The sequence below is a fragment of the Paraglaciecola sp. 20A4 genome, assembly GCF_011378905.1.
Lineage (GTDB): Bacteria > Pseudomonadota > Gammaproteobacteria > Enterobacterales > Alteromonadaceae > Paraglaciecola.
Map to the genome: position 1 here is coordinate 1 of NZ_WTPY01000018.1, position 90,752 is coordinate 90,752.

The 90,752-nt window shown below is 42.6% G+C and carries 82 protein-coding genes and 5 tRNA genes; 41 read left to right on the forward strand and 46 right to left on the reverse strand.

The window, feature by feature from the left end:
• The 4 genes from GQS54_RS15185 to GQS54_RS15200 all read right to left on the reverse strand — a co-directional run.
• Positions 1–1,451, reverse strand: a 1,451-nt coding sequence (locus tag GQS54_RS15185; RefSeq protein ID WP_346766581.1) for a SpoVR family protein, incomplete at its 3' end; no start/stop codon positions are given.
• Positions 1,452–1,455: 4 nt separating this feature from the next.
• Positions 1,456–2,736, reverse strand: a complete 1,281-nt coding sequence (locus GQS54_RS15190; protein WP_166424831.1) for a YeaH/YhbH family protein — start codon at positions 2,734–2,736, stop codon at positions 1,456–1,458.
• Between the two features lie 56 nt (positions 2,737–2,792).
• Positions 2,793–4,715 (reverse strand): PrkA family serine protein kinase, encoded by a 1,923-nt coding sequence (locus GQS54_RS15195; protein WP_166424899.1) that lies wholly within the window; start codon positions 4,713–4,715, stop codon positions 2,793–2,795.
• Between the two features lie 393 nt (positions 4,716–5,108).
• Complete coding sequence (locus tag GQS54_RS15200; RefSeq protein WP_166424832.1) at positions 5,109–5,690, reverse strand: Fe-Mn family superoxide dismutase; 582 nt, start codon at positions 5,688–5,690, stop codon at positions 5,109–5,111.
• A 267-nt stretch (positions 5,691–5,957) separates the two neighbouring features.
• On the opposite strand from GQS54_RS15200, the gene GQS54_RS15205 reads away from it, so the two are divergent.
• The gene (locus GQS54_RS15205; RefSeq protein ID WP_166424900.1) at positions 5,958–6,284 is read left to right on the forward strand and encodes a Grx4 family monothiol glutaredoxin; all 327 of its coding nucleotides are present in this window, start codon (positions 5,958–5,960) and stop codon (positions 6,282–6,284) included.
• Between the two features lie 172 nt (positions 6,285–6,456).
• Here GQS54_RS15205 and GQS54_RS15210 read toward each other — a convergent pair whose 3' ends face one another.
• A complete protein-coding gene (locus tag GQS54_RS15210; RefSeq protein WP_006993419.1) occupies positions 6,457–6,651 on the reverse strand; it encodes a bacterioferritin-associated ferredoxin in 195 nt (64 codons plus the stop codon).
• Positions 6,652–6,917: 266 nt separating this feature from the next.
• On the opposite strand from GQS54_RS15210, the gene GQS54_RS15215 reads away from it, so the two are divergent.
• On the forward strand, positions 6,918–7,523 hold the full coding sequence (locus GQS54_RS15215) for a peroxiredoxin C (protein ID WP_166424833.1): 606 nt from the start codon (positions 6,918–6,920) through the stop codon (positions 7,521–7,523).
• A gap of 82 nt (positions 7,524–7,605) precedes the next feature.
• Here the strand turns inward: GQS54_RS15215 and rnt are convergent, their stop codons facing one another.
• Positions 7,606–8,241, reverse strand: coding sequence for a ribonuclease T (gene rnt, locus GQS54_RS15220; RefSeq protein ID WP_166424834.1), 636 nt, complete (start codon positions 8,239–8,241; stop codon positions 7,606–7,608).
• Between the two features lie 211 nt (positions 8,242–8,452).
• Between rnt and GQS54_RS15225 the strand changes: the two genes are divergently transcribed.
• On the forward strand, positions 8,453–9,316 hold the full coding sequence (locus GQS54_RS15225) for an OmpA family protein (protein WP_166424835.1): 864 nt from the start codon (positions 8,453–8,455) through the stop codon (positions 9,314–9,316).
• 101 nt (positions 9,317–9,417) lie between these two features.
• On the opposite strand, the gene glpQ is transcribed toward GQS54_RS15225, so the two are convergent.
• The 14 genes from glpQ to GQS54_RS15295 form a co-directional block, all read right to left on the reverse strand.
• On the reverse strand, positions 9,418–10,398 hold the full coding sequence (glpQ, locus tag GQS54_RS15230) for a glycerophosphodiester phosphodiesterase (RefSeq protein WP_166424836.1): 981 nt from the start codon (positions 10,396–10,398) through the stop codon (positions 9,418–9,420).
• 37 nt (positions 10,399–10,435) lie between these two features.
• Positions 10,436–10,819, reverse strand: a complete 384-nt coding sequence (gloA, locus tag GQS54_RS15235; RefSeq protein WP_166424837.1) for a lactoylglutathione lyase — start codon at positions 10,817–10,819, stop codon at positions 10,436–10,438.
• Positions 10,820–10,991: 172 nt separating this feature from the next.
• Positions 10,992–11,306, reverse strand: a complete 315-nt coding sequence (sugE, locus tag GQS54_RS15240) for a quaternary ammonium compound efflux SMR transporter SugE (protein WP_166424838.1) — start codon at positions 11,304–11,306, stop codon at positions 10,992–10,994.
• A 157-nt stretch (positions 11,307–11,463) separates the two neighbouring features.
• Positions 11,464–12,216: a sulfite exporter TauE/SafE family protein gene (locus GQS54_RS15245; RefSeq protein WP_166424839.1), complete on the reverse strand. Its 753-nt coding sequence runs from the start codon at positions 12,214–12,216 to the stop codon at positions 11,464–11,466.
• Positions 12,217–12,304: 88 nt separating this feature from the next.
• Positions 12,305–12,499 (reverse strand): YwbE family protein, encoded by a 195-nt coding sequence (locus tag GQS54_RS15250; protein ID WP_166424840.1) that lies wholly within the window; start codon positions 12,497–12,499, stop codon positions 12,305–12,307.
• A 33-nt stretch (positions 12,500–12,532) separates the two neighbouring features.
• Entirely contained in the window at positions 12,533–13,168 is a 636-nt protein-coding gene (gene nth, locus GQS54_RS15255; protein WP_166424841.1) for an endonuclease III, read from the reverse strand.
• Positions 13,169–13,196: 28 nt separating this feature from the next.
• Positions 13,197–13,895, reverse strand: a complete 699-nt coding sequence (locus tag GQS54_RS15260; protein WP_166424842.1) for an electron transport complex subunit E — start codon at positions 13,893–13,895, stop codon at positions 13,197–13,199.
• 6 nt (positions 13,896–13,901) lie between these two features.
• The gene (gene rsxG, locus GQS54_RS15265; protein ID WP_166424843.1) at positions 13,902–14,549 is read right to left on the reverse strand and encodes an electron transport complex subunit RsxG; all 648 of its coding nucleotides are present in this window, start codon (positions 14,547–14,549) and stop codon (positions 13,902–13,904) included.
• The gene (rsxD, locus tag GQS54_RS15270; protein ID WP_166424844.1) at positions 14,546–15,619 is read right to left on the reverse strand and encodes an electron transport complex subunit RsxD; all 1,074 of its coding nucleotides are present in this window, start codon (positions 15,617–15,619) and stop codon (positions 14,546–14,548) included. Before rsxD ends, rsxG begins: the two co-directional genes overlap by 4 nt.
• A gap of 9 nt (positions 15,620–15,628) precedes the next feature.
• Positions 15,629–18,322 (reverse strand): electron transport complex subunit RsxC, encoded by a 2,694-nt coding sequence (rsxC, locus tag GQS54_RS15275; protein ID WP_166424845.1) that lies wholly within the window; start codon positions 18,320–18,322, stop codon positions 15,629–15,631.
• A complete protein-coding gene (gene rsxB, locus GQS54_RS15280; RefSeq protein WP_166424846.1) occupies positions 18,322–18,888 on the reverse strand; it encodes an electron transport complex subunit RsxB in 567 nt (188 codons plus the stop codon). The genes rsxC and rsxB overlap by 1 nt, the downstream gene beginning before the upstream one ends.
• A complete protein-coding gene (rsxA, locus tag GQS54_RS15285) occupies positions 18,888–19,469 on the reverse strand; it encodes an electron transport complex subunit RsxA (protein ID WP_158770630.1) in 582 nt (193 codons plus the stop codon). The genes rsxB and rsxA overlap by 1 nt, the downstream gene beginning before the upstream one ends.
• 334 nt (positions 19,470–19,803) lie before the next feature.
• A tRNA-Asn gene (locus GQS54_RS15290) sits at positions 19,804–19,880 on the reverse strand.
• Between the two features lie 93 nt (positions 19,881–19,973).
• Positions 19,974–20,050: transfer RNA gene (locus tag GQS54_RS15295), tRNA-Asn, on the reverse strand.
• Positions 20,051–21,102: 1,052 nt separating this feature from the next.
• On the opposite strand from GQS54_RS15295, the gene GQS54_RS15300 reads away from it, so the two are divergent.
• The 3 genes from GQS54_RS15300 (at position 21,103) to GQS54_RS15310 (ending at position 25,686) form a co-directional block, all read left to right on the forward strand.
• Positions 21,103–22,464 carry an MATE family efflux transporter gene (locus GQS54_RS15300; protein ID WP_166424847.1) on the forward strand — a complete coding sequence of 454 codons (1,362 nt, stop codon included), beginning with the start codon at positions 21,103–21,105 and terminating at the stop codon, positions 22,462–22,464.
• Positions 22,465–22,496: 32 nt separating this feature from the next.
• On the forward strand, positions 22,497–24,506 hold the full coding sequence (uvrB, locus tag GQS54_RS15305) for an excinuclease ABC subunit UvrB (protein WP_166424848.1): 2,010 nt from the start codon (positions 22,497–22,499) through the stop codon (positions 24,504–24,506).
• Between the two features lie 259 nt (positions 24,507–24,765).
• On the forward strand, positions 24,766–25,686 hold the full coding sequence (locus GQS54_RS15310; RefSeq protein WP_166424849.1) for a LysR family transcriptional regulator: 921 nt from the start codon (positions 24,766–24,768) through the stop codon (positions 25,684–25,686).
• A gap of 130 nt (positions 25,687–25,816) precedes the next feature.
• Here the strand turns inward: GQS54_RS15310 and queC are convergent, their stop codons facing one another.
• On the reverse strand, positions 25,817–26,473 hold the full coding sequence (gene queC, locus GQS54_RS15315) for a 7-cyano-7-deazaguanine synthase QueC (RefSeq protein ID WP_158770626.1): 657 nt from the start codon (positions 26,471–26,473) through the stop codon (positions 25,817–25,819).
• 99 nt (positions 26,474–26,572) lie between these two features.
• On the opposite strand from queC, the gene queE reads away from it, so the two are divergent.
• The 3 genes from queE to GQS54_RS15330 are packed head-to-tail and all read left to right on the forward strand — an operon-like array spanning position 26,573 to position 28,558.
• Positions 26,573–27,253 carry a 7-carboxy-7-deazaguanine synthase QueE gene (gene queE, locus GQS54_RS15320; RefSeq protein WP_166424850.1) on the forward strand — a complete coding sequence of 227 codons (681 nt, stop codon included), beginning with the start codon at positions 26,573–26,575 and terminating at the stop codon, positions 27,251–27,253.
• A gap of 26 nt (positions 27,254–27,279) precedes the next feature.
• On the forward strand, positions 27,280–27,699 hold the full coding sequence (locus GQS54_RS15325) for a hypothetical protein (RefSeq protein WP_240919966.1): 420 nt from the start codon (positions 27,280–27,282) through the stop codon (positions 27,697–27,699).
• Positions 27,692–28,558 (forward strand): amino acid ABC transporter substrate-binding protein, encoded by an 867-nt coding sequence (locus GQS54_RS15330; protein WP_205967780.1) that lies wholly within the window; start codon positions 27,692–27,694, stop codon positions 28,556–28,558. Before GQS54_RS15325 ends, GQS54_RS15330 begins: the two co-directional genes overlap by 8 nt.
• Before the next feature lie 131 nt (positions 28,559–28,689).
• Here GQS54_RS15330 and GQS54_RS15335 read toward each other — a convergent pair whose 3' ends face one another.
• Positions 28,690–29,697, reverse strand: coding sequence for a YhdH/YhfP family quinone oxidoreductase (locus tag GQS54_RS15335; protein ID WP_166424852.1), 1,008 nt, complete (start codon positions 29,695–29,697; stop codon positions 28,690–28,692).
• A 348-nt stretch (positions 29,698–30,045) separates the two neighbouring features.
• Between GQS54_RS15335 and GQS54_RS15340 the strand changes: the two genes are divergently transcribed.
• Positions 30,046–30,933: an SDR family NAD(P)-dependent oxidoreductase gene (locus tag GQS54_RS15340; RefSeq protein ID WP_166424853.1), complete on the forward strand. Its 888-nt coding sequence runs from the start codon at positions 30,046–30,048 to the stop codon at positions 30,931–30,933.
• Between the two features lie 156 nt (positions 30,934–31,089).
• On the opposite strand, the gene asnB is transcribed toward GQS54_RS15340, so the two are convergent.
• On the reverse strand, positions 31,090–32,760 hold the full coding sequence (asnB, locus tag GQS54_RS15345) for an asparagine synthase B (RefSeq protein WP_158770621.1): 1,671 nt from the start codon (positions 32,758–32,760) through the stop codon (positions 31,090–31,092).
• Positions 32,761–33,076: 316 nt separating this feature from the next.
• The gene (locus tag GQS54_RS15350; RefSeq protein WP_166424854.1) at positions 33,077–34,720 is read right to left on the reverse strand and encodes a M28 family metallopeptidase; all 1,644 of its coding nucleotides are present in this window, start codon (positions 34,718–34,720) and stop codon (positions 33,077–33,079) included.
• 86 nt (positions 34,721–34,806) lie between these two features.
• On the opposite strand from GQS54_RS15350, the gene GQS54_RS15355 reads away from it, so the two are divergent.
• Complete coding sequence (locus tag GQS54_RS15355) at positions 34,807–35,667, forward strand: DUF3025 domain-containing protein (protein ID WP_166424855.1); 861 nt, start codon at positions 34,807–34,809, stop codon at positions 35,665–35,667.
• A gap of 46 nt (positions 35,668–35,713) precedes the next feature.
• On the opposite strand, the gene GQS54_RS15360 is transcribed toward GQS54_RS15355, so the two are convergent.
• Positions 35,714–36,418 (reverse strand): YIP1 family protein, encoded by a 705-nt coding sequence (locus tag GQS54_RS15360; RefSeq protein ID WP_166424856.1) that lies wholly within the window; start codon positions 36,416–36,418, stop codon positions 35,714–35,716.
• Positions 36,419–36,572: 154 nt separating this feature from the next.
• Here GQS54_RS15360 and GQS54_RS15365 point away from each other — a divergent pair, with 154 nt between their 5' ends.
• Both GQS54_RS15365 and GQS54_RS15370 read left to right on the forward strand, forming a co-directional pair.
• A complete protein-coding gene (locus tag GQS54_RS15365; protein ID WP_158770617.1) occupies positions 36,573–37,343 on the forward strand; it encodes an ATP-binding cassette domain-containing protein in 771 nt (256 codons plus the stop codon).
• A 10-nt stretch (positions 37,344–37,353) separates the two neighbouring features.
• Positions 37,354–38,547, forward strand: a complete 1,194-nt coding sequence (locus GQS54_RS15370; protein ID WP_166424857.1) for an ABC transporter permease — start codon at positions 37,354–37,356, stop codon at positions 38,545–38,547.
• A gap of 60 nt (positions 38,548–38,607) precedes the next feature.
• Here GQS54_RS15370 and GQS54_RS15375 read toward each other — a convergent pair whose 3' ends face one another.
• Together GQS54_RS15375 and GQS54_RS15380 are read right to left on the reverse strand one after the other, a co-directional pair.
• Complete coding sequence (locus GQS54_RS15375) at positions 38,608–39,510, reverse strand: DUF72 domain-containing protein (RefSeq protein WP_166424858.1); 903 nt, start codon at positions 39,508–39,510, stop codon at positions 38,608–38,610.
• A 186-nt stretch (positions 39,511–39,696) separates the two neighbouring features.
• Positions 39,697–41,619 carry a Cache 3/Cache 2 fusion domain-containing protein gene (locus GQS54_RS15380; RefSeq protein WP_166424859.1) on the reverse strand — a complete coding sequence of 641 codons (1,923 nt, stop codon included), beginning with the start codon at positions 41,617–41,619 and terminating at the stop codon, positions 39,697–39,699.
• Positions 41,620–42,069: 450 nt separating this feature from the next.
• On the opposite strand from GQS54_RS15380, the gene aspS reads away from it, so the two are divergent.
• From aspS to GQS54_RS15455, 15 genes are all read left to right on the forward strand, one after another.
• Entirely contained in the window at positions 42,070–43,848 is a 1,779-nt protein-coding gene (gene aspS, locus GQS54_RS15385; RefSeq protein WP_166424860.1) for an aspartate--tRNA ligase, read from the forward strand.
• 5 nt (positions 43,849–43,853) lie between these two features.
• Complete coding sequence (gene nudB / locus GQS54_RS15390; protein WP_166424902.1) at positions 43,854–44,318, forward strand: dihydroneopterin triphosphate diphosphatase; 465 nt, start codon at positions 43,854–43,856, stop codon at positions 44,316–44,318.
• An 83-nt stretch (positions 44,319–44,401) separates the two neighbouring features.
• On the forward strand, positions 44,402–44,923 hold the full coding sequence (gene ruvC / locus GQS54_RS15395) for a crossover junction endodeoxyribonuclease RuvC (RefSeq protein ID WP_158770613.1): 522 nt from the start codon (positions 44,402–44,404) through the stop codon (positions 44,921–44,923).
• 26 nt (positions 44,924–44,949) lie between these two features.
• Positions 44,950–45,573: a Holliday junction branch migration protein RuvA gene (gene ruvA, locus GQS54_RS15400; protein WP_166424861.1), complete on the forward strand. Its 624-nt coding sequence runs from the start codon at positions 44,950–44,952 to the stop codon at positions 45,571–45,573.
• A gap of 118 nt (positions 45,574–45,691) precedes the next feature.
• Positions 45,692–46,699 carry a Holliday junction branch migration DNA helicase RuvB gene (gene ruvB, locus GQS54_RS15405; protein WP_166424862.1) on the forward strand — a complete coding sequence of 336 codons (1,008 nt, stop codon included), beginning with the start codon at positions 45,692–45,694 and terminating at the stop codon, positions 46,697–46,699.
• 633 nt (positions 46,700–47,332) lie between these two features.
• Positions 47,333–47,752 (forward strand): tol-pal system-associated acyl-CoA thioesterase, encoded by a 420-nt coding sequence (gene ybgC / locus GQS54_RS15410; protein WP_166424863.1) that lies wholly within the window; start codon positions 47,333–47,335, stop codon positions 47,750–47,752.
• Positions 47,742–48,455, forward strand: coding sequence for a protein TolQ (gene tolQ / locus GQS54_RS15415; RefSeq protein WP_166424864.1), 714 nt, complete (start codon positions 47,742–47,744; stop codon positions 48,453–48,455). Before ybgC ends, tolQ begins: the two co-directional genes overlap by 11 nt.
• A gap of 13 nt (positions 48,456–48,468) precedes the next feature.
• The gene (gene tolR / locus GQS54_RS15420) at positions 48,469–48,891 is read left to right on the forward strand and encodes a protein TolR (protein ID WP_166424865.1); all 423 of its coding nucleotides are present in this window, start codon (positions 48,469–48,471) and stop codon (positions 48,889–48,891) included.
• A gap of 13 nt (positions 48,892–48,904) precedes the next feature.
• On the forward strand, positions 48,905–49,798 hold the full coding sequence (gene tolA / locus GQS54_RS15425) for a cell envelope integrity protein TolA (protein WP_166424866.1): 894 nt from the start codon (positions 48,905–48,907) through the stop codon (positions 49,796–49,798).
• Positions 49,798–51,153 carry a Tol-Pal system beta propeller repeat protein TolB gene (gene tolB / locus GQS54_RS15430; protein ID WP_166424867.1) on the forward strand — a complete coding sequence of 452 codons (1,356 nt, stop codon included), beginning with the start codon at positions 49,798–49,800 and terminating at the stop codon, positions 51,151–51,153. The genes tolA and tolB overlap by 1 nt, the downstream gene beginning before the upstream one ends.
• Before the next feature lie 49 nt (positions 51,154–51,202).
• Positions 51,203–51,760, forward strand: a complete 558-nt coding sequence (gene pal / locus GQS54_RS15435) for a peptidoglycan-associated lipoprotein Pal (RefSeq protein ID WP_166424868.1) — start codon at positions 51,203–51,205, stop codon at positions 51,758–51,760.
• An 11-nt stretch (positions 51,761–51,771) separates the two neighbouring features.
• Entirely contained in the window at positions 51,772–52,527 is a 756-nt protein-coding gene (ybgF, locus tag GQS54_RS15440; protein ID WP_166424869.1) for a tol-pal system protein YbgF, read from the forward strand.
• A gap of 240 nt (positions 52,528–52,767) precedes the next feature.
• Positions 52,768–52,843, forward strand: a tRNA-Lys gene (locus GQS54_RS15445).
• A gap of 35 nt (positions 52,844–52,878) precedes the next feature.
• A tRNA-Lys gene (locus tag GQS54_RS15450) sits at positions 52,879–52,954 on the forward strand.
• A 416-nt stretch (positions 52,955–53,370) separates the two neighbouring features.
• Positions 53,371–54,216, forward strand: coding sequence for an HDOD domain-containing protein (locus tag GQS54_RS15455; RefSeq protein WP_166424903.1), 846 nt, complete (start codon positions 53,371–53,373; stop codon positions 54,214–54,216).
• Between the two features lie 96 nt (positions 54,217–54,312).
• On the opposite strand, the gene GQS54_RS15460 is transcribed toward GQS54_RS15455, so the two are convergent.
• A complete protein-coding gene (locus tag GQS54_RS15460) occupies positions 54,313–55,125 on the reverse strand; it encodes a thioesterase family protein (RefSeq protein WP_166424870.1) in 813 nt (270 codons plus the stop codon).
• A 349-nt stretch (positions 55,126–55,474) separates the two neighbouring features.
• Between GQS54_RS15460 and GQS54_RS15465 the strand changes: the two genes are divergently transcribed.
• A complete protein-coding gene (locus tag GQS54_RS15465; protein ID WP_240919967.1) occupies positions 55,475–55,663 on the forward strand; it encodes a hypothetical protein in 189 nt (62 codons plus the stop codon).
• Between the two features lie 12 nt (positions 55,664–55,675).
• The gene (locus GQS54_RS15470) at positions 55,676–56,485 is read left to right on the forward strand and encodes an alpha/beta hydrolase (RefSeq protein ID WP_166424871.1); all 810 of its coding nucleotides are present in this window, start codon (positions 55,676–55,678) and stop codon (positions 56,483–56,485) included.
• Between the two features lie 67 nt (positions 56,486–56,552).
• Here the strand turns inward: GQS54_RS15470 and glgC are convergent, their stop codons facing one another.
• A complete protein-coding gene (glgC, locus tag GQS54_RS15475; protein ID WP_166424872.1) occupies positions 56,553–57,815 on the reverse strand; it encodes a glucose-1-phosphate adenylyltransferase in 1,263 nt (420 codons plus the stop codon).
• 464 nt (positions 57,816–58,279) lie between these two features.
• On the opposite strand from glgC, the gene GQS54_RS15480 reads away from it, so the two are divergent.
• Positions 58,280–58,816, forward strand: a complete 537-nt coding sequence (locus GQS54_RS15480; RefSeq protein WP_166424873.1) for an SRPBCC family protein — start codon at positions 58,280–58,282, stop codon at positions 58,814–58,816.
• A 110-nt stretch (positions 58,817–58,926) separates the two neighbouring features.
• Positions 58,927–59,337, forward strand: a complete 411-nt coding sequence (locus GQS54_RS15485) for a hypothetical protein (protein WP_166424874.1) — start codon at positions 58,927–58,929, stop codon at positions 59,335–59,337.
• Between the two features lie 46 nt (positions 59,338–59,383).
• Here GQS54_RS15485 and GQS54_RS15490 read toward each other — a convergent pair whose 3' ends face one another.
• The 6 genes from GQS54_RS15490 to GQS54_RS15515 form a co-directional block, all read right to left on the reverse strand.
• Positions 59,384–60,292 (reverse strand): hydroxymethylglutaryl-CoA lyase, encoded by a 909-nt coding sequence (locus GQS54_RS15490; protein WP_166424875.1) that lies wholly within the window; start codon positions 60,290–60,292, stop codon positions 59,384–59,386.
• Positions 60,289–62,316 carry an acetyl/propionyl/methylcrotonyl-CoA carboxylase subunit alpha gene (locus GQS54_RS15495; protein ID WP_166424876.1) on the reverse strand — a complete coding sequence of 676 codons (2,028 nt, stop codon included), beginning with the start codon at positions 62,314–62,316 and terminating at the stop codon, positions 60,289–60,291. The genes GQS54_RS15490 and GQS54_RS15495 overlap by 4 nt, the downstream gene beginning before the upstream one ends.
• On the reverse strand, positions 62,313–63,128 hold the full coding sequence (locus GQS54_RS15500; protein ID WP_166424877.1) for an enoyl-CoA hydratase/isomerase family protein: 816 nt from the start codon (positions 63,126–63,128) through the stop codon (positions 62,313–62,315). Before GQS54_RS15500 ends, GQS54_RS15495 begins: the two co-directional genes overlap by 4 nt.
• A gap of 12 nt (positions 63,129–63,140) precedes the next feature.
• Positions 63,141–64,748, reverse strand: a complete 1,608-nt coding sequence (locus GQS54_RS15505) for a carboxyl transferase domain-containing protein (RefSeq protein ID WP_166424878.1) — start codon at positions 64,746–64,748, stop codon at positions 63,141–63,143.
• Between the two features lie 100 nt (positions 64,749–64,848).
• On the reverse strand, positions 64,849–66,018 hold the full coding sequence (locus tag GQS54_RS15510; protein ID WP_166424879.1) for an isovaleryl-CoA dehydrogenase: 1,170 nt from the start codon (positions 66,016–66,018) through the stop codon (positions 64,849–64,851).
• A complete protein-coding gene (locus tag GQS54_RS15515) occupies positions 66,015–66,410 on the reverse strand; it encodes a MerR family DNA-binding transcriptional regulator (protein ID WP_166424880.1) in 396 nt (131 codons plus the stop codon). Before GQS54_RS15515 ends, GQS54_RS15510 begins: the two co-directional genes overlap by 4 nt.
• A gap of 258 nt (positions 66,411–66,668) precedes the next feature.
• Between GQS54_RS15515 and GQS54_RS15520 the strand changes: the two genes are divergently transcribed.
• From GQS54_RS15520 to kynU, 3 genes are all read left to right on the forward strand, one after another.
• Positions 66,669–67,853 carry an acetyl-CoA C-acyltransferase gene (locus GQS54_RS15520; protein ID WP_166424881.1) on the forward strand — a complete coding sequence of 395 codons (1,185 nt, stop codon included), beginning with the start codon at positions 66,669–66,671 and terminating at the stop codon, positions 67,851–67,853.
• 166 nt (positions 67,854–68,019) lie between these two features.
• The gene (locus GQS54_RS15525) at positions 68,020–68,964 is read left to right on the forward strand and encodes an alpha/beta hydrolase (RefSeq protein WP_166424882.1); all 945 of its coding nucleotides are present in this window, start codon (positions 68,020–68,022) and stop codon (positions 68,962–68,964) included.
• Positions 68,961–70,205 (forward strand): kynureninase, encoded by a 1,245-nt coding sequence (gene kynU / locus GQS54_RS15530; RefSeq protein WP_166424883.1) that lies wholly within the window; start codon positions 68,961–68,963, stop codon positions 70,203–70,205. The genes GQS54_RS15525 and kynU overlap by 4 nt, the downstream gene beginning before the upstream one ends.
• 53 nt (positions 70,206–70,258) lie before the next feature.
• Here the strand turns inward: kynU and GQS54_RS15535 are convergent, their stop codons facing one another.
• Together GQS54_RS15535 and GQS54_RS15540 are read right to left on the reverse strand one after the other, a co-directional pair.
• Complete coding sequence (locus tag GQS54_RS15535) at positions 70,259–71,875, reverse strand: response regulator (RefSeq protein ID WP_166424884.1); 1,617 nt, start codon at positions 71,873–71,875, stop codon at positions 70,259–70,261.
• 322 nt (positions 71,876–72,197) lie between these two features.
• Positions 72,198–72,279: transfer RNA gene (locus GQS54_RS15540), tRNA-Cys, on the reverse strand.
• A 4-nt stretch (positions 72,280–72,283) separates the two neighbouring features.
• Here GQS54_RS15540 and GQS54_RS15545 point away from each other — a divergent pair.
• Entirely contained in the window at positions 72,284–72,619 is a 336-nt protein-coding gene (locus GQS54_RS15545) for a hypothetical protein (RefSeq protein ID WP_166424885.1), read from the forward strand.
• 174 nt (positions 72,620–72,793) lie between these two features.
• Here the strand turns inward: GQS54_RS15545 and GQS54_RS15550 are convergent, their stop codons facing one another.
• The 8 genes from GQS54_RS15550 to GQS54_RS15585 form a co-directional block, all read right to left on the reverse strand.
• On the reverse strand, positions 72,794–74,014 hold the full coding sequence (locus GQS54_RS15550) for a TIGR00366 family protein (RefSeq protein WP_277344142.1): 1,221 nt from the start codon (positions 74,012–74,014) through the stop codon (positions 72,794–72,796).
• Between the two features lie 261 nt (positions 74,015–74,275).
• A complete protein-coding gene (locus GQS54_RS15555; protein ID WP_166424887.1) occupies positions 74,276–75,670 on the reverse strand; it encodes an NAD(P)(+) transhydrogenase (Re/Si-specific) subunit beta in 1,395 nt (464 codons plus the stop codon).
• 9 nt (positions 75,671–75,679) lie between these two features.
• A complete protein-coding gene (locus GQS54_RS15560; RefSeq protein WP_166424888.1) occupies positions 75,680–75,961 on the reverse strand; it encodes an NAD(P) transhydrogenase subunit alpha in 282 nt (93 codons plus the stop codon).
• A complete protein-coding gene (locus GQS54_RS15565; RefSeq protein ID WP_166424889.1) occupies positions 75,961–77,133 on the reverse strand; it encodes an NAD(P) transhydrogenase subunit alpha in 1,173 nt (390 codons plus the stop codon). The genes GQS54_RS15560 and GQS54_RS15565 overlap by 1 nt, the downstream gene beginning before the upstream one ends.
• 234 nt (positions 77,134–77,367) lie before the next feature.
• Complete coding sequence (locus tag GQS54_RS15570; protein ID WP_166424890.1) at positions 77,368–78,096, reverse strand: SDR family oxidoreductase; 729 nt, start codon at positions 78,094–78,096, stop codon at positions 77,368–77,370.
• A 106-nt stretch (positions 78,097–78,202) separates the two neighbouring features.
• The gene (locus GQS54_RS15575; protein ID WP_205967781.1) at positions 78,203–79,246 is read right to left on the reverse strand and encodes a phosphotransferase family protein; all 1,044 of its coding nucleotides are present in this window, start codon (positions 79,244–79,246) and stop codon (positions 78,203–78,205) included.
• Between the two features lie 407 nt (positions 79,247–79,653).
• A complete protein-coding gene (locus GQS54_RS15580; protein WP_166424891.1) occupies positions 79,654–80,880 on the reverse strand; it encodes an acyl-CoA dehydrogenase family protein in 1,227 nt (408 codons plus the stop codon).
• 457 nt (positions 80,881–81,337) lie between these two features.
• Positions 81,338–82,909 (reverse strand): FAD-dependent monooxygenase, encoded by a 1,572-nt coding sequence (locus GQS54_RS15585; protein WP_166424892.1) that lies wholly within the window; start codon positions 82,907–82,909, stop codon positions 81,338–81,340.
• 140 nt (positions 82,910–83,049) lie between these two features.
• Between GQS54_RS15585 and GQS54_RS15590 the strand changes: the two genes are divergently transcribed.
• On the forward strand, positions 83,050–83,733 hold the full coding sequence (locus tag GQS54_RS15590; protein ID WP_166424893.1) for a TetR/AcrR family transcriptional regulator: 684 nt from the start codon (positions 83,050–83,052) through the stop codon (positions 83,731–83,733).
• 264 nt (positions 83,734–83,997) lie between these two features.
• Here the strand turns inward: GQS54_RS15590 and GQS54_RS23535 are convergent, their stop codons facing one another.
• The gene (locus GQS54_RS23535) at positions 83,998–84,591 is read right to left on the reverse strand and encodes a hypothetical protein (RefSeq protein WP_346766582.1); all 594 of its coding nucleotides are present in this window, start codon (positions 84,589–84,591) and stop codon (positions 83,998–84,000) included.
• Between the two features lie 745 nt (positions 84,592–85,336).
• Here GQS54_RS23535 and GQS54_RS15605 point away from each other — a divergent pair.
• From GQS54_RS15605 to GQS54_RS15620, 4 genes are all read left to right on the forward strand, one after another.
• Positions 85,337–86,113 (forward strand): FadR/GntR family transcriptional regulator, encoded by a 777-nt coding sequence (locus GQS54_RS15605; RefSeq protein WP_240919971.1) that lies wholly within the window; start codon positions 85,337–85,339, stop codon positions 86,111–86,113.
• Positions 86,114–86,407: 294 nt separating this feature from the next.
• Positions 86,408–88,006: an AMP-binding protein gene (locus tag GQS54_RS15610; RefSeq protein WP_166424896.1), complete on the forward strand. Its 1,599-nt coding sequence runs from the start codon at positions 86,408–86,410 to the stop codon at positions 88,004–88,006.
• A 33-nt stretch (positions 88,007–88,039) separates the two neighbouring features.
• On the forward strand, positions 88,040–89,215 hold the full coding sequence (locus GQS54_RS15615) for an iron-containing alcohol dehydrogenase (RefSeq protein ID WP_166424897.1): 1,176 nt from the start codon (positions 88,040–88,042) through the stop codon (positions 89,213–89,215).
• 332 nt (positions 89,216–89,547) lie between these two features.
• On the forward strand, positions 89,548–90,752 hold a 1,205-nt coding region (locus tag GQS54_RS15620), incomplete at its 3' end, for a class I adenylate-forming enzyme family protein (RefSeq protein ID WP_166424898.1).

Below are 90,752 nucleotides of genomic sequence, written 5' to 3' on the forward strand. Positions count from 1 at the left end.
TCTAATTTAACAGAAAATCCCCACAAATGATGTAAATGCTGAAGGACTTTATGATAGCTGTCAGCCAAAGGAATACCGTGCTGAGGTAGATAAGAAAGAGTAATAGAGCGATCGCCGCTGGCATCAATCTCGTATACCTGAATATTTGGCTCTAAGTTACTCAAGTTATACTGAGCTGACAGCTTTTCTCTGATGGTATGGTAGCCCACTTCGTCATGAATGGCGGATACATCTATAAACGTTTTTTGTTCATCATCTTCGATGGCAAAAAACTTAAAATCACGCATCAACTTCGGTGATAAAAATTGGCTGATAAAGCTCTCATCCTTGAAGTTTTGCATGGCGAAATGTACGGTTTCTACCCAATCTTTACCAGCAATATCTGGGAACCAAGACTTATCTTCGTCAGTTGGCGATTGGCATATGCGTTTGATATCCATGAACATATTAAAACCTAATGCGTAAGGGTTTATACCTGAATAATTGGGGTGATTATAGGCTGGTTGAACTACAACATTGGTGTGACTATGCAAGAACTCCAGCATAAATTTGTCACTGACTTTCCCTTCATCATAAAGATGATTAAGAATATGATAATGCCAAAAGCATGCCCAACCTTCGTTCATCACTTGTGTTTGTTTTTGCGGGTAAAAGTATTGGGAAGTCTTGCGTACAATACGGACTAACTCACGTTGCCAAGGTTCAAGCAAGGGCGCATTTTTCTCTATAAAATACAGCAAATTCTCTTGTGGTTCAGAGGGAAAACGTTGAGCTTGCTGAGTATCTTTTGCCTCTGATTTAGGTAATGTTCGCCATAAATCATTAACCTGGGACTGAATATGTTGTTCTCGATTTTGCTGACGTTCTCGTTCAACTTGCAAAGAAATTTTTTGCGGACGTTTATAACGGTCAACGCCAAAATTCATTAAGGCATGGCAGGAGTCCAATACATTTTCGACCTCGCTTACGCCGTATTTTTGTTCGCACTGAGTGACGTAGTTTTTAGCGAACAATAGATAATTAATAATAGAGCTGGCATCCGTCCACGCCTTAAATAGATAATTCCCTTTGAAGAAAGAATTGTGCCCGTAACACGCATGGGCAATTACTAACGCCTGCATTGTCATGGTGTTCTCTTCCATTAGGTAGGCGATGCAAGGATTTGAATTGATGACGATTTCGTACGCCAGGCCCATTTGGCCGCGACGATAATTTTGTTCTGATTGAATGAATTTTTTCCCATACGACCAGTGGGCGTAGTTAACGGGCATGCCAATACTCGCATAGGCATCCATCATATGTTCAGCGGTAATGATTTCAATTTGATTAGGATAAATGTCCAGACCATAATGTTTCGCGACTCGGTCTATTTCTTGTTCGTATTGGGTCAATAATTCGAATGTCCAATCTGGTCCATCGTTTAATGTATTTTCTTTGGGCTTTCTTCTCACCTTATTACACTCCTTTTGGTTTCTCGACACTTTGGTCGAATAACTCTCGGAATACTGGATAGATATCAGCGACATTTGTGATGTGTTTAATCGCGAAATTAAAGTGTGTTTCGCAGAGTTTTTGGTATTCGTGCCATAGTTTCTGATGTTGACGATCGGTTATTTCGATATAGGCGAAATACCTCAGCATGGGTAACAAGCTTTGTTCTAATAGACGTGTACAAATTTGACAGTCTTCTGTCCAATTGTCACCATCAGATGCTTGGGCTGCGTATATATTCCACTCATGGCTGTCGAAACGCTCGGCGATAATATCTTGCATAAGTTTTAATGCACTGGACACAATCGTGCCGCCTGTTTCTGTGGAATAAAAGAATTCTTGTTCATCTACCTCTTTGGCTTGAGTATGGTGGTGAATGTACACCACTTCTACGTTCTTATAAGTTCGAGTTAAAAAAAGGTACAGTAATATATAAAAGCGTTTAGCCATGTCTTTGGTGGCTTGATCCATTGAGCCGGAAACGTCCATCAAGCAAAACATAACCGCTTTACTCGACGGGATCGGACGTTTTTGGTAGTTACGAAATCGCAAATCAAAGGTATCGATAAAGGGCACCCGTGCAATGGACTTTTTTAATGCCTCAATATCTTTCTCGAGCTGGTTAATGCGAAGTTGGTCGAGAACCTTTTCACTTCTAAGCTCAATTAATAGTCGCTCTAGCAAGTGCAATTCTCTTTTTTTACCTGCGGTTAACGCTATGCGTCTGGCAACCGATCCTTTTAGTGAGCGCACCACATCTAAATTACTTGGTACACCGTCTGATACGAAACCCGCTCGATGACTTTCGTATTGCACAAATTGGGCTTGTTGATTTTTTTGCAAGTTGGGTAAAACAAGATCTTCAAACAGCAAATCTAAATATTCATCTTTGGATATTTGGAAAATAAAATCATCTTGGCCTTCTCCGGAATCACTAGCATTGCTGCCATTCCCTTGTCCATTTTCGCCTTGAGGGCGCTTAATTTGGTCGCCCGCATTAAATTGATCATTACCAGGGTGCACTATACTGCGCGTACCCCCTTTACCTGTATGAAATATGGGCTCTGAAATATCGCGACTCGAAATACCAATTTTCTCACCACTATTGATGTCAGTAACACTGCGCTTGTTGATAGAGTCAGCCACGGCCTTTTTGATCTGCTCCTTGTAGCGGCGCAGGAATCGTTGTCGGTTAACTGTGCTCTTCCCTTTGCCGTTGAGTCGTCGATCAATAAAATGGGCCATACTGCTTTACCTCAATGGATGCCATTGGATGTGGTGTAATATGTATGTACTAGGGATTAAGAGGATTTCCTAACCCGCAAGTACCATTCACATAGTAGTCTTACCTGTTTCTGGGTATAACCTTTCTCTGCCATCCGCTGCACAAAGTCGTCGTGTTTTTTCTCGTCTTCTGTTGAGCCTTTTTTGTTGAACGAGATCACCGGTAATAAATCCTCGGTGTTCGAGAACATTTTTTTCTCAATAACCGTGCGCAGTTTCTCATAACTGGTCCAACTCGGATTTTTGCCTTCATTGTTAGCTCTGGCACGCAAGACGAAATTAACAATTTCATTGCGAAAATCTTTGGGATTACTAATACCTGCAGTCTTCTCAATTTTTTCAAGTTCAGTATTCAATGCTTCTCTGTCGAATAATTGCCCTGTTTCTGGGTCGCGATACTCTTGGTCTTGGATCCAAAAATCGGCATAAACGACGTAGCGATCAAATAAGTTTTGCCCGTATTCTGAATATGATTCTAGATACGAGGTTTGTATTTCTTTACCAATGAATTCTACGTATTTAGGGATCAGGTAGCCTTTCAAATGCTCTTTATATTTCTCTGCCAGCTCGGTGGGGAATTGCTCCCGTTCAATCTGACGTTCAAGCACGTAAAATAAATGCACTGGGTTGGCCGCTAATTCTTGTTGATCAAAGTTAAATACCCTAGACAAAATCTTAAATGCAAAACGAGTAGACAGACCTTGCATGCCCTCATCAACTCCCGCGTAATCTCGATATTCCTGATACGATTTCGCTTTTGGGTCGGTGTCTTTCAGACTTTCCCCATCGTAGACCCGCATTTTTGAATAAATGCTCGAGTTTTCTGGCTCTTTGAGTCGTGACAATACGCTAAACTGAGCCAACGATTCCAATGTGTCAGGTGCACAAGAAGCACCAACCAATTCGCTGTTATCGATCAATTTTTGGTAAATTTGAATTTCTTCTGATACCCGCAGACAATAAGGAACATTGACAATAAATACCCGGTCTAAAAACGCTTCGTTATTCTTATTGTTGCGGAAGGTTTGCCACTCCGATTCGTTAGAATGGGCCAATATAACCCCCTCAAACGGTAAAGCGGATAAACCTTCAGTCGAATTATAGTTGCCTTCCTGAGTGGCTGTTAACAAAGGGTGTAGCACCTTAATTGGAGCCTTGAACATTTCTACAAATTCCATCAATCCCTGATTTGCTCGGCAAAGCGAACCAGAGTAACTATAAGCATCGGGATCATTTTGTGCGTAATGTTCAAGCCGTCTAATATCGACTTTTCCTACTAAAGCTGAGATATCTTGGTTGTTTTCGTCGCCAGGCTCTGTTTTAGCGATTGCAATCTGGTCCAAGATCGATGGATGTAACTTGATGACTTTGAATTGACGAATATCCCCATTGTATTCATGTAGGCGCTTGCGTGCCCATGGGGACATAACAGTTTTAAGATAACGAGGCGCAATACCATATTCATCAAGAAGTAAACGGCCGTCTTCATTGACATCAAATAAACTCAAAGGGTGGTCGTTTACAGGAGAATCTTTTAGCACGTATATGGGTTGTTGCTGCATTAATTCTTTAAGTTTTTCAGCTAATGATGACTTTCCGCCTCCTACAGGACCCAGTAAATAAAGTACTTGTTTTTTCTCTTCAAGTCCTTGAGAAGCATGACGCAGGTAAGAAACAATTTGTTCGATTGATTCTTCCATGCCATAGAAACCGTCAAAAGCTGGGTAGCGGGGGATAATACGGTTGGAAAATATTCTGCTCAACGCCGTATCTTTTGACGTATCTAACATTTCAGGCTCACCTATTGCCTTAAGTAAGCGTTCAGCAGCATTAGCATAAGCAGCGTTGTCTGCTTTACAGATTTCTAAAAACTCGTCAATACTAAGTTCCTCTTCCTTGCGGGCCTCATACCTTGACTGATATTGCTCTAAAATTCCCATAACTAAACCTCTCATATAGAAAAATTCCAGCTTGCACCCTTAAGATTAGACCCTTATTTGCATTTGTATGTTTCAGATTTAGAACAATATTTACTAGCAGAAGGAAAATAATGAGATTTAAGCACTAATGAAATAAGTGTCATTCTAAGGAAAGGTGATAGCAGTGGGGTGAAAGGACTAATATTTATAATGAGAAATGCAGTGCGGTAATTTTAACACCCGATATAAAATACATATTTATTAGTAAAACGAATAATAATTACTCAACAGTTGTGAGGTCTCATTGCTGAAAAATTATATTTCAAACATAAAAAAGCCCCGATATTATCGAGGCTCCTTTGGTGTTCTGTTTGACTTGTCTTTAATGCGCAGGTCAATCAGAAATAGAATTGCTTAAGCAAAGTTGCTTGCAGCGAAATCCCAGTTTGCTAATGCCCAAAAACCTTCAAGGTACTTAGGACGAGCATTTCGGTAATCAATGTAATACGCGTGTTCCCACAAATCTACCGTTAGTAGAGGAGTTAGGCTCGCGTCAGTTAGCGGCGTCGCTGCATTACTGGTATTGACTATGTCTAGGCTGCCGTCAGCCGTTTTTACTAGCCACGTCCAGCTTGAACCAAAGTTGTTAACAGCTTTATCGTTTAACGCTGCTTTGAAGTCAGCAAAAGAACCCCATTTTGCATTAATTGCATCAGCTAGTGCACCCGTTGGTTCACCGCCACCATTTGGGCTTAGGCTGTTCCAATAAAATGTATGATTCCAGATTTGCGCGGCGTTATTGAAAACTCCACCTTCAGACGATTTAACGATCTCTTCAAGATCTTTGTTCGCCATATCAGTGCCTTCAACTAGGCCGTTTAGCTTAGCAACGTAAGTAGCGTGATGCTTACCGTAGTGATATTCCAGCGTTTCAGCTGAGATATGTGGTTCTAATGCATTTTTTTCGTACGGAAGAGCTGGTAATTCGAAAGCCATGATATTTCTCCATTTAAAGTTAACAATAATCGTGTGTCTAACCTTGTAAGAATGCTAGCTTTCTATACACGAATATAAAAAGACTTGCCCAAGGTTATTCTGAAACCCAGTCACCGATCTTTGGGCGCTTAGGTTACATTACAAGGGTTTAACTAGATAATAATTTGAAAGCAATAAAGATCACAAGCCGGCATTGGTATAATGCCGTTGAAAACGGTAAACTTGGCCGCATTGTTAGTGTTATTCAAATATTTAGTGAGAGTGTCCATGGAAACGGTTGAAAAAATTCAGCAGCAAATCAGCGAAAACCCAATTATTTTATATATGAAAGGGTCACCTAAATTACCGAACTGTGGTTTTTCGGCTCAAGCCTCACAAGCTTTGATGACATGTGGAGAAGAATTCGCTTATGTAGATATTCTTCAAAATCCTGACATTAGAGCTGAATTACCAAAGTATGCTGATTGGCCTACCTTCCCACAATTGTGGATCGACGGTGAATTAGTGGGTGGTTGTGACATCATTATGGAAATGGTTCAGCAAGGTGAGTTGCAGACACTTGTTAAAGAAAGTGCAGCAAAACGCGCCAAGTAACTTATCGCTTTTAGGGGGTTGTGTTCTTCCTTAGTGAGTATGTTATTTTCAGTTATAAAAAAAGAGTCTATTAAGACTCTTTTTTTGTTTTTATTTTATTCGAGAATGAAAATAGGAAAGCTAACGCAAGCCTTGGTGTTCCTAATAAATCGATATATTTGATTAGGTTGGGTTAACACACTTCTTTAAATAGAGATTCATCAATTATAGTATTGTCAACGATGCTTTGCGCCATACGCACACATTTACCGCACTGATCACCCACGCCTAGCGCTTCACGCAGCTGACGCATATTGCCCACACCGTCTTCGCGAACGGCCTGTTTAATTGCTTTGTCGGTAATACCGTGACACAAACAAACGTACATAATTAACCTTACTGAATCTTGATGTAAATGATAATAATTGTTGTTTGCACTAATTTCAAGCCTTTATTGCGATTATTGCATAATAAATAATCTATCTATTGCTACAACAAGGGAAAGAATAATAACAGTTTAAATTATCAATCAACCCCTTGGTTTTTGCTATTCAATGCTTACTATATGTTGATGCTAAAAGAGTGTGATAACCGTTTAATTGTCGTTACACTATGTGCCAGTTATTTTTAAACCCTAAAAAAATGGAGATCAAAATGAGTGTATTAGTTAGTCGCCCAGCCCCAGATTTTACCGCCGCTGCTGTATTAGGAAATGGCGACATCGTAGAAAACTTTACTTTAAGTGAAGCAATCAAAGGAAAAAAAGCAGTATTGTTTTTTTATCCTCTTGATTTCACTTTCGTTTGCCCTTCTGAATTGATCGCATTTGACAAACGTTATGAAGAGTTTAAAAAACGTGGTGTTGAAGTCATTGCTGTGTCTATTGATTCTCAATTTACCCATAATGCATGGCGTAACACTGCTATCAATGATGGCGGTATCGGCAAGGTAAAATACGCAATGGTTGCCGATGTTAAGCACGAAATTTGTCAAGCATATGATGTTGAGCATCCAGAAGCTGGTGTTGCTTTTCGTGGTTCGTTCTTGATTGATGCAGAAGGTGTTGTACGTCACCAAGTCGTTAATGATCTTCCTTTAGGACGTAATATTGATGATATGTTGCGTATGGTTGATGCACTTAACTTCCATGAAGAACATGGTGAAGTTTGTCCTGCAGGTTGGCAAGTTGGCCAGAAAGGCATGGTAGACAGCCCTGAAGGTGTAGCTAGTTATCTTTCACAGAACGCTGATTCACTTTAATAGTAGTAAAGTGAACAACGAATATTAAAAACCGCTGATTTCAGCGGTTTTTTTTGTCTCTAATCCCCTCATGTACGCCGCGCTAGTCTTTTTCAGGCGTTGGCCATCCACAGGCGCTTTGCCATTTATTTACAATGTAACAGTATAGTTCAGCTGTTTTTTGGGTGTCGTATAAAGCAGAATGGGCTTCGTTTTGGTCAAAGCTAATATTCGCTGCTTGGCAGGCTTTTACTAAAACTGTTTGACCAAGGGCCAGACCCGATAGTGTTGTGGTATCGAAAGATACAAACGGGTGAAACGGCGTGCGTTTAATTTTACTGCGTTCAATAGCAGCGTTAATAAACCCTAGGTCGAATGCTGCATTATGGGCGACCATGACTGAGCGCTGACAATCTGCTTCTTTTTGCTCCTTTCTGATCTGTTTACATAAATCTTTAATGACTTCCGTTTCATCTAGCGCACCACGCAGCGCACACCAAGGGTCTATACCATTAAAGTCTAGCGCGGCTTTTTCCAAATTTGCGCCTTCAAATGGTATAACGTGATAGTGAAAGGTTTTATCAGGTGTTAAAAAACCTTTGTCATCCATTTTTGTTGTGATCGCTGCGACTTCAAGTAACGCATCCGTTTTGGCATTAAAGCCAGCCGTTTCAACATCAACAATAACTGGGAAGTAGCCTCTGAATCTGTCTTTAAGAAGAAATTGGGGATCTGACATAGCGGCCTAGTAGGATAAAAATATGGCGTGATTATGTCAATTATCCGAAGTCCCTGCCACCCTTGAAAGGCAATTATCTATGGAAGTTTATTCTTAAGTAGGCTGGGCAATAGGTATATTTAGGGTTAAGATTTTACTTAGTGAGTCGATAAACAAACTAGACGCATGGGGATATTCCCTGTCCTGAACTTACTATTACGAAAAAAGACTTATGAAAATAATTTTATTTGTAGTGTCACTGACGTTCGCGGGGTCTCTATCCGCAGGTTTACGTCAATATGCAGCTAAGATAGAGACCTCTGATTGGCAATTAAGCCAACATAATCGGTTGCAATGTACACTGGCTCATCAAATACCTGGTTACGGGCAGGCATTATTTACCAGTATGGCATCTAAGCAATTGAATATGGAGTTTGAGCTGGATATGCTGCGTCTGCCGAAAACTTTTGCTATGGCCGCCGTATACTCAGTGCCACCTAAATGGATGCCTGGCCAGATGCAGCATGCGATTGCTGATATGACCATTCGTAAACAGTATAATGGTGATTTACCTGAGCAGGCTGCTTGGACTATGTTATCAGAACTTGAGAAAGGCTTCTGGCCCACCATTTATTATCAAGATTGGTATAACCAGAAGGACAAGATAGCTGTTGGGCTAAATGCCAGTAATTTCGCTGTACCCTATGAAAGCTTCGCCCAATGCGTAGCTGATCTATTGCCTTATAGTTTTGATGATATTGCCTATACGATCTTAGATTACAAAAAAAACAGCACGGAACTAACCAAATATTCTCAACGTCGACTGGATATGATTGGTCAGTATTTGAAAGAAGACAACGAAATGGACTTGGTATTGCTTGACGGTTATAGCGATAGTTATGGTGGGCGAGATATGAACCACACGTTATCCGTCAGCCGAGCGGTGGAAATAAAAAATTACTTTAGTGATATGGGGGTTGAGCCTCAACGCATCGATGTTACCGGACATGGTGAGCGTAGGCATGTCGCCCCAAATAGTAACGAAATGTCCCGTGCAAAGAACCGCCGTGTGGTCATTCGGATGGCCAAGCCGTAACGTAGTTACATTTCCAATGCTATAAACTCTATATCAACAAAGCCGATTAACATTCAATGCTAATCGGCTTTTTAATGCCGCGTAATTTTGCTTAAATCTGTTTAATCATGCAAATAGTCCACTACGGTATCGGTAAAATCTGTAAACAACCCATCCACTTTTAGGTCTTTGAATAGCAGATCTAATACTTGTTGCTTCGTTACACCTTCTGGTAATGCATCTTGTCGAAAGGTATAAGGGTGAATATCAAGCCCTACTGCATGGGCATTTTTGGCCAGTCCAGTGGGTTGCATCGTTTGCATATCTACCAATTGTGGTATCCAAGGACCAATTCCTTGCACGACGGTAGCTAACTCCTTAAGTTTTGCCGGGGTACGTAATACGTCGTAATCCGTTGGAGACTCATCCCAATCATTTTCACCGAGCAATTGAATCAGTTTTACTTTTGCGCCCAAATCATTGCGTACACGCTTTAATTCGGCGTAATCAAAACACTGTACATAGATCGCTTTGTTGGCGTCATCTAAACCATGCTTACGTAACGTAGCCAAAACAATTTTGCTAATATCTACACCTTGCTCAAGATGCCAAGCAGGGGATTTTATTTCAGGATAAAAACCGATATTTTTATCAAATTGACGATTGAGTTGCGTGATTAATTCAATTTGTTCTTCAAAAGTCGCAATGGTGAACTGAGCAGTACCTTGATAGCGTTGCTGAAAAACTTGTTTACCATCAAGATCACTACGCTCATGTACGGTCAAAGACTTTAACTCAGCTAGCGTGAAATCAAGCGCATAGTAACGTCCATCTTCTCGTTTGCGCAGTGGAAATTTGTCGGCGACATTGGTGACGGTATCTAAATGGATATCGTGCAATACCACAGGCACGCCGTCCTTGCTTATCACTACATCTTGTTCGATAAAATCAGCACCCATAGCAAACGCTAAGGTAGTTGATTCCATTGTGTGTTCAGGTAAGTACCCTGATGCGCCACGATGAGCGATAACGAGAGGTGTTGCCCAACTGACTTGACTCAGCAGCAGCGCGCCAAGGGATAACGACAAAATAGATTTTTTCATGCTGACTCCAATGTCATAGTTTCCATTAGTGAGGGGGTTAATGGTTTTGAATAAGCTCTATAGCGTAACCATCTGGATCGCGGACAAAGGCTATAATAGTGCTGCCACCTTTCACTGGGCCTGCGTCACGGTATACATCGGCGCCTTGTTTTTTTAACTGCTCACAGACTTGATAAATATCGTCCACGCCGATAGCTATATGCCCATATGCTGTGCCCATTTCGTAACTGGCTTGGTCCCAGTTGTGCGTGAGTTCTAGCACAGTTTGGCTATCTTCTTCGCCGTAACCAACAAACGCTAATGTATAACGATATTCATCGTTTTCACTTCGACGTAACAAGTTCATGCCGAGGACTTCAGTATAAAATGCAAGAGAGCGATTTAAATCCCCAACCCGTAACATGGTGTGCAATAGGCGCATAAAGATCCTTATTAATTAACAAAAAATGTAGCCAAGCCACTGATTATAGCGGGTTAAACATCACAACTATATGACAAAGAGTAACAAAGCATTGAGCATTCGCGATGGAATAATAAGTAGGGATGTGCTGCTACCGAATGACGAGGTAACAGCAGTTATTGAATGGACGCGACTAACTACTTAATTTTAAACCAATCACACCTAACGTAATAGTCAATAGGCTCAATATCCGTAGTACCGTTACTGGCTCATTGAACAAAATCATACCTAGGATAGCCGTGCCGATGAGCCCAATTAGAACCCAGACAGCATAAGCAGTACCTGCGGGAAGTGTTTTCATGGCAACACTCAACAGACCAAAACTAATAGCCATGGCAATTAAGGTCAATAAAGACGGCCAAAACCGACTGAAACCATCGCTGTATTTAAGACCAATCGCCCACACAACTTCAAATAAGCCCGCGATTAAAAGAATAATCCAGTTCATTTTGTACCTACCAATTTTAAGTTGGGTCGTCCCAGATAATAGGCGAGGGATGAGGTCGTCCTCATTTCATTGAATTAGTTAAAAATGGATTGTCGAAATGACCACAGTATTTTAGCACATTGAGCATGCACTTAGTCAAACGTCTAATGCACGTGTATCACACTACCATCAATACCGCAGCGACCCCGGTTACCGCTAGTACCAACCAGCGGTATTGCTTGTCTGGAATTCGTTTGACGATTTTCACACCAGCGTAAGCACCGAGAGCAATAAAAGGCAGACTTATCAGGTTTAACATAAACGAATTGAGTGAGATGGTATGCCAACTGAAAACGTGAAAGGGCACTTTAAATAGATTAATCGCTAGAAAAAACCACGCGCCTGTGCCGATATATTCATTTTTTGGAAGTCGCATACTGAGTAAGTAGAGCGCCATTACTGCCCCTGCCAGATTACCTATCATGGTGGTAAAACCACCGAGTAACCCCATCAGTATGGCAAACCACAAATAATCTGGGATATTTTCTTTATTGGCGGTTTCCATCCACAACATGATCCCCAAACTGACAAAAATGATGATCCCCATGATTAATCTAAACAGTTGATCGTCTATATAATTTCCGACCACAGTCGCAATAATCACTCCGGCTGCTGCCGATGGAAATAGTTTTAATAAATATGACCAATTTGCATGGCGATGGTAATACTTTACGGCGAATAAATCCGCCATGATCAGCAAAGGCAACATCAGCCCTGAGGATTCTTTCCCGCCAAATATAATCGCCATCACCGGTACCGTAAACATGGATATGCCACTGACCCCAGTTTTAGCCATACCAATCAAAAACGCTGTTAAAAAAAGGAGACTGAGCGTGGTGTAGTTGAGTGAATACGAGAACAACTCCAACATGTTTTAGCTATTCCTGATAATGATCATTCTACTAAGTAGCATTTGGGCCGACGGTTATTACCCTTGATATAGTTTATTGAAATAGGATTTAAGAATGGATAACTTTTACGCGTCCTACTTGACCATCTTCGAGCCGCACTTTGATGCCATGGGGATGATTTGCCGAGTTGGTCAGAAGTTTTTCAACCACCCCTTGCGTTAAGGTATTGGTGCGTTGATGCTCCTTTAATACAACAGAAACTTCTGCTCCAATTTTCACGTTTGCGCGTTTAGTCCCGTCCATTTTTTTGCTCCTAAGCTATGTCTGATTAACTGTTTATTCGTCTACTTTATCTTTGAATTCGCATAAGTCTTCTACAATGCAAGAGCCACAGCGAGGTTTGCGGGCAATACAGGTATAGCGGCCATGTAAAATAAGCCAATGGTGTACGTCTACTTTAAACTCGGCAGGGACTACCTTAAGCAGTTTTTTCTCGACCAAATCAACATTTTTACCTACTGCAAATTTGGTCCGGTTGCTCACCCTATCAATGTGGGTGTCGACGGCAATCGTTGGCCAGCCGAATGCGGTGTTAAGTACAACATTCGCTGTTTTTCTACCTACGCCAGGTAAGGCTTCTAGAGCTGCACGGTTCTCTGGTATTTCTGAATTATGTTGCTCTATCAGTATTTTACAGGTTTTTATAACATTAACGGCTTTGGTATTGAACAAACCAATGGTTTTGATAAATTCTTTCACACCATCAACGCCCAGGGCATAAACACTTTCAGGAGTATTAGCAACAGGGAACATTTTTGCCATCGCTTTATTTACACTTACATCCGTGGCTTGGGCAGATAACAACACAGCAATCAATAATTCAAATGGACTGGTGAAGTTTAACTCTGTGGTCGGGTGCGGGTTCGCATCACGCCAACGCGTTAACATCTCAATGCGTTTTTGTTGATTCATCGAAGTGTATTCCTATTAGATATGAATGCTATGTTTCAGCTGTGACGCGAGCCCTTTGTACGACTTTTGCCTCTTGTTTAGCAGCAAACATGTTTGCAAAACGTTTGTCTAACACGTTTTTTACAGCAATAAGTAAGCCCATTCCTAAAAATGCCCCTGGCGGTAATATGGCTAGCAAGAAGGGAGAGTCAGTCGTGAATACGGTGATTTTTAGGCTACTGGCCCAGTCGCCTAATAATAAGTTAGCACCAGCAAACAATGTGCCGTAGCCAAGAAGTTCGCGCATTGCGCCGAGTAAAACCAGCACAGCGGTAAAGCCTAAGCCCATCATTAATCCGTCGAAGGCTGCATATCCTACTGGGTTTTTGGATGCATAGGCCTCCGCTCGACCAATTATCGCGCAGTTCGTGACGATCAATGGAATAAATATTCCCAGTGCCTGATATAACTCGAAGGTATATGCGTTCATTAGCAGCTGCACGACCGTTACAAAAGCAGCAATTATCATTACAAAAATAGGGATACGGATTTCATTGGGGACGACATTACGGATAATTGATACCGTCGCATTGGAGCCAATCAATACCAATGTTGTTGCTAACCCTAAGCCTAGTCCATTAGTAATGGTGGCTGTAACGGCTAATAGTGGGCACAACCCAAGCAATTGCACTAGCGCAGGGTTATTTTTCCACAACCCTTGCCAGCTTAGTTGTTTAATTTCATTCATACGAGATCACCCTTGTATCGCTAATTGGCTGCGACATTCGTTGCTAGCAGAAAAAATTGCGTCATGATTCAATTGATAATACTCGACGGCTCGTTTTACTGCACCAACGACTGCTCTCGGCGTGATAGTCGCTCCGGTGAATTGATCAAATTGACCACCGTCTTTTTTTACTGACCAATTCGGTGCATTTTCAGTGGTCAGTGTTTGATTGGTAAAACCGAGAACCCAATCGCTGATCCGTAGATCAATTTTATCACCTAGGCCAGGTGTTTCCTTATGATTTAGCACGCGCACACCTGTCACGGTCGACTGGTCTTTTATACCCACAACTAACTCAATGCGCCCACTGTATCCATCGGGCGCAGTGGTTTCGATAACAGCAGCTACCGGCAGATCGTCTTTAGTGGCGCGGTAAATATGATGGGCGGTTTTCGAGCCCAAATAATCAACTGACGTTACCAACACACAATCACGCTGCATTTCATTGTTATAGCTATTTCTAGGAACAAGTTCATCCAGAATTTTTAGCAAGGTTAGTTGATGCTGGTGTTCAATTTTTTCTTGAGTACCAAAATAGGTAAGCGCGATAAGGCCACTGGTGATTATCGCGAATAAGCTTAATATCAGACCATTTTTAGCGATAACGAATTTCATCTGCGTTCTCCTTTAGCATCTTTTTGATGTCCGTAAGTACGCGGTCGGGTGTAATAATCGATTAGGGGTACCGCCATGTTCATAATTAAAACAGAGAACGCTATGGCGTCAGGGTAGCCGCCCCACGTGCGAATAACGTATATCCAAAAACCAATAGCAGCACCGAAAATAATGCGGCCTCTATTGGTTGTTGATGCAGATACTGGGTCGGTTGCAATGAAAAATGCGCCAAGTATAAGACTACCGTTGAATAGATGAAATAGAGGAGACGCATAGCGATCACCATCGACTAAAAACATCACGCCCGCGCAGATAACCATCGCGCCCAGCATGCCTCCCGGAATGTGCCAGTTAATAATTCGCGCGCGAATAAGATACAAACCGCCAGCCAAATAACCCATGCTAACCCAAGACCAGCCGATACCTAAACTGCCGTCGAAAATGCTCGACTGTAAACCCTCTTCATAGGTTAATCCTTGGGCAAGACCTGTTTTGATGGCATCTAGTGGCGTGGCCATAGTATGACCGTCAACGGTATTTTGTAATTGAGCGAGGCTAAATCCATCGGCAGTAAAACCTGTCATTACGGCGTAAATAGCATCGACGATACTAGATTGATGCATGGTTAAACTTTGCACCGGTAGCCATTGGGTCATTTGTACAGGAAAAGACACCAGTAACATCACATAAGCGGCCATAGCAGGGTTAAATACGTTAAACCCCAAGCCTCCGTATAGTTGTTTGACCATGGCAATAGCGAAGAAGGTGCCGATTACGACTACCCACCATGGGGCAAAAGGTGGGATACTAATTGCCAATAAAATGGCTGTTAATATAGCGCTGTAATCCTTAATAGCACGTTCGAAGTCTCGTTTACGCAGTTCTAAAATACTGGCTTCTGTGATCAAAGCGGTGATAACAGCCAAGACTATTTGCACGAGTACACCAAAGCCGAAAAACCAGGTTTGTAATAATATTCCTGGGATCAAGGCATAGATGACCATACGCATGACTTGACCAGTGTTACGTTTAACATGCTGATGGGGAGAACTCGCGAGTTTATAATTCATATACAGGTTTTAATCTTCTGATGATTTCAATTGAGCCGCTTTCTTGGCTTTTGCTTTGGCAACCGCAATTGCGATACGACGCTTCTTCTCGTCTAGCGCTTCTTCAGCTTCCGATAGTTGCGTCTCTTGATTGATCGTTGACGTCACAGACTGATCAGGTAATGGCGCGGGTACTTCAATATTTTTTTGCACATCATACTTGTTAGGTAATACGTCGCTGGCTGCCTCTTTGGCTAATTTTTTAGCTTTTGCCTTTGCTACAGCAGCAGCGATACGTGCTTTTTTTTGATCTGCAGGGTCAAGTTGTTCTATTAACGCTTCATCATCGGGTACTGGAGTTTTAGATACACTTTTTACAGGCTCTTCAATTTTGCTTTCTGTTAATGTCAATGTGTCAGGAAAATCGTATGAAGACACCTCAGCTTGGACTTTATCTTGCTCTACTTGTAGTGCTTTTTTGGCTTTTGCTTTAGCCACAACAGCAGCAATGCGCTGATTTTTCGCTGAGACCTCACTTTGCAAACTGTCATTAGTTTGGCTTTGATAAGTCGAATTCATTTCTGGGTTGAGTTGGGGCGTTACCAAAATTTTTTGTACCGCAACGGTTTTTTCGTCCCCTGTAATCTGTGGTTCCACAGGTATTTCTGTGGCTAATTTTTCGGCTTTTTTTGCCTTTGCTCGAGCGATAGCAGCAGCAACGCGTTCATCTTTAGATTTACCCGGGGCAGATGATTCTTTGGGGGGATAAGAGGGCGTTATTTGGTCCTGATCGATTTTCGGCTCAAGGGGAGCTGAATCTGCCTGCGCTAATCGTTGTGCTTTTTTCTCTTTGGCTCTCGCTATGGCTGCAGCAACACGGGAATCCTTTGAGTTACCGGCTGTTTCAGTGGGCTCAGCTTGTGTTTCGACTAACGCTTCGTTTGCCGAAGCTGAAGTCGGGGTATCAGTAATGGCAACTGAATCTGTGTTGGCCTCATTATTATTTATTTTCTGGGCTTTCTTTGCTTTTGCGCGCGCAATTGCGGCAGCTACTCGATCATCTTTGGATGTACCTGAAGATTGGATTGGCGTGTCTTGATTTGTTTGAACTGACGGCGCTATAGATGTTGGCTCGTTAGCATCATATTCGGCTTGCTGTGCTTTCTTGGCTTTCGCTCTGGCTAATGCCGCAGCGATTTTATCACCGGCGTCATTGCCTTTGTTTTGCATCGCTGATTTACGCGCTTCTGCTGCTTTACGGTGCTTTTCGTCTCTGGCTTCCTGTTCTCTTACCAAGCGGGCTGCGCGACTTTCAAAACGTTCTCTGGCTTTATCTGATTTCTGCTTTTCTTCTTGCTCAAGCCTAATTTCAGCTTTTGTTATACGGTAATAGTGCACAAGCGGTATATCGCTGGGACATACGTAGGCACACGCACCGCATTCAATACAGTCAAATAAATTATAATCTTGAGCTTTATCTAATTCTTTTGCCTTACTATGCCAAAAAAGTTGCTGGGGCAATAAGGATACTGGACACGCATCTGCACATGCACTGCACCGAATGCAGGGTTGTTCGGCTTCTGGTTCTGCTATTTCATCTTTAGTAGGTAATAAAAGGCAATTGGTTATTTTAACCACGGGTACTTGATCACTGGCTAACGTAAAGCCCATCATTGGGCCGCCCATGATAATCTGCTTTTGTGATTGCTTCTGTGCCAAATAGCCAGCTGAAGTCAATAAATGTGCAACGGGCGCGCCTATTAATGCCCATACGTTTTTCGGGGTGCTTACCGCATGGCCTGTGATAGTAACCACGCGCTGTATTAAAGGTTTACCGGAAAATACTGCGTCTGCGATTGCGTAGCACGTTCCTACGTTGTGCATTATTACACCAACGTCGATTGGCAAACCTTGCTTGGGTACTTCTCGATTCGTTAATACCTGAATAAGCTGTTTTTCACCGCCTGCAGGGTATTTAGTCGCAATGGGCACTACTTTATAATGCTCACTTTGTTGACAAGCCACTCGCATAGCTTCTATCGCCTCAGGCTTATTATCTTCTATGGCAATATATACCTGCTTAGGTGACAGTAGATGACATAACACGTCGATACCTTGGCGAATTTGCCATGCATGCTCTCGCATCAAACGATCGTCTGCCGTGATATAAGGCTCGCACTCAACACCGTTGATAATAATAAATTCGACGTCTTTTTTCGGTGCTGCTTTTATATGTGTAGGAAACCCTGCGCCGCCCATACCAGACACGCCAGCATTGCAAATCGCTTCAAGCACAGCAACCTTAGGCAATGATTGATAGTCTTTTAATGGGGTAAGGGTTATCCATTTATCGAGAGTATCGGGTTCGATAACTAACGTTTGCTCAGGCAGCGCCGAAGGATGGGCAGATACATGAGGCCCAACACTTATCACCGTGCCCGATGTGGATGCATGAACCGGAACCGCAAATGGGTTTGCGCTGCGAGTAAGAGGTTGGCCTTTTAATACATGTTCACCTGGACTAACAAGCAACTGACCTTCAACACCAATATGCTGCTTAAGCGGAATATACAAACGCTCGGGAAGCGTCATGCTTTCTATTGGTTGACGATTCGATAGTTCTTTTTGTTGGGCTGGGAATACGCCACCGGGGAAGTCCCAAAGTTTATCGCGCTCAACGTGCTTTACAATTTCATCGAAAGAAGGAATTAACACTCGATTCATTAGCTCACCTGCTTCACGGGGATACTGTCAATGTTCCAGCGCCACGAAGAAGCCGTCGTTTGTGTAGGGATCATATCGATACAGTCAACAGGGCAGGGGTCGACACAGAGATCACAACCGGTACATTCATCGCTCAATACAGTATGCATTTGTTTGGCTGCACCTAAAATTGCATCTACTGGGCAAGCTTGAATACACTTCGTACAGCCAATACATTCATCTTCACGTATAAATGCAACTTTCTTTATGTCTTCAGTACCGTGAGCTGCATCTAAAGACGTTGCCTCAACACCCATTAAGTCGGCAAGGCGTTTTATAGTTGCGTCGCCACCCGGTGGACACTTATTGATATCGTCGCCATCGGCTATCGCTTGTGCGTATGGTTTGCAACCCGGATAGCCACATTGACCACATTGTGTTTGCGGGAGCAGCTCATCGATTTGGTCAACAAGAGGATCGCTTTCTACTTTGAAACGAACCGATGCAAATCCCAATATTGAGCCAAAGACCAAGGCAAGCAGGCCAACCGCGATAAGTGCAGTAAGAATAGTCCAAAACAACGTCATTAAAACTTCACCAAGCCAGTAAAGCCTAAGAACGCCAAGGACATTAAGCCGGCAGTGATCATACTAATTGAAGCACCCTTGAATGGAGCTGGCACATCGGCAACGGCTAAACGCTCGCGCATAGCGGCAAACAAAATTAACACGAGTGAAAAACCAACGGCTGCACCGAATCCATAAATAACCGACTCAATAAAGTTATGGTCATGATTTATGTTCAATAAGGCGACACCCAGTACTGCGCAGTTGGTTGTGATTAAAGGTAAGAATATACCTAGTAATCGATACAGCGTTGGGCTCGTTTTATGGACGACCATTTCGGTAAACTGAACCACTACCGCTATTACTAGAATAAAACTTAAGGTGCGAAGGTATTCAATTCCCAACGGCAACAAGATGTAGTGTTCAACGAGATAACTTGAAAGAGAAGCAAGTGTGAGAACAAACGTGGTTGCCATCGACATACCGATAGCAGTCTCAAGCTTACCTGATACACCCATAAATGGACAAAGGCCGAGAAACTGCACCAATACAAAGTTATTGACAAGCACCGTGCCGACTAATAGAAGTAAAAACTCAGTCATATTGTTTGCAACCTAGTACAAAAATCAAAATCGTAAAACCTGTTCGTTGTTGTGCAAAGTGAATGCGAGAGTTGATGATTGCCGACAACGTCTTAAGCCATCTGTATAAAAGGCAAAATACACCTTAACCACCTCGTAAACAAATTACTCCCGCTGATGAACATGGATAAAATAACAGCAAGAATTTTGTCAAAACTAAGTATGAACAAAGCGTGACAGATACATCATCGAGAAACTGCGCGGTATTATCTAAGTAATCGAACTGATTAACAACTTGATATGCAAAAGTTTTGAGGATTTTATAACGAAGAGAAATATGAGAATTGAGCCTGATTGGCTCCCCCTCCCCGATTCGAACGGGGGACCTGCGGATTAACAGTCCGTCGCTCTAACCAACTGAGCTAAGGGGGAATCAAATATCAAACTTTATGCTTTACAGCATAAATAACGCTTCGAATCGAAAACTACCGAGCCTTGTTAACAATGCATATGCTTTGTAAACGTTGGCTCCCCCTCCCCGATTCGAACGGGGGACCTGCGGATTAACAGTCCGTCGCTCTAACCAACTGAGCTAAGGGGGAATCGTTTAACGCTAGCTGAAGTAACTTTAGCAAAACATTGTCTTGTTAAGTTTGTGCCTTGTGAGGCCCTTTCAACGGGGGCGAATATTAATGAGCATACCGTCCGGTGTCAACACCGATTACAACTATTTTTAGCCTTTTTTCGGGATTATTTCACAATTGATTTTTATTCGTACAATCCCTTGGCAAAATCGCTCAAGAGTTGTTCGTTTTGTTAAACCTAATAAGCGTTGACCTTAAAAAGGAACTCGTTCGCTCAATAGATTGAACGAATTAATCGGTGAGTACTGCCGAGATTTGACAATTAGCAGTATAAATTATCAATGTCAGAGAATTTGCTAAATAGGTAAGTGCAATAATGGGTTCCTATATAACTAATGGTTATTTAAATATTGTTGATCACTGTATATATAATCAGTGATTAATAAAAGTGTAACCTAGCGTATGACTACAAGAGGTTAGTGATGACTTACCAAGTGATCAGGCATTCTTCATTCAAGTTCACGGATTTGTTGAGGCGGGGATAGTTATCCACTATATCTGTGGATAACTATGTGCATGAATTCGCAATGCTTCTCGCAAGCCTAGTAGATTCGATGTCAATACGATTTAAGAAAAACTTTTGTTTTTCTATTTTTATCTATTTAAATCATGGTGTTATACTACATATGGAGCTTTTGTAGGTTAGCTTGGATGATTTTCACCCAGCTTGTTTTTATCTTGTGTGTTGTTTTCATTAGCAAATTTAATTTTATAAAAATAGTGCTTGAAATTACTAAATTTATGTCTACCGTTTTTGCCCGAAAAGTAACAGAAAAGTGATCAATCTCTCCGCAAAAGAGGAATGAGTATGGGGACGTTGCTAATTTTTCGTCACTAATTGCATACATATTAATCTACCCATGTGCCGTTACCGTTAACTTGAATCTCAAAACAAATATTTTTTTATGAAAATCAATCTAAGTCTTGCACGTATTTTGAAACAGCTTTCCGTTAGTCTTATGTAGTTTGTTGGCTTACTATGGTCGGCTAGCTATTGAGGGAACCCAAGTGTGAGTCAAAAATCTGCATCAACTGAGCGCCGCGACCTGTTAAACAGCCCCATCGGTAAAACCCTTAAAAGCATGACGCTTCCTATGCTGATAGGCATGGTCATGATGATGTCTTTTGGATTAGTAGATACCTTTTTTATCGGCTTGTTGGGCACACAAGAGTTAGCGGCTATTAGTTTTACCTTTCCTGTTACTTTTACCTTAATTAGTCTGCATATTGGTTTAGGGATTGGTACGTCAGCGGTAATTGCGCGTTTCCTTGGCAGCAATAGCCATGATCAAGCTAAAGAATCTGGTACCGGTGCATTAATGTTGGCATTTGTATTGGCTGTCATACTAGCTTTGGTTGGCTTGTTAACGGTCGATCCCATTTTCATCTTACTTGGGGCAACAGATCAGCTACTCGTGCATATTCGTGAATATATGGTGGTCTGGTACGCCGCTGGTGTATTTTTGGCGATGCCGATGGTAGGTAATAGTATTTTACGTGCGTCAGGCGATACTAAAACCCCTAGCTACGTTATGGCAAGTGGGGGACTCATAAATGTAATCCTAGATCCTATCCTTATATTTGGCTGGGGGCCTATTCCAGCAATGGGAATGCAAGGGGCGGCTCTGGCCACACTTATTGCGTGGGCCTTAGGGCTTATATACATTTTGTATTTACTAGCCTACAAACGTCAACTTATCTTGCCTCGCCTATTAAACTTGAAAGAACTGCAGCGTACCATTGGCGGTATACTGAAGATCGGCTTACCCGCTGCAGGTGCAAATATGCTGACGCCTATAGCGGGGGGCATTTTAACGGCCGTTGTTGCAGGTTATGGTCCCGGAGCTGTCGCAGCTTGGGGAGTGGGTGGCCGTTTAGAGTCGATTGCCAGTATCGTTATTTTAGCTTTGTCCATGTCGTTGCCACCTTTTATTAGTCAAAATTATGGGGCTAATAATTTATTGCGAGTGTCAAAAGCATATCAACTTTGCGTACGTTTCGTGGTGGTTTGGCAATTACTGGTATTTGCTGTTATTTATATGTTGTCTGGTGTGCTGGCGCGTTTATTCTCCACAGAGCCAGAGGTTATCAATCTTATTCAAGCCTATTTGATGATCGTTCCTCTGGGCTATGGCGTACAAGGGATCGTAATTTTGACTAACTCATCATTTAACGCAATGCATTTGCCAATGTCTGCGCTACTGATGAGTATTTTACGGTTGTTTGTATTTTTTGTGCCCATATCCTATCTAGGTAGCTACCTATTTGATCTCAAAGGTATGTTTTTTGCGGGTATTGTGGCTAATGTGCTCACCGCTGCGGTGGCATATATCTGGTTTAGCCGGACAATTGCTAAACGCATCACCGAGTAATTTCGTTTCTATTTTCAATAAAAGGGTAATCAATGGCTCGTCCGTTTCAACTTACGTCTTCCTATTCACCGGCAGGGGATCAACCTAAAGCCATTAAGGCGCTAGTCGAGGGACTTGAGAGTGGCCTTGCTGCTCAAACCTTACTTGGGGTAACCGGGTCAGGTAAAACGTTCACAATGGCTAATATTATTAGCGAAGTTCAGAGACCCACCTTGATATTGGCCCATAACAAAACGTTGGCCGCACAATTATATGGTGAGATGAAGGAGTTCTTTCCTAATAATGCGGTAGAGTATTTCGTGTCATATTATGACTACTACCAACCTGAAGCCTACGTGCCATCCAGTGATACGTTTATCGAAAAAGATGCCTCGATTAATGCGCATATCGAGCAAATGCGTTTGTCGGCAACTAAATCGTTAATGGAACGTCGGGATGTCATTATAGTTTCAAGTGTGTCAGCGATATACGGCCTAGGGGATCCTGATTCGTATATGAAAATGTTACTGCATTTTCGCCAAGGCGACATTATGAACCAGCGTGATATCCTGCGTCGTTTAGCCGAAATTCAATATAGCCGTAATGATATTGCCTTTGAGCGAGGTACCTTTAGGGTACGGGGCGATGTGATCGATATTTTTCCGGCGGATTCTGAACGTGAAGCGATACGCGTAGAGTTATTCGATGAAGAAGTTGAGCGTATCAGTATATTCGATCCATTAACTGGGGCCGTGGAAAAAACGGTGACTCGAGCGACTATCTTTCCAAAAACCCACTACGTGACGCCACGGGAAAAGATTGTCGATGCGATTGAACATATAAAAGTCGAACTGAAAGAACGAAAAGCGCAATTGTTGTCTGTTAATAAACTGGTTGAAGAGCAGCGACTCAGTCAGCGTTGCCAATTTGATATGGAAATGATGCAAGAGTTAGGATATTGCTCGGGTATCGAAAACTATTCCCGTTATTTATCGGGCAGAACACCTGGTGATCCGCCCCCGACGCTAATTGATTACTTTCCCTCGGATGGCTTACTGTTTATTGATGAGTCTCATGTAACGGTTTCACAAATTGGCGCTATGTATAAAGGCGATCGTTCGCGTAAAGAGACATTGGTCGAGTATGGTTTTAGACTGCCTTCCGCCCTTGATAATCGACCGTTGAAGTTTGAAGAATTTGAACAGATTGCCCCACAAACTATTTATGTATCTGCTACCCCAGGCAAGTATGAGTTGGCAAAAACGCCGGACGATATCGTTGAACAGGTTGTTCGCCCAACAGGCTTGATTGATCCGGAAATTGAAATCCGTCCTGTTGGTACCCAAGTGGATGACTTACTGTCTGAAATTGGCAAATGTGTTGCACTTAATGAAAGGGTATTGGTTACAACGTTAACCAAGCGTATGTCCGAAGATTTAAGCGAATATTTAGATGAACATAATGTTAAAGCGCGCTATCTGCACTCGGATATCGATACTGTTGAACGTATTGAAATTATTCGAGATCTGCGCTTAGGTAAATTCGATGTCTTGGTGGGTATTAACTTACTCAGAGAAGGCTTGGATATGCCAGAGGTTTCTCTTGTAGCGATTCTCGATGCTGATAAAGAGGGTTTCTTACGCTCTGATCGTTCGTTGATTCAAACTATGGGGCGTGCAGCGCGGCATATTAATGGTCGTGCAATTCTATATGCCGATCGTATTACTGGGTCAATGCAGCGGGCTATTGATGAAACAGATAGACGACGCGAAAAACAGCGAGAACATAATAAAGAGCATAATATTGTACCGACTCAATTGAACAAGCCAATTACCGATATTATGGATGTAGGTGAAGGCGGTGGGCAAGGTAAGGTTCTGTTACGCAAAGTCGCAGAGTCCGGTAAGAAGTACAACGGCTTAAGTGTACCGGAGTTGATGAAAAATATTGCCGAGCTTGAAAAGCAAATGTTTCAGTTAGCGAAAGATTTGGAATTTGAACAAGCTGCATCGATGCGAGATGAAGTGGAGATACTGCGTAAAAAGTTGGTGGAAATATCTTGATAGCTGCTTTACCGCTAGATTGATGGCAATAAGCAATCAACTATTTTGCATAAATAATACCAATTCCAGTAAATAATTAGCCACTGAGCAATTATTTATTGGAATTGGTATAAATGCCCGTTTGGCGACGTTAATCTATCTTTAATGACTTCTCGTGTTGGTTAGCGTCTTTTTTAGCGATATTTACATTGTAATCACATTTGGCCTTGCCTATTATATGCTTAAGTATCAATAACTATACCTAAAAGCGGTGCTAATCATGATCAATCGTCTGCAAGAATCAGATATCAAACTTCTTCGCGTTTTCTACGCTGTTGCATCTTGTAATGGTTTCACCGCTGCTGAATCTGTGTTGCGTATGCAGCGCCCTAATATTAGTGCCGCCATTAAAAAGTTGGAAGACCGATTGGACTTGGTGTTATGTCATCGAGGGCGAGGGGGTTTCCAAATGAGTAAGGAAGGCGAAGTGGTGTTTCAAGAAACCAAGCGGATCTTTAACTCATTTGATAATTTTGTATTCAACCTCAAAAGCTTACACGACGACTATTCAGGGAACATTACCCTTGTGATGATGGCTGGTTTGCCGCTTAACTATCACCTTGCTGTGAGCAAGGCGGTGAAAAGTACGATGAATAAATTTAACGATATTCACGTCAATATTCAAACCCGTTTGTATAATGAAGTCGAACACGTAGCCTTATCAGGAGAGTGTCATTTGGTATTATCTACTTATGATATGGTGAAACCAGAATCTGTCACGTTTCACCCCATCAATGTAAAGTGCCGAGGACGTCTATATTGTTCACCCACCCACGCGTTGGCTAAGTATGCTGATGGCATCCCAGATAATATACGTATTGACGATTACCCTGCGATCGGTATCTCAGGTTTATCTTCGAGTAACTATATAGATGGCGAACGTAGGCTATCAATCCAAACGTTTTCAGATTCATATGACGGTTGTTTGTCGGCGATTATGACCGGTGAATATCTGGGGTTATTGCCTGATTATATGGTTGAGCATCAAGCTAAAGATTTAGGTTTAGTTAGCATAAAAAATCGCCAATTCGAATTCAGCCATGAATTATTTGTAATGAATGGCAAAAACACCCGCTTAAATCCTGTATTACGCCATCTTATTAAAGAGGTCGCTTACTTTGTTCAACAAACTGAAAAGTAGTCCTTCATCAGGTAGGGCATTAACCAGATTAGCTACAAATTAGGTTTTAACAAATGCGAGAGTAATGGCGCATGATCAGTCTCCTCACTTGCAGGTATTCAAGTGAGGGCCTATTCATGTCACTACAAGACTATTCGTAGCTGAGCGGATCTTGCGTGTTATTTTGCTCAAATGCCTCTAATCTCTCTTGGCAAGCTCCGCATTTTCCACACGCTTTTTCACGGCCGTTGTAACAGGTCCACGTTAAGTTGTAATCTAGTCCCATATTCAGTCCAGCGGTTAAAATATCGATTTTACTTTGGTATAAAAACGGTGAGATTATTTCAACCTTTTCGTAATTGGCGATCGCGCATACATCATTCATACGTTCAACGAATTCTGGACGACAGTCAGGGTAAATAGCATGATCGCCTGAATGGGCACCGTAAAACACCTTAGTGGCGTCTAAAGACACGGCATAACCCACTGCCATCGACAGCAAAATCATATTGCGGTTGGGAACCACAGTCTGCTTCATACTTTCTTCTGCGTAATGCCCTTCAGGAATGTCGATATCTGACGTTAATGACGAACCACCTATTAACTCATTTATCGCCGAGATATCGATAATTTTATGAGATACTCCTAAGTTCTGACAGGCGCGACTCGCGTAATCCAGTTCTTTACTGTGGCGTTGACCGTAATCAAAGGACAAGGCATATACTTCGTATCCATCATTAACTGCCATGTTTAGAACGGTGAAGGAGTCCATACCACCAGAAAAAATTACTACCACCTTTTGTACCATTTGTTCAGCTTCTCTATAATCGACAGTTTCTAGATGCTAATGTTAAGCCATTCGGTCGGAAAATCCCAGATAACCCTTAGTTAAACCATAGGAAAGCTGTTGAATACATACAAGATTAACGAGGTTTTTGAATCTCTTCAGGGGGAGGGCGCCCATACAGGTGTACCGTCTATCTTTATTCGCTTGCAAGGTTGCCCTGTTGGCTGCCCTTGGTGTGATACGAAACACACATGGGCAGTCAATGAAGATCTCAAAGTTGACGTAACTGACGTCATGGCGCAAAACGAAGATACCGAGCAGTGGTTTGCGCATACGCCTGAACAATTATTAGCGTTATTTAAAACTCATGGGTATACCGCTAATAATATTATTTTGACTGGAGGAGAGCCCTGTATGTATGACTTGACGGCACTTTCAACGGTCTTATTGGAAAATGGTTACAGTGTTCAGGTCGAAACCAGCGGTACCTATGAAATTTTGACCCATAAAGATACTTGGATAACGGTCTCACCGAAAGTTAATATGCCGGGTAAGCGCGATGTGTTAAAAAGTGCATTGCTAAGGGCAAATGAAATTAAGCATCCCGTGGCCATGCAGAAGCATATTGAGGAATTGGATGAGGTGCTTTTGCTACTGGAGGGAACTGAGACTCCTAAACCATTGATTTATCTTCAACCAATCAGTATGCAAAAACGAGCAACGGAATTGTGCATTAAAACCTGTATAGCCAGAAATTGGCGATTATCTTTACAAACACACAAATTTCTTGGAATCGAATAATTAGGGCTTTTATGCAACGAGACGCGATGAAATTTTTAATGGATTATGCCCATGCGCTTGATCGGCATGATGTTGAGCGTTTAATTAACTTCTGTCTATTGCCGACGGTTGTGATAAATGATCACGATAAATATGTCTTTATGCAGGGAGATGAATTAGCAAAATCATGCCACGTCATGCTTAAGCGTTTGCGCGCAGCAAATATAGTCAGGCATTTGCCTAATTTAACCCAGGCAATACGCTTGTCTGACACACTGCATTTTCTTAAAATGCGTTGGCAATTATTAGATGCTGATGATCAAGTCGTTTCAGTCTGTGCGACTTCTTATACTTTGCAAGAGGTTGCTGATGGTAGCTTAAAAATCATTGTGGCCGTAGTGGATGACGATCAAGAATCGATATTTCAATTTTTCTCTAGTAATCATGAGCGAGATAGCATTGGTTAAATTAATATTTGGGCTTGCCTTGTTGGTCACGTTTACCGGACAGGCAGCCACGTGGCGACTGACCTATCCTAGGGCAATGTCTGAATCGGATCAGCGGTCTATTTATCCGGTGAAATTATTGGCGCTAGCGCTTGAAAAAACGGGTGTACGGTACTCACTTAAACCATCTGAGCGCATTATGTTGCAAAATAAAGCACTCAAACGTTTGATGGACAGCCGCGATGTAAATGTGGTGTGGAGCGTTACGGATAAACAGCGGGAGCAACAGTTGCTGCCCATACGTATTCCTATATACAAAGGCTTAATTGGTTGGCGTTTACTGTTGATCAGAGATGATATGCCCGCGCGTTTTAAATACGTACAAAAGCTCGAGCATTTAATAAAACTTATTCCCATTCAAGGGCGTGATTGGCCCGATACCAAAATCCTACAAGCCAATGGATTCAATGTTACTGTAGATAATGCATATGGTAATCTTTTTAATTTACTCCGCCGAGCCCAGGGAGATTTTTTCCCTCGGTCGGTAGTTGAAGTATGGGATGAGATTGACAACCCAGCTTACAATACTGATTTAATGGTCGAGCAGGAGATAGCCATTCGTTACCCTGAAGCTATGTATTTCTTTGTGAATAAGAAGAGTCGCCCATTGGCGAGTTTAATTGAGAAAGGATTAGAAATAGCCATCGCAGACGGTTCGTTCGAGCAACTTTTTGTGCAAACATTCCAGGGCAAGTTAGACCGAGCCAATATGCCTAATCGTCACATATTCGAGCTGGAAAATAGTTTTTTACCGACCGCTACACCGCGTGAACGTAAAGAATTATGGTATGACCCTGACGTGTTGAAACTGGATCAGTAATAATAGCCCAGATAGAAACTGTAAAATAAGTTAACCCTATATTAATGTACTTAAAAAAGGGCCTTCTCACATTCAAGCGAGAAGGCCCTTTTAGTCTTTACCTAACTATGTATACCGATAGATATTACATCTTATGCGTCTTGCACGTTAACTACGTAGCGTCCAACCACCTGACCTTTAAAGAAGCGCTCTAGATATTCGGGGGTTTCTAGGAGAGAAATCTCTTGTTGGTAGCTATCCAAATTAGGCAGTTTCATGTCTGTTGCGACGCGCTGCCAAATATGCTTTTTATCTTCAAGTGGAATAAATACTGAATCAACACCGAGCAACGATACGCCGCGGGTGATAAAAGGTATCACATTCATTGCTATTTCTGGGGACGAAGCTAGGCCTACCGAAGCAACCCCACCTCCGGCTTTTAACTGTTTGAGTAAGCCGGTCAAATAATCGCCTCCTAACGTATCAATACCGTGCGCCCATTTGGTTTTGCCTATGGGTAAATCTTTCACGTCTAAAATGACGTCTCTGTGTAACACTTCGCTAGCACCTAGTTCTTTCAATTTATCTGATTGCTCTGGCTTGCCGGAGAATGCCACAACCTCATAACCTAATTGCTTAAGTAGCGCGATACTGATACTACCGACACCGCCTGTTGCACCGGTTACCGCTACTGGACCGTCACTGGGTTTTGCGCCCATTTTCTCAAGTTTCTGAATACACAACGCTGCGGTTAATCCTCCAGTGCCGTAAGTCATAGCTTCTTTTAGCGTCAGTGTTTTAGGGCAAGCTACCGCCCATGTGGCGGGAATTGAAATCATTTGTCCTAAGCCGCCGGGTGTATTCATGCCTAAGTCGTAACCAAATACCAGGACATGCTGGCCTGCTTCGAAGGTGCCTGACTTATCGCTGACCACAATACCAGCAGCATCTATTCCTGGCGTGTGTGGAAAGTTCTGACTGATACGCTTATTACCACTGGCTGACATTGCATCTTTATAGTTTAGCGACGAATAGTGGACTTGGATAAGTAAGTCGTTATCCGGCAAATCATTAACTGAGCGCTGAACAATACGCTTAGTAAAAGTCTTGTCGTTCTGCTCTTCGACGAGTAGGGCTTTAAATGTGCTGGCTTGAGACATGAAAAAATACTCCTGTTGTAGGAAATTGAGGAAAAAAGAACCGTGATATTGGTTAGAAAACATCACAAAGTTCAAACTATATATAAAGGCGAGTTCGCCGTTGAATAGTCTGCATTACTCAATAAGGTTGGGGGCTGTGTTTAATATTCAAGAGGTTAATGGACAAAACCTAAGTAAGTGAAAGTCCATTATTTCTATTCACCACATTAAGTCAGATGAATTAAGCAAATAAAGTATGTAAAAAGTACAACCACATCTACTCTGAGTTAAAAGGAAATCACGCAGGCTGGTTTTCACACTTAACGGACACAATAGGGTTCGTTAAGTCATGCTGAATGAGGAGTCATAATGTCAAACGAATTTACTGGGAAAACGGCGATAATATCGGGTGCCGCAGGGGGTATTGGTTTAGCACTGGCGGAAGCGCTTGGTAAGCAAGGCATGAATATCGTGATGGGTGATATTGATATTCAAACGTTAGCTGTATCTAGACAATCATTGTTAGATAAAGGGGTGAATGTATTAGCCTGCGAATTAGATGTTACTGATTTCAAACAATGGCAAGACGTTGTAGCCCGCGCAAAAGATACTTACGGCAAAATTCATATGGTGATTAATAACGCCGGAGTGGGCGGGATCCCTGGTAAAATTGAAGATACCGAACATGAAACGTGGCGTTGGGTGATGGATGTTAACGTTATGGGAGTCTTATATGGTGCACAAGCCTGTGTTCCGGCGATAAAAGAGCATGGTGAGGGAGGTTGGATTGTTAACGTCGCATCGATGGCTGGAATGTTAGGTATGCCATATGCAGGCGCTTATTGTGCGTCGAAGGCGGCCGTTGTGTCCATGACTGAAAGTTGGGCAGTAGAGCTTAAACCACACAATATACATGTGTCTGCGTTATGTCCCGCGTTTGTAAAAACCCGTATTCATGAATCTCATCGTAATCGCCAGCCGAAATATGCGGTCGCTCAAGAGAAACGACAAGATAAAAAGAAACTGCAAGCCGGTGCTAATGCTGCGACGATAGCGGTGGAGTCAGGTATTCCTGCTGGCGTTTTAGCCCAACGTGTATTGGAGGCTCTTAAGTCTAAACAGACTTATATTTATACTCATCCAAATTATCGTAAAGTGACCAGCGGTCGTTCTCAAGCAATTGATAATGCATTTGTCGATGCGCAAGACAGCCCCGTTGTTGGTCATCTTATCAATGAAGACATTGTCACATTTTAACGCACTCATGTGCTTCGGTGATGCAACCTAAAATAACGGCAGCGGGAGCGAAAGCTCCCTTTTTTGGCACGATTTATTACGTAGTAAAGCGTAATTTATAGACATAAAAAAACCGCCTCAGCGGTTTTTTCACAGTGACCCAATTTCTTTTAAAAATTAGCTCGCTTGGTTATGCACATCACGCATCGCACGACCAGATGGGTCAGCATTGCCTTTAAAGCTAGCGTCCCATTCTAATGCTTCAACTGTGCTACAAGCGATAGATTTACCGCCAGGCACACAATGAGCAGCACTTTCTTGCGGGAAGAAAGACTCAAAAACAGTACGGAAGTAGTAACCTTCTTTTGTGTCAGGGGTGTTAATTGGGAAGCGGAATGCTGCGCTCGCCAATTGTTGATCCGTCACATCTTGCTCTACTTGCTCTTTAATAGAATCAATCCACGAGTAGCCTACGCCATCACTGAATTGCTCTTTTTGACGCCATAACACTTCAGCAGGTAAGTACTCGCCGTTATCAAACGCTTTACGTAGGATCCATTTTTCCATTTTACCATCAAGACACATTTTGTCTTGCGGGTTTAGGCGCATCGCTACATCTAAGAATTCTTTATCTAGGAAAGGTACGCGAGCTTCTACGCCCCAAGCTGATGTGGATTTATTCGCACGGGCACAATCAAACATGTGTAAGCGTTCAAGTTTACGTAAAGTTTCTTCGTGAAATTCTTTCGCATTAGGTGCTTTATGGAAATACAGATAACCACCAAATATTTCATCTGCACCTTCACCAGACAATACCATTTTAATCCCCATGGCCTTTATTTTGCGGCTCATTAGGTACATAGGCGTTGCGGCACGAATGGTTGTGACATCGTAGGTTTCAAGATGATAAATCACGTCACGAATAGCATCTAATCCTTCTTGCACGGTGAAATGTACTTCGTGGTGTACAGTGCCAATCATCTCAGCAACTTTTTTTGCCGCGATTAAATCAGGTGCACCTTCAAGACCTACTGCGAAAGAATGCAGTCGCGGCCACCACGCATCAGACTCATCGTTATCTTCTACGCGTTTAGCCACATATTTGGCTGCAATAGCGGAAACTAATGATGAGTCTAAACCACCGGATAATAATACGCCGTAAGGTACGTCAGACATTAAATGCGATTTTACTGATTTTTCGAATGCAACTTTAAGATCATTTAAATCAGTCGGATTATTTTTAACGTTTTCATAGTCCATCCAGTCTCGCTGATAGTATTTTTTCAGCTCACCTGTTTTGCTCCATAAATAATGCCCTGGAGGAAATTCTTGTACCGTTTTACATACAGGAACCAACGCTTTCATTTCAGATGCGACGTAAAAGTTACCGTGTTCGTCATAACCGGTATACAAAGGAATAATTCCCATGTGGTCACGAGCAATTAAGTAAGCGTCTTGCGCTTGATCGTAAAGTACAAAAGCGAACATACCTTGCAGTTGGTCAATAAACTCAACGCCTTGCTGTTCATACAGAGGAAGAATAACTTCACAATCAGATTTAGTTCTAAAATCGTACGCTTGAGCTAAGTTCTGCTCAAGAGCCTTGTGGTTGTAGATCTCACCATTAACGGCAAGAACGCTATTATTATTTCGGCTGATAAGTGGTTGCGCGCCTTTGTCAACGTCAACGATTGCTAAGCGCTCGTGACACAAAATGGCATTATCGTTATTCCATACGCCTGACCAGTCAGGACCGCGATGACGCAGTAGTTTGGAAAGTTCTAATGCTTGCGTTCTAAGTTCTGATACATCAGTTTTGATGTCCAGAATGCCGAAAATACCACACATAAAAAGGCTTCTCTCTTTTGGTTATTTGTTACTAACTCATATAGCTGAATGGCTTGGTTTTAATGAAACCAAACATGCGTGCTGGGGAAAGTGGTGGTTATTATATTTATTATTACTTTCTTGCGCCCTTGAATTTGCCAGCATGAGAAAAAAAAGCAAGCGGAAACTGTAATTTTTTTACACTTGTTGGCTATTAGTTAGATTAAGTGCCGTTTTTTGGCATTAATTCAACCTATTTGTGCGGGATGGACGAGAAATGGCCAGCTGAATAATAACATTATCAGCTGGCCAGAATGGTAAATTTTAATTAAAAAACTCAGTGACGCTGAAACTCACTCCCAGCGTTCCACTTAGGCCAGTCAGATGATTGGGCAAGATCGAAACCCACTTCAAACAATAGTTGGCTATCTTCCCGCACACCGGAAAAATCCCAGTTTTCACGGAATTGATCACAAACTTGATGATAACACCCTGTAATTAATACTTTGGTGCGCTTTTTATAATCTGCTGTTTGCTCATCGATTGGGGTATTTCCACCTTTTGCATATAGAGCCGGTACCCCTTGTTTCGCGAAACTAAAATGATCAGAACGGTAATATGAACCCGCCTCAGGGCGAGACTCTTGCGTTAGCACTCGGTCTTGTCGTTTGGCGGCTTTGGCTAAATAAGTCTCTAGTTCTGACTTACCCATTCCCACAACGGATACATCTTTTGTGCGTCCAAGTACGTTCATGGCATCCATGTTAATATTCGCAACCGTTTTATCAAGGGCAATAATAGGATGTTCGGCATAATACAAAGAGCCTAGTAAGCCTTGTTCTTCTGCGGTAACAATTAAAAATGTCACCGATCGTTTTGGTGCAACGGTTAATTCTTTATATGCTTTGGCAATCGCAAGTGCCGTGGCGGTACCTGTGGCGTTATCGTGGGCGCCATTATATATCTGGTCACCTTTTTTATTTTCATCTTTACCTAAGTGATCCCAGTGAGCACTGTAAATTATATGTTCTTCAGGCGTCTGTGAACCCGGTAAAGTGGCGATAACGTTATGGCTAACGGATTTCTTCATGGTGCTATTTACGGTTATAGATGCCTTTTGTTTTAAGTTGCTGTGATATGGACTCACAAGCGCTTTAGCTTTTTCTTTGGCGAAGTCTAACCCTGCGTCAGCAAATACTTTTTTGGCTGCATCATTTGATAACCATCCTTCAACGGCAACGCGATCCGCATTACCATTTTCACTGACCAGGCTATATTGTGGGCCACTCCAACTATTGGCTACCACAGACCAACCGTATGATGCCGGCGCAGTTTCGTGAACAATGATTGCTGCAGCTGCACCTTGGCGACTGGCTTCCTCATATTTGTATGTCCAGCGACCGTAGTACGTCATGGTCTTACCTTGAAATTTACCACTGTCAGGATTTTCAAAGCCGGGATCATTAACCAAAATTACGACTGTTTTGCCTTTAACGTCGAGCCCAGCGTAGTCATTCCAATCGTACTCTGGGGCATTGACGCCAAAACCAACGAAAACCACATCGGAATCTTTTACGTTTACCTGCGTTTTTTCACGCTTAGTGGATGCGATCATGCCTTTTTTGTATTCGAAGGTGTTATTACCTATGGTCATGGTCATAGCAGGTGAAGCTGTCATCTCAAGTAAATTGACTGCTTGCAAATAGCTGTCGCCATTGCCGGGTTCATAACCCATCTGTTTAAAATTGCTAACTAAATAATCCAGGGTGATTTTTTCGCCTTTTGATGTTGGCGAACGCCCTTCAAATTCATCGGATGAAAGCGTTTTTGTATGTGCTTTTAGCGTCGCATCAGTAATGCTTTGATACGCAAGCGTAAAGTCACTTTGTGCATTGTATGTATTATCTTTGTCGTTATTCACGCCACAGGCAAACAACGTTGCGCTTAGCAGTGGAATAGCCGCCAGTTGAATTCTTTTCATTTTTATATTCACCTAGTTTGGTTTTACTCAAAATTAATTTCCACTCACTCGATAAAAGTAGGCCTCGCAGGAATGGAGTTGTTATAATGCCATCCATCATCCTACTAGCAACGAATTTTGTTTGTCTTTTTATGTCTTTACCTTGGAATGAACCCTTTACACTGCAACTGTCGTGCGAACCCATAGCGCATCTAGATACTCAATTTTCAATATCAAACATGCCAACCTGGCCCAATGCACAGGGCTTAAACCTATTGAAGAAACAACAGCCGGTAGCGCAAATAAGTCCCCCTGAATTCGTGTGCCAAGATATGCTTGCCCCCAGTGATAATTATTATGAACAAATTATCAACAAGCATGCACAAATACCCACCAGAGCTAACAGCTGGCATGATTTGTTCAATGGTTTAGTGTGGCTGCAATACCCAAAAACGAAAAAACTGCTAAATAAGCTGCACGTGGATGATATTGAACAGTTTGGCCTCAGCCCACGCACGCCCCAGCGCAATCATATTACGCACTTCGATGAGTGTGGTGTGTTGTTATTGATTGAGGGAGACATAGGTGAATCCATTACGGGGTTATTGGCAGAGCATAAATGGTATCAAGCGCTGCACAATGAGCGAAACGCATGGGGTAGTGCCATACACGCGCGTATGTTCGGTCATGCTAACTATGAAATGTTGCTTGACCCTTTTATAGGGTTAACTGGGAAGTGGTTAGCTATCGACGTGCACAAGGGCTTTTCATCATTAAGTATTGCAATGCAAAATGCTGAGGTTGATGAGCGTTTGAGCACGGCGATAAAAATGACTCAGCTGTTTAAACAGGCAAAGCCTTTATTGCCTTTACCATTGCTGGGGGTGCCTGGCTGGAGTGAATTAAATCAAGATCCTCAGTTTTATCTTAATCGGCAATACTTTCGTCCTAAACGCCCCAGTAAATAAAATTACGGTTGTGGAGGCTTGCTATTTTTAGTGATCAGCAACCGCATTAAAACATTAGTATCAATGCCCAAATTAACCAAATAATAAAGCAAGGCGTAATTGCTATTATTGCCGCACGTTGCCGAGAAAGCTCGATCCATTGCAATAGACCGGTGTAAATCAAATACATCGTCCAAAACGTTTCGAGTTTAATACTGCTTGCTAACCCAAACCAAGCTGAAGTAGGCGGTATAAAAAATATAAAGGATAAAGCGCTTGGCGATATTGCATCGAAGCTTATTTGCCCGTTTGTCGCAAAAAATAAAATCCCTAGACTCAGTAATGCGCCCACACAGGACGGCATTAATACCCACCAAGAAAAACCGAACCAGTCACCGTAGCTATTAATATTTTGTGGATCAATTTTTGTGGTGATATTCAGATAACCGGCGATGATCGATACCAGTGTTAACATCATAATAAAAGGGGTGATTACGGTGCCAATGATACCCCGGGTTGCATCTAATAAACTGCGCGCATTTTGTTGTTCACTGGGGCTCACATTAGAAAATTGACTGGCAATGATACTTTCTTTGTACCATTGAAAATCCACCACGTGAAAGTAGTAATACATAGGCAATATGGCAGCCACCATGACCAGTAAAAATGCCAACCACGACCAATTATGCTGTTTTTTCAATACGAAAAAGGTCGCTTTAGGTTGGGTAAGTACGCCAATACAGGCCGATAACGGGTTGAGTTGAGTGCCCATGTAACGTGTCCTTGTCTGAAATTGAGTTTGATTTATTAATTGACTAATATTCTGATTTTAAACGTTATTGTTATACTTTACAGCTATTAGATAATTGACGCTTACTGTAAAGTGCCAACGCATTAATAGCCTTTAGGCATATAAAGGGAAGGGAATGATCGAAATAGTTGGCTTAGCTAAAAAGTTTTCTGTGGAAAACCCGAAGAAACTCAGTGAGCAAGAACGACAAGATCCACGTTTAAAAGGGCGCTTTTTTCACTCTGTCGTTGAGGTATCTTTTACCTGTCAGCAAGGCGAAGTCCTTGGTTTACTGGGTCCTAACGGAGCGGGTAAAACGACCACATTACGAATGTTATCCACCGCGCTTAAACCTGACAGTGGTCATATCAACATTAATGGATCAGATGTATTAGAAAACCCTGTTATGGCGCGCAAAAAAATTGGGTTTTTGTCCGGCTCAACAGGTTTATATGGGCGGTTATCAGGACGTGAAAATATTGAATATTTTGCCAAGCTTCACGGCATGAAGAAAATCCAGATTGCAACACGAATCGAGGAGCTCGCCGATTTACTCGACATGCATACTTTTTTAGACCGCCGAAGTGAAAACTTTTCTACTGGGATGAAGCAAAAGGTGGCAATAGCCCGAGCAGTTGTTCACAAGCCTGAAGTGGTTATTTTAGATGAGCCAACAACGGGTCTTGATATAATGGCAACACAGACGGTATTGAATTTTATTCGTAGTTTGAAAGAACAAGGTACGCCCGTTATATTTTCCACCCACCATTTAGATGAAGTGCGTGAGTTGTGCGACCGCGTGACCGTTATTGACCAAGGGGTCAGTAAATTTGATGGCCCCTTGAGTCAATTTACTCAATTAGCCGATGGCTCATTGCACGATGCCTTTTTAGCCAGCATCAAATAGGGAATTTAATATGTGGTTAGTCTTTTCAAAAGAAATAAGAGAATTGCTTCGGGACCGAAAAACGTTATTTTTCATGATTGCGTTACCGATATTGATTTTCCCGCTAATTTTCGGCGCAATGGCCTATTTTACCACCCAGGCGTTTGAGAAAGCGGAAAGCAAAGTCCTTAAATATGCGGTGGTTAACCCTCAATATGCTGCCGAGATTAGCGATGAATTAGCGGCCTCCCCGCAATTTGAACAAATCATTATTGGCGATAACGATGATTACGCACAGCTCATTAAAAATGATCGTGTCGATTTTGTTGTAGTGATGCCAGATAACTATTCATCAAACGTACTGTCGAGCGGCCAATTAGAGATAACGTTATACCTAAACGATGCAGGGTTAAATTTGGTTTATAACCGAGTAAACAGTATTGTGCAAAATTATGCTACTCAATACCAAACCGCGGCGTTTACAACGCTTGGGGTTTCGTCTAAGCAACAACAAGCATTAATAAAACCGATTGTGTTGAGTCAAATTAGTACCGCGGATCAGCGAGAAAGTTGGGGCGAAAAAATTGGCGGCATGCTGCCTTATCTACTATTTATCTTATGTTTTCAAGGGGCTATGTTTCCAGCCACAGACATCGCTGCGGGTGAGAAGGAGCGAGGCACCCTAGAAACGCTGCTTATTTCACCCATAGATCGCACTAAAATTGTGTTAGGAAAATTTCTGACCATTGCATGTGCAGGGGTCACCACTGCCCTTATCACAGTTGTGAGTATGGCGGTCTGGGGAATTGTGCTAAGTCGCGGTTTCGCCATGCAATTCGTGGCTGACTTTATGAGTCAAATTGGTATCTTGGATTTTGTCTTAATGTTTTTAATGCTGATCCCGCTGGTGGCTATTTTTGCCTCTATATTGTTGAGTATTTCTATTTATGCACGCAGTTTTAAAGAAGCGCAAAGCTATATGGGGCCGTTAGTTATATTTGTGGTTATCCCTGTGATGGTGGCGTTGCTGCCGGGAGTGGAACTAAAGGGCGGATGGGCTTGGGTGCCACTGACCAATGTAGCATTAGCCATGAAAGAGCTGGTTAAAGGCACCATGGACTATTTCCAACTCATTGCGATTTTCGGCTCTACCGCCTTGATAGCGGTGTTACTGCTTGGCTTTTGTGTGTATTGGTTTAAGCAAGAAAAAGTATTGTTTAGGTAAAGGTTGATTTAAATTGTTCTGTCATGCGCCAGCGAACCATATGAGGCTGCGTTTTTGTATTTAAAATATCGACAATTGTTGACTCGTCGGTTGGGTCGCCGGATCTTTGCGTCGGGGTAGGGTTAACGTAGGTAAACATTGATCAGGATAGGTAAGATTATAGTCGTTAATAAACGCTGCTGCTAACCAAGGGGCATCTTTATTATCAGGCATATGGAAGAAAATCGATGGATTTTTTCCAGCGTCTAACCATGCCTTGATTTTTGTTATCCAGGGCTGGTAATACTGGGCATTTTGATTGATATTTTGGTGACCAACAAAGCGCACTATAGGGGCGTTGCCTGTGGCTATAACGTGTGTGGGTACTCTGGGCTTTTTAGCTTGAACTTCGGTTATGAGGGTTCGCTCGGCAGCAGAATATTGACTAGGGTCACAAGCAAATAACGCACGCGTATCCATAACGACTCTATCTGCTTGATGAGTGGCTAATAATTGATTGAGGGCTTTTTCCTCAGCACTTTTATTGAAAAATGCCATATGACGTACTTCAACACTGACATTAACCTTGCTCGGGACTTCCTCAAGAAACACACTGAGTTGCTCAAGATGGATAGGCGAGAACTGTTTCGGCAGTTGCAGCATTATTCCGCCCAGCGTTATGCCTAAATATGCGATGTTTTCCAGTGCTTCTTTCAGTTGACTATGACACGTACCAAGCTGCCCTGCATGGCTGATTGTCCGTGGTAATTTAATAATAAAACGAAAATCGGCTCCAACATTTTCGCGCCATTTTGAAATGGTTTCTAGGCTAGGCAGGTGATAAAAACTACTATTGCATTCAACACTATTAAACAGACCCGCATAGGCTTGTAACGGCGCGATTTTACTTTTTTTAGGCGGGTACAGGTTGCCGAACCACGCATTATGGGTCCATATGGGGCAACCAATGTTCACTCTGGACATAACGGACATTTAGACTATTTGCTACTAAGCTGTACTTTTGCTGGTAATCATATCACTCATATATTCAAATTGATTCTAGGATGGGTTGTGTGCAATCAGAGTATCGTTAAGTAAATGTCGAAAATCACTTTGGGTTAGCCTCGTATGGACACAGGTTGCTGCGCAATACGAGGTTAAATTTTCGTTTTACACTTTATAGTATTTCAACTTAGTGAGCATGCTCTCCACTATGACTCTTAAATTTTCACTTGCTTGTTTGGTATTTCGCGCAAGTACTGCATTTTCATCACTGGTGGTATGAATATTTGATACCCGTCCACTGATATCCGTTGATGCCTGTTTTTGCTGTTCAACTGCGCTTGCGATTTGAATGTTATAGCTCGATATTTTCGCTACAGAACGCAAGACATCATCTACGGCGACGCCCGCTTTTTTGGTACTTTCAACGTTGAGAAGTGAATTATCTTTATTTTGACCCATCATTTCAGTGGTTTGCGTAGCCCCTTTATGCAGACGCTCGATCATAGCTCTGATCTCTTCGGTTGATTTTTGGGTTCGACTGGCCAATGTACGTACTTCATCAGCCACCACAGCAAAACCTCGTCCATGTTCACCTGCTCTGGCGGCTTCAATCGCTGCATTTAATGCTAAAAGATTGGTTTGTTCAGCAATATTTTGAATCACTTCTAACACCCCTGTAATCTCAGCGCTCGCATTTGAGAGCTCATTTACCACTTCGGCTGAATTTTCTATTTCACTAGCCTGTCGAGAAATAGAATCAATGATAAGAGCTAACTCCTGAGAGCTGGCTTGTGCTTCTCCGTCTGCGGCTCTAGCAGCATCTTCGGCATTTTTTGCGCTTTGAGCCAAAGATAGCGCGGTAACGTTCATTTCTTGAAGTGCTAAGGCCACTTGTTCGGTTTCTGACGATTGCTGTGTAACCAGATCGCTTGCTTGTGAAGATATATGGGTAAGTTCATTTGCTGATTTGAGCAGTTCAGCAGAGGATTCAGTGACGTCACTAACGGTTAGCTGAATACGATCTAACAACTTGTCTAAGCTATTTGACATACGTCCAAACTCATCGGAAGTGGTCGAGTTGAATCTGATGGTGAGATCTCCTTCATCTTCAGCAATATTTTCTATCGCGAGGGTATATTTTAATAAAGGGGCGCCGACTATTTTTTTAACCAATACAACCAGAACGATTATAATGACCCCGGCAACTACTGAGGTCATAACTAATATTTTGATGATTTCTGTAAAAATTGCATCGTATATTTCGTCATTTGAATAACCCAAGACAATGTCATATCCCCAAGCCTCGAATGGCACAGTAGTGAGTGTCCAAGCTTCATCTTTATTATTAATAATATCATTAAGTAGTGCACTGGATAGATGCTGAGAATGCAAGCGAATGTTACCATTTCCGTCCCTTAAAGCTACGAAGCCGCCATTTAAAATCGTTTGTTTGGCAAGGGCGGCATCTAGCTCTTTTAGATCAGCAGAATACCCTACATACCAAATTCCTATAATCTCGCGGTTTGGTCCAAAGATAGGTTCGTATCCGGTAATATAAGGCTTGCCTAATATATCTACCTGACCATAAAAAGCTCTGCCCTGATTGATATTTTGAATTGCTTTACCAGTAGGCGAGAGCTTGGTCCCGACTGCGCGTTGTTCTTGTCGCATAACATTGGTTGATATGCGGACATAATCGTCTCCGCTTTTGACGAAAATAGTTGCAGTACCGGACATAATACTGGTGACACCGTCGACTAATGTATAATTATTTGCCTGAGGGGATTGGCCCAATAAAAGCTCTGGAACGTCAACACCGTTTACCATTACTGAGCTACCTAATTGAGGAGGACCTAACTTGAAAGCGCGCTGCTTCAATAGCGCCATACTGTTTTCCACTCTGTCACGCATGATAGAGTTTAGAACGGTCAATATGCTTATCACTTTGCCACTGGTTTGTGTGATATCTCTCTCTACTTTCACGTGCGTTTCAGATGTCACCTTGGCAATCGTCGTGGTGATACTAATCACTCCAAATAGAATGATTAGGCCTAAAATAGAAAAAATAAACTTTCTTTGGATGGACATATACTTTACCTGCTCATAACGAATGAAATTAGTGTATGTACTATGTGTTAAAGATCATTGCGGCTATGAATAACCGATGATTGCTTTTTTCTTTGCTACTACGCGATTATAAATTAGCAAGACTGCAGCTGGCTTCGAAATCAGACTCACGCAGGACGTTAAGTGTTTATCGACCAGATCAATATAAATTATAGTTGTATATGACAAATTCAAAAAATAGCCCCAGGGTATTTAATTTTTAGGGCGTATCATGGATGCCATATCAGGTTTTACTGAGGTGTGAGCATGATTTATCGATACATACTCAACAGCAATATGGTAATTCAGTCAATCCTAAGGTGTTTTGTAATTTGCTCCACCGGTCCCCTTGGGAATCGCGGGCTTTGGGTATATACTACGCGGCCTTATTTTTCATATATTTAGTAGCTTGGTTTAGAGGCTTATTTCATCATGCGCACAGATTATTGCGGCAACATCAATGCATCACACATCGGACAAACAGTCACACTTTGCGGTTGGGTCAACCGTCGCCGAGATTTAGGCGGGGTTATTTTCATCGATTTACGCGATCGCGAAGGAATTGTACAAGTCGTCTATGATCCAGACTTAGCTGATTTGTTTGATACTGCCACCAGTTTACGCAGTGAATTTTGTGTACAAATTAAAGGATTAGTTCGTGCCCGGCCTGATGGCCAAGTTAACAAAGAAATGGGTACCGGCGAAATTGAAATCCTTGGAAAAGGTTTAACGATATTAAATAAATCAGCGGTATTACCGCTAGATAGTAATCAGGAAAATTCAGAAGAGCAGCGCTTAAAATATCGCTATTTGGATCTTCGACGTCCTTTGATGAGCGATCGTTTGAAATTCCGCGCTAAAGTTACCAGCGCAGTGCGAACTTATTTAGAAGGCGATGGCTTTTTAGATATCGAGACACCTATTTTGACCAAGGCAACGCCAGAAGGCGCCCGTGACTATTTGGTGCCTAGTCGAACGCATAAAGGTAAGTTCTTTGCTTTACCTCAGTCACCTCAGTTATTTAAGCAACTGTTAATGATGTCTGGCATGGACCGTTACTACCAAATCGTTAAGTGTTTCCGTGATGAAGACTTACGCGCGGACCGTCAGCCGGAGTTTACCCAAATCGATATAGAGACGACATTTTTGCGCGCCGACCAAGTGATGGAAATCACTGAAGGTATGATCCGTAATTTGTTTATAAAAATGCTCGATGTAGATTTAGGTGTCTTCCCGCAAATGACATATGCCGATGCGATGCGTCGTTTTGGCAGTGATAAACCGGACTTGCGTAACCCATTAGAATTGGTTGACGTAGCCGACATTTTAAAAGATGTAGAATTCAAAGTGTTTGCAGGCCCTGCCAACGATGCTAAAGGCCGTGTTGCCGTAATCCGCGTACCGGGCGGTGCGAGTATGACCCGCAAGCAAATCGACGAATACACCAAATTTGTGGGTATTTATGGTGCGAAAGGCTTGGCTTGGATGAAAGTTAACGACATTGATGCCGGTGTTGACGGTTTGCAATCGCCAATATTGAAATTTTTGGGTGAAGATATTGCTAAACAAGTATTAGCACGTGTTGCAGCACAAAGTGGCGATATTCTATTATTTGGTGCAGATACCGCAACGGTTGTTACTGAAGCGTTGGGCGCGCTTCGCCTCAAAGTTGGTGAAGATTTAGATTTGCTTGAAGGTGAGTGGAAACCGCTTTGGGTGATTGATTTTCCCATGTTTGAAGAAGTTGACGGGCAGTTCTATGCTCTACATCACCCATTTACAGCACCACGGGATATGACAGCTGAGCAATTGGCAGCCGATCCTGCTAATGCCTTATCTAATGCCTATGACATGGTGCTTAACGGTTGTGAATTAGGCGGTGGCTCTGTGCGTATTCATGATCAGGAAATGCAAGCGAAGGTGTTTAGTATTCTAGGTATCAGCGATGAAGAAGCAGAAGCGAAGTTTGGTTTCTTACTGGAAGCACTCAAGTTTGGTGCGCCGCCTCATGCAGGTTTAGCGTTTGGTTTAGACCGGTTAGTCATGCTTATGACTGGCGCGACCTCTATTCGAGACGTTATGGCCTTTCCAAAAACCACCACTGCGGCTTGTCCGTTAACGAATGCGCCAGGTTTTGCTAGCGATGAACAACTTAAAGAGTTGTCGATTCGCACGCAGCTAGCCCAAGATAAAGCGTCAAGCGCGGAGTAACGTTTCTGCTAGATAATAAAGACGTTTACCGACGGCCCGAGTCGGCATTGGTGGTTATTTATGACCGCCAATGTCGGGTTTTAGTGATGCAAAGACAAGACGACCCACAGTTTTGGCAGTCAGTTACTGGTACCCTCGAAACGGGGGAGCTAGCTATTAGTACGGCTTTTAGAGAAGTAAAAGAAGAGACCGGTATTGATATTCGTCAAGCCGGTTATCAATTACGTGATCATCAGCAGACGAATCGTTATGCGATCCGCGATATTTGGCAATATCGTTACCCTCCAAACACGCCTTACAACACTGAACATGTGTTTTCCGTGAAGATCGCGGGAAATGATCAAATAACCTTAACTGAACACTTAAGTTATCAATGGTTAGATAAAACCTCTGCTATGGCTAAGGTATGGTCCGATACTAATCGCGCCGCCATCAAACATTGTGTGCCTGATACGTTCTTGTCAGATTAGTCCTGAGTTACACCTTTTAACCTGACATATCGAACGACGTTAGGCTATTTACAGCAACTACAACTTATAGGTAGACCCAAACCGTGGCAATTATTCTTGGTATTGATCCAGGCTCACGTATAACCGGATACGGTGTCATTCAACGAGTAGGACGCCAGCAAGAATATTTGGGTAGCGGCTGTATTCGTATGCAAGGTGATGCCTTGGCTCCGCGTTTACAACAAATATTCGACGGTGTCAGTGAGTTGATCCTGCAATATAAACCCGACATGTTTGCTATAGAGCAAGTCTTTATGGCGAAAAATCCCGATTCAGCTTTGAAGCTAGGTCAAGCTCGAGGCGCTGCTATGGTTGCGGCAACTAATCAAGGTTTAGATGTGGCAGAGTATTCAGCTCGGCAAATTAAACAATCGGTTGTAGGCAATGGCAATGCCCAGAAAACACAGGTGCAACATATGGTGACGTTTATTTTAAAACTACCGGGCACTCCCCAGGCTGATGCAGCTGATGCATTGGCTGTTGCGTTATGCCACAGTCATACGCACGAGAACTTAATCAAGATGTCTGGGCAAGTGAAAAAAACGGTTCGTGGTCGATTACGTTAATTTAATAAACGAAAAAGAGAACAAATATGATAGGTAGAATTCGCGGCACGGTAATCGAAAAGCAACCACCAGAGGTATTGATTGACGTTGCGGGGGTGGGGTACGAAATACAAATTCCTATGACCAGCTTTTATCAATTACCCGAAATTGGCGCGGAAGCCTGTGTTTATACCCATTTTGTTGTCCGTGAAGATGCCCAATTGTTGTTCGGTTTTGCCGATAAGAATGAGCGTGCAGTATTTCGGGAGCTGATTAAAGCCAGTGGTGTTGGGCCGAAATTAGCGCTGACTATTTTATCTGGTATGTCAGGCCAACACTTTATGCAATGCGTTGCCCAAGAAGATATCACTGCCCTGGTTAAACTTCCTGGTGTAGGTAAAAAGACGGCTGAGAGATTAGTTATCGAGATGCGCGATCGCTTTAAAAAGCTGACCTTGGAACAAACGGCGAGTGACGACTTTACATTACAGGGTAGTAGCAACGTTGAAAATACGTTTGTGACTTCCAGTGACGCAAAAGAAGAAGCGTTAAGTGCGCTTGTCGCTCTTGGCTACAAGGTGCCACAAGCGAGCAAGGTGATTAATTCTGTGTACGTAAAAGATATTACCAGCGAAGAGCTGATACGTGAATCTTTGCGAGCAATGATCTAAGTAACAGGTGATAGGCGGGTGCCCAGGAAATTGTGGAGGTAGATGCTTGAGTATCCGGCTCGACTCTCATAGACTAGACACTGTATATAAAACCACTACCAAAAGTTAAATTATCCCCATGATAGAAGCCGATCGTCTAATTCAACCCACCGCTATTCGCGAAGATGAAATCATCGATCGTGCTATTCGCCCAAAAATGCTAGCCGATTATACTGGGCAAGATCATGTGTGTGAGCAAATGGATATATTTATTCAGGCGGCACGTAAACGCAGTGACGCGTTGGATCACTTACTTATATTTGGCCCCCCAGGTTTAGGTAAGACAACGCTAGCCAATATTGTTGCCAATGAAATGGGGGTTAGCATTAAAACCACCTCTGGGCCGGTACTTGAAAAAGCCGGTGATCTAGCGGCTTTGTTAACCAATCTTGAAGAAAACGATGTGTTGTTTATCGATGAAATTCATCGTCTTAGCCCTGTTGTTGAAGAGATCCTTTATCCTGCAATGGAGGATTATCAACTGGATATTATGATTGGTGAAGGGCCAGCAGCACGCTCTATCAAGCTCGAGCTACCGCCTTTTACACTGATCGGTGCGACGACAAGGGCTGGCTCATTAACGTCGCCATTGCGCGACAGATTTGGCATAGTTCAACGCTTAGAGTTTTATAATATTAAAGATTTGACCCAAATCGTTAAACGCTCAGCGAACTATTTAGCGCTCGATTTAGACGCTGATGGTGCTTTAGAGATAGCGAGACGTTCCAGAGGTACACCGCGCATCAGTAACCGATTACTGCGTAGAGTGCGAGATTACGCCGAAATTAAGGCTGATGGCATTATTAGCAGTGAAGTTGCCTCAGCAGCACTTGATATGCTCGATGTAGATAAAGAAGGATTTGACTACATGGATCGAAAATTGCTGGTCACTATAATTGATAAGTTTATGGGCGGACCCGTCGGGCTCGATAACTTAGCGGCAGCAATTGGTGAGGAGAAAGATACGATTGAAGATGTCATTGAGCCATTTTTAATTCAACAAGGATTTTTACAACGAACGCCCAGAGGACGGATCGTTTCCCAGCGAGCGTATTTGCATTTTGGCTTTGATTATACCCCTACCTGATAAGCGTTAATGACCTGCTAATTTTTAGGGCAACCGCTTTGCTCATACTGAGTGAACAGTAATGAGCTAGTTTTTTTAAGATAAAAAAAAGCCCGCAAAAAATGCGGGCAAAGCAACAAATAAAGTTGAATGGAATAAAATTCCAGGGAACATGTCAGTCAACAGGGAGTCAACATCAGCATCTGATTAACAATCGGTTGGAAACGTTTGCTAATCGAGAAAACAAGATCATTATAGCCCTGAGAACAAAATCTACAATTGAGAAAAATTACTAGCCTGACATTAGAAAAACTAATGGAAGCTATATTTCATTTACTTGTATATAAGTTGTTAATAGCCTCTATGTTTTTTATTTTCTTTATAAAACAAAGATTTATTTAATTAGCCTGTTATTTAACCTATTATATTTTTTGTTACATATTTCGTTGAGCTATGTATTTGTGCAAAAATTTTGAATATCTATGCAGTTATCGAATTTGAATGAAGAGAGTTACCCATGCTAATGTCTAATATTGTGTTTTAAATCATTGAATTTAAATATATTATTTTTGATTGGGCGGGGTTTGTTTATTGTTCATTGTGCATATATATGCGATACAAGTAGAACACGTTTAAATATCTTGGAATAAAGCCATGGCAGAAGATAAGTTAGCTATATTTGAGCATCAAATTAGGGTGTATTATGAAGATACTGATGCGGGAGGGATCGTTTATTACGCCAACTATTTAAAATTTCTTGAGCGTGCCAGAACTGAGTGGTTGCGTGCGTTAGGTATAGAGCAAGATGAGTTATTGGAACGATCCGTTGGTTTTGTCGTCAAACGTGTCGAAATGGATAATCATGCCCCAGCAAGGTTTAATGAACTATTGAGAATTCAAAGCGAAATAGTAGAATTAAAGCGTGCTAGTTTGATGTTCAAGCAAACAATAGTCAGTCCAAGTGGTCAACGCTTGGTCAGTGCATTAATCAGAGTGGCTTGTGTGGATCTTCGAGCAATGAAGCCACTGGCCATTCCGGCATTTATTTTAGAGGAATTTACGCGTGTCGTCTGAGTTATCAATATTTGGTTTATTTTGGCAAGCTAGCTTGTTAGTACAGTTAGTGATGTTGTTGTTATTAGGGGCGTCGGTCGCATCTTGGACATTTATTTTTCAACGTTCACAGGCGCTCAGGCGTGCTAAAAGCGAAATGAAAAAATTCGAAGATAAATTTTGGTCAGGGGTCGATCTCAATAGACTCTATCAAGAATTAGTTGCTCGACAGTCAGTACAAGGTATGGCGAGTCTATTTTGTGCCGGATTTAAAGAATTTGTTCGTCAGCGAAAATCGTCGTCAACACCACCAGAAGCTGTAATGGATGGAACTTATAGAGCCATGCGGGTTTCTCTTTCTCGTGAAGTTGATGAACTTGAAAGCCGCCTGCCATTTTTAGCGACCGTTGGTTCAATCAGTCCTTATATTGGTTTGTTCGGTACAGTTTGGGGGATCATGAATGCATTTATTGCCTTAGGTGAAGTGCAGCAGGCAACGCTAGCCATGGTGGCCCCTGGTATCGCGGAAGCATTGATCGCGACTGCGATGGGTCTATTTGCCGCAATTCCAGCTGTTATAGCTTATAACCGATTTAGCCATCAGGTGGAGAAACTAGAGAACAATTACGGTAACTTTATGGAAGAGTTTTCTAGTATATTGCAACGTCAGGCGTCAGTAGCAAAATCTGAATCGTCTATGTCTAGCGGACAACCCCAAGGGTAAACAGGCTTCTATTATGTATGTAAGAAAACGCCGTCGTCCGGTCTCAGAAATCAACGTTGTGCCTTATATCGATGTGATGCTAGTGCTGCTGATCATTTTCATGGTAACAGCACCACTTGTAACCCAAGGTGTTAAGGTCGATTTGCCCAAAGCACAAGCACAACCATTGCAGGATGATAGCAAGCCACCGTTGATTGCTTCAGTCGATGCAGAGGGTAACTACTACCTCAATATCGCTGAAGATCAGGACTTGGCGATGTCTGCAGTAGATGTTGCAACATTAGTGGCTGCGCAACTACGCATCGAGCCTGATACTCCGGTTGTGGTTAAAGGTGATGGGGCAGTGCCTTATAGTAATATCGTGCAATTGATGGTCTTGTTACAAAGAGCTGGCGCGCCGTCGGTCGGTCTGATGACTGACCCACCTGAGAATTAGGCATTAAACGAAGATGAAAAAAATGCCAGTACCACTGATCAAATCTGTGAGTTTGCACTTGGCTTTTGGCGTGCTTATCTTTGCTGGTATGGATTTCAAGTTGCCACAAGAAAGTACTGATGTGGCTGAGGCTCAACCTATTATTGATGCAGTTGCCGTGGATACAAAAGCGGTTGATGATCAGGTTAAGCGAATTGAAGATAAAAAAAAGCAACAGCAAAAAGCTGAGGAAGATCGCACTGCCGATTTAGAGCGCCGTGCCCGTGAGGCAGAGCGTAAGCGTAAACAGCAAGAACAAGAAGCAATTGATATTGAACAGCGCACTAAGCGTCAACGTGAAGAGCGAAAGCAAGCAGAACAAGCTGCGATTTCTGCTCGTAAAAAGCAACAGCTAGAAACAGCCAAAGCTAACGCGGCTGAAGCTGAACGTAAGCGCAAAGAGTTAGAACGGAAAAAAGCTGAAGAACTGGCCAAAAAAGCTAAAGAGACTCGTGAAAGAGAAGAAAAAGCCTTGAAAGAGGCCCAGCGTAAAAAAGCTGAAGCAGCTGATAAGGCTCGTCAAGAAAGAGCGTTACAAGATCAGCTTGAAGCTGAACAAGCTGTGCGTCAGCAACGACGAAGCAAGCAAGTGTTGACAGAAGTACAGAAATACCAGGCTTTGATTCATCAAGCCATTCAGCGGCAGTTGATAGTCGATAACTCAATGAAGGGAAAGTCCTGTCAATTGAATATTCGTTTGGCATCGTCTGGGTTAGTTATTCAGGTGAAAGAATTAAGAGGAGATCCTATTTTATGCCGAGCTGCTAAATCTGCTGTCTTTAAAGCAGGTAGCCTTCCGGTATCCAAGGAAGCTGATGTGTATGAAAAACTTCGAGATATTAATTTAACTGTAGAGCCCGAATTATAATGACAAGATTTACCCGAATTATTACTTTATTAGCCGTTTTGTTGAGTGCATCTTCCCACGCTAGTTTAGAGATTGTGATCACAGAAGGCACGGATTCTGCTCGTCCTGTTGCGGTTGTTCCGTTCAAATGGAATGGTCCAGGTAAGATGCCTGAACTGTTATCTGAGATCATCAGTGGGGATTTACTACGTAGCGGTAAATTCAACCCCATTGATATCTCTAGCATGCCTGCTCAGCCACACAGCGATGCTGGATTAGATTATAGTGCTTGGGCTGCGACTGGCGCCGAAGCAATTTTAGTTGGCTCGGTCACACCTGAAGGGCCCGACAAATATCGCGTTAGCTTTACCCTGGTAGATGCTATTCGTGGACAAATTACCGGTGGTAAGGCGCAGGCGTTAAGCGGTGGAAAGCTTACGAATAGTAATGATCATATATTAGATAGTCGCCAAACTGTTATTACTGGTCAAGGGTTTCGGCAGTACGCCCATCGTATAAGTGATGTGGTGTATGAAAAGCTAACGGGCGAGAAGGGCGCGTTTATGACGCGTATTGCTTATGTCGTGGTGCGTGATCGCAAAACGACGGAGTTTCCTTATCAACTTGTAGTGGCAGATTATGATGGCGTAAATGAAACTATGCTGCTGCGCTCAAAAGAGCCGCTAATGTCACCGTCTTGGTCCCCTGATGGAACCAGACTGGCTTATGTGACGTTCGAAAATAAACGGTCACAAATATATATTCAAGATTTGTATACTATGAGTCGCACACAAATGACGGATTTTCCCGGCATTAACAGTGCGCCTATATTTTCGCCAGATGGTAAAAAGTTGGCCATGGTACTTTCTAAAGACGGTAACCCAGAAATCTATGTGATGGATCTGGCATCAAAACGTTTAGAACGCATCACTCGTAACCGTGCAATTGACACTGAACCGAGCTGGACTCCAGACGGAAAGAGCTTGATATTTAGTTCTGAACGGGGTGGTAAACCACAAATATATCGCGTAGATTTAGCGTCTAACAGTGTTAGAAGACTGACGTTTGAAGGCGATATGAACCTAGGGGGAACTATTACCCCAGACGGTAGTCGCATGGTGATGGTTAACCGTACCAGAGGTAATTATCATATTGCAGCCCAAGATTTAAATGACGGTAATATACAGGTATTGACCAAAACCTATTTGGATGAATCTCCGAGTATTGCACCTAATGGAAGTATGATTATTTACAGTACGTTACATCAAGGCAAACAAGTTTTATCCTTGGTTTCTTTAGATGGTCGCTTTAAAGCACGTTTACCGGCTTCTGATGGCCAGGTGAAGTCGCCTAGCTGGTCACCATTTTTGTTGTAACTTATTTCACAAGCAATTTATAACTTTGATAATAATAAGGATTTAGAAAATGCAACTTAACAAAATATTCAAAGGCATCACACTTGCACTACCAATCGTAACAATGGTTGCTTGTTCATCTGGACCTAGCGAAGAAGAACTGGCAGCAGAAAGTAACCGAGTTGCTGCTGCTCAATCTGAAGCTGACCGTCTAGCTGAAGAGGAAAAAGTGCAAGCTGGCAATATTATGCCAATGCTATCCCCTGAAGAAGTCATGCAGAAAGAAAAAAGTGCATTGATGGAAGATCAGGTTGTTTATTTTGATTTTGACCGCTCTAGCGTAAGCTCAAAATATTATTCTTTGCTTGACCAACACGCTGCATTCTTGGTGAAAAATCCACAACAGTCTATTGTTGTTGAAGGGCATTGTGATAGCCGAGGAACACCAGAATATAATATTGCTTTAGGTGAGCGTCGCGCCAAATCTGTAGAAACATATTTAATGAATGCGGGTGTAAGTGCATCACAACTTTCAGTTGTTTCCTATGGAGAAGAAAAGCCAATCAATACTTCAGGCACTGACGCAGCCTTTACTGAAAATCGTCGCGGTGTTTTGGTTTATCAATAAAAGTTGGACTTATGAATAAACGCATTATTGCGCTTACTCTCTCAGCGATATTTGGGGCCGCAGTTAATGCGGCTCCTGCGCCTGTTGCAGACGTAAGCAGTGGCAGTACAGAGTCACGTTTAACCACATTGGAACGTATTTTCAATACCCGTACTGATCAACAACATCGAATTCAAGAGCAGCTTGATTTGCTTCAGAATGATGTAAATGAACTAAGAGGTAATATTGAAAAGCACAATTATCAGCTAGAGCGCATCCTGGAACGTCAGAGAGAGCTCTATTTAGAAATTGATAAGCGTATAGCTGCAGTGATGACACAACCCTCTTCTGGGGGCTCTGAGTCGCCTTCTCAGAGTGATGTTACAAGTCAGTCATCGCATCAGACAACCTTAAGTGAAGATCAAGCCTACGACAAAGCAGTGAATCTTATTCTCAAAGATAAACTGTATGATGATGCAATACCTGAGTTTCAATCTTTTTTACAAAAATTCCCTAATTCCAGTTATGCGTCAAATGCACATTATTGGTTAGGGCAATTATTGTTCAATAAACAAGATTGGTCAGCAGCTGCTTCGCAGTTCGAAACCCTGATTAATTCTTTTCCGGATTCGTCGAAGCGTGCAGATGCGATGTTAAAGTTAGGAATATGCGAGCAAGAGCGCTCAAATATTGCGCGGTCAGTCGAGTTATGGAAAAAAGTTGTTGCTGAATATCCAACTTCTTCGGCTAGAAAACTGGCAGAAATAAAATTAAAAGCAGTAAATTAATTAGTCGGTCGGTATATTTTATTAAAGTTTGAGCTTCAAATAGTTCAAAAAACAACCTTGTAAACTGGGATTTGTATGCTTTTTCGGCAAACGATACGATTTATGAAAATAAAGCTAAATTTAAGGTTGCATGAAGTTTCGAATTCAGTATTATATGCCGCCTCGTTGCAGTGAGGCGAGACGCAAAGCAAGAAAGGAATTAATTCCAAATAATTGATTTGCAGTAAGATTTAATTAGATGGGTCGTTAGCTCAGTTGGTAGAGCAGTTGACTTTTAATCAATTGGTCGCTGGTTCGAATCCAGCACGACCCACCAATTAAATCAAAGTAGTTATAGCGTTACAATTAGATGGGTCGTTAGCTCAGTTGGTAGAGCAGTTGACTTTTAATCAATTGGTCGCTGGTTCGAATCCAGCACGACCCACCATCTATTTTTAGTTAGTATCCAAGTACAAGTTATCTTAAATATTCTGAATAAATTCATACCTCTTCCATAACACTTTTCATTTTTAATTTAAATTCCAACTTCATTATTTGCTATCTCATTGCACATTTTTGTTTATGCAGCGAAATACTAATATTTACTATTTTATTGACTAGCTCTTCTACGGACTATCGATATTGATTACCTGCATGTATAACGTATTGAAATTATTTGTGTGAGGGTAATTCACCTACCTCAAAAAATACTCAATATGGGTTAATTCTTTCATGGAATTAAATTTACCATAGCGCTATCCTTTTATTTTTCTATTTACGGCTCAGTATTTACTTTTAACCTTGAATACTGGGAATGCGATGGATTACACTAAATTCATAATTTAGTTAAGGATATGTGTGCGTATGAATGCTCTTGAGTATGCAGAAAAAGCAGGTGACCTATTTGTCTTACCAGATTCTGTCACAAAAATTAAGCAGCTCATTGATGATGGCAGTGCATCGATAAACGAAGTCGCAGAGGTGATTAATCATGATCCTGCCATCGCGGCACAAATCCTGAAAATTGCTAACAGTGCCCTATATAAGTTTCCCGCAGTGATCACGACGGTGAATAAAGCGATTCAAATCATAGGAACAGACTCAGTATACGATTTAGTGCTCGCCTACGGCATCTCACACGCTTTTAAGGACATGAATGATAGTGACATTGATTTCACTGTCTTTTGGGAGCTAGGTGTGAGCTGCGGCTTGCTAGCTAAATACTTAGCGCAAGAAACGGCCGCTAAAAATCCTGACAAATTGTTTGTGTGTGGTTTATTACATAACATCGGTGAGTTGGCTATTTTACAACTATCGCCTGATCTAGCTGAAAAATGTAGCGCTTTCAGTGTGGAAAAATGTCCAGTCACGCTGCAGTCTGAGCATCTTGGCTTTACCTACGCAGAAATAAGTGCTGAGCTTTTAAAATTGTGGGGGATCCCAAGTGAAATATACGGACCTATTGCTCACCAACACGCCGCTTTACACAAGCCACAAAGTCATGAGGAAAAGGTGTTGCAGCTTGCGGCAAACTTAGCCTTAAATAATGTATATGGTGAAATTTACAGCCGTTTGGATAACATTAATCCAGCACAATATGAAATCTTAAATCTAGATTTAGATGACTTAGATGCTGCATTAGACTTTACTAATATGCAGTTAATTAGCACATTAGCGATTTTTAGCCCGTCGACATTTAGTATTTACTAGCGAGAAAATAGAATATTTCTTAGGGAGCAAAATTATTTTTGCTAAAGTGTTTAACGTTAGTGCGCGTTTATACGCCCTAACGTTAACTAACAAGCGTTAGTCGAATACCGCTATCGTCTGACGACTGATTGCTATCAATTGGCCTTTTGAATCCCAAATATTAGCCTCCGTTTGTGCATAACCATCAGCTGCTTGGCGGGTCCGCACCTGATACGCGAACCATTCTTGAGGGGAGAATGCATAATGAGGATAAACAAACTCTATATTCCAGCTCATTGTACTGGCTGGCGCAGGCCAATTAAGCATTTGCAAAGTGGTCGGTGGCCAACCATCTATTAGGGCAATCAAATGGGCATCTGTTAGTGCCTTAGGGGGTTTAGTAAAACGCATCCAACCATCGATTTTACTTTCTTTGCTGCCGGTAAATGGTAATCCACCTCCTTGGCGCGCTAAATCAATATGACGTAAAAATTTTGGAGTGATTTTTGGGATTTGCGGTAAAAAATCAGCTTTGGTTGGCGCTCGCATTGTATGTCGGTCAGTATTAGGAACGTCAATTTTAGAATCTCGGGACACGCCAAAAGCGGCTTGAACCATGACACACACATTTCCGTCCTGAATTGCCTTACCGATTACTTGTGTCACGTTTTTACCTTGGCGTAAAACCTCCACCTCGATATCGTAAGGTGCTTCGGTTATTACCGGACCAACAAAATTACAGGCAAAAGAACGCAGTAATCTGTCGTTACTCACCTTCTCGCGTATAGCACTGTAAACCAACGCACCCGTAAGTCCGCCGTACGCTGTTCGTCCCTGGGCCCATTCTTTAGGAATACTCAGTTGAGGTCTGTCATGCTCTTCGCTATTAATATAAAGATTCGTAGCGTCGATAAGGTCATCAATATGCATAAATCCTATCACTCATGTAGGGTCTGTAATTAAACAGAGCTGGTCGGATGTGTTTAGGTTATTCTATCACGCAAAAATTCTAACACTGTATGTATTCAAGTGAATAATTTGTCCCTGTTATTTGTGTATATAAGTACTTGTTATGTTTACATTTAGTTTACGATTTTATCACAAAGTTATTGTTATTTAGACACTGACAAGATTAGTATGGGGTTCGCGAACATAGAAAATAGTTACATTTGCGGGAGCATAAATGACTGCGAATATCAGCGCTGTGCCTGTTACTCAGCAGGAGAATTTTAAACAAATTATTAAGCCTTAACGTACCTATGTATTAACAATACTAACCTTGGTTTGTGTATTCAATTTTATCGGTATTTTAAGTAAGTCGCTGACAGATGAGCGTGGTGAAGTTGAGGCTTTACGATTGTCTTTATCTGCGGTTTCAGTAACTGATGTATTAGCGATCATCGCTTTTATTTGGACCGACAGAAGGAACCCAGTAGACTGGGCCGCAGCAGAAAAACGTAATGGTTAAAAGGACATAAAGTTGGAACATAATAACGAAGTGAATGTGCATTTTGCTCATGCGAATGGCTTTCCTGCGGGGAGTTATCGTAAGTTATTTGATGCCCTAAACGACGATTACGGTTTGTGTGCCCTAGAAAAATTTGGTCACACCAAACGATTCCCTATTTCAAAGAATTGGCAAAATCAAACCCAGGAGTTGATTAATTATATTGAATCAACTCAGCAACATCCTGTTTATGCTGTGGGGCATTCGTTTGGGGGGGTTGTTTCATATATGGCGGCATGTACCAGACCAGACTTATTTAAAGGCTTGATCATGCTCGATCCTCCCATGATTACCGGACTAACCCGGTTACTTTTTGGCGGGATAAAAGCGACATCGTTGATAGATAAATTTACACCAGCAGGGAAGACCGTTAATCGATGTCGTCGCTGGGGGAAAGATCAAGATTTAGTCGCGTATTTTCAAGCTAGGGCGTTGTTTAAAAATATGGATAAAGATTGTATCGCTGACTATGTAAGTAGCGTCACTGAGCAACGGGACGAGCATATTCATTTACATTTTAAACCAGAAGTTGAAGCGAATATATTTCGTAACGTTCCTGATGATATTCCACGTTACTATGGGAAGCTTGCTTGTCCGGCGCTATTAGTTACAGGGGAACATACAATGGTGTGTACTGAGCGTCGTATACGCCCATTTATTCGAGGGAATCATTTAGAGCACACTGTATTTTCTGGTGGCGGGCACATGTTTCCTCTTGAATCGCCAATTGAAACTGCCGCGTTAATCAATCAAACGATTGAAAAGTGGGAAGCAGCCCAATAAAAAATGAGGGCAAATTAACTTATAAAAAAACCAGACTAAGTCTGGTTTTTTTGGTTAGATAAAATGGTTATATCCCCACTTTAAGACCAAGCATTTCTCGGGTAACTAACACAACACCTTTGTCGGTGACTCGAAATCCTCTTGCCCTATCTTCATCATGATTATGTCCAATCACCATGCCTTCTGGCACGATGCAACCACGATCGATTATGGCTTTCTTTATCTTACAATTACGCTCAATTTCTACATCAGGTAGTAATACAGACTCTTCTATCTCACTAAAAGAATGCACGTGTACATTCGAGAAACACAAACTCTTGCGCACGGTTGCACCAGAAATAATACAACCACCACTGACCACTGAGTCAATCGCGGCACCACAGCGGTTATATTCTTCCCAAACAAATTTTGCTGGTGGTAATTGCTCTTGGTACGTCCATATCGGCCATTTTTTATCGTAAAGGTTAAGCGGTGGTTTAGGAGAAACTAACTCCATGTTGGCTAACCAAAACGAATCCAAGGTACCTACATCTCGCCAGTAGGAAACTTCTCCGTCTTCATTGGCAAACGGATAAGCGTAAACAGCATGTTCTTTGATTATTGAGGGGATAATATCTTTGCCAAAATCACGCTCAGAGCCCTCATTCTGTGAGTCCCTTTTCAGGTGCTCGAAAAGAAAGTCAGTATCAAAGACATAGTTACCCATAGACGCAAGGCAACGTGTTGGGTCGTTAGGTAATGGAGTAGGGTGCTCTGGTTTTTCTTCAAAACCTAAAATACGATAATTTTCGTCAACTGACATAACACCAAATGCACCTGCAGCTTCTTCGATTGGAACAGGCATACAGCTTACCGTCATCTTTGCACCAGACTCTACATGGTGCGCAAGAATATTCGCATAATCCATACTGTAAATATGGTCACCAGATAAAATCATGACATATTTAGGTATTTCATCACGAATGATGTCGATGTTTTGGAATACCGCATCGGCTGTGCCTTCGTACCAGTTACCTGATGAGCGCTGAGAAGCAGGTAAAATTTCGACAGATTCTCCTAATTCTTTTCTGAAGTGTCCCCAGCCCCTTACGAGATGACGGATCAAAGAATGGGATTTATATTGGGTCACGACGCCAATACGTTTTATCCCTGAATTTATACAGTTTGATAATGGGAAGTCGATGATTCTAAATTTCCCCCCAAAGTACAAAGCAGGCTTGGCCCGCCAGTCGGTCAATTCGTGAAGACGAGAACCTCTACCGCCAGCTAGAATCAGGGCGTAGGTTTCGCGGGTCAGGTTGCTAATATAACGAGGACTTGGATTGGGCATAACAATTGACTCCATTCTTATTAGATTTTTTTGTGACGTTCTCAGTGTATAGGTAAGACACAACAACGGAGTCTTATCTTTTTGACTTCCGTTCTGGTGAAACCCAGTGTGGCACGGGCTGGCTTTGATTTCAATTTGCTTATTGAGGAATTGACCTGCATTTTTAACATATTAGTAACTTAATTGTTATGAGCTTAAAAAGTCGTCAAATGAACAGTTTTTATTTTCTGAATTAATTATTTGAAGCTTGCTTTGAGTTAATCCTTATTTATGCAGCGATGTATGTATTTGAGAGTTTACTTGATTGGTCGTTTTTCTTCTCGTACTGTGCTGGTAAGTTATGGCATATTTTTGATTAATATAATTATTTTTCAAGATTTGAGTATATGTATTCCCGCTAAATCACGGGAAAGTGTTAAGTAAATGTTATATATTTCACACACTGTTGAGTGAGGAGCTGCGTCATGTTGAAAAAGTTAAGCTTGGGGATTGTTGCATTTTTGATTTTTATCATTCTGGTAGGTTGGTGTTTACCGTCAGATTTTAAGGTTGTCCGCACTATTAGAATCAATGCCCCAGCAAATATCGTCTTCGACAATATAAAAGATTTACGTCAATGGCAAAATTGGGGGGTGTGGTTTAAGCGCGATCCTAATATGCAAGTAGCTTACGCGGGCCCTGATGCAGCAGTGGGGATGAGTTCAACGTGGAAAAGTGAGTCCCAAGGGAACGGGGAAATGGAAGTTATTGCGCTTGAACAAGACCAGCGCTTTATTTACACGTTGACCTTCCCCGATATGGGAATGGGATCAACGGGTGAACTTACTTTGCGCGATAAGGACGGTGAAACTGTCGTTATTTGGCATGATTATGGTGACGTAGGTGGGAATCCTTTATTACATTACGTTGCTTTCTTTATGGATCGTATGATTGGCGAAGACTTACAGATGGGGTTAGAAAATCTGAAAGTTATATCAGAAGCAGAGTTTCTGCGATTGTGAAGCGGGGCTAGTATAGGTTCAATTTAGGTGGAGCCTGTCTTTTTTTAGTTGAACATATCTGATCCTCCCATTATGGGGTAAGAGCTAAAACAATTGGTTTGAGAGGTGATATGAGTCGATTTCCAACCCATGGCAGTGTAGAGCTTGATGTTGTTGATAATATTTTATTAGTCGAAGGCCAAGGACCATGGAATTTGGAATCCGTAATGGAGTCTGAAAAGCAAATGGAACCGATATTGAAAGAACTGAGCGGAAGTCGATGGGGTGCTTTGGTTGTGCTACATGGAGACCCAATTTATGTTCCTGACGCGGCAGCATTTTTATCAAAAGTGATACAAGCCCAAAAAGCATTGGGCAGGGTCGCAACGGCCATGGTCGTGGAGCAGTCAAATACTCCGGCGTTTTCAAAACGTCACTTGGCACAAGTATTTGATGACGCCGGCGAAAATTATCGTTTTTTTCCAGATACAAAGCAGGCTAAGTGGTGGTTAATACAGCAAATAATGAAGCTCTCAGATTAACTAGCTTATCTGTACTGACAGCGTAAAAACCGAGGTATCTTGTTTTCTAACTATGTTGAGCTAAGGCTTTGGCGACCTTTGAAGTCGAATCAATGCCTAATTTAGCACAAACATGACGACCAGCTTGGGTTAACAAAGTCAAATCTATTCCACTTGAAATACCCATGCCATTTAACATATAAACCACGTCTTCGGTGGCGACATTGCCCGATGCACCTTTCGCATACGGACACCCACCTAACCCTGCTACTGCGCTATCCACCGTATTAATACCAAGTTGCAGGGCAACTAAGATATTGGCTAATGCTTGGCCATACGTATCGTGAAAATGAACAGCAACTGCTGATTTAGGTACGATTTCTAATACGGCTGTGAGCATAGTTTGCGTTGCGATGGGCGTACCCACTCCGATAGTATCTCCCAAGGAAATCTCATAGCACCCCATGTCGAGAAGGGTCTTTGCTATCCTAGCAACGCTCTCTGGGGGGATATCCCCTTCATATGGACAACCTAAAACACAAGAAACATAGCCTCTAACTTTTATCCCTTGCGCCTTAGCCGCAGCTATAACAGGCTCAAAACGCTCGAGGCTTTCGGCAATAGAGCAATTAATATTCTTGTGAGAAAAGGTTTCAGATGCTGAGCCAAATATAGCTACTTCATCGGCCCCGGCTAACATAGCGCACTCAAATCCTTTTAAATTTGGCGTTAGTGCACTGTATGTCACCCCTTTTTCACGATGAATAGCGGAAAAGACCTGAGCTGAATCTGCCATTTGAGGTACCCATTTGGGTGATACGAAACTACCGGTTTCAATCATCGTTAAACCCGCTTTCGCCAACTCTTCGACTAAGGTTACTTTGGTAGCCAAATCAATATTTTGCTTTTCATTTTGTAATCCGTCCCTGGGGCCGACTTCAACAATTTTGACATGTTTAGGTAAACGGCTATTCACGATGAGGTCTCCTCATTGGCAATAAAGTCCAATAATGCAGCCCCACCGTCTACAAGTTCACCTGCTTGATAAAAGAACTCGCTTACTAATCCGTCTTGAGTGGCTTTAATGGCATGTTCCATTTTCATGGCTTCCATTATCATTAAGGTCTGTCCTTTTTTAACGCTTTGATTCGGCTCAACGAGTAGAGCGACAATCGTACCGTTCATTGGCGCAACAAAGGCACCGTGTTGATCACTGTCATCGTTCACCCCCAAGTCTTTTTGAACATGGGTAAATTTAGCCATTCCATGACTATGAAATACTGCATATTCATGTTCGATTTGGTTTATGGTGACACTTTCACTGTGTCCGTTGACGGTAGCGAGTAGTCGATTCCCCGCTATTTGCCCCTCACATCGGTATGATTGGCCGTGCAAATCAATCATAAACGTACCGTGGGGCGTAGACGTTTGATTATCTACTTGTATTCTTTGTACTTTGACTTCGTGCTCTTGATTATCTAGCAGAATAAAGTAGTTATTTACGTAAATATCGTTTGCGCGCCAGTCACAAATGAGGCCCCAAGGTGATTGACTATCCTGATTGTTTACTGAGGTGATAGGCTGCTCAGACAAAGACAAGTATATGGCCAAATTTAAGAGCTGATTTTTGCTGTCTACACTATTTTTTTGAAAAATTTTCTCGTGATGTTTTTCGATAAAGCTAGTATCAATTTCTTCATCTTTAAATGCTTGAGTATCGATTAAGCGTCGTAGAAACGGGATGTTGGTGGTAACACCGTCAATGCGGTATTCTCCAAGAGATTGACTCAATCGAGCTAAAGCTCTTTCACGGTCTGTATCCCATACGATTAACTTAGCGATCATCGGGTCATAGTAAACAGATACTTCATCACCTTGCACTACGCCGCTGTCTATCCGAACATGAGCGGATTCTTGTGGCGTTTCCAATAAATGCAAGGTACCCGTAGCGGGCAAAAATTCGTTGTCTGGATCTTCAGCGTAAATACGCGCCTCAAAAGCGTGACCATTAATGCATAATTCATCTTGAGTTTTAGGTAAGGTTTCATTGGCGGCAATACGTAACTGCCATTCAACCAAATCTTGTCCTGAAATCATTTCGCTGACGGGATGCTCGACTTGTAATCGAGTATTCATCTCCATGAAGTAGAATTTGCCATCAGTATCAAGCAAGAACTCTACGGTCCCTGCGCCGACATAATCAATTGCTTTTGCTGCTTTTAACGCTGCATCGCCCATGGCCGCGCGTAGGGTTGAAGACATTTTGAAGGCAGGTGCTTCTTCTATCACTTTTTGATGGCGTCTTTGCACAGAGCAATCACGCTCAAAGATATGCACACCATTACCATGATGGTCACAAAATACTTGAACTTCGACGTGGCGAGGTTGGGTCAGGTATTTTTCAACTAGCATGATATCGTCGTTAAAACTCGACATGGCTTCACGCTTTGCTGCCGCAAGAGCATCATCAAATTCGTCTGCGCTCCATACTTGGCGCATGCCTTTTCCGCCGCCACCGGCGGCGGCTTTAAGTAAAACAGGATAACCCATGTCGTCTGCGTGTTGTTTAATAAGCGCGGCTGATTGGTCTGCGCCATGGTAGCCGGGTACTAAAGGTACATTAGCTTGTTGCATAATATGCTTGGCTGCAGATTTAGAGCCCATCGCTTCAATAGCCTGAATTGGGGGGCCGACAAAAATGATATTATTGTCTGCGCAGGCTTTGGCAAAACCGGCATTTTCCGACAAAAATCCATAGCCTGGGTGAATAGCGTCTGCACCGGTTGCTATGGCAGCAGCGATGACCTTATCAATTCTCAGGTAACTCTGGTTAGATGGCGATGGACCAATATGAATGGCTTCATCAGCCATTTTGACGTGTAGTGCTTTACTGTCCGCGTCCGAATATAAGGCAACCGTTTGGATACCCATGCGCTTCGCTGTGTTAATAATACGACAGCAAATTTCGCCACGATTGGCAATTAGGAGTTTTTTAATCATGAGATATACCAATTAGGTCGACGTTTTTGTAAAAAGGCACCTAGACCTTCTTGGCCTTCGGTTGATACCCGCGTTTTAGCAATACGTTCGCTGGTTATATTCCTAAGGGCCTCGTCAGGAACACGATTTGCCACATCAAGTATCAACTGCTTGGCTGCAGATACAGCGTGAGGGCCATTTTTAAGTATATTATCTAACATGCCATCGATGGTGCTATCTAGCTCTTCTTCGGTGACACTTTCACTTAGTAAGCCGATGCGTCTGGCTCGGCGCGACGAGAATACTTCTGCTGTAACAAAGTAACGTCGAGAATTCCGTTCGCCGATCGCTTGAATGACATATGGACTTATAGTCGCGGGTATTAAGCCTAGCTTGACCTCACTTAAACTGAACTTGCTCAACTTACTGCCTACCGCCATATCACAGCAGGCGATTAAACCTACAGCGCCACCAAATGCAGCACCTTGAACCCTAGCAATAGTTGGTTTTGGCAGGGTATTAAGTGTGTGCAACATGGTGGCTAAATTGTTAGCGTCATTTAGATTCTGCTCATAGGAGTATGTCGCCATGCGCTTCATCCAGTTTAAATCAGCACCCGCGCAGAAACTTTTACCTGTCGCAGCAAGAATGACCGCACGTACCGTTTGGTCATTTCCAAGTTGCGTGAATATTTCGCTCAAACGAGCAATTAAAACATCGTCGAAGGCATTGTGTACCTCGGGCCTGTTAAGGGTAACGGTCGCCACTCCACGTGGGTCAATTTCACAGGTTACACAGTCTGTTATCGAATTTGATATTATTGGGTTATCCATACTCAGGCATCCTTACATTCTGAACACCCCAAACTGGGTGTCCTCGATGGCTTTATTTAAACTGGCCGAAATTGACAGCCCAAGTACCATGCGCGTGTCTGCGGGATCGATTACGCCATCATCCCAAAGCCGAGCTGAAGCGTAATAGGGGTGTCCCTGATGTTCGTAGGTATCAACGATAGGTTGTTTAAAGGTCTTTTCTTCTTCGTCACTCCAGGTCTCGCCTGCTCGCTCACGTTGTTCACGTTTTACTTGAGATAATACGCCAGCAGCTTGTTCACCGCCCATTACCGATATACGTGCGTTAGGCCACATAAACATAAAACGTGGGTCATAGGCTCGACCGCACATGCCATAATTACCCGCGCCGAAACTACCGCCAATTAGAACGGTAAACTTCGGGACGTTAGCACATGCAACAGCGGTTACCATCTTAGCGCCGTGCTTCGCTATGCCGCCCGCTTCGTATTGTTTACCGACCATAAAACCGGTGATGTTTTGTAAGAAAACAAGGGGGATTTTGCGCTGGGCGCAAAGCTCGATAAAGTGAGCACCTTTTTGTGCTGATTCACTGAATAAAATCCCATTATTAGCGACAATACCGACTGGATAGCCAAATATTCGTGCAAATCCGCAAATTAAAGTATTTCCATAAAGGGTTTTAAATTCGTCAAATTCAGAGCCATCAACCACCCGGGCAATGACTTCACGTACGTCGTAAGGCTGACGCGAATCTTTAGGGATAATGCCATAGATATCTTCTTTAGGATAAATAGGGTCTACGCTAGGCTTAACATCTAGCGTTAAAGGTTTAACGCGATTCAATCGGGAAATGGCATCTCGGGCGATATGTAATGCGTGCTGGTCGTTGTTGGCCAAATGGTCAACCACACCCGATGTTCTGCAGTGTACATCGCCACCACCTAATTCTTCAGCGGTGACGACTTCTCCGGTAGCGGCTTTAACTAAGGGCGGCCCACCGAGAAAAATAGTTCCTTGGTTTTTGACGATAATGGATTCGTCTGCCATAGCTGGTACGTATGCGCCGCCTGCGGTGCAACTACCCATTACGACTGCAATTTGCGGTATGTTTTGCGCTGACATGGTGGCTTGGTTGAAAAAGATACGGCCAAAATGTTCTCTGTCGGGAAACACTTCATCTTGACGGGGTAGGTTGGCGCCACCTGAGTCGACCAAGTATATACAGGGTAAGTTGTTCTGTTGCGCGATAGTTTGCGCGCGTAAATGCTTTTTCACGGTTAAAGGGTAGTAAGTTCCACCTTTAACCGTCGCATCGTTGGCGACTATCATACATTCGATGCCTGAGACTCGGCCGATACCTGCAATAACGCCTGCGCTGGGTACATAGTCGTCATAGACTTCCCATGCCGCCAATTGTGATAACTCTAAAAACGGGGAGCCAACATCAAGTAATTCGTCAATACGCACTCTGGGCAGGAGCTTGCCTCGATCGGTATGGCGCTTATTCGCTTTTTCGCCACCACCTTGTTTGATCAAACTGATTTTATCATTTAGATCATCGATTTGCGCCTGCATGTGCGCAGCATTATCTACAAACTCTTGTGATTTGGAATTTATTTTACTGATTATGCGGGGCACGGTATTGCTCCAAATTAATGGCCGTCAGGTCTACTGATGGCACTGTTTTGTAAAGTAACGTTTAACACGCGATGTGAGTTATATGCTTTTGAAGATTAAATTAAGCTGACTCTTTGAATAATTCGCGACCAATTAACATACGGCGAATTTCTGATGTTCCGGCGCCAATTTCGTAAAGTTTCGCATCACGTAGTAAGCGTCCAGCTGGAAATTCATTGATATAGCCATTGCCACCGAGTAGTTGGATGGCATCAAGGGCCATCTTGGTCGCTAATTCTGCTGAATATAGAATAACCGCAGCGGCATCTTTGCGGGTTGTTTCGCCCCGATCACATGCTCGTGCTACCGTGTATACATAGGCTCGGGCGGCATTCATTTGTGTATACATATCGGCAACCTTACCTTGGACCAATTGAAACTCCCCTATGGACTGCCCAAACTGCTGACGATCGTGAATATAAGGCACAACTAAATCCATGCAGGCTTGCATAATCCCAAGCGGACCACCTGATAGAACAAGACGTTCATAATCTAATCCGCTCATTAGAACGCGAACACCATCGCCTTCATTACGAATGAGGTTTTCAGCTGGAACAGGGCAATCAACAAAGACCAGTTCGCAGGTATTAGATGAACGCATGCCTAACTTATCGAGCTTTTGTGCCTGACTAAAACCTTCAGTGCCACGTTCAACGATAAAGGCACTCATGCCTTTTGAACCTGCGCTAAGATCAGTTTTAGCGTAAATCACAAAGGTATGAGCATCTGGTCCATTCGTGATCCACATCTTATTACCGTTAAGAATATAGTGATCGCCTTTTTTATCGGCGCGTAGTTTCATACTGACGACATCTGAGCCTGCGTTAGGCTCGCTCATAGCTAAAGCACCAATATGCTCTCCACTGACCAATTTAGGTAGATATTTTTCTTTTTGCGCGTCAGATCCATTTTTATGAATTTGATTAACACATAAGTTTGAATGAGCACCGTAGCTTAAGCCAATACCGGCAGATGCTCGGCTGACTTCTTCCATAGCAACCACATGCGCTAAATATCCCATGTTAGAGCCGCCATACTGCTCAGCAACCGTCACACCTAAAAGACCCATATCACCTAGTTTTGGCCATAATTGATTGGGAAAGCTATTTTCTAAATCTGATTTTTCTGCTAATGGTGCTATCTCACCTTGAGCGAAGTTATATACGTGTTCGCGTAACATATCGATGTCTTCGCCAAGGCCAAAGTTTAGAGTGGGGTAGGGGGCATTCATGCGATTTTTCCTTGCTTAATTGTGGTCAGTTCGTCTTTACAACGGGCTTCTACATCATCAAGCTCCATCATTAAGGCTTTAATATCTTCCAATTGTTGAGCCATCACGATACGTTTTTGCTCAGTCATACTCAGCATGGCCTCTAATTGCGCTTCTGAATTTTGATGACTGTCATATAAGTCAAATAGTGTCTTGGTTTCTGCTAAAGAAAAACCTAAGCGTTTACCACGAAGTATTAGCTTTAAACGTACCTTGTCTTTTTTCTTATAAACTCTATTTTGTCCATTACGCGTAGGGTTCAGTAGTCCTGATTCTTCGTAAAAACGAATTGAACGTGAAGTGATATCAAGCTTTTTTGCTAACTCACCTATCGTGTAAATTTTTTCGGTCATGGGTCGGCCTTGTGACAAAATTTTGGATTATCTGGTAAATATTTATTTCTTCAGGCTTTACGTTAACGTAAAGTGCAAGTTAACGTAAAGGTAAAGTATGAGTTACAATTCGTCAACATTGAAATGCGAAAAAAATTGAGTCTGGTTCAAAAACCTTATCTCACTAGCTCTCAATGTTTCAAAAGCGATAGTAAATTAACGTGTCATATATAAACTAAGTTGATAAAAATAGTCCATCATCGATAGGAGAAGAGCAAAATGAGTAACGATACAGTGGTAATTGTAAGTGCGAAACGCACCCCCTTAGGTGGATTCATGGGCGGGTTGTCGGCACTCAGTGCCTGTGATTTAGGAGCGAGTGCCATTCGCGCTGTGTTAGATGAAGCCGGGGCAAATAGGCCGGTAGTAGATGAAGTTATTATGGGCTGTGTTTTGCCAGCTGGCCTTGGCCAAGCCCCCGCACGTCAGGCGAGCATAAAAGCGGGTCTTCCTCTAGCAAGCGGTGCAATTACTCTTAATAAAGTATGTGGCTCTGGCATGAAAGCGGTGATGTTAGCCCACGACTTGATCAAAGCGGGCAGCGCTAAAGCCATTGTCGCTGGTGGTATGGAAAGCATGACTAACGCCCCTTATATATTGCCAAAAGGACGTCAAGGCTATCGTATGGGCCATGGTCAAATGCTGGATCACATGATGTTAGATGGACTTGAGAATGCTTATGATGGCAAAGCCATGGGGTGTTTTGCTCAATCCAAAGCTGATGAGGAAAATATCACTCGAGAGCAAATGGATGAGTTCGCGTTAAGTTCACTGACAAAAGCCAATGATGCTATTGCTAATGGATTATTTAAAGACGAAATAACGCCTGTTACCATCGCGTCTCGCAAAGGTGAGGTTGTGGTTGAAAATGATGAAGGGCCAGGTAATGCACGTCCAGAGAAAATACCTTCACTTCGCCCTGCATTTACGAAAGACGGCACAGTGACCGCCGCTAATTCAAGTTCTATATCTGATGGTGCAGCTGCGTTATTAGTCATGAGTGAGTCAGAGGCTAAAGCGCAAGGCTACTCACCGTTGGCTCGTATTGTTGGGCATAGTTCAAATGCTATAGAACCAGAAAACTTTACTGTGGCACCAGTAGGCGCAATGGAAAAGCTATTCGCCCAAACCGGTTGGTCAAAAGATGACGTTGATTTATTTGAGATTAACGAAGCTTTTGCCATGGTGACTATGCTCGGTATGAGTAAACTGGATATTGATCCCGCTAAAGTTAACGTAAAAGGTGGAGCATGCGCTTTAGGTCATCCCATTGGCGCATCAGGTGCACGTATTATCGTGACTTTATTACATGCTATGAAGCAACGTGATTTGAAAAAAGGCGTTGCTGCTATTTGCATCGGTGGCGGTGAAGCAACCGCAATTGCATTTGAAATGCTCACCTAACGTAGCATAGCGGTTAATTAAACAGATGGCGTATCGGCGCCATCTTGTTATTGTGTTTTTCTTCCTGTAACGCTTTGTATAGTATCGTGATAAATTAGTTTTAATATCGAAAATATAACTGATTAAACCGTTATGTTATTTGGTGATCTTGCGCTATGGAAATCATATGAAATTTATACATCTCAGCGTTTTTGTTATTTTAAGCGGTTTATTAGGTGCATGCGCATACCATCCTTCGGCGCAAAAGAGTGCAAACGAAAAATTGGTTTTGGCGTCGGCCAAAGCGGATACAAGTAGGCTTAATAACGTCAGTTTTGAGCAAGTTTTAGCGCTTGAAACTAGTATGCTCGATGCTGGAACTGATCACAGCATGCAATTGGCATATGGCAATTCACCATTGCAATACGGCCGTTTGTACTTGCCAAAAGTGAGTGATGTAGACGGAGAACATAATAAAGCGCCGTTGGTTGTATTCATTCACGGAGGATGTTGGTTGAATGCTTATAATATTGATCATAGCGCTGCATTTAGCCAATCATTAGCGCAACAAGGTTTTGCGGTTTGGTCGCTTGAGTATCGGCGTACTGGAGATATTGGGGGAGGTTGGCCGGGTAGCCTCAATGATGTACTCAAAGGCGTGAGTTTTACCCAATCATTTAAAGATTTTCCTATTGATTTGAAAAATATTGTGCTCGTTGGCCATTCTGCCGGCGGACACCTAGCTTTATTAGCGAGCTCACCCGAAAGAAATTTATTTAAGGGTGATGAACGGGTTAAAGGCGTGATTGGGCTGGCAGCAATTGTTGATGTCGTTAACTATTCTAAAGGACAAAACAGTTGTCAAACTGCCACATCTGCTTTTTTCGGTGGAGACGCCGATCAAAAACAAAATGCCTATCGGTTAGGCTCGCCTTTGTCTTACCCTTTGCTTGGAAATACCCTTTTATTACAAGGTGATGCCGATACTATCGTAGATATAGAACAGGCAAGTAGCAGTGGTTTGACCTATCAAGTTGTGGCCGGCGCAGGGCATTTTGATTGGATCCATCCGCAGACTAATGCGTATCAAATATTTTTATCTGCTTTAGTAAGTCGAGTCAATAATCCATGAAAGCTGTAAATTATGAACAAGTAGAACAATGGGATTTAGACGATCCACTGGCATCCAAGCGCCTAGCTTTTTCGTTGCCTGATAACATAGTTTACCTAGACGGTAACTCTTTAGGAGCCATGCCCAGTGGTGCAAAGTTACGCGCTAACGCCGTGCTGGACGAGCAATGGGGTAATGATTTAATCACCAGTTGGAACAAGCATCACTGGATAGATCTACCGCTAACCGTGGGGGGAAAAATAGCTCCGCTCATTGGTGCTGCACCGGGTCAAGTAGTGTGTTGTGATTCTACCTCTATCAACTTATTTAAAGTGCTCAGTAGTGCGCTTGAATTACAAAAATCACGTTCAGTGGTTTTGTCTTTAGCGGGTAATTTTCCAACTGATCTATATATGGTTGAAGGCTTAGCTTCAGTGTTGGGCGAAGATGCATGTCGCTTGCAGCTTGTTGATGAGAGCGCACTAGAAAAAGCGTTAAATGTCGACGTTGCGGTATTGATGCTCACCCAAGTCGATTTTCGGTCGGGGCGATTGTTAAATATGCAGCACTTGACTCAGTTAGCTCATGAATATGGTATTTTGGTTATATGGGATTTAGCCCATAGTGCTGGCGCATTGCCAATCGAATTAGACGCTTGTGAAGTTGATTTTGCTGTGGGTTGTGGTTACAAATATTTGAATGGTGGGCCAGGTGCGCCTGCTTTTTTGTACGTGGCACAGCGTCACCAAAAAAATGTGACTCAGCCCCTTAAAGGGTGGATGGGTCATAAACATCCATTTGCATTTTCTACAGGCTACGAAGATGCAGGCGACATCAGCCAGTTTCTATGCGGTACGCCAAATGTGATATCCATGAGTATTTTAGATGCGGCTCTAGATGTGTTTACGGATGTCAGTATGTATTCATTACGTGAAAAATCAGTGGCACTTAGCGAACTATTTATTACTCTGGTAGAAGGCAAGTCAAGTTTGAGCGAGTTATATTTGGTGTCACCAAGGGATGCTAATTTAAGAGGAAGTCAACTTGCCTTTCGTCACGAACATGCTCATGCAATCTGCCAAGCATTAATTCAACATGGGGTAATTGCTGATTTTCGCGCGCCAGACATTTTGCGCTTTGGATTTACGCCGCTGTATTTGCGTTATCACGATATATTGAAAAGTACCGATATATTAGCCAATATAATTAGTCAAAAAATTTATCAACATCCTCAGTTCAATCTTCAACAAAAAGTAACGTGAATCGATTCTATGCAAGTTTTGCGATTTAGCTCAGCTTCCACGGTGACGTTGCGTTAGGCAATATCATCTAATAGCTCGCGGATTTTAGTATAACGATTTTCTTGCTCATCGTTTAATACGGCGCTTTCAACAGTTTTAACGCAGCGTTGAATGGTCTTTTTATACGCTTCGTCACAGTGTAGTTGCTTGATAGTGAGGACTTGTAATAAATTCAATGCGATGGCTGAATTTTTAGGCATTAAGGTAAATGCATCAACGAAAGTGTGGAACGCGCTATCTATATCACCTTCTTGAAAACGCTGAACGCCTGAATTATTTAGCTCTTTTGAACTCAGTTTGATACGGCCCTTTTCAACTTTTTCTTGCTCTATGTAGTGTAAGAAAATTCCACTACTTTGGTCATTTTCGTCACAACGACGAGCTATCTCAAGCAGTATTTCCTGACTGCGTGCATGTAAGCCAATTTCGTGGAATGCTTTAGCTTTATCGAGTAATGCTTCTATAGATTCGTTTTCCCAATTTTCATCATCTAATTGTCCAAGTAGCGACTTAGCATTATCTTTTTCATCTGCCAAATACAACATCCGAGCACTGATCACATTGATTTGATCTTGCATATCGGCCTTCGGAAATGCCTGGCGGAGTTGACGAATATATTCATTCGCTTGTTTAACAAGGGCTGCAGTTTGTTCTTCGTCCGCGGTCATGGCGTAATCAATACCCGCTCTAGCGACATTTAAATAATGTTCTGGCATGTCATGAATGGAGTTTTTGGCAAACTTTACGATTTTTTTTGCCGCTTCAAACTGGATATGATAATCATGTGTGATGCGCGAAAGATCTAATGCTGTTTTATGCCGTCTAATGTTCCTTGGTGATATTTCCGAAGCCATTAGAACGCATTCTAATGCGGTATCAAAGTCACCTTGTTTGATTTGTAAAGACATCAGCAAGTCATATGCAGCAAGCTGAGACTCGGGCTTAAAAGCGAGACGTAGAACGAGTTTCTCTGCCGCTTCATCTTCATTCAAAAAAAGATGGGTTTTGACTAAACCCAATTGTGCCCAAGTAAATTTTTGTACGTTCAATATGGCTTGATAAAAGACCTTTGCTTGAGAGTATTGCCCACAAGCTTGTAAAATTTCACCTTTTATCTTTAAAGCCAGTGGAAAAAACTCGGAGTGTTTGGGTTCGCTTAAAAATATTTCTATTTCAGACAACGCTTTGGGGAACTGTTTTTTTTCTATGCACCAATAAATATTTTGTAACGCTCGTTTACGACTTAGTATCCGAGTAAGACGGCGATCTAATTCTTTAACGGTAAACGGCTTCGCAAGGAAGTCATCAGGTTGCAGTTCGACAATACTTTGTACTAAATCGGCTGTGGTATCTGCACTAATAAAAACAAATGCAGTACTGGGAGGTAACTCCCCATTACGATTAATTTCATCGTAAAAGTAATAACCATCTTGCTCGTGTTTGAGGTTATAAGAACACACGATAAGGTCATAGCGTTGATGACGTATCTTATTAAGGGCAAGATTTACCTTGTCCACATAGGTAATGTCACTAAAACCTAGCTCTTCCAGAGAATATTTCATGTATCCCTTCGCGAGAACCTGATCGTCAACGATCAGTACTTTGGTTTCTTTAGCAATCAGTGGGTTCATGTGAACAACTCAAAATGTTGATTATTAAAGGTTATCGTATTTTTACATAGAATTATAAGTACAAATCATAATCTTGAGAGAAATTTTATATAGTTAGCTTACATCGTTTATAAAAATTAACAAAGTGAGTGCAATGAGGACGGTAGCTAGAGCAGAATCGTAAGATAAATTTATGGCGTTTTAGCTTGGGCAAAATGAGCCAAGTTGTTCATCAAGGATATAATGCAGACTAGGATTTTTGTGAAAAACGATGCTGATTGCAGAATATCCAATGCGAATAAAATTATTTTAGATTAAATAAAAAAGAGAATATAACAAGAACTGGTGGTCGCTACATGGCTTGAACCACGTCGCCTAGGCTTTTGTAAAGAGCGGCGATGCTCTCCCAACTGAGCTAAGCGACCATATATGGAAATGTTAAATGGTCTGGAGAAAAACCCACTGTCGGCGGATATTGCCTATTCTTATGGCTTACATTTAGTCAGAACCAAACAAATCGAGCAAGCCGTTGAATATTTTATGAGTGCCATGTTGTTAGATACCTCAAATGCGCAATTGGCTTATACTTATGTACTGGCCATGGATGGGAACAATCAATCTCAGGCCGCTTTATCAGAATTGAAAAGGCTAATTCCCCAGTATAAACAACAACAGCAGCTTGTTGAATTAGGTATGTATTTATCACAAAAGCTGAATTCAAGAGTCAGTTTCCAAAGGTTTTTGAAACAGCTGAATAATCATTAAACCATTATGATCATCAGTATCGATGATTAAGTGGGGATAGTTAGAGAAGCGCTAGGAAAAGGGAATAACTCAAAACACCATTTTTATGTTGTTCTCGTATCAAGGGACTTTTTTGATTACGTATGTCGCTAAGAGTCGCTAGCCTGACTTGTGGATTATTCAGACCAGTAGAGCTTAATTCATCAGCATCAACCCGCTGGCGAATATGATCCCTGTGACCAGAAAAATAACCACGGTATAGCCCATTATTGCCCGCAGGTGCAGACCCGCTATAGCCAATAATGGAATGGTCCAAAACGGTTGGATCATATTTGTCCATTGGTCCCCATAGGCGACTGCTAAAACAATTTTTGCGTGTTCGACACCTAGTTGGTTAGCAGCGTCAATAAATATTGGCCCCTGTACCGCCCATTGCCCACCACCTGATGGAATGAAAATGTTGACCAGTCCAGCCGAAAAAAAGGCGGCGAGGCTTAATGTCTCGGCGGTAGCGATTGAGACAAAGCCGTCTGAAATTACGTTGACTAACCCTGTGCCGATCATCATTCCCAAAATACCTGCATAGAAAGGGTACTGCAGAATAATAGGGCCGACTGTTTTACTGGCGCTTTCTATCAATCGCACATAGTGCAGTGGCGAGCGTGCTAGCAATAAGCCCGCGCCGACGAATGACCAATTGACTATGTCGAGGGTTAAAAAGAAACCTTGCTTATAAAAACTATAAGCTATGTAAGCCAGCAATGAGGCTCCGAGTGCACTGGAGAGTAGTCGCATCGCCTCCAGCTTTTGCGCTGGTGTATCGTGATTTGGTTCTGATAATAATGAATTTTCATCTTGCTTAAGCAAAGAGATATCAATTTCTACGATTTCTTTGTCGTGTGGCCTCATCATTGGGCACAGAAATGTCACTGCTAACAACGTAATCACGGCGAGAATACCGTTCTCGATAGTAAATATGGTTTCGGTTATTGGCAGTATGCCCATTGTACTTTCTAGTGAATGTCCGGGGGTTGCTACAAACAGAGCCGCTGATGCTGAGTAACCCATGTGCCAAATGACAAATCCGCCGTAGGCTGAGGCTACCAGTAAAGGGTAGTGGACACGCACTCCACGCTTTTGGCATTCTATGGCAACCTGTCTTGCAACCATGGCTCCGACAATTAACCCCAGTGACCAAGCGATTAGAGAGCCGACGCCAGCACTAAATACGACCAATGCGTAAGCGGCAAAGCCGCTCTTGGGAAGGGAGCCAATAGTGCGTAACAATCTTTGCACCTGATCAGTATGAGCCAGTGCATGTGCTGCCAGTAAGGTAATGCTCAACTGCGCCGTAAAAGCAAGTAACATGGGTAGACCATTCCCCCAAGCTGTGAGCGCTGAAGCGGGGGGGGGCATCAGTAAATATTAATGCGCAGAAAAAAGTGAGCCCAGTCATTAGTATTGCAAAGATGAAAGGGTCAGGATAGTAGCGTTCTGCAAATAGAGTGAAGGGGTTAATTAGCCATAGTGGGATCTTCATACTACTGGATGCCTCTTATTAAGTCGTTTTCAGTCGACGGCGATAGCTAGTATTGCGTGAGTATATAGATAACAATAACTATATTAGTGCCTAATAGGATCTTTGGCGATCCTATTAGGCGAGGGCATTACGGAGACCTAGTCTGCAAACTGACGAATAATGGCGCCTAGTGTTTCTTTGGCATCGCCAAATATCATATGAGTATTTGGTTTAAAAAACAGCGGGTTGTCAATTCCTGCAAAACCCGATGCCATACCACGTTTAAGTACAAACACGTTTTTGGCCAGATCTGCATTAATTACCGGCATACCGTAAATCGGGCTGCCTTTCATTTCCCGAGCTGCTGGGTTAACCACATCATTTGCGCCAATGACCATAGCCACATCGAAGTTCTCTATACGTTTGTTGATGTCATCCATCTCAAATAAATGTTCGTAGGAGACATCTGCTTCAGCCAATAGCACATTCATATGCCCAGGCATACGGCCAGCTACTGGGTGGATGGCGTAGGCGACTTCTGCACCATTTTCTTCAAGTATGGTTTGTAGTTCTTTCATTGCGTGTTGCGCCTGAGCTACCGCCATACCGTATCCAGGGATCACCACTACAGATTGAGCGGCTTCGAGCACGTAGTACGCGTCGTCAGCTGACATGGCTTTCACTTCACCTTCGATCACCATATCTGAACTTGTGACTGGCATAAAACCGGAGAAAAGCACATTGCTTAGGGACCGGTTCATAGCTTTACACATAATGTTGGTGAGTATAATACCACTGGCCCCTACTAATGAACCCGCTACGATCAACAAGTTGTTTTGTAGGGCAAAACCGGCAGCACAAGCAGCCAGACCTGAATAACTGTTAAGCAAAGAGATAACCACGGGCATGTCTGCACCACCAATAGGCAAGACTAACATCACACCAAATAGTAAGGTCAAACCCAAAGCGATATACAGAACCATATCGGGCTCAAGTGCTGTTTCGGGACGAGCCACAAACAGATAACCTATGCCAATAATGGCCAGTACGATCAACACATTAACTATTACCTGGCCAGTGAAAGTAATCCCTCGGCCGGGAATGCGTTCACTGAGTTTGGCCCAAGCGATTAAACTGCCTGAAAAGGTTACGCAACCGATAAGTAGCGCTAGAAAGGTTACAAGCAAGACAAAAGTAGATAGCGCTACGCCAATTTGAATCGTTGCCCAGGCGACAAACACACTGCCTAAGCCCCCAACGCCGTTTAGTAAAGAAACCATCTCTGGCATATCGGTCATGGCTACCAAGCGCGCGGCAAAAAATCCTACGACAGCTCCAGCTAACATGGCAATGGCAATCCATTGAAAGGTCACTATGCTGTTGTCCAAAAGAGTGACTACTATCGCTAGCAGCATACCCAATGATGAAAGTAAATTCCCTCTGCGAGCCGTACCCGGATGTCCGAGCAATTTCAAACCAAAAATAAACATGGCTGCACAAAGTATATAGGTAAAATTAATTAATAAATCTGTATTCGAAGTTGCGTCTAACATCATATTCACCTATTTCTTTTTCTTGAACATGGCAAGCATACGATCTGTGACCATATAGCCACCTACAACATTGATGGTCGCCAAAAAAACCGCAAAAGCACCCAAATACATTGAATATTGACCTAGGGACTCATTACCCGCCAAGGCCAATGCTCCAACCACTGTGATCCCGGAAATCGCATTGGCTCCTGACATCAACGGTGTATGCAAGGTTGCTGGTACTTTGTGGATCAGCTCAAAACCAATAAAAATTGACAGTAATAAAATAAATAACAGATATACGCCTTCCATTAGGCCACCCCATTTTTGTTTGATTGTTGTTTTTGCGAGTCGTAAAAATCACTGATCATGGTATTCACCACTTTTCCTTGATAGGTAATAATGCAGCCAGACTGCACTTCATCTTCAATATCTAAGGCAAAAAGGTTGTCGTCTTTTGACCAAAACTCACTGATCAGGTTATATAGATTGCTGGCGTACATTTGGCTAGCATGTTTGGCTACACCGTTCGCCCAAGCTCCTGTGCCAATTATATTGACGCCGTGAATGCTGACAGTTTCCCCGGATACACTGCCTTGAACGTTACCGCCACTTTCAGCTGCCATGTCCACAATTACGCTACCTGGGCGCATCAAAGCAATCGTTTGTGTATCAATTAGTACCGGAGGTTTGCGTCCAAATAACTGAGCTGTAGTAATCACGATATCTGAATCGGCGATGCATTTAGCTTGTTCTCTTTGCTGAATGGCCATTTGCTCTGGGGTAAGTGCCTGAGCATAACCTTGGCCAGTTTCACCTGTTTGGCCTAAATCGATATCCAGGAATTTGCCTCCCAGTGAACGTACCTGTTCGGCTACCACTGTCCGAGTATCAAAAGCGGTAACACTGGCACCTAAACGTTTAGCGGTCGCAATCGCTTGCAAACCTGCTACGCCAGCACCAATAATAAACACTTTAGCGGGTTTCAATGTGCCCGCAGGTGTCATCATCATAGGTAGTACACTGGGTAAGGTATTGACGGCTTGCATGACCATCACATAACCCGCCAGACTGGCTTGAGAACTTAATGCATCCATTTTCTGACAACGGCTGATACGGGGAATCATTTCCATACTAATGCTGGTTACACCTTTGGCACATAGCGTGTCTACAAAACCTGGTTCATTAAAGGGGTCAAGATAACTAACAATCAAGGCGTCCGACTTGATTTCGTTAACGTCCTGGGCGCTAAGTTTATGTAAACTCAATACAATGTCACCTTGTTGCAAAAGTTCACTACGGTTAGCTACAACTTTAGCGCCCGCTTCTACAAACTGTTCATCAGATATATTAATGTGTTGGCCTAGGCCTGCTTCAATCAGCACATCTGCGCCGAGTAATTTGTAAGCTTTAACGTTGATTGGCAAAAGTGCACAACGTTTTTCGCCCGATTTCATTTCCGCTGGAAATACAATAATAGCCATAGGCCCTCCAAGTTTTTTACAATTTGACTTATAACAGTGCGCAAACTAAGCATTGTTTTGAGCTAAATGATGTGTTCAACATTTTTCACACACCCCAGTTAAGTGACTTGTGTCATTTAGCCTTTTTTGGGTTCGTACTAATTCGGGTTTTGACAGCCAAAGTATGAATGCAGTCTGAGGCTGTTTTAGAACATCGAGGTGTCAAGATGTTCTGTTGTATTTTTTGCTAATGCACTAAAGAGTCATACCTCCATCAACAACAAGCTGATGTCCAGTGATGTACGCTGCTAGTGGCGAAGCCAGAAAAACTACAGCGCCTGCTATATCATTCGGTGTGGCGAAGCGGGGAATAGGGTTGGTTTTCCCAAATTGCTCCTGCTGTTCGGCACTTGACTGATTAACTGTCAACTTTGTGGATACCATGCCCGGAGCAACGCTGTTAACGCGAATACCTTTGCGCCCCCATTTCATGGCTAAAGATTTGCCCAATTGCACCAGACCGGCCTTACTTGCGCTATATGCAGGATTGTTAAAAGCAGGGCGGATAGCCACAACCGAGTCCAGATTTATGATATTGCCTGAGCTGGCTTCCAATAAAGGATAAAATTCCGTGCACAACTGCATCGCGCCAGTCAGGTTGATGTTTATAATTTTCTCAAAACCTGCTCGTTCAAACTCTTGTTTTTTCCATAATACCGAGCCGACGCAATTAACCAGTACATCTACTTGCTTGAAATTAGATGCAAATTTCGCAATGGCTTTCTCGTCTTGCAGATCAAGCTGATAGTAATCCATACCGCTAAAGTCGTTATCGTAATTTTCGACAGTTCTGGTGCCGGTAATGCTTACTTTAGCGCCCAATGTAAGGAACATAGTTGCGATACCATAGCCGATACCGTCAGAGGCACCACAAACAACCACATGCTTATTGGCAAAGTTAAGTTTATCGAGAGGACTAGTCATTTGTTTCTCCATCAATGTATAAATGCTATTTATTAGGGGGTAAACATCGCGTTTAAGATCCCGTCTTCAAGTACGTCAAATAATCTACTGGCATTTCAGTAAATGACTAAGATTGCTCGATTAACTTATGTGCACGCTCTAGTAATCTAAGTGTTGTTCCATGTAGCATTTCAGCGACATTTTTTGGTGCTTTTCCAGCACAGTATCTAACGTAAGTTCCTTCAAGAATGATGGCCAATTTAAAGCAGCCTAATACTCCGTACCAAGAAATATTCCGAAGATCACGTATAGAATTCTCACCGTAGTGTTTGATTAATTCTTCTATGCTAGGGAAGCCATTTATATCCAGTCCACCCAATGGCAGCGTTTCTTTACCATCTGGCTCTGGCCACGTTGCCATTATCCACCCCAGATCAATTAGGGGATCACCAATTGTGGCAAGTTCCCAATCAATGAGAGCTGCGATTTCGGGGCTGTCATTGGCAAACATGACATTACCTATGTGTGCATCACCATGAATAATGCCGGGTATAAATGTGTCTGGGCAATTATTTTCTAGCCATTTTGCAATAACATCGATGCCTACTGTTTTATCCAGCCCTGGCCAAGCCTCAACTTTTGCGTAAGATTCTAATTGCGCTAACCAGCGTGGTACTTGACGCTTAAGGTAGCCATCGGGTTTACCAAAACTTTCCAAGCCGACGGCTTTGTAATCGACTGCTCCTAGTTTGGCCAGTGATTCTATATAAGACAGTCCCATCCTGTGCTTTACTTTGCTATTTGAGTGATGGAATTCAGGCAGTCCATTGATCGCATTAAAACCGATTATGGGTTTCATCAGATAAAAACTAGCGCCTAGAACATCAGTCTCTGGACACGAGGCGATAAAACCAGGGTGTGGCACATCCGATCCAGCCAGGGCCGCGAGTACCTGCGCTTCACGCTGCATGGTTTTATTTGAATTGTCACGGCCATGAATGGGCGGGCGACGCAACACATAAGAGGTGTTACCTCTTTCGAACTGCATAAGAATATTCTGCGTGCCGCCAGTCAAAAGCCGTGCATTTTTAAGCTCGCCCTGTTCTAGTCCTTGCGTATCCATCCAATCTGATAGTGCATTTAAATCTATTAGTTCTTGAACTGTAGGCAAAATTTCTCTCCGCTGTGTTTGTCCAGATAAGGTATGATCTTGTCTGTTTCCAAATTTAGATATAGGAATATATTTCTATTGTAATACAATGAGTCAATATAACAAGCGGGAGTTTGCTTAAGGAAATTATTATTGATAATGCAATGTTATTATCATTCCTATTATAAGTATGATTGTTATCGAATAGTTCCACTCTCGTTTTTAGTAGAGCTAATAAATACATTACAAATTTTAGGCCGTTAGTTTGTTGGCATACGTTGAGACCTAGGTTGAATTCGTTTTTATTTATCAGAACTCAATGCGCCGTCAACATCACAGGAAGTGAGTGCGGCGCCATTGTTATGTGAGTGATTTAACCAATGAAGTATTGACTACAATGGGAGTTCATTGAGACTTTATTTGTAACGTTAAGGCTCTTCGCTATAGCGTTGGATTATTTGTTTACCTAAGGCCATCTGGTGTACTTGATCAGGGCCATCTGCTTGGCGGCACCAACGGGCGTAATTGAATGCTTCTGCCATGCAAAAGTCTTCAGTAAGACCTCCTGCACCGTGCATCTGCATACAACGGTCGATGAGATTCTGTACCAATAAAGGCACTGTGGTTTTGCTCGCAGCGATTAAGTCCAACGAATTTAGAGGACCCACTTTATCCATCTTGTCACATGTTTTAAGCACCAGTAAACGCGCCATTTCTATTTCAGCAAAACATTTAGAAATGTCTTCTCTTATTGATTGATGTTTACTGAGTGGTCGGCCGAATGTAGTACGTGATACAGCACGTTTACAGGCTAATTCAAGCGAGCGTTGTGCTGCACCTATTAAGCGCATGCAGTGATGTATACGGCCAGGTCCAAGACGACCTTGAGCTATTTCAAAACCACGTCCTTCGCCAAGTAGAATATTGCCAATAGGTACACGCACATTAGTAAAGTGTACCTCTGCATGTCCTAACGGGGCATCATCGTATCCTAGGGTAGTTAGCGGACGGACAATTTCTACTCCTTGTGTGTTTTTGGGTACTAAAACCTGGGTTTGTTGCTTATGCCTGTTAGGATTTTCTGGATCGGATTTACCCATAACAATAAAAATTTGTGTTCGCTCGTACATCGCATTGGTAATAAACCACTTACGACCATTTAATACCCATTCATCACCTTCACGTTCGATGCTGAGTTCAACGTTGGTGGCGTCAGAACAGGCATTTTGAGGCTCTGTCATGCAGTAACAAGAGCGAATTTCGCCAGCTAAAAGTGGCGTAAGCCATTGCTTTTGCTGTTCTTCGTTCGCGTACTTCATGAATACTTCCATGTTCCCTGTATCGGGAGCATTACAGTTAAATACTTCGGGAGCCCAGATAACGCGGCCCATTATCTCTGCCAGTGGTGCGTAATCGAAATTACTTAGTCCGTCGTGGTCGCAAAATTGAGAGAGGCTAGGGGGGATAAATAAGTTCCATAGACCCGCTTCTTTCGCTTTTATTTTTAACTCATCCATTAGCGGGATTGCCGCAAAACGATTATCTGCATTATGCAGGTACTCAGCGTAGGCTTTTTCGTTAGGATAAATATGTTCATCCATAAAAGCGCTAAGCTTTTCCTGAAGTTGTTGCGATTTTTGTCCAAATTCAAACATGTTCCATCTCCAATGAGTTGCTGTGTTACAGCCTGAGGCTGTTATATTGCAAATTGTATTACAATACTACATGAATTGAAATCTACAATATCACGACACCTGAGCCGACAATCAGGTTATTGAAGTTGTTTGGCTAGAATTATCTCGATGTGAATTCGCCTAAGTTACCCTGAAAAATAAAAGGATTGCTATCACCGTTTATAACAGCTCGCCTGACTAGTCTCATAACTAACAAGTAGTTTCTCGCTTCACGCACTGAATATAGGTCATATTCGAAAAAGGCCACGCTACTGTAATCATTGAAATATCCTTGTCAGGAAGCGAATAATATTCACCAGCCAAGTTTATTCGAATAGAAAGGTTTTTTAGGCGCTGCAGGAATATCGCTACTCGATATTATTCTTTTGGGCTGCATGGAAGTACCTGATGCTGATGATTAAAAAGCATCAGGGTCTTTTCACTTTCTGTTTTCTTTAGTGGCAGTTGGTGAGTAAGCAGACAGGTCTTTTCTTAATTGTGACGTTAGCTCACTTGCGCTTTCGCCGGCGCTAAAGATATATCTATCGGGGCGAACAAGCACATTTTTAATGTCATTTTTGGTGAAGAAATCAAACAACTTGCCATCGAAATCTCTGAAATCCTTGCCAATGATGAAGGTTTTACCACCAAGCACATCGGTAAACCAAGTTATATCTTCTGCAGCTTCGCCGCTATCAGCCTGAATCTGAATAAGAGTAAACCCGTTGCCAGTGACTTCGTCTAACAAAACCCGTTTGCCTTCATGGGTCAAAACATGAGGTTGGATCATCAAGTGTCCTGACAACGTATGATCACCGATAAATCCTTTAATATACGGAAATCGATGGCTGGTCTTGCTAGCTTTTTCCACCATCGCTTTTGGAAAAATGCGTCCTAAGAAAAATACACAACTACGCTTAAACTGATCTAATTTCGACGTTGTACTGATCAGCTCGCCGCTGTTTGCAGCTTGTTCAATTACTTGCCTACAGTTTTCCCAACGTTCTTCTTCATAGGTGTTGAGGAAGGTGTCGTTGGCTAAGCCGCGAAATATCAAATCAAGCTTGAAGGCGAGATTGGCGGAGTCACGGACGCCCATATTCAGTCCTTGCCCTGAGAAAGGGGGGGTACGGTGCGCTGCGTCACCCGCGACAAAAACACGGCCTTTACGCCAAGCCTCAGGCATCCCCGCGTAGAAGTTATAAGGAGCGATGCGTTGAAACTCAATCGAACTGATGTCAATGTATTCTGAAATCAGTTTTCTCGCATCGTCTTCGTTGAATGTTTTTGCGATTTCTTCGGTGACTTCACAATCGAAGCGTAGATGATTATGAAATCCTTTCACATAGACAATAGCTGAGTCAGGCCCGCACCTATATTCCCCTTGAGGAAGGATCGAATGCCACAAGGCATCGTCATGAACAGTAATGTCGATTACGATCCATTTGCGGCTGTAGTTCATATCAATACGCTTTGCGCCAATATACTGTCTGCAAAGACTTTGTCCACCGTCTGCACCGATTATATATTGACCAGTGAACTCGGAAATCTCGTTTGTGTCGATATTGCGAGCCTTCAACTTGGCTAAATTTCTTGTGCCGTCGACATCGGAAACCTCGTACCCTAAAAAGGCATCGACGCCTTCGTCTAATTTGAAGTCATCTCGAAGAAGTCGCTCTAACCCAGGTTGATGTATCATCATACCCATGGGGGGATAGCCGTATTGTCCTTCAACAAGGTCGTAATTTAGTGTCAACAGATGTTCTCTATTGGAATCCACAATTAAATGCCGAGTTGCGTGGCGTGCGTCATTCTTCTCAAGACGCTCCTCGATACCCAGCTCCTGATAAATACGGCAGCTTTCTGAATCTAGCATCATTGCGCGAGGTACTTTAAATACCTCCTTATCGCGATCAAAGATAGCAACTGAATATCCTCTTATACGGAGTAAGTTAGCCAATGTTGCTCCGGCCGGACCACAGCCAACGATAAGAACGTCATAGTTTTTCATTTTGCTTCTCCTCTACTAAACATAATGTAATAATCAATTAAATTACCAAGTGGAAATTTTATAGTTTCATGAGGTTAAATTAATAATAACCACTTGTAAATATAAAATTACAAGATGTAAAAATTAAATTGAGAGTAAAAATGCACGTTACCGAAAAATCAGCAGCAAAGAAAAAACAAGGCAGAGCACGGGGCAGACCTAAGGGCGAAGATCCATCGGTTCCTACTGATGAGTCCTACTTAAGAACTGCGCTGGATGCATTTGCAGAATTAGGGTTTGAAGGCGTATCAGTTCGTGATCTATCAAAGTACATGGGTGTTAGTCATACACTTATCCACAGCAAATTTGGCACCAAGGAAGAGTTGTGGAAACTTGCAATTGCTCATGGCTTCGGGGACATGGAAGCGCAAATTATTAGTACTCTTGATGAACAACAGATAGAACACGATCCCGTTGAAGGGCTGCGTAAATTGCTAGTCGAGTTGCTTCTTTCGATAGCGCGTATTCCTAGTATTTTAAAAATCATGAATTACGAAGGGGCAAGAGGCGGATTAAGATTCGACTATATTAAAGAGTATTTTTTGAATCATAGTTTCCCACCAATCCAAGCGATTTTTGAACGCTGCATCAAAGAGGGGAGATTGAAAAAGACGGCTCCGAGCTTCCTGTTCATCCTCGTCGCTCATGGTGGAGGAGCTATGTTCGCTCTCGAGCCGCTTGCTGAAGCGTTAAAATTACCAGTGCCCAAAACGATAGATTTGATACATGCACGGGCACTTGAAATTGCGGACTTTGCGATTAATGGGCTACGTATTATCGATTAGGCATATATACCCATACCGCTCCGCTGAAACGTGCATTTTGAGGTGGTATGGGTATTCACCCATGATCCAACGATTTTATCCCACAAGCTATTAGCCATTTATTGGTGTTAGCTTGTGGGTAAATAAACCAATTTGAATTCGGAAAAATTTAAAGTATTTGTCCAAGTAGCTGCCCTGAAACGATCCATAGGTATGCTGTTAAACACAGTGTGCCGATTACTGGCAGCGCGATACTCCATCGGGCTTTTATCTTGATCAGCACTATTATAATAAATACGCCCATAGCGATAAGGAACCATGCTGCCTGCAGAAAATAAGCACTGAATGACCGATAACAGCCACTACCTGAACGGCAGCCAGAATTGTAGTAGAAACTTTACGACGACGAATAAGAATATAGGTTAGTACAGAAAATAACATGGCTCCCAAAGCTAATAAGGCATTTGCGATTGAGGTGATTTTCTTTATTACTGGGGAAGCAGTATAGATCACACCCTCGCGCTCCTCATAAGCCTTATTCTCAGCAATTAGTTCAGCGAGCTTATCTTGCTCAAATAGGACGAGATTGTTCTGTTTATAAGGGGCGTTTGTGATATTGAAAAGCTCCCATCGTCCGGTTCCCATGGGGATGGGCATCTTGAGGATTTTGAAGTGGTCTTTGAAGTAGGCCTGAGTTCCGTGTAGCTCATAACCTACACCCGGAGCGGATCGTGATCCGTCTTTTTCTCCAGCCAGTAATGGTGTCAGAGAGTGTCCTTGCATGGATTGGGAGTAGGTCTGAAAAGTGGCTGCCGCCACCTGGCACAAAGATAAAGGTATCCTGGAAAACACGTGAATGGGGGCTTTGATGATCCTCAAAACCTAGGTGCCATTTTCCGCTCATGTAGGTGTGATAACCTTCATCATCTAATACTTCTGCCGTGGTTACCACGCGGTTACTCAGATATCCCTCGTATCCCGGTTGCCCAAGGTGACCTGAAAAAATGATCTGTGCGCCTAATCCCCCCGTATGGTTATCGGTACCTGTTAGTAATAAGAGCGAGTAGGTGCGCAAGTAGACAGTGTGTGGAAGTTAGTAAGTCGAATCCCCTGCGCTGCGATGGCATCAATTGTAGGCGTTGGTATTTCACCACCAAATGCGCCTACATCGGTGTAGCCCATGTCATCTGCAACAATGACAAGTATATTGGGCCGAGCTTTTTTGGCTCAGTAGAGCTGTCTACAGCCTGTGCAGGCATGGTGAATAAACATAGAAGAACAGTAGTCAATAATAAAAAACATGGATTTCATTTCTGTTGATGATCGTCCTGATGGGTATACAATTTGCGTATAGATAACAGATAGATTAGTAATATGGCAAAATTCGAAATAGGTATTACAATGTTACAATGGTGTCGTTATGGCAAGGTAACAACCTAATCTGTTTTCACAAATGATGATGTGAGTCTACTGAGGGGGATTAAATGACTTGTCGATAAAGAAGTATCTTTTGATAGTCTCATATTAGCTGTAAGATACTGTAATACAATATTAAAAATGCTGGAATTGGTTTTAGGCAGCATTGGCCAGAACTGGCTCTACATTATTTCAGGAGAAAATTTTGATGATAGAAAATCAAAAAATCGGTTCACTCAAACGTGCTACAGCCTATCAAATGGCTGAAGAAGCATTACGTGAGAGAATAATGGATGGAACGTTGGCTCCTGGAGACTTACTTCCTGTCGAGCATGATCTTGCAGAGCAATTGGGTGTAACGCGCCCTACAGTGCGTGAAGCTTTGCGTAAACTAGAAAGTTCAGGTCTAGTTGTACGAGGACCACGCAGAAGAATGATGGTGTCAGCACCTTGTGCGAGTATTTCTTCTACCGCCATGCAGCAAGCTATTGTACTACATGGTATTTCTTATCGAGAACTTTGCGAAGTTAATTTAATGCTCGAACCCGCCGGTGCAGCGCTCGCGGCTAAGAGAATTAGCGCAGAACTGTTGCAAAAAATCGAGGTTAACCTTGAGCAAACTGCAGCTTCCATTGATACGCCCTTAGAGCTTGTTAAAGCAGATATCGAATTTCATGATCTTATTGCTGAGGCAACAGGTAATCATGCGCTTTTATTGGCAAGAGCGCCTATTAGCGATTTCCTGTTTCCTGCTTATGGTGTTGTAGTGGCATCATTGGGGCCGGGCAAACGACTTCTTGAAGCACATACGAAAATTTTTAATGCATTAAAGGAAGGCAATGCAGAGGTTGCACGAGAATGGATGGGTAAGCATATTACTGACTTTCTTCGTGGTTGTGAGATGTCTGGTATATCACTTGATGAACCTATTCGTGAGGTGAATCTCGAAATGGATATTTCTAAATTTGAGCGCCCCCGTAGCTAAATTCTATCTTACTAAATATTTACCCATTGAACTCCTGTTCAGTGGGTTTAACTAATCCGCGAATTAAATAGCGACCTCTGCTCAACTCTATTGTATTTATTTAATTTTATAGTCTCCCTGTTAAAGTAATTGATTAAATTTTCATTTTAATCGGTAAATTGTCAGATAAATTAGAGATCGTAGACAACTCGTATAGTTAAATTGATGTCACATCTCTCAAGTCATTGTATTACAATGTTACAAATGTTAACGTTAGGTTAGTGTTTAAGTCTTTAAGATGGCATCAGTAAAAGCATGAGTAAAAACGCAGATATATTATCAAATCAAGGCGATGCTGCTTTTGAATGGCAGCTTCCCGATCATTTCAACTTTGCCGTGGATGTAGTGGACAAATGGGCTTCAGATCCGCAACGTTTGGCGTTAATTGCAGTCAATGAGGCCGGTGACGAACAACAATTGAGTTACGCCGATATCGCTCGCAAGAGTTGCCAAGTAGCTAATTTTCTGCTGACAAGTGGCGTGACGAAAGGTGACAGAGTGATAGTGATGTTACCGCGTATAGCCGAGTGGCAGATTACTATGGTAGCGATTCTGCGCATGGGCGCGATTCCGATCCCTTGTATTACTATGCTGACTGAAAAAGATTTGACTTACCGAGCTAAACATTCTGGTGCTATTGGCATTGTCACTCTCAGTGGACAGTGTAGCAAGTTCGACAATATTAGCTGCTTGAGTACGCGCATTTGTGTTGGAGAGGCCCCCAAAGGCTGGACTAGCTTTGCTGAGGCCGAGCAGCATATCGAGACCTTTGCACCGGTGAAAGTTAATATTAACGATCCAGCGATTATTTATTACACATCTGGCTCTACTGGCAATCCCAAAGGAGTAACCCACGCTTCTCGTTCGCTGTGGGCGTGGAGAAATTCGGCACAGCATTGGCTCGATCTCGGGTCTTCCGACCGCATTTGGTGTACAGCTGATACAGGTTGGTCTAAAGCGGGGACTAGTATTCTCTTTGGCCCCTGGAGCCGGGGCGCAGCCGTATTATTTTATGACGGACCGTTTGACCCTTCTAAACGTTTTGGTTTACTGGCAGAGCATAAAATTACTTGTTTTTGTGCTGCGGCGACAGAGTTGCGACAACTTGTGCTTGAAGATGCTTCAGAACATGATTTATCAAACCTGCGTCAAACAGTGTCTGCTGGTGAATCAGTCAATCCTGAGATCCTTAAACGCTGGCGAGCCATAACAGATACCGATGTGTTGGATGGTTACGGACAGACTGAGACGTTGATGACTGTGACTAATCGTCCAGGTCGAGAGATTAAGGCGGGTTCGATGGGGCGCGCTTTACCAGGCATCGAAATCGCAGTGCGCACTTCAGAGGGGGAGAGCGAAATATTAGGAGCTGCAGGAGAATTGTTAATTGGTTTACCTAATCCGCAAGTCATGTTGGGCTACTGGGAAGATCCAGATAGAACCCAGAGCACACGGGTTTGCATTAATGGTAAGGACTGGTTTGCTACTGGGGACAATGTGGAAATCGACGCTGACGGCTATGTATTTTTTACTGGCAGAGCAGACGATATTATCAATTCTTCGGGTTATCGTATTGGTCCTCAGGAAGTTGAAAATGCACTGGCAGGTCATGCCTGTGTTAAAGAGTGCGCAGTAGTGGGTATTCCTGACGAGGTTAGGGGCGAACTTGTTAAAGCTTGGATAGTGCTCAAAAGTGGTTTTACAGTATCTGCTGAATTAACCAAAGAGCTGCAAGATTACACTAAGGCAACCACAGCTCCTTATAAATATCCTCGTAGTATTGAGTATATAGATGAACTTCCCAAAACAGTTACCGGAAAAATACGCCGTAACCTATTAAGAAAGCGCGGATAGCGCACAATAAAATGAATTTTCCGGAGTGTAGTGATGATTAAATCCAGCCATTATGATTTTCTTGATCAGAAGCGCGTAATTTACGGCCGTAATTTCGCAGAAGCTGTGGCTGAAGAAATCACAGAGCGAAATGCTAACCGGGTGTTGGTAGTGTCTTCAAAGACATTACACCGAAAGCTAAATGTTACAGCACCACTTAAGGAAACCCTAGGCGATCGCCTACTTGAAATATTTGATGACATCGAACCACATGCGCCGTTAGAAAAAGTGCTCGAATTGACTAGTGTGCTGCTGCGGATCAAGCCCGATGTCATTGTGTCTATCGGCGGCGGTAGTGTAATAGATACTGTTAAAGTTGCTGCGTTGGCTTATGCTCAGGGCGCGCAAACTGTACAGGACATTGCGGCACTACGTGTCACGATCAACGACGCTGGGCAACAGGTTTCGCCTGTTAATCCAGACAACATTGTACGTCAAATCGCAGTGCCCACCACGCTTTCCGGTGCGGAATTTGGCACTATCGGCGGCGCTGTGGACACGGTTCGAAACGTTAAGGATATCTATACTCACCCGCAGATGTGCTCACAGGTTATTGTTTATGATGCCGAGTTATGCCGACTGACTCCGAATGATCTCTGGGTGGCTACAGCCATGAGGGCAGTAGATCACGCTGTTGAAACAATACTTTCCCCGCTGGCGACGCCCTATACCGATGGTCCAGCATTGCACGCATTGAAGTTGTTTGGACGCTCGCTGCAAGCTGGGGATCAGGTGAAAATGAGCTTGGGATCCATACAAGAATGTCATTTTGCGGTATGGGCGGCCACTATCGGTTTAATGCGCACTCCCTATGGTGCAAGCCATGGGATCGGCCATCAAGTTGGTGCGATAGCCGGGGTACAGCATGGTCTTTGTTCGTGCGTATTGCTACCGTCTGTTTTACGTTACAACGCAACCGCCGCTGGCGAGCGTGACACTTGGATTGCTGAAGCTTTGGGGTGCAAAGATCTTAGTGCTTCGGATGCGGTGCGTAATTTAATCCGGCGTTTGGGTTTGCCTGATAGTTTGAGTAAGGCAGGGGTAAAACGCGAACAACTTCCTATTATTGCGTCTGCTGCATTGGGCAGTTTTTTTGTCAGAAACAACCTACAGCCTATTACTGAAGCTTCGCAAATTATGGAGATATTAGATATGGCTTGGGAGAGTTAAATATATAACAAAATCACCTAAAGATACGTGTTTTCTGCGGATTGACCCTAAAGGGATTTATGCTGTGTTGGCCATTTTTGATTTAGAGCCCGTTTGTTGTAACTAAGGAGCTTACAAATAGCTTCCTAGCCTAAAATAACTTTAAATCAGTGCTTAAATATGAACGTTGAGGTGACTGAGTACACATCACATTAGTCTGGTATATGTGCGTTAGGATTATCGAGTGAAAGTAATTTACAGCTCGACGATGCTCTCTGCATTGCTACCCAGAAATTACCAATTCGTTGGTGTTAAAAATTCGATTAAAAAAGTATTACTTTGGGAGAAGTGACATGAATTTACCAGGTCAGAGCAAACCTTGGCAGTTTATCTATGATGAAGCAGGGATCGAGGAAACGATCCCAGATGTATTGCCTTTTTCGGTTGGTGTCAGTCGTCATGCTATTGAACGACCAAATAGTCCTGCTCTTTGTTATTTAAACCAAAAAGTAAGTTATGGGATGCTTGACGCTCAAGCAAGTCAACTCGCCAATGCATTAGCAGGGTTAGGTATTTCTAAGGGAGATGTGATTGGCATACAAATGCCCAACATCCCTCAGTATGCCGTCGTCTTGGTAGCTGCAGCTAAAATGGGAGTGACTATTACCAATGTATCTCCTTTGTTGGCACCTCCAGAGCTGATCCATCAAATTAAAGATGCCAATATCGGTACCTTAATAAGCCTTGATGCCTTTACTCCGCTGATACAAGCGATATCCGGGCAGGTTAAAGGTATTCTCAGTCGAGTAATTGTTACTGGTGCTATGGACTCTATTAATATTCCAGAGGCTCCAAAAGCGCCAATAATAGAGGGTGTTCAGGCTTACAATTATTCTAGTTTACTTGCCAAGCAAAGCACTCATTTTGAGCAGGTAGTTGTATCTGCCGATGACATTGCGCTTTTACAATATACCGGTGGTACCACAGGCAAGCCCAAGGGAGCGATGCTCACATACGGCGGTTTAGCGTGGGTGGCAGAAAACTCTTATATTTATGGCAAAGTAGTAGCAGGAGAAAATTACTCTGCATCGCCATTTCCAATGTTCCATATTGCGGGTGCTTCTGGTGTTATGGCGGTACTTCGATTTGGTGGTACGAGTTTATTGCTGCCAGACCCTCGGGATATTGATCATTTTGTTGATAAGTTAATCGCAAATCCTCCTACAGGTTTTGGTGCGGTTCCTGCGATCTATCAAGTATTAGTGAATCACCCTAAAGCTGATCAAATAGACTTTTCTAGACTGATATTAGCAATATCTGGTGCCGCGCCACTGACTGGTAATGATCGAAAAAAAGTAGAAGCTTGGCTTGGTAAGAACAAGCTAGCCGATTTTTTTGGTATGACAGAGACATCACCAAACTATATGTGTAATCCACCGAATCGTTCTAAGCCAACAACTGTAGGTATACCTTTACCAGGGGTTGACGTAAAGATTGTTGACTTGGAAACAGGTACAAAAGTGTTGCCGTTTGGTGAGGAGGGCGAAATTATTGTAAA

What these genes read in the sequence shown, in the direction of transcription:
- pal (WP_166424868.1), top strand. Translation starts at nt 51,203, where the DNA reads ATGCAACTTAACAAAATATTCAAAGGCATCACACTTGCACTACCAATC.
- GQS54_RS15580 (WP_166424891.1), bottom strand. Translation starts at nt 80,880, where the DNA reads ATGTTTGAATTTGGACAAAAATCGCAACAACTTCAGGAAAAGCTTAGC.
- rsxA (WP_158770630.1), bottom strand. Translation starts at nt 19,469, where the DNA reads ATGACTGAGTTTTTACTTCTATTAGTCGGCACGGTGCTTGTCAATAAC.
- GQS54_RS15260 (WP_166424842.1), bottom strand. Translation starts at nt 13,895, where the DNA reads ATGAATGAAATTAAACAACTAAGCTGGCAAGGGTTGTGGAAAAATAAC.
- GQS54_RS15590 (WP_166424893.1), top strand. Translation starts at nt 83,050, where the DNA reads ATGCACGTTACCGAAAAATCAGCAGCAAAGAAAAAACAAGGCAGAGCA.
- GQS54_RS15570 (WP_166424890.1), bottom strand. Translation starts at nt 78,096, where the DNA reads ATGACTAGTCCTCTCGATAAACTTAACTTTGCCAATAAGCATGTGGTT.
- GQS54_RS15495 (WP_166424876.1), bottom strand. Translation starts at nt 62,316, where the DNA reads ATGATTAAAAAACTCCTAATTGCCAATCGTGGCGAAATTTGCTGTCGT.
- GQS54_RS15610 (WP_166424896.1), top strand. Translation starts at nt 86,408, where the DNA reads ATGAGTAAAAACGCAGATATATTATCAAATCAAGGCGATGCTGCTTTT.
- sugE (WP_166424838.1), bottom strand. Translation starts at nt 11,306, where the DNA reads ATGAACTGGATTATTCTTTTAATCGCGGGCTTATTTGAAGTTGTGTGG.
- kynU (WP_166424883.1), top strand. Translation starts at nt 68,961, where the DNA reads ATGAAAGCTGTAAATTATGAACAAGTAGAACAATGGGATTTAGACGAT.
- GQS54_RS15455 (WP_166424903.1), top strand. Translation starts at nt 53,371, where the DNA reads ATGAATGCTCTTGAGTATGCAGAAAAAGCAGGTGACCTATTTGTCTTA.
- GQS54_RS15210 (WP_006993419.1), bottom strand. Translation starts at nt 6,651, where the DNA reads ATGTACGTTTGTTTGTGTCACGGTATTACCGACAAAGCAATTAAACAG.
- GQS54_RS15245 (WP_166424839.1), bottom strand. Translation starts at nt 12,216, where the DNA reads ATGTTGGAGTTGTTCTCGTATTCACTCAACTACACCACGCTCAGTCTC.
- GQS54_RS15365 (WP_158770617.1), top strand. Translation starts at nt 36,573, where the DNA reads ATGATCGAAATAGTTGGCTTAGCTAAAAAGTTTTCTGTGGAAAACCCG.
- GQS54_RS15585 (WP_166424892.1), bottom strand. Translation starts at nt 82,909, where the DNA reads ATGAAAAACTATGACGTTCTTATCGTTGGCTGTGGTCCGGCCGGAGCA.
- GQS54_RS15340 (WP_166424853.1), top strand. Translation starts at nt 30,046, where the DNA reads ATGTCAAACGAATTTACTGGGAAAACGGCGATAATATCGGGTGCCGCA.
- GQS54_RS15200 (WP_166424832.1), bottom strand. Translation starts at nt 5,690, where the DNA reads ATGGCTTTCGAATTACCAGCTCTTCCGTACGAAAAAAATGCATTAGAA.
- uvrB (WP_166424848.1), top strand. Translation starts at nt 22,497, where the DNA reads ATGGCTCGTCCGTTTCAACTTACGTCTTCCTATTCACCGGCAGGGGAT.
- tolR (WP_166424865.1), top strand. Translation starts at nt 48,469, where the DNA reads ATGTATGTAAGAAAACGCCGTCGTCCGGTCTCAGAAATCAACGTTGTG.
- nth (WP_166424841.1), bottom strand. Translation starts at nt 13,168, where the DNA reads ATGAATCAACAAAAACGCATTGAGATGTTAACGCGTTGGCGTGATGCG.
- GQS54_RS15550 (WP_277344142.1), bottom strand. Translation starts at nt 74,014, where the DNA reads ATGCCCCCCCCCGCTTCAGCGCTCACAGCTTGGGGGAATGGTCTACCC.
- GQS54_RS15380 (WP_166424859.1), bottom strand. Translation starts at nt 41,619, where the DNA reads ATGTCCATCCAAAGAAAGTTTATTTTTTCTATTTTAGGCCTAATCATT.
- glgC (WP_166424872.1), bottom strand. Translation starts at nt 57,815, where the DNA reads ATGCCCAATCCAAGTCCTCGTTATATTAGCAACCTGACCCGCGAAACC.
- ruvB (WP_166424862.1), top strand. Translation starts at nt 45,692, where the DNA reads ATGATAGAAGCCGATCGTCTAATTCAACCCACCGCTATTCGCGAAGAT.
- GQS54_RS15535 (WP_166424884.1), bottom strand. Translation starts at nt 71,875, where the DNA reads ATGAACCCACTGATTGCTAAAGAAACCAAAGTACTGATCGTTGACGAT.
- rsxC (WP_166424845.1), bottom strand. Translation starts at nt 18,322, where the DNA reads ATGAATCGAGTGTTAATTCCTTCTTTCGATGAAATTGTAAAGCACGTT.
- GQS54_RS15195 (WP_166424899.1), bottom strand. Translation starts at nt 4,715, where the DNA reads ATGGGAATTTTAGAGCAATATCAGTCAAGGTATGAGGCCCGCAAGGAA.
- GQS54_RS15205 (WP_166424900.1), top strand. Translation starts at nt 5,958, where the DNA reads ATGGAAACGGTTGAAAAAATTCAGCAGCAAATCAGCGAAAACCCAATT.
- GQS54_RS15480 (WP_166424873.1), top strand. Translation starts at nt 58,280, where the DNA reads ATGTTGAAAAAGTTAAGCTTGGGGATTGTTGCATTTTTGATTTTTATC.
- GQS54_RS15355 (WP_166424855.1), top strand. Translation starts at nt 34,807, where the DNA reads ATGCCATCCATCATCCTACTAGCAACGAATTTTGTTTGTCTTTTTATG.
- GQS54_RS15560 (WP_166424888.1), bottom strand. Translation starts at nt 75,961, where the DNA reads ATGGAAGGCGTATATCTGTTATTTATTTTATTACTGTCAATTTTTATT.
- ruvA (WP_166424861.1), top strand. Translation starts at nt 44,950, where the DNA reads ATGATAGGTAGAATTCGCGGCACGGTAATCGAAAAGCAACCACCAGAG.
- gloA (WP_166424837.1), bottom strand. Translation starts at nt 10,819, where the DNA reads ATGCGCCTATTGCACACCATGTTACGGGTTGGGGATTTAAATCGCTCT.
- GQS54_RS15350 (WP_166424854.1), bottom strand. Translation starts at nt 34,720, where the DNA reads ATGAAAAGAATTCAACTGGCGGCTATTCCACTGCTAAGCGCAACGTTG.
- GQS54_RS15215 (WP_166424833.1), top strand. Translation starts at nt 6,918, where the DNA reads ATGAGTGTATTAGTTAGTCGCCCAGCCCCAGATTTTACCGCCGCTGCT.
- GQS54_RS15375 (WP_166424858.1), bottom strand. Translation starts at nt 39,510, where the DNA reads ATGTCCAGAGTGAACATTGGTTGCCCCATATGGACCCATAATGCGTGG.
- GQS54_RS15310 (WP_166424849.1), top strand. Translation starts at nt 24,766, where the DNA reads ATGATCAATCGTCTGCAAGAATCAGATATCAAACTTCTTCGCGTTTTC.
- glpQ (WP_166424836.1), bottom strand. Translation starts at nt 10,398, where the DNA reads ATGAAAAAATCTATTTTGTCGTTATCCCTTGGCGCGCTGCTGCTGAGT.
- GQS54_RS15525 (WP_166424882.1), top strand. Translation starts at nt 68,020, where the DNA reads ATGAAATTTATACATCTCAGCGTTTTTGTTATTTTAAGCGGTTTATTA.
- GQS54_RS15615 (WP_166424897.1), top strand. Translation starts at nt 88,040, where the DNA reads ATGATTAAATCCAGCCATTATGATTTTCTTGATCAGAAGCGCGTAATT.
- GQS54_RS15565 (WP_166424889.1), bottom strand. Translation starts at nt 77,133, where the DNA reads ATGGCTATTATTGTATTTCCAGCGGAAATGAAATCGGGCGAAAAACGT.
- GQS54_RS15370 (WP_166424857.1), top strand. Translation starts at nt 37,354, where the DNA reads ATGTGGTTAGTCTTTTCAAAAGAAATAAGAGAATTGCTTCGGGACCGA.
- tolA (WP_166424866.1), top strand. Translation starts at nt 48,905, where the DNA reads ATGAAAAAAATGCCAGTACCACTGATCAAATCTGTGAGTTTGCACTTG.
- rnt (WP_166424834.1), bottom strand. Translation starts at nt 8,241, where the DNA reads ATGTCAGATCCCCAATTTCTTCTTAAAGACAGATTCAGAGGCTACTTC.
- rsxB (WP_166424846.1), bottom strand. Translation starts at nt 18,888, where the DNA reads ATGACGTTGTTTTGGACTATTCTTACTGCACTTATCGCGGTTGGCCTG.
- GQS54_RS15555 (WP_166424887.1), bottom strand. Translation starts at nt 75,670, where the DNA reads ATGTTAGACGCAACTTCGAATACAGATTTATTAATTAATTTTACCTAT.
- GQS54_RS15325 (WP_240919966.1), top strand. Translation starts at nt 27,280, where the DNA reads ATGAAATTTTTAATGGATTATGCCCATGCGCTTGATCGGCATGATGTT.
- asnB (WP_158770621.1), bottom strand. Translation starts at nt 32,760, where the DNA reads ATGTGTGGTATTTTCGGCATTCTGGACATCAAAACTGATGTATCAGAA.
- queC (WP_158770626.1), bottom strand. Translation starts at nt 26,473, where the DNA reads ATGGTACAAAAGGTGGTAGTAATTTTTTCTGGTGGTATGGACTCCTTC.
- rsxG (WP_166424843.1), bottom strand. Translation starts at nt 14,549, where the DNA reads ATGAAATTCGTTATCGCTAAAAATGGTCTGATATTAAGCTTATTCGCG.
- GQS54_RS15335 (WP_166424852.1), bottom strand. Translation starts at nt 29,697, where the DNA reads ATGTCTCAAGCCAGCACATTTAAAGCCCTACTCGTCGAAGAGCAGAAC.
- GQS54_RS15515 (WP_166424880.1), bottom strand. Translation starts at nt 66,410, where the DNA reads ATGACCGAAAAAATTTACACGATAGGTGAGTTAGCAAAAAAGCTTGAT.
- GQS54_RS15520 (WP_166424881.1), top strand. Translation starts at nt 66,669, where the DNA reads ATGAGTAACGATACAGTGGTAATTGTAAGTGCGAAACGCACCCCCTTA.
- aspS (WP_166424860.1), top strand. Translation starts at nt 42,070, where the DNA reads ATGCGCACAGATTATTGCGGCAACATCAATGCATCACACATCGGACAA.
- ybgC (WP_166424863.1), top strand. Translation starts at nt 47,333, where the DNA reads ATGGCAGAAGATAAGTTAGCTATATTTGAGCATCAAATTAGGGTGTAT.
- GQS54_RS15225 (WP_166424835.1), top strand. Translation starts at nt 8,453, where the DNA reads ATGAAAATAATTTTATTTGTAGTGTCACTGACGTTCGCGGGGTCTCTA.
- GQS54_RS15250 (WP_166424840.1), bottom strand. Translation starts at nt 12,499, where the DNA reads ATGGACGGGACTAAACGCGCAAACGTGAAAATTGGAGCAGAAGTTTCT.
- GQS54_RS15510 (WP_166424879.1), bottom strand. Translation starts at nt 66,018, where the DNA reads ATGAATGCCCCCTACCCCACTCTAAACTTTGGCCTTGGCGAAGACATC.
- GQS54_RS15485 (WP_166424874.1), top strand. Translation starts at nt 58,927, where the DNA reads ATGAGTCGATTTCCAACCCATGGCAGTGTAGAGCTTGATGTTGTTGAT.
- GQS54_RS15460 (WP_166424870.1), bottom strand. Translation starts at nt 55,125, where the DNA reads ATGCATATTGATGACCTTATCGACGCTACGAATCTTTATATTAATAGC.
- GQS54_RS15605 (WP_240919971.1), top strand. Translation starts at nt 85,337, where the DNA reads ATGATAGAAAATCAAAAAATCGGTTCACTCAAACGTGCTACAGCCTAT.
- ybgF (WP_166424869.1), top strand. Translation starts at nt 51,772, where the DNA reads ATGAATAAACGCATTATTGCGCTTACTCTCTCAGCGATATTTGGGGCC.
- rsxD (WP_166424844.1), bottom strand. Translation starts at nt 15,619, where the DNA reads ATGAATTATAAACTCGCGAGTTCTCCCCATCAGCATGTTAAACGTAAC.
- tolB (WP_166424867.1), top strand. Translation starts at nt 49,798, where the DNA reads ATGACAAGATTTACCCGAATTATTACTTTATTAGCCGTTTTGTTGAGT.
- GQS54_RS15500 (WP_166424877.1), bottom strand. Translation starts at nt 63,128, where the DNA reads ATGGATAACCCAATAATATCAAATTCGATAACAGACTGTGTAACCTGT.
- GQS54_RS15190 (WP_166424831.1), bottom strand. Translation starts at nt 2,736, where the DNA reads ATGGCCCATTTTATTGATCGACGACTCAACGGCAAAGGGAAGAGCACA.
- GQS54_RS15545 (WP_166424885.1), top strand. Translation starts at nt 72,284, where the DNA reads ATGGAAATGTTAAATGGTCTGGAGAAAAACCCACTGTCGGCGGATATT.
- GQS54_RS15360 (WP_166424856.1), bottom strand. Translation starts at nt 36,418, where the DNA reads ATGGGCACTCAACTCAACCCGTTATCGGCCTGTATTGGCGTACTTACC.